The organism is Achromobacter sp. ISS7 (genome assembly GCF_056523125.1).
This window is the reverse complement of record NZ_JAWRZD010000001.1, coordinates 1,576,563-1,688,127: the sequence shown is the minus strand read 5'-3', so window position 1 is coordinate 1,688,127 and position 111,565 is coordinate 1,576,563. Positions and strand designations below refer to the sequence as shown.

The following is a 111,565-nucleotide window of genomic DNA, read 5'->3' as shown; positions in this document are numbered from 1 at the left end:
CCATGGTTTCTCTTTCCACCAGGACGCATCGCGTCCTGCAACGGCGCGTGGCCGTCTGGACCGCGCTCGCCTTCACGCCGGCGCTGCATGCGCAATCGGCGCCGTCCACCCCCGCGGCCGCCACGGCCGCCGCGCCGGCCGCGGCGCGCGGCGTCGCCACCCTGCCCGCCATCGCGGTCTCGGGCGACACGCCCCTGGCCACCCTGCTGGAACAGGCCAGCACCGGCACCCTGCTGGGCCTGCGGCCATTCGACACGCCGGCCAGCATCGACGTCATCAGCAACGAACAGCTGCGCGCACGCGGCGCGGTCAACGTCACCGACGCCATCACCCAGGCGGCCGGCATCAGCGCCATGCGCCACCCGGGCAACGGCGGCTCCTCGCTGTCGTCGCGCGGTTTCACCGATTCGAACTCGGTGGCCCAGCTGTTCGACGGCGTGCGCCAGTTCGGCGGCGTCGGCCAGACCTTCCTCTATGACCCCTGGGCGGTCGACCGCATCGAGGTGCTGCGCGGCCCCGCCTCGGTGCTGTATGGCGAAGGCGCCATCGGCGGCGTGGTCAACGTGATTCCGAAGAAACCCACCCGCGGCCCGATCGAGAACGAGATCCAGACCACCGTCGGCACCCACGACACCCAGCGGCTGGGCTTCGGCAGCGGCGGCGCGCTGGACGACAAGTGGTCGTACCGGCTCGACATCAGCGGCAACCACAGCGATTCGGGCATCAGCCTGGGCGACTCGCGCGACCTGGCGGTGACCGCCGCGCTGCGCCTGGACGTGTCGCCCGAGCTGAACTTCACGCTGACCCAGGCCTATGCCTGGCAGGAGCCGACGCGCTATTTCGGCACGCCGCTGATCGACGGCAAGATCGACTATGACCTGCGGCGCCAGAACTACAACGTGGCCGACAGCAAGATCATCTACCGCGACAGCCGCACCGACCTGAAGATGGAATGGTCGCCGAACCCGGCCACGCTGGTGCGCAGCCGCGTGTACTACATCGGCAGCGACCGCGACTACCGCGACGCCGAGAACTACACCTGGCAACCCGCCAACGGCCTGATCCAGCGCAGCGCCTACACCGACATCCGCCACGACCAGCAACAGGTCGGCAACGTCACCGATGCCTCCTTCGACGGCCACCTGTTCGGCCTGGCCAACAAGGTCGCGGTGGGCTTCGAACTGAACCACGCCACCTTCAAGCACACCAACAATTCGCCGTATTCCGGCACCTCGCTGGTGGACCCTTACGACGTCGATCACGGCCGCTTCATCAACGTCGCCGGCACCACGCCTCGCTATCGCAACAGCGCAGACCAATACGCGCTGTTCGCCGAGAACCGCCTGATGCTGACCAGCCGCTGGTCGGTGCTGGCCGGCCTGCGCTACGACCACATCGACCTGAAGCGGCGCGACCTGGTGGCCGACCAGACCGCGTTCGACACCACCTTCAACAATGTCGGCTGGCGCGTCGGCACCGTCTACGACCTGCTGCCCACGCTGTCCGTCTATGGACAGTACGCCGAGGCCGCCGACCCGATCGGCAGCCTGTTGCTGCTGTCGCCGGCCAACAAGGACTTCAAGCTGTCCAAGGGCCGGCAGGTCGAGGTCGGCGTGAAGCAGACCTTCTGGGACGACAAGGGCCAATGGACGCTGGCGGCGTATCACATCCGCAAGGACAACCTGGTGACGCGCGATCCCAACGATCCGACCCTGCGCATCCAGGTCGGCGAGCAATCGTCGCGCGGCCTGGAGGCCACGCTGGGCGTGGAACTGACGCCGGCCTGGCGCGTGGACCTGAACGCCGCCGTGCTGCGGGCGCGCTACGACGACTTCAGCGAATCGGCCAATGGCGTGGCGGTATCGCGCGCCGGCAACGTCCCCACCGATGTGCCGGAACGCGTGGCCAACGCCTGGGTCAGCTGGAAGTTCGCGCCGCAATGGACCGCCAGCGCCGGGGTGCGGTACGTCGGCCGCCGCTTCGCGGATGCCGCCAACCGGCTGGAAATGGCGGGCTACACCACCACCAACCTGGCCCTGCAATGGGAGCCGCGGCGCGACCTGACGCTGGCATTGCGGGCGTTCAACGTGTTCGACCGCCAGTACGCCGAGACCGCCTACTACAACCAGACGCAGTGGCTGCTGGGCGAAGGGCGGCGGGTCGAACTGAGCGCGAACTACCGCTTCTGACTCACTGGGTGAACAGGTCGGAGATCGCGTCGCCCAGGTCCTTCACCGCGCCGGCCACGCCGCCGGCCGCGCCCTCGGCCCCCACGCCGATGGCGCGGCCGAAGCCGCGCGCGATCTGGGCCGCGAAGCCGCGCGAGGCCGAGAACTTCGGATTGTCGAGGCTGCCGGCCAGCTTGAATTCCATGCGCAGCGTGCCCTTGCGGTCTTCCAGCGCGGCCAGCACCGCCTTGCGCGGCAGCGAAAACAGCGAGCCGTCGCCGCTGAACTTCAGGTCGTGCAGCGCCACCACGCCCGACGCGTTCAGCTGCCGCTTGGCGATGGTGGTGCGCATGTCCAGGTCCATCGCGCCGCCGGCCAGCGATCCGGCGCCGTTCTCCGCGAGATACGGCGCGGCATAGCGGATATCCATGTTGCGCACCGCGACCGTCATGTCGGCGTCGCTGCCGCCCACTTCCAGCGAGCCGCGCGCCTGAACCGTGGCCGCGCCGCTGCGGTTGTCCCGCACCGAGCCCTTGAATTCCATCTGGCTTTGCTGGCCATCGGCCGGCAGCACCAGCGGATGCAGGCGCGCCGTCACGTTCTCGAACGGAATGCGGTGCGGCGGCTTGGCGATGGCCGAGTCGATGAAGTCCAGCCGGCCGCCGTCCAGGATAATGTCGTCGGCCCGGACCGGCCCTTTGTCGCGGGCCCGGTCGCCGTCGCTATCGGCCTCGCGCAAGGCCGCCTGCAGGGCCGGTGAAATCTGCATGTCGCCGTCGCTGGTGCGCAGCACGGCGAAGTCGAATCCCTCGATGGTGATCTTGCGAAACACCAGCTGGCGCCGCAGCAGCGAGCCCCAATCCGGTTCGGCCACCACGCGCTGCGCGCTGGCGGGCGCCACGCCTTCGGCGCCCGTGATCCTCACGTCCGTCAGCACCACCGCGTCGAACCCCAGCCGCACGTCCGCCACCTGGGCCCGCGGCCCCAACAGGCCGGCGATGTGACGCTCGATGACGCGCATGCCGATCCAGGCCGCGGCCCCCAGCAGCAACACCGCGAGCACCACGGTGATCAGGAGCTTCTGGGCGAACGAAAGGCGCGGCGTGACAGTGGCGGTGGCCATGAATGGTCCTGTTGGCGAGGCGCGGGACGCGGCCGCGTCCCGGCGGGTCTTCGGGCGGCCCTGCCTGGCACCTTAGCGACCCGCGCGCCATGGCGCAAGGCATGTGGCGGCACCGGTGCGTGGCAACCAGGCCCGCACCCCGCATGCGACGACGCCCGCGCCGGGTTTCCCCACGCGGGCGTCGTCGCCACTCACCCTGTGCCTGCCGGCGCGGCGGCCGGATCGCGGGCTTGCTACGGGCCCGTCAACGCATCAGCGCTGCGTCTGCGACCGCTGGCCGGACTGACCCGGCTGCTGCGCCGGATTGCGGTCCTTGTCCATCTGCTGGCCGCCCTGGCCGGGCTGTTGCTGGCCCGGTTGGTTGCGGTCCTTCGGATTTTCCTGCGATTGCTGCTTTTGCGGCTGCTGTTGCTGGCCGGGTTGCTGGCCGGGCTGATTCGGGTTTGCCATGACAAATCTCCTAATAGGCGGAACCATTCCGCCAGGGATTCCCTAGCAACTGCCGTGCCCGCCCGGGCGTGGGACGCGCGCCGCCCCGGCGCATGATGCGGCACCGGTAATTTCAGGACCCGGGAAGTAAAAAGCGCGGCTATTGCGTGGTGACGTGCGCCGGCAGGCCAGTTTCGGCGTCTTGCGGATCGAACGCGTCGAGCCAGGCGGAGGCATAGCTGGCGGGCGCCGCCAGCGGTTCGCCGCGGTCGCGCTGGACGCGCAGCCGCATCATCAGGTCATCCAGCGGCATCGGCCGGCCCAGCGCGTAGCCCTGGCCATAGCGGCAGCCCGCGGCCCGCAACGCCGGCACGTCGGCCACGTTCTCGACCCCTTCGGCCACCACCCGCCACCCCATCCGGGTGGCCAGCTCGGCGGCCGTGCGCAGCACCTCGAAGGCGACCGCGCTGCGGCGCATGCGCGTCACGAAGTACTGGTCGATCTTGACCTCGGACAAGGGAATCGCCGACAACAGTTTCAACGAGGCATGGCCAGTGCCGAAATCGTCCAGGCTGACCTCGCAGCCGGCCTGTTCCAGGCGTTCCAGCGTGGCGCGCAAGGCTTCCAGTTCCTTGATGGGCTGGTCTTCGGTGAGTTCGACGCGCAGCAGCGACGCCGGCAGTTCGGCCACGTGGATGCGTTCGAGCAGGAACTCGACCGCGCGTTCGTCGGACAGGGTGGAGGCCGGCGCGTTGATGGCGATGGGAATCGCCATGCCGGTGCGCCGCATGTTCTGCAGCATGTCGATGACGCGCTGCGCCACCCGCTCGAACAGGATCCTGTCCAGCCCGAGCCGGTTGACGGTGGGAATGAATTCAGCGGGCATGACCACGCCCAGCTGCGGATGCTGCCAGCGCGCCAGCGCTTCGGCCGACACGATGCGGCCGGTCAACAGGTCGACCTGCGGTTGCAGCAGCACCCGCAGTCCTTCTTTGCCGGTAATCATGGCGGCGACTTCGTCGTCGCTCACCACCGAGCTTGTGGAAGCCTCGTGAGTTGGCGTCATGTTCGCTCCTTAAGCACCCCGGAGTACGGCCTGCGCTGTCCGGGCGCAGAGCGGGGCACATTGGACATGAGTATTCACAGTCGGCCTGCAGGAATATCTTGCTACCTTGCTTCTTACTGCCTTGTGTACTACCCAGCGTATTCGATCGCCAATGTTTTTTTATGCGATTTTGCGCATTTACTCCAGAGTATTTTGCACCGCTGCGGCGCCAAAGTCACACATGTGTAACCAGTGGTATTCAGGCCATTCAGATTCATGAAAACCGCAATATTTGGACGCTCCGATGAATCACTGCTCTTTGTCCTTGTCGACATGGTAGCGTTGCGACTTTTCCGCCGTTGCGGCCTCTTTTTTTGCCCCGTTTTCGCGTGACTACCCTGCTCTCCCGCTGGCGCGTTTCCCTGCGCCACGTCCTCTGGCTGGACGCCCTGCAAGCCGCCGCCATCAGCGCCGCGCCCGTCATCCTGGCCGTGCTGGCGCACGAGCCGCGCCTGGGCTGGACCGCCATCGCCGCCTTCTGGGCCTGCTTCGGCGACCCGGGCGGCCCGCTGCGCCAACGCGCCGCCTCGATGCTGGCTTTGGGCCTGATCGGCGCATTGTTCTGCTTCCTGGCCAGCGCCAGCGCGCACACCCTGTGGCTGCTGCTGCCGCTCACGTTCGTCTGCTGCACCTTCGGCGGCCTGCTGCGCGTGCTGGGTCCGGCGGCGGCGATTGTCGGCACGCTGCTGTCGGCGGGCTTCGTGGTGGCCGCGGAGCTGCCGGCGCCGACGCTGGCGGCCAGCCTCTCGTACACCCTGTTCTTCGTGGCCGGCGCGCTCTGGGCCATCCTGATGACGGCGCTGGTCTGGCGCCGCCGTCCCTGGAAGGACGCGACCCACGCGGTGGCGCATTGCTATCGCGGCCTGGCCGATTTCGCCGACGCGCTGGCGCGCATGTATTCGGGCCTGGCGCCCGCCGCCGGGCCGCAGGCCTGGAGCGCCGTCACCCGTCCCCAGCGCAGCGGCGTGCGCGCGGCGCTCGAGGCGGCCCGCGTGCGCATCCGCGAGGTGCAGGACGCGCGGCCGTCGCGCCGGGCCCGCGCGCAGCAATTGTTCTATTTGCTCGATAGCGCCGAAGACAGCTTCATCGCCCTGGTGGCCGCGGCCGACCTGCTGGAATCGAACGCCCCGCGCTGGCTCGGCCGCGCCGCCGGCGCCAACCTGTCACACGCCTTTCATCGCTACGCCAGCGTCGCCAACGCCATCGCCAGCACCTCGGACGTCAGCGATCCCAGGCAGGCCGACTGCCTGCGCGAACGGCTGGCGCATTTCGGCGCCGGCCTGCATGAATTGCGCGGCGCCGCCATGGCCTACGCGCCCGACCTGGCGACCATGGTGCCGGTGCTGGACCGCCTGCAGCAGACCGCCCAGGCGATCATGCAGGCGCTGTTCGACCAGGATGGCGCGCCCGCCGCGCCGGCCCTGGCCGCGCGGGCCGATTCGCCCGTGCGGCAGGCCTGGCGCAGCCTGCGGCAGAACCTGCGGTTCGAATCGGATGCGTTTCGCCACGCCCTGCGCGTGGGCATCGGCGCCACCATCGCGGTGGCGCTGTCCAAGACCTTCGCGGTCAACCACGGCTACTGGATGTCTTTGACGCTGGTGTTCATCCTGCAGCCCTATTTCGCCACGACCTGGCAGCGCACCCTCGAACGCGTGATCGGCAGCGTCGCCGGCGCCATCGGCGCCTCGCTGCTGGGCCTGCTGCTGAGCACGCCGCTGTCGGTGGCGCTGGCGGTGCTGCCGATCGCGCTGGGCACGTTCGCGGCCCGCACCATCCATTACGCGCTGTTCACCTTTTTCCTGACGTCGCAGTTCGTGCTGGTCAGCCACATCCAGCAGCCCGACATCTACGAGCCGATGCTGGCGGCGCTACGCGCCTTCAACAGCGTGCTGGGCGGCGTGCTGGCCCTGCTGGTGGGCTTCCTGGTGTGGCCGGAAAAGGAGCCGCGCCAATTGGCCGGCGCCTTGAGCCGCGCGCTGGAACGCCATGCCGACTACGCGCGGGCCCTGACGGTCGACAAGAGCGGCGCGGCCCCCGCGGCCGACATCGTCGGCCTGCGCCGCCAGGCCTGCCTGGCCGCCGACAACGCCGAAGCGGCGCTGCAACGGCTGCAGCAGAATCCCGTGCACCGCGACCGCAAGGTGGACACCGCGGTCAACCTGCTGAACGCGATGCGCCGCGTCACCGCCGCCGGCACCGTGCTGGAGATCCAGCCGGCGCTGGCGCCCGACAGCGAGGCCGCGCCGGCCCTGCGCGATTACGGACTGGCGCTGGCGCACGCCCTGCACCCGCAGGAACCGGCCCCCGTGGTCGAGCTGCGCCAGTTGGCGGTGCCGGCCGCCGTCAACACGGCCGCGCCGGCACTGGCCGGACCGCTCGACCGCATCGCCCAGCAGGCGCGGCAGGTGCGGCAATTGCGCGACCGGGTGCAGCAGGCCTGACCGGCCCCCGGCCCCTTGCGGCAACCCCGCCAAACTGCGGGACGCTTGACGCGCGTCAAGGGCGGAATGCCCGGAACGCGCAACGATGGAGGCCTACCGCGCTCAAAAGGAGGCCGCCATGTATCGCCGCATTTCCGTCCACCTGGACCACGGATTCGATTGCCCCCGCCGCACCCGCGTGGCGCTGGCCCTGGCCCGACGCCACCAGGCCGAACTGGTCGGCATCTACGCCAGCTCGGCCCCGCCGCAGTACTACTACGGCGAGTCCGTGATGATGTCGAAGACGCTCAACGTGATGCGCGACCTGCAGGCGCAGAACCGCGGCGCGGTGCAGAACGCCTTCCTGGAAACCGCGGCCGCGGCCGACGTGCCGGCCGCGGTGCGCGCCGGCGCCAGCTCACCCAGCGCCAGCATGGCGCGGCTGGGCCGCACCAGCGACCTGCTGGTGGTCAGCCAGCAGAACCGCGAGGACGTCGAGGCCGTGCACGAGAACGAATTCGTCGAACAGACCCTGCTGAGCGCCGGCCGTCCGGTGCTGGTGGTGCCGTCCAGCGGCGATTTCCCGGTGGTCGGCGAACGCGTGCTGTACTGCTGGGACGGCAGCCGGGAAGCCGCCCGCGCGCTGGCGGATGCCGCGCCGCTGCTGCGCCTGGCCTCGCACCTGGTGGTGCTGACCATGGACGAAGGCGCCGCCACCCGCGACGACGAACCCGTGCCGTTCGAGGACCTGGCCACCTACTGCATCGCCCAGGGCATGCCGGCGCCGGACCACGTGCGCCGCGACATCAAGGGCGTCGGCGTCGGCAGCACCATCCTGAACGCGGCGGCCGACTACAGCGCCGACCTGATCGTGATGGGCGCCTATGGCCACAGCAAGTTCCGCGAATGGGCGATGGGCGGCGCCACCGCGTCGATCCTGAGAAGCATGACCGTGCCGATCATGTTCTCGCATTGACCTGCGCCTGACGCCGGCGGCGCCTCAGCCCTGCGGCACCGGCGTCAGCACCGGCTTGCCGGCGAAATGCGCGGTGGCGTTCTCCAGGAACAACGCCACCGTCGCCGACACCGCTTCCGGCGAGCGCCCCGCGCTGTGCGGGGTCAGCACCACGTTGTCCAGCTTCAGCAGCGCCGGCGGCACCACCGGTTCGCCTTCGACCACGTCCAGCCCGGCGCCAGCGATGCGGCGCTCCGCCAACGCGGCGATCAGCGCCTCGGTATCGACCACGCTGCCACGCGCGATGTTCACCAGATAGCCTTGCGGCCCGAGCGCGTCGAGCACGGCCGCGTTCACCAGGTGCCGCGTGTCGGCGCCGCCCGGCGTGGCCACCACCAGGAAGTCGCTGGCCTCGGCCAGCGCCAGCGGGCTGTCGTAATAGGCGTAGCCGCTCTCGGGGCGCGGCCGCCGGTTGTAGTAGCCGACCGTCATGCCGAAGCCGTTGGCGCCGCGCCTGGCGATCTCCAGGCCGATGGTGCCCAGGCCCACGATGCCCAGCCGCTTGCCCGATACCTGCGGCCCCATGAAGCCATTCCAGTGCCCCTGGCGCACCCAGGCGTCGGCCTGCGGCAGGTGGCGGGCGGCGCCCAGCAGCAGCGCCATGGCGTGATCGGCGACCGAGGTGGCGTTGGCGCCGGGGCCATGCGTGACCCGCAGGCCGCGCGCGCGGGCGGCGGCCACGTCGATGTTCTCGAAGCCGACGCCCAGCGAACAGATCAGTTCGAGCTTGGGCAGCGCCGCCATCTCTTCGGCGTAAAAGCCGGTGGCGCCCCGCGTCAACACCACGCGGATCTCGTCGGCGTGGTCGCGAATGGCCTGGGCGCGCCGCTCGGGCGTGGTGGCAAGAATGCAGCGAAAGCCGCGGTCTTCGATGACCGGCAGGAAATCGTGCGCGCTTTCAATCAATATCAACAGGGGGATCTTCATGTCGCTACGGGTCGGAGGCGGTGAAACTGGAATGGCGCCAAAAAAGCGCCGGCAGATATTACGCCTCGGTACAATTGCGCGCCACCCGCCGTCGCCGTCATTGAACGCAACATGAAAGCCAAGCTCCGCAAGTCCCTGCGCTCCGCCGTGTCATTCCTGCACCGCTGGACGGGGATGATCCTGGGAAGCGTGCTGGTTTTGGCGGGCCTGAGCGGCAGCCTGCTGGCTTTCGACCACGAGCTTGACGGCTGGCTGAACAGCGCCATGCTGCGCAATACCGCGGGCGTCTGCGCCGCGCCGCTGCCGCCGTCGGCCGCCGCCCGCGCGGTCGAGCAGGCCTGGCCCGGCGCCACGGTCGCCGCCATCACCCTGCCCCAGGCGCCGGCCGACAGCTACCGGGTGCAATTCAAGCACGCGTCGACCGCCGACAACGAAGCCGGCGTGGACGCCTGCTCCGGCCTGTTGCTGGCCAGCCGCGACCGCGACGCGGTCTCGCTGGACCGCGCCCACCTGATGCCGCTGCTGTTGCGTTGGCACATGACCCTGCTGCAAGGCAAGACCGGCCGCGAAGTGCTGGGCTGGCTCGCGGTGGCCTGGGTGGCGCTGCTGCTGGCCGGCATCTACCTGGCCTGGCCGCGGCCGGGCCACTGGCGCCGTTCGGTCACGGTGACGCGCGGCGTCGGCGCTTTCCGCACCAGCTACGAACTGCACCGCGCTGCGGGACTGGTCGCGGCGCTGTTCCTGCTGGTGGTGGCCGGCAGCGGCTTCTTCATGGGGCTGCCGCAGCTGGGCCGGCAACTGGTCGCCAGCGTCGTGCCCCTGCCGGCCGACGCACGAGGTGCGACGCAGGCGCCGCTGGCCGCGGGTGAACCCGAGATCGGTTGGGATGGCGCCGCCGCCCGCGCGCGCGCGCTGGCGCCGACGGATGCGACGCTGGTGATGCTGCGCCGCGACCCGGCGCACGGCGTCTACCAGGCGCGGGGGCGCCGCGCCGACGACTGGCAGCCGGTCGGCACCTTGCGCATGTTCCTCGCGATGCGCGGCGGCGATCTGCTGTCGCGCGCCGATCCGATATCGGGCACCAGCGCCCAGCGTTTCCTGGCGGTGATGTTCCCGCTGCATTCCGGCAGCCTCTATGGCCTGCCGACCCGCATCCTGACCGCCGTCCTCGGCCTGCTGCCGCTGCTGTTCTTCGTCACCGGACTGGTCATCTGGATCAGCCGCCGCCGGCTGCAGCACCGCGGCCGGCAGGCCGCGCAGGCGCGCGCCCGCGCGGCGCGGCAACAGGCCTGAACCCCCGCCGGGCGGCGGTCGGGCCAGGCCCCGTGTGCGCGCCGGGCCGCCTTCGCGCCGGCCCGGCGCGGCCTCGCGCTATATGCGCCCTGTCAGCAGCAGCACGATCAGCACGATGAGCACGATGCCCAGCAGGCCGCTGGGGTAGTAGCCCCACCCCCGGCTATGCGGCCAGGCGGGCACCGCGCCGATCAGCAGCAGGATCAGGATGATCAACAGAATGGTAGACATGATGGCTCCGATTGTTCTTGGTTGATGCGCGGGCGAGCGCGCAATCAGTGGATCGTCCGGCGGGTTTTCTCCGGCTGGGGCGGATCGAGCGGCGGCAGATCCACTTCGGGTTCATCGGTGTCGGGATCCACCGGCAAATCTCCCGGCGGCGACCCGGGCGGGATCGGCTCCGGCTTGGGCGGAACGTGCATTTGCTGAAAGTAAGGCATGGCGTGCTCCTCTGAAGATACTGCTTGGGGCGCGGCCGGAAGATCCCGGCTCGCGCCTTGCCCCGCCGCGCTGGCGCTCACTGGCGCGCCAGCGCGAAAACGCGCGATAGTTCCCGGTTGAACGCGGGAAGGTCATCCGGCTTGCGGCTGCTGATCCAGCGGCCGTCCACCACCACTTCCTCATCGACCCACTGCGCGCCGGCATTGCGCAGGTCATCGGCCAATGACGGCCAGCTGGTCAGCTTGCGTTCCTTGACCAGCCCCGCCGAAATCAATAACCAGGCGCCGTGGCAGATCACCGCCACCGGCTTGCCCGCTTCATGCATGGCTCGCACGAAGGCGCGTGCCTCCGGATGCAGGCGGATCTCATCGGCGTTGACCACGCCACCGGGCAGCAACACGGCGTCGAACCGTTCCGCCTGGGCCTCGGCGAACATCAGGTCGGCCTCCACCGTTTCGCCCTTGTCGTGATGGCGCATGCCCTGCACGGGCCCGCGACGCGCCGACACCACCACCGTGCGCGCCCCCTGTTGCTGCAACGCGTCACGCGGGTCGGTCAGTTCCACCTCTTCAAAGCCATCCACCACCAGGATGGCCACATTGAAATCCTGCAATGTCTTGCTCATTCGATACTCCCTGTCTGCGGCGGAAAACGCAGCAGCAAGTGGCGTGCCCGCCTGCCGGCCACCCCACGCGCCGATGCCGGGCACGCGAGTTGCTCTGCGCTGGCGCCGATTGCTGGAGAAAACATGGCAAACCGCAGCCAGCAGCCGACGGCCAGTGCCGCCGCCGACGATCTGCTCTACATGGACGACACCGGACCGGGCTATTCCCGGGTACGGGTCAATGGCACGACCTTCCAGTACCGCGACGCCGCCGGCCGACGGGTCACCCGCGCCGCCGAGCTGGCCCGCATTCGTGCGCTGGCGATCCCGCCCGCGTATGAGGACGTGTGGATCTGCCCCGACCCGCGCGGCCATCTTCAGGCGACCGGCCGCGACGCCCGCGGCCGCAAGCAATATCGTTACCATCCCGCCTGGGCGAGTCAGCGCGATGCGGACAAATACCAGAGCCTGAGCGCATTCGGCGCCCAGCTGCCCCGCATCCGCCGCCAGGTGGAACGCGACATGCAGGCCCCGGGCCTGCCCCGCGCCAAGGTGGTGGCCGTGGTCGTGCGCCTGCTGAACGACACGCTGATCCGCATCGGCGCGCGCGAGTACGCCCGCACCAACAAGTCCTATGGCCTGACCACGCTGACGCGACGGCATGCGCGCGTCCGCGGCGACCGGCTGCGCTTTCGCTTCCGCGGCAAGAGCGGCGTCGCGCATGACGTCACGCTCAGGGACCGGCGCATCGCCCGGATCATCAAGCGCTGCCTGGACATTCCCGGCCAGCAACTATTCCAGTACCTGGACGAGGCAGGCGATGCCCATGGCATCGATTCGGAGGCCGTGAACGCGTATCTGCGCGAGGCGGGCGCGGCGGCGTTCACCGCCAAGCACTACCGCACCTGGGCCGGCTCGGTGCTGGCGTTCGCGGCGCTGCAGGCCCGTCCCTACGTCGATGAACGCCAGGCCCGGCAGCAGGTGGTCGACGTCATCAAGCAGGTGGCGCAGCGCCTGGCCAATACGCCCGCCGTGTGCCGCGCCTGCTACGTGCATCCTTCCATCCTCGACGCCTACCTGGCCGGACGGCTGCCGCCCAGGGCGGCGGCGCCGCCCGGTCCGCGCGGCCTGGACGCCCACGAACGCCGCCTGCTGGCCTTCCTGCGGGGCCCGGCATGAGGCGCCGCGCGGGCACGGGCGATCACAGGATCGACGAACGGGCGTTCTTGGCGCGAGGCTGTGGCTCGGCGCTATCGGCCCAGTTCGACTCGGTCTGGTCGTCGGCCACCCGGCGCCCATCACGCGCCGCCTCGTCCGGCGTGGCCGCGGTGGGCTTGGCTGGCAGGCGCGGCACGTCGACCGGCCCCTGCGGGGGCAGCAGCTTGCCGCCCTGGCTCGTCGCGGCTGCCTTGCCGCCCTGCTCCGTTGCGGCGGCCGCCTTGCGGCCGGAAGATCTGGAAGATGTCATCTGCGCGCGCTCCATGAAGCCGTACGTGTCGATCCATGCTACGGCAGGCACGCGTCCGATGCCGCGCGCGGGCCGCCCAAATTGCAAGCGGATGTGGCAACCCTCGCAGCGGCGGCGGTTCCCCGGTAAAACGAACATTCACAACGAGATGCAATGCAAGATCCCTGTGGCGCCGAACCATGCCAGCCTTTTCCCATGCGCCGCGCCCTGGAGGGTCCGCGGCCATGCTTTCGCCAATGCAGACTTCAGGAGCTTCCCCATGGCCAACAACCACACTCCCCTGCCTTCGGATTTTCCCGAGAACGGTCCTGATCGCGACGCGCGCCGCCGGCGGCGCCATCCGGAAAGCTGGATCGACGATCTCGAAGCGACCTTGAGCGACGCGTCCGCCACCGACCTGGAGGCCTTGAAAATTCGCCTGGCCGAACAGTTGCGCGACACGCGCCACAGCTTGCGCGACGCTTCCGACAGCGCCCAGGACATGGTGCGCGAGACCATCGACTGCACCGAGCAATACATCCATGCCCGGCCGTGGCAGGCCATCGGCCTGGTGGCCGGCGCCGCATTCCTGTTCGGCGTGGTGGTCGGCCGCCAATAACGCCTGGCCCGTCCCCAAGCCGCCTTGGCCGTCGCAAGGACGCCTGGGCGCGACGGGAACGACAGTTGCTTGGATGCCCTCGAGGACGCCTTCACGTCCATCACTTCGAGGGAGATCGGCATGACCCAATCCGACAAAGCAGCAACGGGCGCGCGGCCCCACCCGGCCCCGCCCATGCCAGGCCAGCACCTGTCCAAGCCCGGCACGGAGGCCGAGATGGCGCTGCGCCCGCAGTACCTGGCGCCTGACTATCGCGGCAGCGGCAAGCTGTCGGGAATAGCGGCGATTGTCACCGGCGGCGATTCCGGCATCGGCCGCGCGGTCAGCGTGCTGTTCGCGCGCGAGGGCGCCGATGTGGCGGTGGTCTATCTCAATGAACACGAGGACGCGCGCGAAACGCAGCGCGTGGTGGAGGCGGAAGGCAGGCGCTGCCTGCTGCTGCCTGGCGACGTGCGCGACCCGGCCTTCTGCGCCGAAGCCGTGGAAACGGCGGCGCGGACCTTCGGCCGGCTGGACGTGCTGGTGAACAACGCCGCCTACCAGCAGCACGACGAAGGACTGCGGGACATCAGCGACGAAAAGTGGGACAAGACCCTGCGCACCAATCTCTACGGCTATTTCTACATGGCGCGCGCCGCATTGGCGCATCTGCGGGCGGGCGCCGCCATCATCAACACCGGATCGGTGACCGGCCTGCGCGGCAGCGGCGGCCTGCTCGACTACGCCTCCAGCAAAGGGGCCATCCACGCCTTCACCCGCTCGCTGGCGGCCAATCTCGCGCCTCAGGGCATCCGCGTCAATGCGGTGGCGCCGGGGCCGGTCTGGACCCCCCTGAACCCGGCCGACCGCGACGCCGAAGCCATCAAATCCTTCGGCAAGAACACCGATCTTGGCCGGCCGGCCCAGCCCGAGGAAATCTCGCCCGCCTATGTCTTCCTGGCCGCGCCTGCCTGTGCCAGCTACATCACGGGCATCGTGTTGCCGATCACGGGCAGCGCGGGGGACTGAAGCCGGCCAGGCCTTGAGTCTCCCCGTTTATTTCGCTGGCGCCACCGAGGCCGGCGCCGCCCGTTCGGCGGGCGACACCGGCGGCGGCTCGCCGCGCGTGGCGGGCGGCACCCTCTCGGGATTGGCGGCGGGATCGCGCTTGAGCGCGCGCGCCAGCGCCAGGTGATCGGCCAGGGCCGACTGGTGGCGCGCGGCGAACTCGCGGACCTGGGCATCGCCGCCCTGGCTTGCCGCCGTGCGGTACAGCGACTCGGCCTTCTCGTGGGCTTGCAACGCCACCTGCTCGACGTAGAGCGTGTCGAATGCCGGGCCGGTCTTGCCCGCCAGCGCGTCCAATGTGCGCTGGTCCGCCGGCTCCGCCTTGTCAGGCAACGGTACCCGCCTGGCCTGCGCCAGTTGCCGCAGGTCACGATCCAGGTCCTGGTAGCGTGCCTGCATCTTGCCGGCGAAAGTGCGCACCTCGGTACTGGCGGCGCGTTCGCCGGCCAGCCTGGCCGCCTGCACCTGGAACGCATCGGCCGCCGCGGCCGCCTGCAGGAAATGGCTGTCGGCGGGCGGCAACGCCTGCGCGCGCGCCGCCAGCGGCGCGGTCAACAGCGCAAACAGGCAGGCCGCAAGCAGGCCCCGCCACATCATCTCGTTGTTCATGACCGTCTCCTTGCCCGCCCGCGGGCGGATCATTGCGGCGCCGACGGCGCCTCCACATGCCTGGGCGGCTTGAGCGGATCGAAGTCCTCCCATTTGCCATCCAGCCAGCGGCCCTGCGCCCGCTCGATATCATGCCCGCCGGCATCACGCAGGACGCTCCGCGCCGCCGACTCGCGATCCGGCGTAACCGGCAACGCCAGCATCACGCCGGCTTGCCGCAAGGGAGGATGCTCCGATGACGCGGCCGCCACCGAGGGCCGGCGTCGGCGCCTGCCCGCCATCCACAGCGCCCCGCCCAGGGCGCCCACATACGCGCCGGCGCCGGCGGCCGCGGCCACCACCAGGATGGCCGCGCCCGCCCACAGCGCCACCAGCCCGCCAGCCAGCGCGAACGCCAACCCCACCAGCGCGGCGCCCGCCAGGGCGCCGAGGTGGGCGCCGCGCGCATCCGGATCCGCCACACGGTCGCCGCCCAGGGGATAGCGCGCATGCTCGCCGGCCGTGTTGATGTAGAACGTGTGGATATCGCCCTCATCGAATCCCTCCAGCCGCAGGCGTTGCGCGGCCTCTCGGGCTTCGTCGAAGGTCTGGAAGCGTGCGGCGACAATCAAGGACATGGCGATCTCCCGGGCGTGGATGGCATCGAAAGCCTGGCAGCAACTGCCATGCCCGCCGCCGCGGCCCGGGCACGCGACTTGCTGGGATGGATCAAACCAGACGATCGCGGGAATCCCTCCCAAACACCGGCCGGCTTTTGCACTGCGCGATACCACGGTCCGGCGCCCTGCCGTCGGCACAGGAGCGGATATGCATGCCTTGAGCGACAACGACGAAGCGCCCGTTTCCTTGGAAAGCGGCAACATGGCGCCTGGGGCCGACGGTCCCCGCGGGCTGGGATCGCTGGACTGGATCGCCCTCATCGCCCTGGTGGCCGGCGGCTTGAATACCGGCCTGATCGCTGCGGTCAACCTGGATCTGTTCGCCCGGGTACTGCCCTGGGCCATGGCGGCCCGCGTGGCCTACGGCCTGGTCGGGCTGGCGGCGCTGCACTGCGTGGTGCTGCTGTTCCGCCTCGGCGCCGAGGCGGATTGAGCGCGCGTCAGCGCCCGCCTCCCGGCTCGCGCGTGCCGGGATAGCGACCGCCCTCCTCGTATTCGGGCCCTTGCGGATGTGGCTGTTCGTCCGCCCCGCGCCGCGGTGTCGGCGCCTGGGCGCGGTCGGGCCGGTCAGCGCCGAATTGGCCACTGCGTTGTGCCGCCTCGGCATCGCTCTGCGCGGTGTTTGCCTTGCCTTCGTCCTTGGCGCCGGCGTCCTCGGCCGGCCGCGGCCGCCGCGGGCCCGCATTGCGCGGGGTGCTGTCGTTGCTGTTCATGGCGATCCTCCTGAAGCGATGACGCAGGACGGCAAGCAAGCGGCATGCCCGGCACACGCGGGCACGCCAATTGCTCACCGTCAACGGGCGGCCATCCCCGGCCACCCTCACGCCAAGGAGTCATCCATGAATCTGTCCAAGATCCGCCTGTCCATGACGCTCGTTCCGGCAGCGGCCCTGTGCCTGTCGGCCCTGGCCTTGCCCGCGTCCGCGCAGACCACGCCGGTGCGCAGCAGCGAACAGATCGACAATCAATACAAGATGGACAAGAAGCAGTGCGACGCCATGAAGGGCAACCAGAAGGACGTCTGCCAGAAGCAGGCCGAAGCCACCCGCGACAAGGCCAAGGCGGACGCCAAGGCCGGCAAGGAAAAGGCCGAGGCCAACCATGACGCGGCCAAGGTGCGCAACGACGCCGACTACAAGGTGGGCAAGGAAAAATGCGACGCCATGTCCGGCAACGCCAAGGATGCGTGCATGGCCGACCTGAAGACGCGCTACGGCAAGTAAGCGCGGGAGGCGGACGTCAATGCGAATTTCCCGGCTGCTCTCCCGGCAGCGCATAGCCGGCCGCCGCATATTCCTCGAGCCGGTTGTACAAGGTCTTGGGGCTGATGCCGAGCACGGCTGCCGCCTGTTTCTTCACCCCCTTGCAGCGCTCCAGCGTTGCAAGGATCAGGCGGCGGTCGGCTTCGGCCAGCGTCTCGCCCACCGGCACGCTGACCTGTCCGCCACGGACATCGCCGCCCGGCGACACTTGCGGCGTCAGCATGTCCGCCTCCAATTGGTCGCCTTCGGCCATGATGAAGGCGCGACGCACGAAATTCTTCAGCTCGCGCACGTTGCCCGGCCATTCATACTGCGCCAGCGCCGCGGCCGCCCGCGGCGAGAACGTCTTGGCCCGGCCGCTCTCTTCGACCTGCGCCTGCAGGAAGCGGTCGGCCAGGAACAGGATGTCGTCGCCCCGCTCGCGCAGCGCGGGCAGCTCCAGCGGAAAGACATTCAAGCGGTAATACAGGTCTTCCCGCAGCTTGCCTTCCTGCACCGCCTGCTCGGGATTGCGGTTGGTCGCGGCAACGATGCGGATATCGCAGGCAATTTCGCGGTGGGTGCCGACCCGCATGAACTGCCCCGTCTCGAGCACCCGCAGCAGCTTGACCTGCAGGTCGAGCGGCATCTCGGTCACTTCGTCCAGGAACAGCGTGCCGCCGTCGGCCCGCTCGAAATAACCCTTGTGCTGGCGGTCGGCGCCGGTGAAGCTGCCGCGTTCATGGCCGAACATCTCGCTCTCGATGAGGTTCGGCGAAATGGCCCCGCAATTGACCGCGACGAAGGGGCGCTGGCGGCGGGCGCTCAGTTCGTGCACCGCGTGCGCGACCAACTCCTTGCCGGTGCCGCTCTCTCCGACCAGCAATACCGTCACATCGGTGGGCGCGACCCGGCCGATCTGGCGATACAGTTCGCGCATCGGCGCCGACGCGCCATACAGCTTGCCGAAACGTCCCGGTTCCTCGAACGGCGTGCCCGGCAGTTCGCCGCCGGCATTCGCCATGATGCGCATCAGGATGCCGTTCAGGCGCTCCATGCAGATCGGCTTGACCAGGTAATCGGTGGCGCCCAGGCGCAAGGCCTGGACCGCATTGTCGACCGTGCCGTGGCCGGTCATCACCACGACCTCGGCGCTGGCCGTGGCCACATTCTTGAAGATATCCATGCCGCTGCCGCCCGGCAGGCGCACATCCGTCAACACCAGATCGGGCGCCTGGCGCTCGAGCTGGATCAACGCGTCCTTCACGCTGGCGGCCAGCGCTACCGTGAAGCCGTTGTCCCGGCCGAGTTCGGCCAGGGTTTCGCGGATGGCATCGTCATCGTCGACGATCAGCAAGTGGGGCATGGCATCTCCTGGAGCCTGGGCGCGGGCAATGGCGCCTGCGCTGGCGGACCACTTCCGAGCATAGCCAAGTCGCAGCGGCTTGAAGCAACTATTCGTCAGAATCCACCAACATTTTCGATTACTTGCAACTGGTCGCATCCCCATACCGGGTCAACCTCTACCATGGCATCACGATGAATGTCTCCAGCCTGTCCCCCGTCATGCAGAAGCTGGCCACCCAGGTGCGCCTGGCTGCCGAAACCGATGCCAGCGTCTTCATCGTGGGCGAAAGCGGCGCCGGCAAGGAAGTGGTGGCGCAGGCGATTCACGCGGCCAGCGCGCGCCGCGACCAGCCCTTTGTCGCCGTCAATTGCGGCGCCATCAGCGGGTCGCTGGCGCATGCGGAATTATTCGGTCACGAAAAAGGCAGCTTCACCGGCGCGGTCTCGCAGAATGCCGGTTACTTCGAATCGGCCAGCGGCGGCACCCTGTTCCTGGACGAAGTGACCGAGATGCCGGTCGACATGCAGGTGCATTTCCTGCGCGTACTGGAAACCGGCACCTATCAACGGGTGGGCGGCTCCGACCTGCTGCGCGCCAATGCCCGCATCCTCTGCGCCAGCAACCGCGACCCCGCGGCGTCCGTGGCCGACGGCCGGCTGCGGCAGGATTTCCTGCACCGCCTGCTGGTGATTCCGCTGCGGGTGCCGCCATTGCGCGAGCGCGAGGGTGACGCGGTGATCCTGGCGCGTGAATTCCTGGCGGAACTGAACGCACGGCACAACACCCGCAAGGCGTTCGCGCCACGCATGCTGCAGGCGGTCGCCCGCCACGACTGGCCAGGCAATGTGCGCGAACTGCGAAATGCGGTGCAACGCGCGTACATCCTGGGCGACGAGCAACTGGACATCGACCTGCCCCGACCTCGCGCCGCCCCACATGCCGAGTTCAAGGATGGCGCGCTGAACGTGCCGGTCGGCACCGAACTGGGCAACGCGCAACGCGACTTCATTCTCGCCACGCTGGCGCACCATGGCGGCGACAAGCGCCTCACGGCCGAGACCCTGGGCGTCAGCCTGAAGACCCTCTACAACCGCCTCGACGTCTACGAAAAAGACGCCGGCGGTCCGACCGCCGCCTGACCCCGCCGCATGGCCGGCGGTTCGAGCCGCCCAGGCAATATTTACCGTCCCCTTGTAATCCTGGTCGATGCCGCGACATCCGCGCGGCCGTCCGTCGCCCGCTCGGCGGGTTGGCACGATCTTTGCATGACCTACAGGATATGCCGCCGCTCCGGCGGCAACCTGGCGGGAGAATTCCTTGGGACACCCGATGCAAGAATTGCGCCTGCGCCAACAGATGACCCTGGCGCCCCGGCTGCAGCAGTCGGTCAAGCTGCTGCAGATGTCGGCGCTCGAATTCACCACCGCGGTCGAGTTGGCGCTGGCAAGCAATCCTTTCCTCGAAGAAGCCGACGAGCAAACGGCGGGTCCGGCCGAGGCCGTCGAGTCGGCTGCGCCGGCCGCGGCGCCATCCGACTCCGGCCCGACGGCCTCCGACACCGCCAGCGAGCAGCCGGCCGAGCCGCCCGCCACGCCGGAATATGCGGGAGACTATCCCACGGCCCCGCGCGGCGACGGCGAAGACCACGATCTCGGCCAATGGGCCAGCGCGCCGGTCTCGATGCGCGAAAAGCTCTCGCTGGAACTGGGCAACTACCGGCTCGAACCACGTGACAGGCTGCTGGCCGAATTCATCATCGACTCGCTGGACGAAGACGGCTACCTGCGCACCCCGCCCGCCGACCTGTGCGGCAGCCTCAGCCCCGACTTCACGCCCCCGCCCGAGGAACAGGAGTGGCTGACCGCGCTGCGTCTGGTGCAGCAACTGGACGCGCCGGGACTGGGCGCGCGCGACCTGCAGGAATGCCTGGCGCTGCAATTGGAGGCGGCGCTCGGCATCAATCCGCCGCTGCGCGCGCTGGCGCTGCGCATCGTGCGCGAGCAGATCGATCGGCTCGCCAAGAACGACGCCGCCAGCTTGCGGCGCGCCTTCAACTGCACCGACGACGACGTGCGCGATGCCTGCGCCCTGATCCGCAGCCTCGATCCCAAGCCGGGCCGGCGCTACGACGCCCAGGCGCCGGCCTACGTCGTGCCCGACGTGTTCGTCGACAAATGGCGTTCGCGCTGGCGCGTGGTGCCCAATCGAAGCGCCATGCCCCAGGCGCGGCTGCATCAGGTGTATGCCGACCTGTTCCGCCGCGCGCGCCTCGATGACCGCAGCCCCATGGCGCAGGAACTGCAGGAGGCGCGCTGGCTGGTGCGCAACGTGGAACAGCGTTACACCACCATCCAGCGCGTGGCCGAAGCCATCGTCAAGCGCCAGCAGACTTTCTTCGAGTATGGGGAAGTGGCGCTGCGTCCGCTGATGCTCAAGGAGGTCGCCGACGACCTGGACATGCACGAATCCACGGTCTCGCGCGCCACGACCAGCAAGTACATGGTCACGCCGCGCGGCGTGTTCGAATTCCGCCATTTCTTTTCACGCGAGCTGCCCACGGATTCCGGCGGCACCTGCTCGGCCGCGGCGGTGCGCGCGCTCATCAAGGAATTGATCGAGGCCGAGGATCCGGCCATGCCGCTGTCGGACGTGGCCCTGGCCCAGCAACTGGCCACCAACGGTATTGTGCTGGCCCGCCGCACGGTCTCGAAATACCGCGGCCAGCTGCGGTTGCCGCCGGCTGAATTGCGCCGCGAACATTGAACCACTGAGTTCAAACACCGAGCTTCGCGCGAACAGGCGCGACGCGCTGGGCGTCGCGCCCCTCTCACGACTTACTTGCTGCCGCCCGTGTTGGGATATCCCGGCGCGGGCGTGGCGCCGGCGGCCGGCGTGCGCGGCACGTTGTCGTTGGCCTCCGGATGGCGCCGGGGCATTTCACCGCTGCGCTTGTCGTTCGGCGTCGCCGCGTTCTTGTCCAGATTGGGCGGGGTGGACGTCGTGTTGGGCGCCGCATTGGGCGCGGGCGCGGCCTGGCCCGGAGGGACCGGCCGGTTCGGCGGCACCGCCGAGCCGTCGTTCGGCGCCGTGGACGGCGTGGTCGGACTGGCGGATTGGGCCCAGGCGGCGCCGGCTCCGCCCAGGCTGGCGGCGACAACGATGGCATAGGTCATGGCACGAATCTTCATGGGATCACTCCTTTTTTCAGGTTGCCTGTCCCATCCAGCAATTCGTATGCCCAGGCCGGCCCCGCGCAGCGCCCCGGTGCCGTGGCGGCGCCGGATCGGCACTTTTTACCGTCCGCTGCAAACCCGTCACTCACCCATCACGCGTTCCCGCTCATTCGGCGCCGCCGGCCCAATCGCCGGCCTGGCCGGCCTCGGTTGACTCGAGCATGCGCTGCACCCGCGCCGTCAGCGCATCCAGCGCGAAGGGCTTGACGATCAGCTCCATGCCCCGGTCCAGGAAACCGGACCCGCGCGCGGCGCCTTCCGCATAGCCGGTCATCAGCAACACCTTGAGCCCCGGATGCAAGGCGCGCGCCGCGTCGGCCAGTTGACGGCCGTTCAGGCCAGGCAGGCCGACGTCGGTCACCAGCAGGTCGATATGACCCGTGACGCGCACCCGCTCCAGTCCGGCATCGCCATCGTTGGCGGTCAGCACCCGCATGCCCCGTTCAACCAGGCATTCGCAGACCATCTCGCGCACGTTCGCGTCGTCTTCCACCAATACGATGATCGCCTGGCGGTCGCGCTTGGCGGCTTCGCGCGCCAGCGCTATCGGCGCTGCCGCATCGGCCGTCGTGCCCTGGTGCCGGGGCAGGAAGATCCGCACCGACGTGCCCGCCCCCACCTGGCTTTCCAGCGTCACGACGCCGCCCGCCTGCTTGGCGAACCCATAGATCATCGACAGGCCCAGGCCGGTGCCTTCTCCCAGCGGCTTGGTGGTGAAGAAGGGATCGAAAGCGTGCGCCAATACGTCGGGCGTCATGCCGCAGCCCACATCCGTCACCCCCACCTCCACGAACTCGCCCGCCTGCGCCCCCGGAAAGGGTCTCAGGAACGCCGGGTCCAGATAAGTGTTGGCCGCGGACACCGTCAACGGCCCGCCGTCCGGCATGGCGTCGCGGGCATTGATCACCAGGTTGAGCAGCGCGTTCTCGAACTGGTTGCGGTCGCAGCGCACTGGCCACAGATCCGCATCGAGCTCGAACGCCAGCGACACGCCCTCGCCGGTGTAGCGCCGGAACAGGTCGGCCATCGATTGCAGGGTCGTGGTGACGGAGAACGGCTGCGGATCGATCGGCTGGCGCCGCGAGAACGTCAGCAGCCGCTGCGTCAGGTGGGCGGCGCGGTTGGCCGAATCCATCGCCACGGTCACGAAGCGCCCCGCCTGCTCCGGCACGCCGCTCGCCAGCTTGCGCTGGATCAGGTAGAGCGCGCCGGTGATCCCCTGCAGCATGTTGTTGAAATCATGGGCGATGCCGCCGGTGAGGCGGCCCACCGCCTCCATCTTCTGCGCCTGGCGCAGCGCGTGCTCGGTCTCCAGCAGCGTCTCGGCCTGCGACTTCAGGTCGGTATCGTCGCGGCCGGCCATGTAGAGGCTGTCCAGCGCCCACGACATGCTCCAGGTGATCCAGGCGTAGCCGCCATCCCGCTTGCGCATGCGGTTCTCCAGGTGCCGTGCGCCCTGGGCCGTTTCGGGATGGCGCGCCTGCGCCAGCGCCTCGCGGGTGGCCGCGTAGTCATCCGGATGGATCAGCTCGCGCAGGTCCATCGCCAGGAATTGCTCCTGGGTCCAGCCGAGGATCGGGCGCACGGCGGGGCTGACGCTGGCGTAGCGCCCCTGCCCGTCGACCACCGCCAGCAGCTCGGGCGACAGGCGCCAGATGCGGTCGCGCTCGGCGATGGCGTGCTCGACGCGCTGCTCCAGCATGCGCGCGTACTGTGACCGCTCGACCGCGGAGCAGAGGCGCTCGGCCACGTCCTCGATGCAGGCCACGTCGCCGCGCTTGAGCCGGGTGCCGGCCGCCGGTCGCACCACCAGCGCGCCGCCCGGCCGCCCCCAGCGGCCCGTCGGCACCACGATGACGGACGGCATGATGTCGCCGTTGGGCTGCGCCAGCAACGGCTCCAGGAAGGCCGTGCGGCCGTTGCGCAGGGCCTCGAGGAAAGCGTCGTCGAACGCCAGCTCCAGGCCCGCGCAGCCATCCCGTCCCGGCTGCGGCCGCCAGCAGGTCGACACCCGCGGCTCGGCGCCCTCGCCCTCCCAATCCACCAGCGCCACCAGGCCCAGCGCCAGATGCTGGCCCAGGCTCTCGCAGGCCAGTTGCTCGATCGCCGCCTGCTGCTGCTGCTCGCGCATGCGGTCGCCCAGCGCCAGCACGAAATTCTTGCGATGCTGCCCCTCCCACAATTCCGCCTCGGCGGTCTTGCGCGCGGTGACGTCCAGGAACAGCGCCATCATCTGGTTCTCGCCCTCGCGCCGCGCCCGCGCCTCGTACCAGGCCTGCCGCGGCGCCGGCACGGCGAACTCGAACTGCGCCGGTTCGCCGGTCTCGACCACCTGGGCGAACGCGTCCATGATCTGGCCGGGCACGCCGGGAATCATCTCGCGCAGCGTGTGGCCGAGCGTGTCGCCCTCCTTCATGCCGCTCTGCCGTTCGAACGCGGGGTTGACCTCGATGAAGCGGAAATCGACGATGCGGCCCTGCGCGTCGCGCAGCGCCTCGCTCAGGAAGAAGGCCTCCTGCATGCCCTCGAACATGGCGCGCCAGCGTTCGCCGCTGCGGCGCAGCGCGGCGGCCGTCAGGTGCCGCTCGATCGCCAGCGCGGCGCTGCGCGTCACCACCGCGATCGCGTCGATGTCATGCGCCGACGGCGAGCGCGGCATGGCGTAGTAGTTGGAGAAGACGCCCAGCAGATGCCCGTCGGGCGCCTTGATCGGGGTCGACCAGCAGGCGCGCAGGCCATGTTCCAGGGCCAGCTCGCGCCACGCCGCCCAGGCCGGGTGGCTGGCGATGTCCTCCACGTACACGGGGCAGCCGGAATGCGCCGCCATGCCCCACGAGGCCATCTGCGGCCCGATCGGCGCGCGGTCGACCGCGGCATTGAACGCCGCCGGCAGGCTGGGCGCGGCGCCGTGCACCAGCAGGCGGCCGGACTCGTCGACCAGCGCGATGGAGGCGCGCAACTCGACGCTCGACTGCGCCTCGATGGCGTGCAGCATATGGCCCAGCACCTCGGCCAGGGGCACGCCCGCGGCAATGCGTTGCAACATCACGCGCTCGTCTTCCAGACGCGCGAGCGTGTCGGTCCAGGGATGGGATACGCGGTCTCGCTGGGTCAGCATGGGTTCTCCCGACAGGCTTTCCCGACTGTAGTGCGTGCACGGCGCGTCAGCCGAAACCCTAGGTAACGCGGCATTACGCCCTGCTGGCGGCCGGCGGCGAATACGCCCGGCTCTGGCACGCACAGTCCGTGCCCGCGTCCCTTTGACGGCGGGCGAAGACCGGCGCCGGTTCAGCGCGGCAGATCCGCGCTTTCGCGCGCCAACCCCAGCGCCGTGAGCGCCTCGGGCTTGTCGACCAGCACGCATTGCTTGCCAGTGCGGGTGCAGTGGTCCTTGACGCGCCAGTAGGCGCCATGGCTGACGCAGCCGGTCTGGCAAATCACCAGGTCTGCGGCGACCAGGCTGGCTTCCAGCGTATCGCCGTCGGCGCTTTCACCGCCGCAGTGGCCCAGGTAGCGGCCACCGGCCATTTCCACCACCTTGCGCGTCAGCATCAGGGCCATGGCGTCCTCGCCCACGCACAGCACGGATTTCTCGCGCAGCGCCGTCGCGGCGATCACCGCGGGCGCCACGGCGGGCTCGGCGGCGGTGTCCAGCGGACGCGCGCGCGCCGCGGCGGCCCGGTCCTGCCAGGCCAGGCGTTCGCGCATCAGGCTCTGCACCCGTTCCATCAGTTGCGCCACGCGCCGGGCCAGCGCCACCCGCCTGGGCAGTCCCGGAATCGCGCCCTCGAGCGCGGCGCGGTCTTCGCGCGCCCAGGCCAGCGCGGTGTCGCGCTGGATCACCGCGGCCCGCAGCTTGAGGACCTCGCCTTCCAGGTGCAGGATGCGCTGCGCCTGGGCGCTGAGCAGGCGGCTGCAGCGGCCCTGCGCCTGGCCATAGGCGGCGAGCAGCGCCGCGTGTTCGCGCTGCAGCGAATTGGGCTCCTGGAATGCTAGGGTCATCGTGGGCCTCTCGGGATGGCGGACTACAGGCGGACGCGGGTGACGCGCCGTCCAACGTGCTGGGCATTATAAATGAGAATGCGTCTGTTTCACTGAATGTGGATATGTCAATTCCGAGTACAGGGAAATCCATTACTGACGGCCCCTGATCGCTTAAATATGATCGACAAACCATATCGGCACGCAAGCCTTCGCGGGCTTGACTAGACGCCCACACAGGACGCTTCGCGCCTTGCCTGTTCCTGGCCCGTGCAACCGCCGGGTCGCGGATTCAATGAAGTGAGGGGCACCCGATGCCGCGATCAACCGAACTTCTGCGCGATATCCACGAAACCAATCTGATGTATCTGCTGCTGTTGCAGCGGATGGCCCGCACCGGCAACCTGCCGGCGATGGCGGGCATGCAGATATCGGAACGAGCCTGCCAGTGGCTGGCGGGCCTGCGGCACGAGGACCTGGCCCGGCTGGCCAGGAGCAGCGTGGTGCTGGCCCAGCTGAACCTGGAGCCGCACCTGCTGCTGGCGACGCTCAGCCACGGCATGCAGGCCACCCTGGCCGCCGACGCCCCGGCCGAGGCGCCCGCCCAGGCGCCCCCGGTCCGCACCCCGGCCTAGTTACCGACGCCGCACGCCAAAGAGAACAGGCACGCCCTCCGGATGCACCTCCGGGAGGCTCATGAGGCGCCCCGCTCCACCGCGGAGGCGGACGGCACGCGGGCCGTGCGCCAGTAGAGCGCCGCGCTGATGGCCAGCGCCACCGTCAGCAGGCTGCCGGCCATGGCCGCCACGCCGGGCCAGCCGCCGTCCGTCCAGAAGTGCCCGCCCAGCGAGCCCAGCACGCTGGAACCGACGTAGTACACCAGCAGGTACAGCGCGGCCGCCAGCGCCTTGTAGCCGCGCGACATCTGGCCAACCCAGCCGCTGGCCACCGCGTGCGCGGCGAAGAAGCCGAAGGTGAACACCACGATGCCGGCGATCAGCACCGCCAGCGCGTCCGACAGCGTCAGCAGCAGGCCCGTCAGCGCGATGCCGGTGGCCGCCGCCAGCATCGCGCCGCGGCCGTGGCGGTCGGCCAGGCGGCCGAAGTAGGTCGACGCGAAGATGCCGACCAGGTACACCACGAAGATGAAGCCGATGAAGGTCTGGCTCAGCGAGAACGGCGGCGCCAGCAGGCGGAAGCCGACATAGTTGTAGACGGTGACGAAGGCGCCCATCAGCAGCCCGCCCATGGCGAACAGGGCGCACAGCGGACCGTTGCGCAGGTGCGCGCCGATGCCGTCGCGCACGTCGCCGGCCACGCCGGCCCAGCCGCGCGAGCGCTGCGGCGTGAAACGGCGCGAGGCCGGCAGCAGCCAGATGAACAGCAGCGCCGCGACGATGCCCAGCAGGCCCAGCGTGCCCAGCGCCGCGCGCCAGCCGAAATGATCGGACACCAGGCCCGTGATCACGCGTCCGGACAGGCCGCCGAAGGCGCTGCCGCTGATGTACAGCCCCATGACGAAACCGAGCGTGTCGGGTTCGACCTCTTCGGCCAGATAGGCCATGGCCACGGCCGGCACCCCGCCCATCGCCACGCCCTGCAACGCGCGCAGCACCAGCAGGCTGTGCCAGTCGGGCGCCACCGCCGCCGCCGTGCCCAGCACGGCCGAGGCGAACAGCGACAACGCCATGATGCGCTTGCGCGGCAGCGCCTGCGAAAACAGCCCCACCAAGAAGATCGCCACGGCCAGCAGGCCGGTACAGAGCGACAGCACCAGGCTGCTCTGGGCCGGCGACACGCCGAAGGCCTGCGTGAACAGCGGCATCAGCGGCTGCACGCAATACAGCAGGGAGAACGTGGAAAAGCCCGCCGCGAACAGCGCCCATTGGGCGCGCCGCAAGGCCGGGGTGCCGCGCGCCAGGTACTCGGCCTGGGGCGCGGCGGGGGAAGATGGGGGAACAGTTGAGGCGGTGGACATCGGAATTCTCGAAAACATCGGGCAATGGCCCGTGCGATCAAGGTAGACTTTTCCCCTGCATATGTCCAATATATGAAACCAGCACTCGCTATATTTTAAAACGATGGAACTGAGGCACCTGCGCTATTTCACCGTGGTCGCGGAAGAACTGCACTTCACCCGCGCCGCCGCCCGGCTCGGCATCGGCCAGCCGCCGCTGAGCCAGCAGATCCAGCAGCTCGAGCGCGAGATCGGCACCGCGCTGTTCCTGCGCCTGCCGCGCGGGGTCGAACTGACCGAGGCCGGCGCGCAGTTCCTGGAAGACGCCCGCGCCATCCTGGCCGGTGCCGACCGCGCCATCGACACCGCGCGCCGCCTGGGCCGCGGCGAGCACGGCGCCATCACGGTGGGCTTCACCGCCTCGGCGGTGTTCCATCCTTACCTGCCGCGCGCCATCCGCGCCTTCCGCGACCGCTATCCGGACGTGCGCATCAGCCTCACCGAAAGCAATACCGTCAGCCTGCTGCGCGGCCTGCGCGAAAATGCCGTGGACGTGGCCTTCGTGCGGCCGCCGTACGTGCTGGATCCGGAATTCGAGGCCGAGCGCGTGCTGGACGAACCCATGCTGATCGCCCTGCCGCCCGACCACCCGCTCAGCCGCAAGCGCAGCGTGCCGATCGCCGCGCTGGCCGACCAGGATTTCGTGCTCTATCCCCGCCCCATCGGCGCCGGCCTGTATGACGCGATCCAGAACGCCTGCCTGCGCGCCGGCTTCACGCCGCGGGTCATCCAGGAGGCGCCGCAGATGGCCTCGATCGTCAGCCTGGTGGCGGCCGGCGTCGGCATCTCGATCGTGCCCGCCGCCATGCGCCACATGGGCGCCCAGGGCATCGAGTACCGGCCGATCAAGGGGGACGCGCCGCACGCCCTGCTGGACATGGCCTACCGCCGCCACGACCGTTCCATCGCCGCCCGCAACGCGGTCGAGATGCTGCGGCGGCTGGCGCATCCGGAGCCGTCCGCGCCCGCCTGAAAACGGGGCGGTATCGCCCTGTCGCGTTTGTCATCTTCTGTAAACCCGTGGCCCGCCGCGCCCTGTAAATTGTCGCGCTATCGCCGCTGCGGCCTCCGTCACCGGAAGGCCGGCCGGCGCAACCTGCCTATAGGTGCACACGTGCAACGTACTCTTCTGGCCGTGGCCATCGCCACGCTTCCCGGTCTGGCCGCGGCGGCCGGGCTGGCCTCCTCCATCGGCGCGGTGACGGTCTACCAGGACCGCGCCGTCGTCACCCGCGCCGCCAGCAGCGACCTGCCGGCCGGCGAGCACGAGCTGGTCCTGGAAAAACTGCCCGCCAGCCTGCAGGAGAATTCGCTGCAGGTGTCGGCCAAGAGCTCCGGCCAGGCCACCCTGCTGGACGTGCGGGTGCGCGATGCCTTCCAGGCCGATACCGCCAATGAGCGCGTCAAGCAGCTCGAAGACCAGATCCGCAAGATCGAAGGCCAGCAGGCCGCCCTGGACGACGAGGCGGCGGTGCTGGACAACCAGCGCGAGCTGGTGGCGATGATGCAGCGCGGCGCCACCGAACCGGCCAAGGACGGTCCGCGGCCGACGCTGGACGAGCTCAAGGCGATCCAGGCGCTCAGCGCCGACACGCTCAGCCGCACGCTCGCCGGCCTGCGCCGCGTCGCCGAGCAGCGCGACGACCTGGAACGCCAGTTGTCCGCCGCGCAAGGCGAGCTGGGCCAGTTGCAGGGCCAGCTCAACCGCCGCACCAAGACCGTCACGCTGCGCGTCAACCTGGCGCGCGCCGGCAAGCTCGACCTGAACGTGTCCTATGCCGTGGCCGGCGCGCGCTGGACGCCGTCCTACGACGCGCGCCTGCGCCCGGCCGACCGCAGCGTCGATCTCGGCTACTTCGGCGTGATCCGCCAGAACACCGGCGAAGACTGGAACAACGTCAAGCTGACCCTGTCGACCGCCCGCCCGGCGCTGGGCGGCGGCGCGCCCAAGCTCAATCCGTGGATCATCGACGTGGCGGCGCCGCCTCCGCCGATGCCGGCCCCGGTGGCCGCCGCGGCGCCGGCCATGCGCCCCGAGCCGCGGGCCCGCCAAAGCCCCAAGGCGGCCTACGCCGAGATGGCCGCTGGCGACATGGCGCCCGTCCTGGAAGAAGCCAAGGTCTCGACCGCCGAGGTCCAGTCCGAGGCCACCAGCGCCTCGTTCCAGATCCGCACGCCCGCCACGCTGCCGTCCGACAACAGCACGCAGCGCGTCGCCATCGCCTCCGCCAAGCTGCCGGCCACGTTGCAATACCAGTCCACCCCGGCGCTGCGCGAGGCCGCGTTCCTGACCGCGCTGGCCAACAACAACACCGAATACCCGTTCCTGGCGGGCACGCTCAACACCTTCCTGGACGACGCCTTCGTGGCCGCCTCGTCGATGAAGCCGGTGATGCCCGGCGAGAAGGTCGAGCTGGCCCTGGGCGCCGACGACGGCATCTCGATCAAGCGCCAGCTGGTCAACCGATTCACCGAAAGCACCGGGTTCTCGGGCAACGGCAAGCGCGTGACCTACGAGTACAAGATCACCGTCAAGAACAACAAGGCCACCAAGGAACAGGTCAACTTCAAGGACCGCCTGCCGATCTCGCGCAACGAGAAGATCGAGGTCAAGCTGCTGTCGCCGGCCGAGCGCGACATCAAGCGCGAGGACGACGGCGTGCTGGTGTGGAACTGGGAAATGGAGCCGGGCAAGTCGCGCGACGCCGTGCTCAAGTTCTCGGTCGACTATCCGGGCGACATCGACGTGGCCGGTCTCTGAGCGACGATCGCGTTCTGCCTCCGGCCGGCCTCATTGCCGGCGGCAGAACGCGATGAAATCGGCCGGGGCCAGCGGCATCGAAATGCCATAGCCCTGCGCCAGCGTGCACCCCAGTTCGCGCAGCAGCAGGATGTCGCGCTCCTGCTCGACCCCTTCGGCGACCACTCGCCGTCCCAGCGCCCGTCCCATCTCGATGGCCGCCGCCACCACGGCGCGCGAGGCCGGCTCGCGGTGCATGTGGACGATGAAGTCGCGGTCGATCTTCAGTTCCGTGAATGGCATGGCCGAGAACAGCCGCATCGACGCGATGCCCGCGCCGAAATCGTCCATCGCCAGCTCGAAGCCGCGCACCCGCAGCAGGTTCAGGGCCGACGACAGGGCCAGCCAGTCGGTCACCGGCTCGTCTTCCGTCAGCTCCACCTTGACCAGCCGCGCCGGCAGCCCGGCCTGCGTCACCCGCTGCTCCAGGCCGTCCGGCAGCCCCGGGGCGCACAGGGTCGAGGCCGACGCGTTGATCGCGATCGGCACGGCGATGCCTTCCGCGTGCATCGTCACCAGCACCTCGACCACGCAATCGGCGACGCGGTTGAACAGCGTCCGGTCCAGCCCCAGGCGATGCGCCGCGGGCACGAAGTCCACCGCGGGAATGGCGCCCAACGTCGGATGGTCCCAGCGCGACAGCGCCTCGGCCGCCACCGCCCGGCCGGTCGTCAGATCGACCTGGGGCTGCAGCACGACGCTCATGCCGTCGCCGGAGTTCAGCGCGCGGCCCAGTTCCGCCTCGATCACCTCGCGCCGCACCGCGGTCCGGCGCGGCGAGGCGGTGTCGTCGTCCAGGCTGTGCAGCGCCGCCTTGATGGCATGCTGCATGGCGGTGCGCGTCACCGGCTTGGCCAGCGCCTGCGACGATGGGCAGCCGGCCTGCAGCGCCAGCCGCACGTGCGATTGCAGCAGTTCGTCGGCCAGGCTGCTGATCCAGACGATGGGCGGCATGCTCTTGAGCCGGCCGCCGTCGACCAGCTGGCGCAATTCGTTGGGCAGGCGGGTGCCGTCGCCCTCGCCCATGACGATGTCGCTGATCACCACGTCGTAGGCCTGGCGCGCCAGGGCGCCGATGGCCTCGGCGCTGCTGCCGACCCCGGCCACGCGCCGGTACCCCAGGGCCAGCAGCATGTTCTGCAGATACGCCCGTTCCACCGGGTGGTCTTCCACCAGGAGAATCCGTCGAGAGGCGCCGGCGTCGGATTTGGGCATCGGTCATGTCCTCGGGCGTATCGGCATGCGGTGATCCTGGCGTGGGCCGCCAGGCCGGGGCGCGGTCGCGGGAACGCGTTGGGTCAATGCTAAGGCATCTTCCCCGACTGTAGCGCCACCGAGGACGGCCTAGGGCCATTTGCCACCCGGCCGCCATCGATCGTCCTAGGGCGCACGGGGACATAGCCCGGACGGACGACGCCCGCCGGTGCGATAATGGTGGTCTTTCCCCGCATCTACGGCACGGAGCTTCCCTTGACCCGCATTGACGATCCCCTGCACGACCGCGAGGTCGGCACGGCCGACGCCACCCAGGACAACACCCGCACGGACGACACCCGCATCAGCGCCGTGCGCCCGCTGATCTCGCCCGCCCTGCTGCAAGACGAGCTGCCAGTCTCGGCCGAGATCCAGTCGCTGGTCGAGGACAGCCGCGCCCGCATCGCCGACGTGCTGCATGGCCGCGACGACCGCCTGGTGCTGGTGGTCGGCCCCTGCTCGATCCACGATCACGGCCAGGCCATGGAATACGCGCGCCAGCTGCGTTCGGCCGCCGACCAGTACCGTGATGACCTGCTGATCGTGATGCGCGTGTATTTCGAGAAGCCCCGCACCACCGTCGGCTGGAAGGGCTACATCAACGATCCGCGCCTGGACGGCAGCTTCCGCATCAACGAAGGCCTGCGCCGCGCCCGTGAACTGCTGCTGGACATCAGCGGCCTGGGCCTGCCGATCGCCACCGAGTTCCTCGACCTGCTCAGCCCGCAGTACATCGCCGACCTGATCGCCTGGGGCGCCATCGGCGCGCGCACCACCGAAAGCCCCAGCCACCGCCAGCTCAGCTCCGGCCTGAGCTGCCCGCTCGGCTTCAAGAACGGCACCGACGGCGGCGTGCAGATCGCGGCCGACGCCATCGTCGCCGCCAGCGCCAAGCACGCCTTCATGGGCATGACCAAGATGGGCATGGCCGCCATCTTCGAGACCCGCGGCAACGAAGACACCCACGTCATCCTGCGCGGCGGCAAGAAAGGGCCGAACTACGACGCGGCCAGCGTCGACGCCTGTTGCGCCGTGCTGCGCGCCGCCGGCCAGCGCGAACAGGTCATGATCGACTGCTCGCACGCCAACTCCAACAAGTCGCACCTGCGCCAGGTCGACGTGGCCCGCGACATCGCCGCCCAACTGTCGCAAGGCGACAGCCGCATCACCGGCGTGATGATCGAGAGCCATCTCGAGGAAGGCCGCCAGGACCTCAAGCCCGGCCAGCCGCTGCGCCATGGCGTGTCGATCACCGACGCCTGCCTGGGCTGGACCCAGACCCTGCCGGTGCTGGACCTGCTGGCCGACGCGGTGCGCCAGCGCCGCGCCAAGAGCGGCGGCTGACACCCGCCCAGGTTCACGCGGCATGGCGCCGCGCGGACCGCGATGCCGCATCGGATACCCGCGCCGCGCGCGGGCCTAGCGGTTCAATGCGTACGGCGCCGGATCCATGTCCGGCGCCTGTCCCGTCATCAGGCAGGCCAGCAACTTGCCGGTCACCGGCCCCAGCGTGAAGCCGTGATGCGCGTGGCCGAAGGCCAGCCACAGGCCCGGATGCCGCGGCGCCGCGCCGATCACCGGGCGCATGTCCGGCATGCACGGCCGGCAGCCCATCCATGGCGTTTTCTCCACCGCCTCGCCCAACGGCAGCAACTGCGCCGCCAGCGCCCGCGTGCGCGCCACCTGCACCGGCGACGGCGGCGCGTCGCGCGGCGCGAATTCGGCGCCCGTGGTCAGGCGCAGGCCCAGCGTCATGGGCGACATCACGAAGCCGCTGTCGATATCGGCCACCGGATGCGACAGCGCGGCCCCGCCCTCCAATGCGAAATGCTGGTGATAGCCGCGCTTGACCGCCATGGGCACGCGATACCCCAGCGGCCGCAGCACATCGGGCGACCACGGCCCCAGCGCCACCGCCACCTCGCGCGCCTCGACCGGCCCGGTCACGCCGCGCACGCGCCAGCCGCCCGGCACCGCTTCCAGGCTGCGCGCATCGCCGCGCGCCAGCAGGCCGCCGCGTTGCTGGAACAGCGCCGCGTAGCCGCGCGCCACCGCGCCCGGATCCGACACGTTGACCGGGTCGCGCCAGTGGATCGCGCCCACCATGCGCGGCGACAACGACGGCTCCAGCGCCGACAGGGCCTGGCGGTCCAGCACCTGGTAGTCGAGTCCGTAGTGCGCCAGCGCGGCGGCCTCGGCCGCGGCGCGGTCCAGGCTCTGCTGGCTGCGCATGCCATCGATCCAGCCGTTGCGACGGAACAGCGCGCCGATGCCGGCGGCGTCCTTGAGCGCATCGTGCTCGGCCACGCTGCGCTCGATCAGCGGCAGCATGGCGGCCGCGGCGCGCGCCAGCCGCGACGGCGCCGAATGCCACCAATAGCGCAGCAGCCAAGGCGCGATGCGCGGCAGGAAGCGCGCGTGGTAGCGGACGTCGGGCGTGCGGTTGCCGGCATAGCGCAGCAGGCTGCGCCAGTCGCGCGGAAAGGCGTAGGGAATGACGCTGGCGCGCTCGATCAGCCCGGCATTGCCGTAGCTGGTTTCCTCGCCGGGACCGCGTCGGTCCAGCAGGACCACCGAGCGGCCGCGCGCCTGCAGGTGCAGCGCGGTGCTCACCCCGATGATGCCTGCGCCCAGGACAACCACGTCTGTTTTCATGCGCCGCATTCTGCGCCCGGCCGCGGGCTTCGGCAAGCCGCCGATGGCGGGCGTAGAATCGCTGGGCGTCCGGGACGCCGCCATGACGGCGGACGCCCGACCGCGACGCGTCCGCGGAGTCTCCCATGTCTTCCCCCGCCTGTCTGCCGCCCGTCACCCTGGAAGGCGAGATCGTCCGGCTCGAACCCCTGACCCTGGCGCACGCCGCCGCGCTGGCCGAGGTCGGGCTGCACCCCGAGCTGTGGCGGCTGCAACCCGAACCGGTCGAATCGGCCGACGACATGCGCCGCTATGTCGAACGCGCGCTGGCCGGCCAGGCCGCCGGCGCCTGCCTGCCGTTCGCGATCGTGCGGCGCGCCGACGGCCAGGTCATCGGCACCACGCGTTATATGGATATCGCCCTGCCGCACAAGCGCCTGGAGATCGGCGCCACCTGGCTCTCCCCCGCCAGCCAGCGCAGCGGCGCCAACACCGAAGCCAAATATCTTTTATTGCAGCACGCCTTTGAAACAATTGGTATCATGCGGGTCGTGTTCAAGACGGAAGTGACCAACCTGCAATCCCGGCAGGCCATCCTCCGTATCGGCGGCGTCGAGGAAGGAGTGTTCCGCAAGCACCTCATCGCGCAGTCCGGACGCACCCGCGACATGGTCTATTTCGCCATCCTCGACGAGGATTGGCCCGCCGCCAAAGCGCGCCTGCTGGCTCGCCTGCGGCGCGCGCCGTAGTCCGGGCGGGGTTTTGTTCTTTGTCTACATCAAGGCCGGCGCTCAAGTTCACGCGACGCGACGCCGTTAACGCAGTACCGCGGGGCAAGTTTCCACCCGCCCCGCCTCTTTCAAGTCAGGTATGGATCGTTCTCCCCTCGCCCCGCCCTCGCCGCTCGGGCACAACCAGCGCACCATCTTCATCTACACCGAAGAACAACGGGGCAACCAGCTGGTTGAATCATTGGTCATCGGCATGCTGTCGGACGTCTCGGGTTCTGACAAGCTCGTCGTGGTGCAGGATCCGTTCAGCGGCCTCAAATTCATCTACCGCATCGACCACGAAAGCAGCAACCTCGACGCCGCGGCGCTCACCGAACAGGACGAGTCCGCTTTCAACGGCAAGACCTCGGTCCAGATCAACTCCATGTCCTACAAGTTGGGAACCGCCGAGAACGCGATGAAGCTGCTGCGCGGCAAGGCCCAATGGATCCAGGACAAGGGCGCGGTGCTGTCGGTGCTGCTGCAGAACGCCGCGGCCCGCAAGACCCGCTTCGCGCCGCCGCGCATCGAACGCGATCGCGTGCGCAGGGTGCCGCAAGGCGTGCCGGTGGAATACCTGACGGACGCGGCGACGCCGCCGCAATGACCCCCGCGGCGCCGACCCCCTGAACAAACTGTCAGGCGGCTTTCTTATCCACAGTTTCTGTGGATAAGAAACTCACGGGCGCACGGCTGCTGGCCGTTACGGCGCAATTACCGGGGCTGGTCATTTTTTGACCACCCGGATTGGCGCGGTTCGAGGCGCCTCGCAGCGGCATTCGCTGCGCCGCAATATGCCGCGCCGCCGCAACGGCGATAATGATATTCTCCGCGAGAGCGCCTCGAGGGGATCACACCGATGGCGCCGTATCCGGCCTGCGCCAGGCGGATTCATCCACACCAATAAGAAGCCTTAGCATGAAAGGAGCGGAAAGCGTGTTTGCCCTTGGAGCGCCTCGCGCACAACCGCTAGCTCGTCCGGCGCCGTGACCATCATCATCGTCGACGATCACGGGGACTGGCGCGACACCATCGCCGAATTCATCCACGACCTCGGCCTGGGCGAAGCCATCCTCACCGCGGGCTCGCTGTCCGAACTCGACCAACTGCTGCTGAGCGTGACGCCCGGCATCCTGGTGCTGGACGCGATGCTGCCGGACGGCGACGGACTGGCGCGCGTGTCGCACCTGCGCACCACCTATCCCTCGATGGGCATCATCATGCTCACCGGCCGCCTGTTGAGCGAAGACAAGGTGTCCGGCCTGAGCCTGGGCGCCGACCATTACCTGACCAAGCCCGTCAACCTGGCCGAACTAGGCGCGACGCTGGTGTCGCTGTCGCGCCGCCTGCGCGTGGTGCCGGCCGCCAGCCCCGAAGCGCCCAGCGCCGAGATCTGGCGCTTCGATCCGGCGCGCCGCATGCTGGTCTCGCCCAAGCGCATCCACGTCGACATCACCGACACCGAGAGCCGCCTGATCGGCGCGCTGATCCAGGCCGCGCCGCTGCCGCTGTCGCGCGGCCGGCTGGTCGAGGCGCTCGGCGCCAGCGCCGAGGCCTACGACACCCATCGGCTCGACGCCCACATGCACCGCCTGCGCCGCAAGCTGCGCGCGCAGGCCGGCGGCGACATGGGCATCCGCACGGTGTATGGCGTCGGCTATGTCTGCACCATGCCCGTGCAGGTCATCAGCAATCCCAAGAGTTGAATCCATGTCCCTTGCCGCCCGTCCCCGCCGTTCCGTCCTGTACATGCCGGGCGCCAATGCGCGCGCGCTGGACAAGGCCCGCGGCCTCGATGCCGACACGCTGATCCTGGACCTGGAAGACGCGGTCGCGCCCGATGCCAAGGCGCTGGCGCGCCAGCAGGTCGCCGCGGCCCTGCGTGCCGGCGGCTATGGCCGGCGCGAATGCGTGGTGCGCGTCAATGCGCTCGATACGCCGTGGGGGCTGGACGACGTGCGCGCCATCGCGCAGGCCGGCGCCGACGCGGTACTGCTGCCCAAGGTGCAATCGGCGGCCGAGCTGGACGCGTTGGCGCAAGCGCTGGACGCGGCCGGCGCGCCCGCCGCGCTGCCGTTGTGGGCGATGGCCGAGACGCCGCTGGGATTCCTGCGCCTGGACGCCATCGCCGGCGGCCACGCGCGGCTCGCGGCCATCGTGGTGGGCACCTCCGACCTGGTCAAGGACCTGCACGCGCGCCACACGACCGAGCGCCACGAAACGCTGCTGGCCCGTTCGCTGGCGGTGCTGGCCGCGCGCGCCCATGGCCTGGCCGTGCTGGACGGCGTCCATCTGGACCTGGATGACGACGCCGGCCTGGCCGCCGCGTGCCGCCAGGGACGCGACCAGGGCTTCGACGGCAAGACGCTGATCCATCCGAAGCAGATCGCCGCCGCCAACGCCGCCTTCGCCCCGACCGATGCGGAACTCGCCAGCGCGCGCAAGCGGCTCGACGCCTGGCGCGCGGCCCAGGCCGCGGGCCAGGGGGTGGCGGTGGTGGACGGCGCGCTGGTCGAGAACCTGCACGCGCGCGAGGCCGAGCGCCTGCTGACCCTGGCCGACGCCATCGCCGCGCGCTCGACCCCGGCCTGAGGCCCGCCACGCCGGCATCAACCCGGCCCCGGGCACGGGTCCGCGCGGCCAGCTACAATAGTGCCCGCGATCGGATGGGCATCCGCCCCGTCCGCCAGCCGCGCCCAGCGCGGCCAGCCCATCGCGCCACCGGCGCGATCGCTCCACGGTTCCTTCTTTTGCGCCGCAGTTTGTGGCGGGAGCCTTGCCGCGCTTATTCCACACCACCCCGGTCGCGCCCTCCAGCCACACGATTCATGATCCGCTTCCAACAAGTTTCACTGATGCGCGGCGTCAAGCCCTTGTTCGACAAGGTCGACCTGCTCCTGAACCCCGGCGACAAGATCGGCCTGATCGGCGCCAACGGCGCCGGCAAGTCGAGCCTGTTCGGCCTGCTGCGCGGCACGCTGCACGCGGACCAGGGCGACCTGGACTACCCCGCCAGCTGGCGCATGGCCTACGTGGCGCAGGAAACGCCCGCGCTCGACCGCCCCGCCATCGAATACGCCATCGACGGCGACGTCACGCTGCGCAAGCTCGAAGCCGAGCTGGCCGCGCTGGAAGCGGAACCCGAGAGCGCCGAGAACGGCCTGCGCATGGCGGACATCTACGCCGCGCTGGCCGACGCCGACGCCTACACCGTGCATTCGCGCGCCGAGCAATTGCTGACGGGCCTGGGCTTCACGCAGGCGCAGATGCAGCTGCCGCTGACCAGCTTCTCCGGCGGCTGGCGCATGCGCCTGAACCTGGCGCAGGCCCTGATGTGCCCGTCCGACCTGCTGCTGCTGGACGAGCCCACCAACCACCTGGACCTGGACGCCATCATCTGGCTGGAAGACTGGCTCAAGCGCTATCCCGGCACGCTCATCGTCATCTCGCACGACCGCGACTTCCTGGACGGCGTGGTCAACGTCATCGTCCACATCGACGAACGCAAGCTCAAGCGCTACTCCGGCAACTACTCGTCGTTCGAGCGCCAGCGCGCCGCCCAGCTCGAACTGGCGCAAGGCATGATGGAAAAGCAGATGCGCCAGCGCGCGCACCTGCAGTCGTTCATCGACCGCTTCAAGGCCCAGGCCAGCAAGGCGCGCCAGGCGCAGAGCCGCATCAAGGCGCTGGCCCGCATGGAAGAAGTGGCGCCGCTGCGCGCCGCCGCCGAGTTCTCGTTCGAGTTCCGCGAGCCGCTGCGCGCGCCCAATCCACTCTTGACGATGGACAAGGTCAGCGCCGGCTACCGCAACACCGACGAGGACAGCGGCGTCACGTCCGACAAGATCATCGTCTCGGGCATCGATTTCTCGCTGCAGGCGGGCCAGCGGCTGGGCCTGCTCGGCATCAACGGCGCCGGCAAATCGACCTTCATCAAGACCATCGCCGGCGAGCTGCAGTCGCTGGCGGGCGACACGCAGTTCAACAAGGGCCTGTCGATCGGCTACTTCGCCCAGCACCAGGTCGAGATGCTGCGCCACGACGAATCGCCGCTGTGGCACATGACCAAGATCGCGCCGACGGTGCGCGAACAGGAACTGCGCAACTTCCTGGGCAGCTTCAATTTCAACGGCGCCATGGCCACCAGCTCGATCGCGCCGTTCTCCGGCGGCGAGAAGGCGCGCCTGGCGCTGGCGCTGATCGTCTGGCAGCGCCCCAACCTGCTGCTGCTGGACGAGCCCACCAACCACCTGGACCTGGAAACCCGCGAGGCGCTGACCACCGCGCTGGCGCAGTTCGAAGGCACGCTGGTGCTGGTGTCGCACGACCGCCACCTGCTGCGCGCCACCACCGACCAGTTCATCATCGTGGCCGACGGCCGCTTCAGCCCGTTCGACGGCGACCTGGACGACTACAAGGACTGGCTCTACAAGACCAAGCTGTCGGCCAAGGCCGCGGCCTGACCGCGCGCGCCGAACCGGCATAGAATCGCAGGCATGTCCCGCCGCGCCGCGGCGGCCGTGCCTGCCTTCTCATGCCCTGAACCCATGGACAGCCTCAGCCAGCTCCTGTCGACGGTCGAACCCGCCGGCACGGTGGACCTGCTGTGCCGCTACGGCGGCCGCTGGCGCGCCGACCACCCGCAGGCGCCGGCGGGCCACGTGCCCTACCACGTCATCCTGCACGGTGAAGGCGTGGCCCGCGTGGGCCGCGACGAACTGGCGCTGCGGGCCGGCGACATCCTGCTGCTGCCGCACGGTGCCTCGCACCTGCTGCGCGGCATCGACGACACCGCCCCGGCCGCGCCACTGCCCGCCGATATCCGCCACAACGGCGTCCTGACCGAACTGACCCAGGACGGCCCCGGGCCGCGCCTGGAAATGCTGTGCGGCGTGTTCACGCTGGGCCGCGCCGGCAACCTGCTGCTGATGGCGCTGCCACAGGCCATGGTGCTGCGGGCCGCGGCCATCGGCGACAACACCGCCCTGGCCGCGTTGCTCGGCTTGATGCGGGCCGAGGCCGAGCATCCGCGCCTGGGCGGCGCGGCCATCATCAATCAGCTGTCCACCGCCCTTTTCACGCTGGTGCTGCGCGCCCTGGTCCACGACGGCCAGCAGACCCGCGGCCTGCTGGCCCTGATGGCCGATGCGCGGCTGGCGCCGGCGGTGCAGTCGATGCTGCTGGCGCCCACCGAGCCGTGGACCCTGGCGTCGCTGGCCGAACGCTGCCACCTGTCGCGGGCGACCTTCGCGCGCCAGTTCGTCCGCGCCAGCGGCCTGACGCCGCTGCGCCTGCTGACCGCGATACGCATGGAACACGCCGCGCGCCAGCTCGAGCGCCGCAAATGGTCGGTGGCGCGCGTGGCCGCCGAATGCGGTTACCAATCGGAAGCCGCGTTCGCGCGCGCCTTCAAGCAGCACTTCGACGTCGGGCCGGGCGCCTACCGGCGCCAGGGCCTCGCGCCGGACGATGCGGCGCAGGCCGGATAGCGCGACGCGGCCCGTCGAATCGCGTCACGAAAGCTGTCCGCCCCATGGTCCATTGGCGGCCGGACGCGTTACAATCCCGCGAATTGCACGCCCGTGCGCATGCTGCCACGCAGACATCGACACCGCCCCGCGCGTGACGACCTCCAACCACGTCCCGCTGTCCGCGGGACGCGTTTTTTAGCGCCCTAGATGCCGATCAAAGACCAACTTTTCCTCGCCAGCCAGTACCTCGCGCCGCATCACCTGGTGTCGCGTTTCTTCGGATACGCCTCGGACTGCCGGGAACCCGCGGTCAAGAACTGGATGATCTCGCGCTTCGTGCGCAAGTATGGCGTGGACATGCGCGAAGCCGAGCAGGAAGACGCGCTGGCCTACGAGTGCTTCAACGATTTCTTCACCCGCGCCCTCAAGCCGGACGCGCGGCCGCTGGACGAGGAACCGGGCGGCGTGCTGTGCCCGGCGGACGGCGCCATCAGCCAGATGGGCGCCATCGAGCATGGCCGCATCTTCCAGGCCAAGGGCCACAGCTATGGCCTGGCCGACCTGCTGGGCGGCGACGCCGAGCGCGCCGCGCCGTTCCAGGGCGGCGAGTTCGCCACCATCTACCTGTCGCCCAAGGACTACCACCGCGTCCACATGCCGGTGGCCGGCACGCTGCGCGAGATGATCCACGTGCCGGGCCGCCTGTTCTCGGTCAATCCGCTGACCGCGCGCAACGTGCCGCGCCTGTTCGCGCGCAACGAGCGCGTGGTCTGCATCTTCGACACCGAGCACGGCCCCATGGCCGTGGTGCTGGTCGGCGCCATGATCGTGGCCTCGATCGAAACCGTCTGGGCGGGCCTGGTCACGCCGTACAAGCGCCGCGTCAAGGCCGTGCGCTACGACGACGCGGCGCGCGCGCCGATCCACCTGGCCAAGGGCGCCGAGATGGGCCGCTTCAAGCTGGGTTCGACCGCCATCGTGCTGTTCGGCCCGGGCAAGGTGCGCTGGGCCGACACGCCGTCGGTGCGCGGCCCCGTGCGCATGGGCGAATTGCTGGCGCTGCCGCGGGACTAGCGCGCCGGCGGCGGATTCTTTTCGACGAAGCGCCGCAGGTCCGCGGCCGTCTCGTTCCCGGGCGACGGCAATCCCTGCAGGAAGCCTTCGGCGCCCGGGCGCGCCGCGGACGGTTGCAGGTACACCTCGCCGCCGGGCAGGAACACCGCCCAGATGTAGCCGTCGTGGAACGGCTCGAACGGCAGGATGGGCGCATCGCGGCTCATCAGCTGCTTCTCGCCGCGCTTGAACATGGAATCCGTGCGCCATTCGACCCGCATCGTCATGCCGGGCTTCCATTGTGTCGAGATGGAAACGCAGCAGGTGCCCGACGTATAGGCGTGCCCCCTGACGCCCGCGGCCCAACCCTGATCGATGTAGACGGGCGCCACGCCTTCATCAAGATAATTGATGATGCCAAGCCGCACGCCCAGCGTATCGGGAATCGGCTCGCCCTGAGCCCTTGCGGGAGTCATCGCCAGCGCCAGGAGCAGCAGGACAAGCCCTGACAGCAGGCAGCCGCCTGATCGCAGCCAGGCCGGAAACATGGACCCGCGACGCCAGGGATTGGTTGATGTCCACATGGCTAGAACCTGGGCAAGGCGTTGAAATTCATCGGCATGTTCTGCAAGGCGCGCTGCGTGTCCTCTCGTTCCTTCTGCGCTTCCCGCAGGGCCCGAACCTGGGGATTGGCGTAGACCGAACGCCAGCGCAGATACCCCCACTGCCAATAGAACTCCCGCCCGCCCGGTTGCAGCGCCAGGTCATTCGAATTGGCGCGGTAGCGCGCCAATTCGGCCTGCTCCGCTTTGTTGGGCCGCGCGATCAGGGCCAGGTCGGGTCGGCCGATGGCGATGTATTCTTCCGCCTCCTTCTCGCGTTTTTCCAGCTGTTTGATACGGTCCTGCTGCTGCGCGATCCAGACGTCGTCGTCCTTGCCCAGCGGCTTGAACCAGGCGCGGGAATCATGCACGAAGTTATCCAGCAAATCGATCACCGCGGCGGCGGGCCTGCCAGGCAGGTTCCAGACCGTGCGAAGCTGATCGAGCCACATTTTTTCCTTGTTGCCGCGCAGCAGCAGCATGACGCTGTCATAAAGGCGGGCGCCTTCGCTGCCCGGACCGGGCATCATCGTCGGCGTCCTGGAGCGCTCCAGGGCGTTGTCCGTGGTCAGCTTGCGCACTTCCAGCAGCAGCTCCTCATTGGCCTGTATCAGGTCTTCGTAGTCCTGCGGGTAGTTTGCCCGGGCGCGCACCGCGCTGGGCGTGGCGCCGATCCACTCGGGTCCGCGTTCGGCACGCAGGCGCCGCCAGCGCAGGTACTGTACATAGTGGTTGTACAGGATGCGCGTGGACGATGTCTGCTTCTGTGAAATATCGCGGGTGGCCTCCACGTAGGCATTGAATGCCGCGCGCAGTTCGGCGGACACCTCGAATTGGCTCTGGAATTCGGCGGGGGCAAGGTGCAGCCGCACCGGAACGCCCGCCTGCACCGCCTCTCGGTACATATCGCACAGCGGAATCTGGGACAGCTTGTCGCTGTCCTTGGCGCCGCGCCCCTGTTCCCCCGGCTTGTAGCCACCGCCGACGTCCGAATGCACGCCCGGATAGACGATTTCCTCGTAGTTCGGCCCGTCGATCAGATCCAGCGGAAAGGATCCGCGCACCTCGTGCGCGCCGACCATGTGGACGCAGCGCGATACCAGGTTGGGAATTTCCATATCCTTCTTGCGCGCCCAGGCGCCGTGCCCGTCCCACACCTGTTCGCTCACGCTCTGGGCGATGCCGGCGGACGCGACCGTGTCGAAAATCCCCATGAAATCAATATCGACCTTGATGCCCGCCAGGCGCAGCACGCCATCGCCGCGGGGGGAATAGAACGAGATGCCTTCCGGGGGATCGCAGGCATCCTTGAGCCAGTTGGCGAACACCCGCGCCTCGGCCGCGCCCCGCGAAAAGCCGAAGATGGACACCCGGATGCGCTCGACCTTTGGATTGGTGTCCAGGTAGCCGCCCAGCAGCGTGCGCAGATCCCGATTGCGCCTGGACAGCACCGTGTAGCGGGCCATGTCTTTCGGCTCGGTGTTGTTGACATCGCGCACACGCAAAAGGGTATCCACGAACCCTTGCGTGCGCCGGGCCAGGACATCGGCCGCATCGCCTGGTTTCATGCCGGTGTACGCGGCCAGCGGCACCTTGGCCGCCTTCGCCAGGTCTTCGACCTGCAGGCGCGACAAGGCGATATCCGCGCTCATTTCCCGCACCAGCGTCGTCGCGCGCTGGCCCAGGGCATCGGTCAAGGTTCTATTAGGCACGAAATGGCTATAGAGGTTGTTCTGGAATTCCAGCAAGGCCCAGTTGATGCGGGCCTCCCCTCCCCAGCCGGCGGCGGCGCCGGCCTGCGCGTGAGCGCCCGTGCCGGGGTCGCCCACCTTCTCGACGCAAGGCGTGCCCACGCCTTCCACATAGGTCCGGAAGCGGTGCTGCCGCGCGCTATAGCTGGGATCGATCGTGTCGTCGAACACGGAGTACAGGCGCGCCACATTGGTCTGCGTGTGATTTCCCGCCTTCTCCGACATGTACATGTTGTTGCGCGTGCCATCGAAGAAGAAGCCGAAGAACAGCTCGATCGAGCAATCCGTGCCGGCCTTTTCGCCCATGCGCTGGCAGGCCTTGCGCTGCTCGCGGAAATCCAGGTCCGAGGGGATCTCGCGGCAAGGGCCGGCGAAGCGGAATTTGAAGGTCATGAGGACAGTTCCGAACTGGAAACGGCAAGAGATGGCGCGGCGCTGGCGGGCGCCAGCATGCCGTGGCGGCGCAGCAGCGCCAGGCCATGCCGGTACGCCAGCGCTTCGTTGTCCAGGCCGCGGCGCGCCAGTCGCCGCACGCCTTCCAGGATGCATTGGTACGCCGTCGAGGGCGGGCAGATCAACGCGCCGAACAACGGCGCGCGCAGTTGCACGAAGCGCAGGATGGCGTCGGGCAGCGCCAGCAGGTGCAGATGGCGCTGCTGGTCGGCGGCGATCACGTAGGGTTCGGTCTGCGCGTCCGGATCGAAGCTCGGATCCCCTTGCGCCACCCGCAGCGCGCCGCGGCGGTCGACGTACGACCAGCGCGAGATGCCCGCCAGCAGCCGCTGGCGCTGCGCCGGCGCGAACACCTCCAGCAGCGCAGCGAAGGATCGCGTATCGGCCAGGCGCAGGAGGTAGGCCTTGCCCTCCGTGTTGACCGCCTCGATCTGGCGGCGCAGATGATCGGCCAGTTGATCGAGCGGCGCCGACGTGGTCAGCAGGCTCATCATCGGCTTGCCGCGCGTGAGCCGCATGAGCTTGTCGCACACGGGCGCGCGCAACGCCGGCACCCACGACAGCCGCAGCAGGTACGGCGCCACCTGGTCCAGGCCCTCGCCCTGGTAGCGGCCGGCGTAGAGCGAGCAGTAGTCCTCGGCGTCCAGCCAGCGCGCCAGCCGCTCGGGCAGGCGCGGCGAGAAAGCGGCGTCGAGCAGCACGTAGCGCTCCGGCATGTCCGGATGGTTCCAGGCCGCGTCGTGCAAGGCCTGCGCCACGTCCGGCGTGGCCGGATCGATCCAGGTGTCGCGGTCCTCAAGCATTCTTCACCGTCATCGCGGAACCGCCCGCGGCCGCCTCCACCGCGCAGCTGACGCACACGCTCTGCGGGAACTGCGGGAAGGGATACGGCAACTGATCCGGCCCGGCGAACTGCTTGTTGCCGGTCTTGACATCGATGCGGCCCGGCGCGGTCACGGTGATGTTGCCGCCCTCGAGCACGATGCTCGCGCCGGCCGCCGTGGCGATGCGGATGCGCTTGGGCGCGGCGTATTCCACCGCCGTGTTGGCGCTGCCGATCGTGATGTCCTGCTGCGCTTGCACCCGCAGGATGTCGTGCTGCGCCTGGATGTCGACGTTGCCCTTGGCCGAGATCAGGTCCAGCCCGGACTCCGCCCCGCCCTGCTGCAGCCCCGCCACGATCCCCAGCCCCTGGCCCGTGTGCAGGCGCAGCGCGCCCATCACCGCCAGGTTCTGGTCCTTGCCCGAGGACCAGTGCACCGCCTCGCCGGCCGTGTACTGCAGGTGCTGGCCGGCGATCTGCGCCAGGCCCGCGCGGGCCGCCATCAGCACCACCGGATCGGTGGGATGCGCCACCTTGCCTTGCGCGGCATCGGTATGCTTGGCCGAGGCGTCGCCGAGCGCGCCATCCACGCTGTCACCGGCCACCGTGCCCGACACCGTCCGGTGCATCGCCGCCAGCGGCGCCTTGTCGCCATCGAGCGCGCTGGCGCCCGGACCGCGCGTGCCCTGCACCGTCGCCAGCCGCAGCCCCTGGTGCGCGCCCACCACGCCATCGAGCGAACGCGCCATCTGCTCGGTCTGGCTGGCCAGCGCCTGCACCCCGGCCGCATCGCCGATGGCGCCGGCATTGCCGCCGGTGGCGGTATAGGTGCTCAGCAGCACGCCCGCGCCGCCTCGCACCGCGCCGTAGCCGTCGGTGCGCAGCTCCGCGCCCAGGCCGCGCAGGCCGCCGCGGTAGTTGCCGGCCTGGTGGATCAGGTGGCCCAGGTTCAGTTCGCTGGCCTGCGCGCTGCTCTTGAGCTGCATGCGCAGCTGGCCGTCGGTGTCGTCGAACACGATCTGGTTGTAGCCCGCGCCGCCGAACTCCTTGCTCTTGAAGCCGCTCAATGCGGCCGCGTTGCGGTGGTTCTCGTCGCCACCGGCCGCGCCGTGCCAGGCCGGCGCGTTGCCCGAGGCCAGGTTGGCCTGGGCGCTGGGCGCGCCGTCGCGCGCGGCGGCATAGACCTGCGTGTCGGCCTTGGCGCCCTGGCGTCCGCCCGGCGTGGCGGGCGTGCCGCCTTCGCCGCGGCCGTTGTACAGCGCGCCCACCACGATGGGTTGGTCGATGTCGTCGTCCAGGAAGCGCACCAGCACCTCCTGGCCGATGCGCGGCACGAAGCTGATGCCCATGCCCGCGCCCGACTGGCGCTGCGCCACCCGCACCCAGCGGCTGGCGGCCTCGCCCTCGGCGGCGCCGGCCTGCCAGTGGAAGCGGATGCGCACATCGCCGCGCTTGTTGCGCAGGATCTCGTCATTCTCTTTCGGTTGCGTGCCGCCCTCGGCGTCGGTGACGACCGCGGTGTGCACGCCGTGCACCGACGGCGCGCCCGTCAGGCGTGCGCCGCGCTGCCGCGCCAGCGCGGGCCGCCAGGGCCGGTCACAGCGCACCGCCTCGAAGCGGTTGGCGTAACCGACCTCGCGCGCCTTGGCCAGCACGGCCGGATCAGGGGATTGCGGCGCCTCCGCCGGCAATCGGCCAGCCAGCAATCCGTCCGTGACGGCGTCATCCGATGCGGGATCGGCCATGCCGCCGCCAAACCCGGCGTGGTCCACGGCCTCGCCGTCCAGTGTCAGATACGCATCCAGCCCGCCCAGCCGCTGCGCCAGCGAAGCCTGGGTTTCCGGGGGCAGGTTGTTGATGCCCACATGCTCGATCCAGTCCAGCGCGAAGACCGGCTCGAAGCCGGACTCGCCCGAAGGGCCCAATGACGACAGGTCCCGCAGCGTGAAGCGCGTGCCCGAGCGGAACGTGCGCACCACCCCGCGGCCCGCGAAGGTCTCGGCGCGGGCGCGCACGGCCTCGCGCGCCAGTTCCGCCTGGCGGCGGGCCTGGGCCTCGTCGGCAAAGCCGCCATGGCCGGCAATCTCGTACCAGTCCAACCCATGCTCGTCGCCGCTCCCGCTGGCCGCGTTGACCAGCGATTGCGCGGCCACGGCGCGCTTGCCGCTGTCGTGCCAGCCCAGCACGGTGATGCTGTCCGGCGTGCGGCGGCGCTGGCGCACCAGCGCCTGCACGGTGTCGCGCGATTCGGTCGCGGCGGCGCGCTGGAAGCGGATGCCGCCGCCGGCGGATTCGGCGTCCTCGGCCAGCGTGCGGCTGTCGGCGAACAGCTGCACCACGTGGCGCGCGGGCACGCTGTCGTCTTCCAGCACGGTCCAGCCCAGGCCGGCCTCGGCCAACAGACGGGCCAGGAAGTCGTAGTCGCTCTCGCGGTATTGCGTGATGTAGGGGCGCGGCTTCAGGCCCGCCAATGCCGGTTCGACGTCGGCCGCCAACCGGTAGACATAGCCTTCATAACCATCGAGCACGTGGCGCACGATGTCCAGCACGGCCTTGCCTTCGAACACGCGGCTGGCGCGCCGCTGCGTGGCCAGCCACAGCCACGGCGCCACGGTCAACCGGTAGCGCGCCAGGCCGGCGTCGCCCGACAGCAGCTCGGCCTCGCGGATCACGCCGCTGCGCGCCGCGCGGCTGCCGTCGGCGCGCGTGGTCCACAGCGTGACCGGACGCGAGATCATGTCCTGCAGCGACAGGCCGGCATCATCCGACAGCGCCACCACGCGCAACTGGCCCACGCCGGAAAGCGCCTCGCGCGCGATCCAGCCCTCCACCTGCAAGGACGCAAGCGCGCCCTCGCCCTGCAGGCGATAGAGCCGCGAATCGGAATTGAACAGGCCGCCGCTCATGGCTGCCTGGAACGCTGGAACAGGGTTGAAGCCGGCACAGTCAGGGGTCTCCCATGCGCAGTCCTACAGCGAGGCCAAAGAGAAATAACACGCCTGCCTGGCCCGGCCTGAAATTCAGCCGTGCGTAATATGCAACCAAATCTTGGCGCGCCGGGGATGCCGGCTCACGCCCGGCAGCGACGAAGCGACGGGAACCCTGGCGCTGCGGATTGCGCCAAAAGAATGAGGATGGGCGGGGATGATGCGAATTATCACAATTTCTCAGGTTCCGATAACGAACCCGCCTCGGGCCACCGCCTGAAGGACGACGGACGCCGTGGCTCGGCGACACGGCGGCGGCAACCCTCGACACCTCCCGATAAAGCAGGAGTTTATTTTTCAATAAAGCGAACAAGAAATTCATTATTTATTCGCTTTATGTGTTCAACACGCCTGGGTAGATTGGAGCTTTTTTCGCGCCCGCCATGACCACGACCGCCCTGCCCGCCGCCGCCAACGCCGCCACCCCGAGCCGCCCGTCCCGCGCCCTGGCGCGCATGCTGTCGCTGGACGACTTCGAGGCCGCCGCGCGCCGGCGCCTGCCACGCCCGATCTTCGGCTATGTGGCCGGCGCCGCCGAAGACAACCAGTCCCTGCGGGCCAATCGCGAGGCCTTTGGCCGCTATGCCTTCCAGCCGCGCGTGCTGGTCGACGTCTCGCGCCGCCATCAACAGGTCGAGCTGTTCGGCCGCCGCTACGAATCGCCGTTCGGCATCGCGCCCATGGGCATCAGCGCGCTGTCCGCCTATCGCGGCGACATCGTGCTGGCGCGGGCCGCGCGCGAACGGGGCATTCCCGCCATCCTCAGCGGCACGGCGCTGATCGCGCTGGAGGACGTCATCCAGGCCGCGCCCGGCACCTGGTTCCAGGCCTACCTGCCCGGCGATCCGGCGCGCATCGACGCGCTGGTGGCGCGCGCGGCCCGCGCCGGCTACGAGACCCTGGTGCTGACGGTGGACATCCCGGTGTCGGCCAACCGCGAGAACAATGTGCGCACCGGCTTTTCCACGCCGCTCAAGCCGAGCCTGCGGCTGGCCTGGGACGGCCTGACCCGGCCGCGCTGGCTGGCGGGCACCTTCCTGCGCACGCTGCTGGCCCACGGCATGCCGCACTTCGAGAATTCATTCGCCACGCGCGGCGCGCCCATCGTGTCGGGCTCGGTGCTGCGCGATTTCAGCGCGCGCGACCACCTCAATTGGGAGCACGTGGCACGCATCCGCCGGCAATGGCAGGGCACGCTCATCATCAAGGGCATCCTGCATCCGGCCGACGCGCGTCTGGCGCGCGAGCACGGCGCGGACGGCATCATCGTCTCCAACCACGGCGGCCGCCAGCTCGACGGCGCCCTCTCGCCGCTGCGCGCCCTGCCCGGCGTGGTGGCGGCCGCCGGCGCCATGCCGGTGATGATGGACAGCGGCGTGCGCCGCGGCGGCGACGTCCTCAAGGCGCTGGCGCTGGGCGCGCGCTTCGTATTTGTCGGGCGGCCCTTCAACTATGCCGCGGCGGTCGGCGGCCAGGCCGGCGTGGCGCATGCCATCGGCCTGCTGCGGGCCGAAGTCGACCGCAACATGGCCATGCTCGGCATCAACCGCCTGGAGCAGATGGACGCCAGCCTGTTGACGCCTGCCTGACGCTCGACCGACGCGGGCGGCACGCGGGCACGGCGATGTCCGCCTGGCGCAGCGGCGGCGCTTGCGTCCGGAACGCCGCGCCCGCACGGCATAGAATGACAGTTCCTTCGCTACCGCCGGGCCGGCCTTCGCGCCAGCCCCCGCCCCGTGTCCCTACGCCAATCCTCGTTTTTCCTGCGCTTTCTGACCCTGGGCGCGCTGGCCCACGTCTACGTCGGCGCCCGCCTGATTCCCGACGCCGGCCTCGATGGCCCGGGCTCGGCCACCGCGATCCTGCTGTTGATCCTGTCGTGCATCCTGATTCCGCTGGGAATGCTGGCGCGCTCGTCGGTGCACCCGCCCTGGGGCGACCGCATCGCCTGGGTCGGCCTGATCGCCATGGGCCTGTTCTCATCGTTGTTCGTGTTGACGGTGCTGCGCGATGCGCTGCTGCTGGCGGCCTGGCTCGTCAGCCTGGTCACGGGTCCGGGCCTGCCCTGGATCGCGGCGCGGCGCTTGAGCGCGCTGGCGGTCGCCGCGCTGGCCCTGGCGGCCACGCTGGTCGGCTTCTACAACGCCCGCCGACGCGCCCGCGTGGTGACGGTGGACGTGCCGATCCGCAGCCTGCCGAGCGACCTGGACGGCTTCACGATCGTGCAGATCAGCGACATCCACGTCGGGCCGACGATCAAGCGGCGCTACGTGCAGGCCATCGTCGACGCGGTCAATGAGCTGACGCCCGACGTCATCGCCATCACGGGCGACGTGGTGGACGGCAGCGTCGAGCAACTGGCCGCGCAGGCCAGCCCACTGGGGCAGCTGCGCGCGCCCTTCGGCGTGTACCTGGTGACCGGCAACCATGAATATTATTCAGGCGCCGCGCCCTGGGTGGCGGAATTCCGCCGCATGGGCCTGCGGGTGCTGATGAACGAGCACGCGGTGATCCATCCCGCCGGGCTGCCGGTGGTGGTGGCCGGCGTCACCGACTACAGCGCCGGCGCCTTCGACCCGCGTCAACGCAGCAACCCCGCGGCGGCGCTGGCCGGCGCGCCGGCCGACGCGCTGCCCAAGATCCTGTTGGCGCACCAGCCGCGCAGCGCGGCCGCGGCCGCGCCGCTGGGCTACACCCTGCAGCTGTCGGGCCACACGCATGGCGGCCAGTTCTTTCCGTGGGGCTTTTTCGTGCGTTTCCAGCAGCCGTACACGGCGGGCCTGCACCGCCTGGGCGACATGTGGGTCTACATCAGCCGCGGCACCGGCTACTGGGGGCCGCCCAAGCGCCTGGGCGCGCCGTCCGAGATCACCCGCCTGCGGCTGCGGCCGGTGCACTAAGGCCGCCAGGCGCGGCGGGCAATCCGCCGGCGTCTCGCCCCCGGTGGCCTAGGCGTCGTCCGGCAGCGGTCCGCGCTCCAGGTAGCTGGTCAGCGCGATGTCGCTGGTGGTGTTGGTGATGCCCTCGATCTGGTGGATGCGCGCCAGCAGCGCCTCCAGCGCCTGGGTGTCGCGCACCCGCACCTTGAGCAGCATGGCGCTCTTGCCGGTGATGGTGTGGATCTCCTCGACCTCGGTCAATTCGGCCAGGCCCAGCACCTGCTGGGTGATGCTCCAGTTATTGGTGTCCACGTGCACGAACGCCAGCAGCGGCCGGCCGATGCGGGCCCCGTCCAGCCGCGCGGCGATGCCCTTGATGAGGCCATCGCGCTTGAGGCGCTTGACCCGCTCGTGCACGGCGGGGGCCGACAGGTTCAGCAATTTGCCCAATTCGGCGTAGCTCGGCGAGGCGTCGTCCGCCAGCAGCGTTAATAGTTTTCGGTCGCGGTCGTCGAGATCTGGCATTGGAATCTGGTTCTGCCTAACGGCATTCGAACTTTTACGGGATAAAGGAATATCGGTATTAACCCTTATTTTATTCCAATAAAATTCCGCGGATGCAGAATCGCAACACCGCGCGCGCGCCGTCGCGCCGCCAGCCGCTTCCCCCCGCCATCCCCGCCTTGATGTTCGCCGTCAGCGTCGTCGGCTCCAACGGCCTGGCCCTCAGCCCGATCCTGTCGGACGTGGGGCGCTCGTTCGGCAGCACCGCGCTCACCGTCAGCACCGCCATTTCGGCGTACGGCGCCGCCACCGCGGCCAGCGCCTTCCTGCTGGCGGCCCGCATCGACCGCTGGGGCATCCGCCGCGCCCTGCTCATCGCCATGGCGGTGCTGATCGCGGCGCTGCTGCTGTCGGCCGCCGCGCCGCACTGGATCGTGCTGACCGTGGCCCAGGCCCTGGCCGGCGCCGCCGCCGGCGTGATCCTGCCGGCCGCCTACGGGTCGGCCTCGCTGGTGGCCGCCGCCGGGCAGGAAACCCGCGCGCTGGGCCGCGTGATTTCGGGCTGGTCGGTCTCGCTGGTGGCCGGCGTGCCGCTGTCGGCGCTGATTTCCGACGCCGTCGGCTGGCGCGCCACCTACGCCGTCCTGGCGTTGTGCGCCGCGGTCGCGCTGGCCGGGCTGTGCAAGCTGCCGGAACGACGCAGCGCCCATGCCGCGCCGCCCCGGCTGTCGCGCCTGCTGGCGCCGCTGTCGTACCGCGACGTGCCGGTGCTGCTGCTGGGCTGCCTGGCGTTCTCGTCGGCCTTCTACGGCGTCTACGCTTTCCTGGCCGACCACGTGCGCACGCTGCTGGGACTGTCGGCGGGCCAGGTCGGCTTCATCGCCTTCGCCTATGGCGCCGGCTTCCTCCTGGCCGGACTGGGCGGCGCGCCGCTGATCGAACGCATGGGCCCGCGGCGCGCGCTGCCGCTGGCCCTGGCCGCGATCGCCCTGGTCTACCTGGCGCTGCTGCCGGCCGCCCATGCGCTGGCCGCCGTGCTGGCGCTGGCCGCATTGTGGGGCGCGGCCTCGCAACTGAGCCTGAATCTGCTGGTACTGTTGTTGTCGCGGGCCCGGCCCGACGAGCGCGGCGCGGTGCTGGGGCTGAACACCTGCACCACCTACCTGGGCGCCAGCGTCGGCACCGCCGTGGCCGGCACGCTCTACACCCACGCGGGTTTCGAAAGCCTGGGGCTGGCCGCCGCGGCCGCCGTGGCGCTGGCCGCGCTGGCCCTGCACTGGCGCCTGAACGGCCGCCGCGCCGGCGAGCGCCGCGCCGCCGCCTGACGCCCCGTCAGGACGGCAGCACCACCGCGCAGTCGCGTCCCGAGCGCTTGGCCTGGTACAAGGCCTGGTCGGCACGCCGCAGCACATCCGACATGCTGGCGTCGGTTTCCAGGAAACCGGTAATGCCGCCGCTGGCCGACAGCACCACCGCATGGCCATCAATGTTGGCCGGATGCTGGCGCAGGCTGGCGCGCAGGCGGTCGCACACCGCCAGGGCCACGTCCTTGTCGGCGTCGGCCAGCAGCACCACGAATTCCTCGCCGCCCAGGCGCCCGACCGAGTCGCCCTCGCGCAGGCAGGCCCGCAGCTGGTCGCAGAAATGGCGCAAGGCGGCGTCGCCGCCCAGGTGGCCGTAGCGGTCGTTGACCTGCTTGAAATAGTCCAGGTCCAGCATCAGCGCCGTATGGCCGGCGCCGCGCCGGGCGGCCTCCAGCATCGTCTTCATGCGCTGCAGGATCTCGGCGCGGGTCCAGCAACCGGTCAAGCCGTCGACCTTGGCCAGGCGCGCCAGGGCGGCCTCGTTGCGGCGGTTCTCGGTGACGTCCATGCCGATATTGACGACGCTGCCATCGGGCAGGCGCACGTTGGACCACATGATCGACAGGCGCTCGCCGTCGCGGGCCAGCGGCCGCCATTCGCGAAAGCCGCGATGCGGCGTGGGCCCGACGCTGTCGATGACGCGGGCGCGAACCTCGGGATCGGGGTAGAACAGCGCCAGCGGCTCGGGATGCAGGTTGATCTCGTCGCGGCTCCAGCCGAAGCGGCGCTCACAGGCGTCGTTCCACAGCAGGCACTGGCCACGTTCGTCGAAGGCGTTGATCAGGACCGGCGCATTGTGGAACAGGGCCTCGTACTGGGCCACCACCTGGCGCAGGCGCGCCAGCTCCTCGTCGCGCGGGTCCGCCGCGCCCACGCGGTCGCCGCCGGTAAACCGCGGCGGCGAGGCTATCAGAAGGTCATTCGGAGGCGCGATTCGCATGGGGTGGCGGGCGGGCAAAGGCGTCACGGCCGGGCCGTATCGGCCCGGGGGATGCAAAGCGCGGCCAGTATACGTTCAAGGCCGCGCGGCAATTGCCAAGAAACGTCAAGCCGCCCGGGGCCATCCCGCCCCCCACGCGGCCCCGCGCTACCAGGGGAAGCTGATCAGGTCGCCGTACAGGCTGCGCAGCTTGGCCTTGACCTCGGCCGACTGCTGGTAGATGGCGATGAACTTCAGCAGCCGCGGATCCTGCGCGCGGTCGGGCCGCGCGACCCAGCGGATGGCGTAGCGGCGCACGTTGGCCGGGTCGGTATTGTCGAACGCCAGGCCGTCCTTTTCGTCCAGGCCGGCCTGCTTGGCGAAGGTGGTGTAGGTGACCGACGCCGTGACGTCGTCGAACACCCGCGCCGACTGCGAGCCCTCGATCTGCACGAACTTCAGCTTCTTGGGATTGTCGGTCACGTCCTCGATCGTGGCCTGGTGCGCCACGCCGGGCTTGAGCTTGATCAGGCCGATGGATTCCAGCAGCAGCAAGGCGCGGCCGGTGTTGACCGGATCGTTGGGCACCGCGATGGTGGCGCCGTCCGGCAGCGGCTGGCCCTTCTTGAGCTTCTTGGAAAACAGGCCGATGGTGGTGGAATAGCCATAGGCGATGGGCGTCAGGTTGGCCCCGCGGCGGGCGTTGAACAGTTGCAGGAACGGTTCGTGCTGGAAGAAATTGGCGTCGACCGAGCCGTCGGCCACCGCGATGTTCGGCAGCACCCAGTCGTTGAACTCGACCAGTTCGACCTCCAGGCCGGCCTTGCGGGCCTCGGCCACGGCCAGCTCGGTGGCGGCATTGGCCACGGTCGGGATCAGGCCGATGCGCAGCGGCTTGTCGGCCGCCAGCGCCGGGCTGGCGCAGGCCAGCCCCAGGGCGGCCGCGGCGGCGCCGCGCGCCAGGGTCAGGAACAGGGATTGCAAAGACATGGGATCATCCGGAAAAGAATTCGATCGGCCCGGCTATTGTGCCGCAGCGCCGGCCCCGCGCGGCCAATGGCCTTGCCCGCGCCATGGCGATCGCGTCACGCCACGGCGCTACACTCGACCCCGATACCGAAACCCTGCATGACGGAGTCCGACCTTGCAAAACACCGCTACCCTGCCCCCGCATGTCACCCTGATCGGCGCGCCCACGGACATCGGCGCGGGCGCGCGCGGCGCCTCCATGGGCCCCGAGGCCCTGCGCGTGGCCGGCATCGGCCCGGTCATCGAAGCCCAGGGCTTTCAGGTCACCGATCGCGGCAACCTCTACGGCCCGCCCAACCCCTGGCAGCCGCCCGTGGACGGCTACCGCCACCTGGACGAAGTGACCGCCTGGAACCAGGCCGTGCACGACGCCATGTACGAGGCCCTGACGCAAGGGTCGCTGCCGATCCTGCTGGGCGGCGACCATTGCCTGGGCATCGGCTCGATCAGCGCGGTGGCGCGCCATTGCCGCGAGACCGGCAAGAAGCTGCGCGTGCTGTGGCTGGACGCGCACACCGACTTCAACACCAACACCCTCACGCCGACCGGCAACATCCACGGCATGCCGGTGGCCTGCCTGTGCGGCCACGGCCCGGCCCAGATCACCGGCATGTCGGGCCAGACGCCCGACATCGATCCGGCCTGGGTGCGCCAGATCGGCATCCGCAGCGTCGACGACGGCGAGAAGCGCCTGGTGCACCAGGCCGGCCTGGAAGTGTTCGACATGCGCTACCTGGACGAAATGGGCATGCGCGCGACCATGGAAGCGGCGCTGGCCGGGCTGGACGCCGACACCCACCTGCACGTCAGCTTCGACGTCGATTTCCTCGACCCGGAAATCGCGCCCGGGGTCGGCACCACGGTGATGGGCGGCCCGACCTACCGCGAAGCCCAGCTGTGCATGGAGATGATCGCCGACACCGGCTTGATGCGCTCGCTGGACGTGGTGGAACTGAACCCGGCCTTCGACGTGCGCAACAAGACCGCCGACCTGGCGGTGGACCTGATCGAGAGCCTGTTCGGCAAATCGACGCTGGTGCGCCGCGGCGCCTGAGCCGCGCGGACGGCCGGCGCGCCGCGGTCCGTCGTCCCGCGGCTTGGGGCGAGTTGCCCATCCCTCCGAACTGGTCAAGAATGCACCTATCCGCCCGACCGAGGACGAGCGCCCAGGCGGCTCGCCGGCCGACAGCGAATGCCCCTTGATCAAGAACGACATCTATTCCGGAGGAGACACCCCATGAAGTGCTATTGCGTCGTCAATTTCCGCGAGCCGCTGCAGGAAATGGATCAGCCCGTTCCCGCGCCGCAGGGATCACAGGTGTTGCTGAAGGTTCGCGCGGCGGGCGTCTGCCACAGCGACATCCACCTGTGGGAAGGCGGCTACGACCTGGGCCAGGGCCGCACCCTGTCGCTCAAGGAACGGGGCGTGACGCTGCCCCTGACGATGGGCCATGAAACGGTCGGCAGCGTGGTCTCGGCCGGCCCCGACGCAAGCGGCGTCGAGGCGGGTCGCAACTACCTGGTCTATCCGTGGATTGGCTGCGGCGCATGCCCCACCTGCCTGTCCGGGCAGGAAAACCACTGCACCGCCCCCGCCTGCCTGGGCATCCATCGCGCCGGCGGCTACGCCGAGCACATGCTGGTGCCGCACCCGCGCTACCTGATCGACATCGGCGATCTCGACCCGGCCCGCATCGCGCCCTACGCCTGCTCGGGCCTGACCACCTACTCGGCGCTCAAAAAGATCGGCGAGGCCGTCTACCGTGAACATCCCGTGGTGATCTTCGGCGCCGGCGGCCTGGGCCTGATGAGCCTGACGCTGATCAAGGCGCTCGGCGGCAAGGGCGGCATCGTGGTCGACATCGACCCGGCCAAGCGCCAGGCCGCGCTCGAGGCCGGCGCCCTGGCCGCCATCGACGGCGCCGCGCCCGACGCCGCGCAGCAGATCCTCAAGGCCGCCGGCGGCAAGCCGCTGCAGGCCGCCATCGACCTGGTGGGCGCGCCGTCCACCACCGCGCTGGCCTTCGACTTCCTGACCAAGGGCGGCAAGCTCGTCATCGTCGGGCTGTTCGGCGGCGCCTCGTCGTGGCCGATCGCGCTGATCCCGATGAAGGCCATGTCCATCATCGGCAGCTATGTCGGCAACCTGGCCGAGCTGCGCGAGCTGATGGAACTGGTGCGCGCCGGCAAGGTGCCGCCGATGCCGGTGCATCGCTATCCGCTGCATGAGGCCGACAGCGTGCTGGCATCGCTGCGCGCGGGCAAGGTGCTGGGGCGCGCGGTGCTGACCGTGGCGTGATCGTCCCCCGGTCCCGTCCAGGCCTGGCGCCGACGGGACCCGGAGCCCAGGCATGCCGGCCCGGTCCCCGCGGTCCGACATTGCGCCGCCTTCGACGCCTGGCGGAACGCGTCGCCCGATTGGGCCTATCATAGGCGCCTGCCCCCTCTTTCCCGCCCGAACCAAAGGATCCCGCATGACCGACCGCCAGCTCACCATTCTCGCGGCCATCAACCTGCTGATCGCCGTCGGCGCCGGCGCGTTCGGCGCGCACGGCCTCAAGCGCCTGGTCACGCCCGAGCTGCTGTCGGTCTGGCAGACCGGCGTCCTGTACCATCTGATCCACGGCCTGGGCCTGTTCATCATCGCGCTGCTCGGCGCGCGCTACGGTTCGCCGCTGCTGTCGGCCGCCGGCCTGGTGATGTTCATCGGCATCGTGCTGTTTTCAGGTAGCCTGTACGTCCTGACCCTGACCGGCACCCACTGGCTGGGCGCGATCACGCCCGTCGGTGGCGCGGCCTTCCTGGCCGCCTGGGCGATGGTGGCGCTGGCCGCCTACCGCGCCCAGGGCTGAGCCCCTCGCCGGGCCACGGCCCGGCGCCCCCCGCATTGCCTCCTGGCGGCCTCGGCCGCCTTTCCTGCTGAACCCCGATGTCGTCCTCTACCGTTTTTCCCGCCGCGCGTGACCACTCCGTCTTCACGGGCATCGCCTGTGTCGCCGGTGGCATCTTCTTCCTGACGCTCAGCGACGCCAACGCCAAATGGCTGGGCACCACCTACAACCCGCTGCAGATCCTGTTCCTGCGCGCCCTGATCGCGCTGCCGTTCGTCACCGCCCTGGCCGTCTGGCTGGGCGGACGCCGCGTGCTGCGCACCGCCCACCCCGGCCTGCACCTGACGCGCGGCGCCATCAACGTGGTCTCGGCCTGTTGTTTCTACCTGGGGCTGCGCGCGCTGCCGCTGGCCGAGGCCACCGCCATCGCCTTTGCCGCGCCGCTGTTCGTCACGGCGCTGTCGGTGCTGATCCTGAAAGAGCGCGTCGATGGCCGGCGCTGGCTGGCGGTGCTGGCCGGGTTCGTGGGCGTGCTGATCATCGTGCGGCCCGGCACCGACGCCTTCCAGACCGCCACCCTGCTGCCGCTGACCACCGCCTTCCTGTATGCCGTCATGATGATCACCGCGCGCGGCATCAGCCGCGGCGAGGGCATGCTGACCACCACCTTCTATATCGTCGCCGGGCAACTGGCGTGCAGCGCCGTGGCGCTGCCCTGGGTCTGGCACACGCCGGCCATGGCCGACCTGCCCTATTTCGCGGCCGTGGCGCTGTTCAGCACGCTCGGGCTGGCGCTGATCACGCAGGGCTTTCGCATCGCGCCGGCCTCGGTGGTGGCGCCGTTCGACTACACCGGCCTGATCTGGGCCACGCTGCTGGGCTGGATCTTCTGGCGCGAGGCGCCCGACGCCTATGCCTACCTGGGCGCGCTGTTCATCGCCGGCAGCGGCGTCTATATCGCGGTGCGCGAGGCGCGCGGCTCGCACAAGCGGCGGGCCAAGGCCTAGAGGCCCAGGGCCGGTTCACGCGAACCGGCGCTGCGTACAGGCCGGTGAACGGGCGCCAGGCGAGGCCGCGGCGCCCGCGCCCCCGTCACTCGGTCGGCGGCGGGAAATTACGGCGCAGCACGCCCGCCACGGTCGGCTCCAGCGCCGCCTGGTCGGCGACCGCCGTCAGGGCCGGACAGTTGGCCTCGAACCAGGCCCGGCCCGGCCGCCAGTGGGTCATCACCGTCACATACAGGTCCAGCGCCGAAAAGCGCCGCCCCAGCATGTGCGGCGTACCGGCCTGGCGTTCGAGTTCGAGCCACAGCTCGGCGCGCCGGGTGTGCACGCGCTCGCGCAGCAGGTCGGCCGCCGCGCCCGGCGTGGTCCAGTGGGGCGGATCGTCGCCATAGGTGAAGGTGGGATAGACCGCCCCCACCAGGCGCACCAGCAGGTTCAGGAAATGGGCCCGCTCCGGCCGTGACGGCTCCGGCGCCAGGCCCGCCTGCGGCGCGACGTCGTGCAGGTGCAGCACCATCGCCGCGCTCTCGGTCATCACTTCGCCGTCGGGCGTGATCAGCGTGGGCACCTGGCCCAGCGGATTCAGGTGCAGCAGGCGGTCGCGCGCCGGCCCCGGCTTCAGGTAGGGCACGTCGGTCAGCGTGTGCGGCACATTGGCCAGCGCCAGCGCCATCTCGACTACGGCCGAACCGCAGCCCAGGGATCCGATCAACTCGTAGGTTTTCATGGCGTCATCCTCCCGATTGCGCCGGCGCCAGCCGCAGCAGCTCGCCCGGCGAGGCGTCGGTCAACACGTACACGTAGCCGTCGGGCCCCTGCCGCACGTCGCGGATGCGGGCCCGGCGCTCGCCCAGCAGGCGTTCCTCGGCCACCACCTTGTCGCCGTCCAGCGTCAGCCGGATCAGGTCCTGGTCGGCCAGCGCGCCGATGAAGAGCGAGTGGCGCCAGGCCGGAAAGCGGTCGGCGTCATAGAACGCCATGCCGCTGATGGCCGGCGACTTGGCCCACCAGTACAGCGGCGATTCCATGCCCGGCAGCGTTTCGCCCTTGGCCTCGGGAATCGGCTGGCCGGAGTAATTGATGCCGTAGGTCGCCAGCGGCCAGCCGTAATTCTTGCCCGGCTGCACCAAGTTGATCTCGTCGCCGCCGCGCGGGCCGTGCTCGTGTTCCCACAGCGCGCCGCTCCACGGATTGAGCGCCATGCCCTGCGGATTGCGATGTCCGTACGACCAGATTTCCGGCCGCGCGCCGGCCTTGCCGACGAAGGGATTGTCGGGCGGCACCGCGCCGTCGACGGTCAGGCGCACCACCTTGCCCTGCAGCTTGTCGAGTTCCTGCGCGGTCGGGCGCTGGTTGTTCTCGCCGAGCGAAATGAACAGGTGGCCCTTGCCGTCGAACACCAGGCGCGAACCGAAATGCAGGCCCTGCGACAGCTTGGGCGCCTGGCGGAACAGCACCCGGAAGTCCTCCAGCGCGGTGGCGTCGGCCGACAGGCGGCCGCGGCCGACGGCGGTGCCGCTGCGCGAGCCATCCGACTCGGCGTACGACAGGTAGACGTAGCGGTCCTGGGCGAAGTCCGGCGACAGGGCCACGTCCAGCAAGCCGCCCTGCCCCTGCGCCGCCACCTTGGGCACGCCGGCCAGCGGCTTGGACAGGCCGCCCGGGATGCGCAGCAGCCGCAGGCTGCCGGGACGCTCGGTGATCAGCATGCCGCCCTCGGGCAGAAAGGCCATCGACCAGGGGTGTTCCAGGCCGCCCACCACCACCGTCACCTGCGCGCGCGCGGCAGGCGGTTTGTCGGGACTTTTCTGCGGGGTGGCCCAGGCGCTGGCCGCGCACAGCGCGGCGCCGACGAAGGCGATCAGGGACGAGGCGCGACGGATCGCGGACGGGCGTGACGGCATGGACATCTCCGGCGGCGGGGTGAAGCGCGGCGGCACGGCGCGGCGCCTTGCGGGTGGCGTACCATAGGAGCCAGCGACGGGTGGCTTCCCGTCCCTTTCTCTCAGGAGACTCCCTTACATGAAACTGTACTACATGCCCGGCGCGTGCTCGCTCGCCTCCCACATCGTGCTGGAATGGATCGGCAAGCCCTATGACACGCACAAGCTCAGCCGCGACGAACTCAAGGGCCCCGAGTTCCTGAAGGTCAATCCGCTGGGCGCCGTGCCCGCGCTGGACGACGACGGTTTCGCGCTGACCCAGAACGTGGCGATCCTCGAATACCTGGCCGAACAGGCGCCGCAGGCCAAGCTGCTGGGCGACGGCTCGGCCCGCTCGCGCGCCGACGTGCGCCGCTGGCTCGGCTTCATCAACTCGGACATCCACAAGACCTTCTCGATGATCTTCGGCGCCGGCCGCTTCCTCAACGAGGAAGGCCCGCAACAGGAACTGGCCGCCTCGGCGTCCAAGATCCTGACGCGCCTGTTCGCGCTGCTGGACGCCCAGCTCATCAACCAGCCCTACCTGGGCGGCGAAGCGCCGTCGATTGCCGACGCCTACCTCTACGTGGTGCTGCGCTGGGCCCACGCCAAGCAGGTCGACCTGGCGGGCCAGGACCACCTGGCCGCGTTCTTCAAACGCATGGAAGACAACGCCGGCGTCAAGGCCGCGCTCAAGGCCGAAGGCCTGGCCTGACGCCACCGGCGCCGGCCTGCCCGCGCCCTCGCCCCGGCCGTCCTGGACGCCGGGGCGTTCTTTTTTTCAGGCCCCGGACATGGCCGGCGCCGCGGTCTCCAGGATCTTCCTGACCGCCGCCAGGAAGCGCCGCGCCAGCAAGGGTGGCGCGCTCAGGTTCGAATGCGTGGCCCAGATCTCCACGCTGGCGCCCGGCGCGATCGGCCGCAGCACCATGCTTTCGGTCTGATCCGGCGACACGCACCAGGCGTCCACCAGGGCCGGGCCCAGGCCCTGCTGCACGAACGAACAGGCCGTCACCGGCGAATGCACCTCGACCGCCGCCGCGCAGGCCGGCGCGCCGCCGAAGAACGACTGCAGCGCGCGTCCCAGCGGCGTATCGTGCGGATAGCCGATCCAGGCCGCCGAGGCGAAATCCTCCGGATGCACCACGTCGTGCGCGGCCAGCGGATGGCCCTTGGGCACCGCGCAGATCACCGGCACGGTCGCCAGCCGGGTCGAGGCCAGGTTGGGATGATCGGGCGGCCGCATCGAGATGCCGATATCGGCCTGCCCCGACAGGAAATACGCCGCCAGCTCATCGAAGGTGACGCTGCGGTAGTCGACCCGCGCGTCGGCGTTGCGGTCGCGAAAGCGCCCCAGCGCCATCGGCACCAGCCGCTGGCCATAGCTGGCGCTGGCCACGATCTTGAGCATGCCCGCGCCCGACTGCCCGAGGCTGGCCGCGAGATCGTTGACGCGCTGGATGCCGCCATAGACCTGCTCGACCTCGGCATATAGGCGCCGCGCCTCGGCGGTGGGCGAGAGCCGGCTCTTGACCCGCTCGAACAGGCGGTAGCCCAGGCGCGTCTCGGTCAGCGCCAGCACCCGGCTCACCGCCGGTTGCGACACATGCAGCATGCGCCCCGCGCCGCTGATCGAGCCGGCCATCATGATGGCGCGGAACACCTCGATCTGGCGCAGGTTCAGCGGCCGGCCGGCGCTGGGCCCGACCTCGTCGGCATAGGCCTGCTCATCCATGTTGGTTCCCCTTGATCAATAACGGCGGATTATAGGTTTTCGACATTTTTCGATGACGCGGTGCCGCATGCCCGGTGCTAATCTGCCGGCCTCCACACTACAAAACAAGGGGAATCCAGCATGCAACGCACTTTCATCCGCAGCCTCGCCGCCCTGGCGCTGGCCGCCACCTTCAGCGCCGGCGCGCAGGCCGCCGGCGCCTATCCCGACAAGCCGATCACCTTCATCGTGCCCTCGGCCGCCGGCGGTTCGCCCGACGTGCTGTCGCGCCTGATCACCACCCAGATCGCCAAGGACACCGGCGCCACGATGGTGGTGGAGAACCGCCCGGGCGCCGCCGGCAACATCGGCATCGCGCTGGTCAAGCGCGCCGCCCCCGACGGCTACACCGTGGGCTACGGCAATATCAACACGCTGGCGGTCAACCGCTCGCTGTTCAAGCGCCTGCCCTACGACGTCGACCAGGACCTGGCGCCCGTGGCCCACATGTTCGACCTGTACAACGCGTTGATCGTGCCGGCCGACTCGCCCGTCAAGAGCGTGCAGGACCTGATCGACCGCGCCCGCAAGGAACCCGGCCGCCTGTCGTACGGCGCTTCCGGCGTCGGCACCACCGGCCACATGGGCGGCGAACTGTTCAAGAGCATGGCCAAGGTCGACGTCATGTTCATCCCGTACAACGGCGGCCCCGCCGCCATCCAGGACCTGCTCGGCGGGCGCCTGGACTACCTGTTCGTCAATACCTCCGAGGCCACCCCGCTGGTCAAGAGCGGCAAGGTGCGCGCCATCGGCGTCAGCAGCCTGAAGCGCCTGGCGCTGATGCCCGACGTGCCGACGCTGGACGAAGCCGGCCTGAAGGGCTACGAAACCGTGGCCTGGGGCGGCGTGGTCGCGCCCAAGGGCACCCCGCCCGAGGTCGTCACCAAGCTCAACGCCGCCATCCAGAAGGCGCTGCAGGCCCCCGAGGTCCGCACCGGCCTGGAAACGCTGGGCGCGGTGCCCGCCAGCGGCGCCCCGGATGAATTCAAGCTGCTGATCGACCGCGAAACCGCCAAGTGGAAGCAGATCATCGAAACCGCCGGCATCGAGAAACTGGACTGAGCCCCGCCATGACGGACCGCAGCACCCGGATCGACCCCGCCCCGCAAGCCGACTTCATCGTGGCCGGCGCCACGCTCATCGACGGCGGCGGCGGTCCGTCGCGCCAGGGCGACCTGGCGGTGCGGGACGGGCGCATCGTGGCGCTGGGTGACTTCACCCATGCGCCCGGCGTGCCGGTGATCGATGCCCGCGGCCTGGCCCTGGCGCCCGGCTTCATCGACTCGCACACCCACGACGACGGCTACCTGCTGGCGCATCCGGAGATGCTGCCCAAGGTCTCGCAAGGCATCACCACGGTCGTCACTGGCAACTGCGGCATCAGCCTGGCGCCGCTGTCGCGCCAGGAGATCCCGCAGCCGCTGGACCTGCTGGGTCCGCCCGAACTGTTCCGCTTCGGGACCTTCCGCGACTGGATGCGGGCGCTGGCCGACACGCCCGCCGCCGTCAACGTGATCCCGCTGGTCGGCCACACCACGCTGCGCGTGGCGGTCATGGACGATACCGGCCGCGCCGCCACCGAAGCCGAGCGCCAGGCCATGCGCGCCCTGCTCGACGAGGCGCTGCAAGCCGGCGCCTTCGGCGTCTCCACCGGCACCTTCTATCCGCCCGCCAGCGCCGCGCCCACCGACGAGATCGTCGACGTCTGCCAGCCGCTGCGCGGCCGCGCCGGCGCGATCTACGCCACCCACCTGCGCGACGAGGCCGACCACATCGTGGCGGCCATGGAGGAAGCGCTGCTGATCGGCCGCGAACTCGACTGCCGCGTGGTGTTCTCGCACCACAAACTGGCCGGCGAACGCAACCACGGCCGCAGCCGCGAAACGCTGGACATGATCAGCCGCGCCGCCGCCACGCAACGCGTCTGCCTCGACTGCCATCCGTATCCGGCCACCTCGACCATGCTGCGGCTGGACCGCGCCCGCCTGGCCAGCCGCACCATGATCACCTGGTCCAAGGGTTACCCCGAGGCCACCGGCCGCGACTTCGCCGAGGTCATGGCCGAACTGGGGCTGGACGACGAAGCCGCCCTCGCCCGCCTGGCGCCCGCCGGCGCCATCTACTTCCTGATGGACCCGGCCGACGTCAACCGCATCTTCAGCCATCCGCTGACCATGGTCGGCTCGGACGGCCTGCCCTTCGACCCGCATCCGCACCCGCGCCAATGGGGCACCTTCACCAACGTGCTGCGCACCATGGTGCGCGAGCAACGGCTGCTGTCGCTGGAAACCGCCATCCACAAGATGACGGGCCTGGCGGCGGCCCAATACGGCCTGTCCGAACGCGGCCTGCTGCGGCAGGGGTATCATGCTGACCTGGTGCTGTTCGATCCTGCCACGGTGACAGATGTGGCCACTTTTTCAGCTCCCATTCAGGTCAGCCAGGGCATCCACGCCGTGTGGGTCAATGGCCGGCAGGTCTGGGATGGGGAACGAACCGGCGCCGAGCGCCCGGGCCAGGTACTGGCACCCGGTGATGCATTACCTTGGAGTCAACAAAGTGAATAGCTATTCCCAGGGCTGTTACCTGGGTGTTTTGGGTGGCATGGGCCCCATGGCCGGCGCCGCCTTCGCGCTGCGCCTCGCGGCGCTCACGCCCGCCGACGCGGACCAGCAGCACATCCCCACCCTGCTTCGCAACGATCCGCGCATCCCCGATCGTTCCAGCGCCTACATGGCCGGCGGCGAAAATCCCCTGCCCTACATGGTCGAAGGCGTGCGTTTCCTGGAACGCGCCGGCGCCCAGCTCATCGCCATCCCCTGCAACACCGCGCACCTCTGGTACGACGACATCGCCGCCGCCACCGAACGCCCCGTGCTGCACATCATCCAGGCCGTCATCGACGACCTGCACCGCCTCGGCCTGCACCAGGGCCGCATCGGCCTGATGGGCACCGCCGCCACGCTCAAGCTCGGCCTCTACCAGCGCCACCTCGAAGCCCAGGGCTACGAATGCATCGTCCCCGACGACGATGAAGTCGAACGCTACTGCATGGCCTCGATCCGCGCCGTCAAGGGCAACCAGCTCGAAGCCGCCTTCGCCCCCGCCGCCGAATGCATCGCCCGCCTCAAGGCCCGCGGCGCCGACGCCGTCGTCCTGGGCTGCACCGAGCTCCCCCTGGCCGTCCCCCACGCCCTGCGCCCCAGCCTGGGCATCACCCTGACCGACTCCATCGACGCCCTGGCCCTGGCCGCCATCGCCCACTACCAGGCCGACCAGCCCGAGCAACGCATCGCGGCGTAAAGCCGATCCCCCCCACCCGCGCGCAGCGTCATCCTCCCGACGCAACACCAGCACGTATGCCAGGATCGGCCGCCCGCGCGGCCGATCCTGGCGGGCCCCGCAAACCTCGCCCCTTATCCCACGGTCCAGCAGCGCGACAAGCCTCGGGCGACCTACGAAGCACAACCCCCTCCACGCCACAAAAGCACAAGACAAAAAAAAGGGCGCCCTTCGCAGTAGCGCCCAAATTTCCCTTCGCGGGGAATAAACAATCAAGCGGATCACCCGCCCAGATAAGCCTTCCGCACCTGATCATTGACCAGCAAATTCGCCCCCGTATCCTGGAGCACGACCCGCCCGTTCTCCAGCACGTAGCCGCGATCCGCCACTTGCAGCGCCTTGTTGGCATTCTGCTCGACCAGGAACACCGTCACGCCCTGCTCGCGGATCTCGCGGATGATGTCGAAGATCTGCGCGATCACCAGCGGCGCCAGCCCCAGCGTCGGCTCGTCCAGCAGCAGCAACCGCGGCCGCGTCATCAACGCCCGCCCGATCGCCAGCATCTGCTGCTCGCCGCCCGACATCAGCCCGGCCCGCTGGCTGGCCCGTTCCTTCAGGCGCGGAAACAATCCGTAGACGTGGTCGATGCCCGCCTGGATCTCCTCGCGCTTGGCGAAAAAGCCCCCCATCATCAGGTTCTCGGCCACCGTCAGGTCCTTGAACACGCGCCGCCCTTCCGGCGAAATGGCGATGCCATTGCGCATGATGTGGTGCGTGTCCTTGTGGGTGATGTCCTCGCCCTCGAACGTGATCTTGCCTTCCTTGGCGCGCGGATTGCCGCAGACCGTCATCAGCAGCGTGGTCTTGCCGGCGCCGTTGGCGCCGATCAGGGTCACGATCTCGCCCTTGTTGACGTCCACCGACACGCCGTTCAGCGCCTGGATGGCGCCATAGAACGTGTGAATGTTTTCCAGCTTCAGCATTTATTCCTCCCCCAGGTACGCCTTGATGACGCGCTCGTCGTTGCGCACCTGCTCGGGGGTGCCGGTAGTGATGGGCTTGCCGTGCTCCATGACCAGGATGCGGTCGGAAATGCCCATGATCAGGCTCATGTCGTGCTCGATCAGCAGCACCGCCACGCCGAACTCGCGGCGCAACTGGTCGATCAGCGACTGCAGATCGCGCTTTTCCTGCGGGTTCAGGCCGGCGGCCGGCTCGTCCAGCATCAGGAGGCGCGGCTTGGTGATCATGCAACGCGCGATCTCCAGGCGGCGCTGGTGGCCGTAGGCCAGGTTGCCGGCCTCGCGGTTGGCATACTCGCGCAAGCCCATGAAATCCAGCCATTGCGCCGCGCGCGACAGCGCGTCGGTTTCCGACTGGCGATAGGACTTGGTCTTGAGCAGGCCCGGCAACAGGCGCGATTCCACCTGCGTGTGCTGCGCCACCAGCAGGTTCTCCAGCACCGTCAGCTGCTTGAACAGCCGCACGTTCTGGAACGTGCGCACCAGCCCGTGGCGCGCCACCTTGTGGCTGGGCAGGCCCGTGATGGACTTGCCGTCCATCAGGATCTCGCCCGCGGTCGGCGCGTAGAAGCCGCCCACGCAGTTGAACACGGTGGTCTTACCGGCACCGTTGGGGCCGATGATGGCGAACACCTCGTCGGGTTTGACTTCGAACGCCACGCTATCGACGGCCAGCAGGCCGCCGAAGCGCATGGTCAGTCCGGATACTTTCAGCAATGCCTCGCTCATTTAGCCAGCTCCACGTGGGGACGCTTCATGGGCAACAACCCCTGCGGACGCCACATCATCATCAATACCATCACCAGACCGAACATCAGCATCCGGTACTCGGCGAACTCGCGCGCCAGCTCGGGCAGCACCGTCAGCAGGATGGCGGCGAGGATCACGCCGACCTGCGACCCCATGCCGCCCAGCACCACGATCGCCAGGATCAGCGCCGACTCGATGAAGGTGAAGGATTCCGGGTTGACCATGCCCTGGCGCGCCGCGAAGAACGCGCCGCCGAAACCGGCGAAGGTCGCGCCCAGCGTGAACGCCGACAACTTGATGCGGGTCGGGTTCAGGCCCAGCGAACGGCAGGCGATCTCATCCTCGCGCAGCGCCTCCCAGGCGCGGCCGACCGGCATGCGGATCAGGCGCGTCGAGACGAACAGCGTCACCAGCGCCAGCAGCAGCGCCATCATGTACAGATAGATCACCATGTGCTGGTTCTGGAACGTCAGGCCGAAGAAGTCGTGGAACGTGGTGCCCCCTTCCGTGCTGGCGCGACGCGTCATCTCCAGGCCGAACACCGTCGGCTTGGGAATGCCCGAGATGCCGTCCGGACCGCCCGTGAGCGTGTTCAGGTTGATCAGCAGCAGGCGGATCATTTCACCGAAGCCCAGCGTCACGATGGCCAGGTAGTCGCCGCGCAGGCGCAGCACCGGGAAGCCCAGGACGAAGCCGAACAGCGCGGCCATCGCGCCCGAGAACGGCAGCGCTTCCCAGAAGCTCCAGCCGCCCCAGTGGTACAGCAAGGCGTAGGTGTAGGCGCCGACGGCGTAGAAGCCGACGAAGCCCAGGTCCAGCAGCCCGGCGAAACCGACCACGATGTTCAGGCCCAGGCCCAGCATCACGTAGATCAGCACCAGCGTGGCGATGTCGACCGAGCTGCGGCCGGCGAAGAACGGCCAGGTCACGGCCACCGCCAGGATCAGGAACATCAACAGCTTGTTGTTCTTGGCCGGGGCCGAGGGCAAGGTCGGCAGATTGGTCTTGAGCTTCTGGAACGGCTTGGCGATCCAGGGCCGCAGCAGCTGGAACACGAACACGACCGCGGCGGCCAGGGCCACCAGCGACCAGTGCGACTCCATCGAGGTGCGCGCGCCCTGGCGGATCAGTTGCAGGCCGAAGACGGGGGTGACGATGACGGCGGTCAGCACCGCCGCCATGGTGGCGTTTTTGAGATTGTTGTTCGACATCAGACTTTTTCCACCTCAGGTTTGCCCAACAGCCCGGTGGGACGGAATAGCAGGATCAGGACCAGCAGCGAGAACGCCACGATGTCCTTGTACTGCGACGAGATATAGGCTGCCGCGAACGTTTCGGCCAGGCCCAGCAACACGCCGCCCAGCATGGCGCCGGGGATGCTGCCGATGCCGCCCAGCACCGCCGCCGTGAAGGCCTTGATGCCGGCCAGGAAGCCGATGAAGGGATTGAGCTTGCCGATGGTGATGGCGATCAGCACGCCGCCCACCGCCGCCAGGATCGCGCCCATCACGAACGTGAACGAGATCACGCGGTTGGTGTCGATGCCCAGCAGGTTGGCCATGTGCATGTCCTGCGAGCAGGCGCGCGAGGCGCGGCCCATGCGCGAGTACTTGATGAACAGCGTCAGGCCGATCATCAGCACCACGGTCACCACGATGATCATGATGCGCGAATACGGCACCGTCACGTCGAAGTCGGATCCCATGTGGAACTGCACCGCGCCGGACACCAGCGATGGCACCGCCATGTCGCGCGCGCCCTGGCCCAGGGCGACCCAGTTCTGCAGGAAGATCGACATGCCGATGGCCGAGATCAGCGCCACCAGGCGGGGGCTGCTGCGCACCGGGCGGTACGCGACCCGCTCGACGCTGAAGCCGTAGATGCCGGTGACGACGATGGCCACCAGCAGCATCGCCGCGATGATGAACGGCACCGGCAGGCCGCTGCCCGTGCCGATGGCCGTGAGGGTGACCAGGCCGACATAGGCGCCGATCATGTAGATTTCGCCGTGAGCGAAGTTGATCATACCGATGATGCCGTAGACCATTGTGTAGCCGATGGCAATCAACGCGTAGATCGCGCCCAGAGACAATCCATTGAAGAATTGCTGGGTAAGTTGGGGTATGAGGTCGGACATTATTTCTCTTGCTCCAAATAGTTCCGGCTCCGGTAGAGAGACCCGGAGCCGGAAACCTGGGCGTATTTTAAGGGCCTGTGATCATCGCGTGCCGGCCGCACAGCGCTTTTGGCGCATCGCTACGCGGATTACGACACAACGACGACGACAGGCCCTCACGCCGGCACCACGCCGGCGGAATCGCGGGAGTTTACAGCTGGGTCTTCTTGCCGTTCTTGTCCCATTTGTAAACGGCGAACTCGAAGTTCTTCAGATCGCCCTTGGCGTCGTACTCGACCTTGCCGATGCCGGTGTTGAACGTGGTCTTGTGCATGTAGTCGGCGACCTTGGCGGGATCCTCGCCCACGGCGGTGATGCTGTCGGCCAGGATCTGCACCGCGGCGTACGCCGGCATCTGGAAGGCGCCGTCCGGATCGCGCTTGGCGTCCTTGAAGGCCTTGACGATGCTTTCGTTGCCCGGCAGCTTAGTGAAGTCGGCGGGCAGCGTGACCAGCAGGCCGTCGATGGCCGGGCCGGCGATCGCCACCAGATCCTGGTTGGCGGTGCCTTCCGGACCCATGAACTGGACCTTCAGGCCCTGTTCACGCGACTGGCGCAGCAACAGGCCGAGCTCGGGGTGGTAGCCGCCGAAGTAGACCAGGTCGACGCCGGCCGACTTGAGCTTGGTGATGATGGCCGAGTAATCGCTGTCGCCGACGTTGATGCCTTCGAACAGCGCCACGTTCACGCCTTCCTTGGCCAGGGTGTCCTTGACCTGGGTGGCCACGCCCGAGCCGTAGGTCTGCTTGTCGTGCAGCACGGCGACCTTCTTGGGCTTGAGGGTGTTGGCGATGTAGCGGGCGGCGTACGGACCTTGCTGGTCGTCGCGGCCGATGGTGCGGAAGAAGTAATGCGGCTTGATCGTGTCGGTGACCAGCGGCGACGTCGCGCCCGGGGTGATGCCGACGATGCCTTCCTGTTCGTAGACGTTCACGGCGGCCACGGTCACGCCCGAGCAGGCATGGGCCACGGCGAACTTGGCGCCGGAGTTGACCACGCGGTTGGCGGCCGGGACGGCCTGCTTCGGTTCGCAACCGTCGTCGATCAGGATCGGTTCGAGCTTCTTGCCCTTCACGCCGCCCTTGGCGTTGATGGTCTCGATGGCAGTCAGCGCGCCAGCCTGGATCTGGTCGCCGTACTGGGTGTTGGGGCCCGTCATGGGCTGCGGGATGCCGATCTTGATCGTATCGGCGGCGTGCACGGAACCTGCCAGGGCAAGCGCCCCGAATGCCATAGCTACCGGGGTAAGGCGATGCAGAAACTTCATGCGGAGTTCTCCAGCGAGGTTTTGAGCGGCTCTGTTCGATCCGGTCTGTCGGGTGGATACCCCGCAACCCGTATCGCGCGTCGCCGGCTTCTTGGGCAAAAACACGGTGTGGGCGGTATTCTGGAAGCAAGCAGACATACTGTCACTGCGTGTAATCCCCAATATTTCAGGAGAAACCTTTAATCGTGACGGATCGGTGCGACAAGTGCGTGAAAACGCAGGAAAAATCCGCGCGGCGCCTTGGATTCCCCATGGCGCCGCGATGAATTCGATGGCAGGTGATTTATATGAATAATCATTAATACATCGTTTGACTTCGCATTTTCATACAGTACTTACGCGAGTCTTACGAATAATGATTATCCCGTTAATAATAATCGTCGATTTTCGAAAATCAGACGCTGGCAGGTTTGGCCAGATTCCACATCAGCGCGCGGAACGGCGCCAGCATGCTGATGTTGACCACCAGCTTGATCGCCAGGTCGCCCATCATCCAGGTCACCCAGGGCGTGCCGGTGGCGGCGAAGGCCACGCTGAAGAACACCGCGGTGTCGAGGATCGCGCCCAGCACCCCGGACACCAGCGGCGCGCGCCACCAGCGCTGGTCGCGCAGGCGGTCGAACACCTGGATGTCGACCAACTGCGCGCAGATGTAGGCCAGGCCCGAGGCCAGCGCGATGCGCGGCGACGCCACCCACACCGACACCGCCAGCGCGGCGGCGAAACCGAACCACACCACCCGGCGCGCGGCCGCGGGGCCGAAGCGGCGGTTGAGCACGTCGGTCACCAGGAAGGCCACCGGATACGACAGGCCGCCCCAGGTCAGCCAGTCATTCAGCGGCACCTGCACCAGGATGTTCGACCCCACCACCACCAGCAGCATGCACAGCACGGCGATGCCGAACTGCGCCCGGCTCATGGGGGCAAAGCGCGCGGCGGCCTGGCTCACTTGCCGAACTCCTCGGCCAGCTCGCGCGAACGCTGCGCGGCCGCGGCCATGGCGTCCTCGACGATGCCGGCAAAGCCGGCGGCATTGAACGCGGCCAGCGCCGCGGCGGTGGTGCCGCCCTTGGAGGTGACGCGCTCGCGCAGCACCGACGGCGGCTCGGACGATTCGGCGGCCAGTTTGGTGGCGCCGGCGAAGGTGCCCAGCGCCAGCTGGCGCGCCTGCTCGGCCGTCAGGCCGACCTTCTGGCCGCCGGCGATCAGGGCTTCCAGGAACAGGAAGACATACGCCGGGCCGCTGCCCGACAACGCCGTCACGGCGTCCAGCGCCGCGTCGTCGGCCACCCAGACCACTTCGCCGACGCTGGCCAGCATGCTGGCGGCCAGGTCGCGGTCGGCCTGCCCCACGCCATCCAGCGCGGCCAGGCCGGTGATGCCGGCGCCGACCAGCGCCGGGGTATTGGGCATGCAACGCACCAGGCGGCGCCACGGCGCCTCGGGGGTGCCCAGCCAGCCGGCCAGCGTGTCGGCGCGGATGCCGGCCGCGACGCTTACCACCAAAGTGTCGTCGCGCAACCACTGACGCGTGGAAGCCACAACGTCTTTCATGTTCTGAGGCTTGACTGCGAACACCCATACCCGGCACCGCGCCAGGGCCTCGTCCGGGGCGGTCGCGGTGGTCATGCCGCGGGCCTGCCAGGCGGCGTGCGAATCCTGGTTAATGTCAATGACATGAATGCTGCCGGCGGGGCATACTTTGCCCGCAAGACCGGAAGCCAGCGCGGCGGCCATATTGCCGCCGCCGATGAACGCAATCGAAAGTTCGTTTTTCATAGGAAGTGATTGTAAACCGGTCGGCTCCAGCGGGAAAAAAAAGAAAATGTTCGTTCGCGCCTGAAACGCGCAATTTGACAGGCGTTTTAAGTGATGTGAAAGTCACGGTTTTGTCACAAACAATTCATAAGGTGACGTGTTTTCCGCGCCCGGACAATCCCGGTCGCGACACGCCCAACTGGAGGAAACCTCTCATGCGATCCCACCGAATTGCCCTCACCTTTGCCGCCGTCATGGCGGCGTTCGCCGGCGCTTCCGCGCACGCGGCCACCGAAATCACGTTCTGGCACTCGATGGAAGGCGCGCTGGGCGACCGCGTGAACGGCCTCGTCGACGAGTTCAACAAGAAGAACCCCGACTACCAGGTCAAGGCCGTCTACAAGGGCAATTATGGCGAATCCATGAACGCCGGCATCGCCGCGTTCCGCGCCGGCAATGCCCCGGACATCCTCCAGGTGTTCGAAGTCGGCACCGCCACCATGATGTACGCCAAGGGCGCCATCAAGCCGGTGCAGCAGATGTCGGAAGAAGCCGGCAACCCGATCGACCCGAAGGACTTCATCGGCGCCGTGGCCGGCTACTACTCGTCGGCCGACGGCAAACTGGTGTCGATGCCCTTCAACAGCTCGACCGTGGTGTTCTACTACAACAAGGACGCCTTCAAGAAGGCTGGCCTGGACGCCGAAAAGCCGCCCAAGACCTGGGAAGAGCTGGCCGCCGCCGGCCAGAAGCTGAAGGCCGCGGGCCAGGAATGCGGCTACACCACCTCGTGGCCGTCGTGGGTCCAGCTGGAAACGTTCTCGGCCTGGCACAACGTGCCGTACGCCACCAAGGATAACGGTTTCGGCGGCCTGGACGCCCGCATCGCCATCAACACCCCGCTGCACGTGCGCCACCTGGAAAACCTGGCCAAGCTGGGCAAGGAAGGCATCTTCATGTACGGCGGCCGCGGCGACGAGCCGAACTCGCTGTTCATCAGCGGCAAGTGCGCCATGATCACCGGTTCGTCGGGCCTGCGCGCCAACATCGCCAAGAACGCCAAGTTCGAATTCGGCACCTCGACCCTGCCCTACTACGCCGACGTGCAAGGCGCGCCGCAGAACACCATCATCGGCGGCGCCTCGCTGTGGGTCTTCGCCAACAAGAAGCCGGAAACCTACAAGGGCGTGACCGCGTTCTTCAAGTTCCTGGCCAGCCCGGAAATCGCCGCCCGCTGGCACCAGCAGACCGGCTACGTGCCGGTCACCAAGGCCGCCTACGAGCTGACCAAGAAAGACGGTTTCTACGACAAGAACCCGGGCACCGAAGTCGGCGTCAAGCAGCTGAACGTCGAGACCACCGCGCAATCGCGTGGCCTGCGCCTGGGCTTCCTGCCGCAGATCCGTGAAATCGAGGACGCTGAGATCGAACGCATCGTGTCGGGCAAGGTCTCGGCCAAGGACGGCGCCGAGAACATCGTCAAGCGCGGCAACGAACTGCTGGAAAAGTTCGAGAAGAGTGTAAAGTAACGCCCGTTCCGAGGCTCGGAAACAAGCCCCTGGCATGCACGATTTCCGTTTCGTGACAGGGGCTTGCGTAGTTCAAGAGAGGCTTAAAGCCCTGGTTTTTTTGGGGCTTTAAGCCTATCGTGCTTATGCGTGCCGGCGCCTCCGGGCGCCTCAAGCCAGGCCGGCGCATCCTTTCCCGGCCGGCGGTTTCAAGCGGCGGTTAATCCAACCGCCGTTTTTCGTACCTTGGGTTCCCCCTATGGAAAAACGTGTTGTCTTCGGGCACAAGACCCTGCCCTATCTGCTGCTCCTGCCGCAGATCATCATTACCGTGGTCTTCTTCTTCCTTCCCGCCGGCCAGGCCATGTGGCAGTCGATGCGGCTGGAAGATGCCTTCGGCCTGTCCTCGGAGTTCGTCGGTCTCGACAACTTCATGGAGCTGTTCTCGCAGCAGGCCTATCTCGATTCCTTCCGTGTCACGGCGGTGTTCTCGATCCTGGTCGCCGTGGTCGGCCTGGGCGTCTCGCTGCTGCTGGCCGTCATGGCCGACCGCGTGATCCGCGGCGCCGGGCTCTACAAGACCCTGCTGATCTGGCCGTACGCCGTCGCCCCCGCCGTGGTCGGCGTGCTGTGGCTGTTCCTGTTCTCGCCCTCGGTCGGCATCCTGGCCGTGGCACTGCGCCAGGCCGGCGTCGACTGGAACCCGCGCCTGGACGGCAGCCAGGCCATGATCCTGGTGCTGATCGCCGCCGTCTGGAAGCAGGTCTCGTACAACTTCCTGTTCTTCCTGGCCGGCTTGCAGTCGATTCCGCGCTCGCTCATCGAAGCCGCCGCGATCGACGGCGCCAGCCCGTCGCGCCGCTTCTGGAGCATCGTGTTCCCGCTGCTCTCGCCCACCACCTTCTTCCTGCTGGTGGTCAACATCATCTATGCCTTCTTCGACACCTTCGCGGTGGTGGACACCACCACGCAGGGCGGTCCCGGCACGTCGACCTCGATCCTGGTCTACAAGGTGTACAGCGACGGCTTCCGCGGCCTGGATCTCGGCTCGTCGGCGGCCCAGTCGGTGGTGCTGATGTTCATTGTGATTGCCTTGACGGTCGTGCAGTTCCGCTACGTCGACCGCAAAGTGCAGTATTGATTTTCGAGGCAGATAACAATGGTTGAACGCCGTCCCTGGCTGGATATTCTGGCCCACGTCATCCTGCTCTGCGGGGTGGCGATGGTGGCCTTTCCGCTCTACGTCACTTTCGTCGCGTCCACCCAGACCGCGCAGGAAGTGGCCTCCGCGCCGATGTCGCTGATCCCCGGTCCGCACTTCGTCGACAACTACATGCAGGCGCTGTTCGGCGGCTCTTCCGGCGGCTCGTCCGGCGCGCCGGTGGGCCGCATGATGTACGTCAGCCTGATCATGGCGCTGGCGATTTCGATCGGCAAGATCGCGATCTCGCTGCTGTCGGCCTTCGCGGTGGTGTATTTCCGCTTCCCCGGCCGCATGTTCTTTTTCTGGATGATCTTCGTCACGCTGATGCTGCCGGTCGAAGTGCGTATCGCGCCCACCTACAAGGTGGTGGCCGACCTCGGCCTGCTCAACAGCTACGCCGGCCTGACGCTGCCGCTGATCGCCTCGGCCACGGCCACCTTCCTGTTCCGCCAGTTCTTCCTGACGGTGCCGGACGAGCTGATCGAGGCCGCTCGCATCGACGGCGCCGGTCCCGTGCGCTTCTTCCGCGACGTGCTACTGCCGCTGTCCAAGACCAGCATCGCCGCGCTGTTCGTGATCCAGTTCATCTACGGCTGGAACCAATACCTGTGGCCGCTGCTGGTAACCACGCAGGAAGACATGTACCCCGTCGTCATCGGCATCAAGCGGATGATCAGCGGCGGCGACAGCGTGACCGAATGGAACATCACCATGGCCACCGCCATGCTGGCGATGATCCCGCCGGCGCTGGTCGTCATCCTGATGCAGAAATGGTTCGTCAAGGGGCTGGTCGACACTGAAAAGTGACCCTCCCTATCGCCAACCCGACAACGACTCCGATACGAATAACTCATGGCTACTCTCAGCTTTCGCAACGTAAAGAAAACCTACGCCGGCAACGTGCCGGTCATCCATGGCATCGACATGGATGTGAAGGACGGTGAATTCATCGTCATCGTCGGCCCCTCGGGCTGCGGCAAGTCCACGCTGATGCGCATGGTCGCCGGCCTGGAAACCGTGACCAGCGGCGAGATCGTGATCGACGACAAGGTCGTCAACAATCTCGAGCCGGCCGAACGCGACATCGCGATGGTGTTCCAGAACTACGCGCTCTACCCGCACATGACCGTGTTCGAGAACATGGCGTACGGCCTGAAGATCCGCAAGTTCTCCAAGGACGAGATCAAGAAGCGCGTCGACGCCGCCGCGCAGATCCTGGAACTGAGCCACCTGCTGGACCGCCGTCCGCGCGCCCTGTCGGGCGGCCAGCGCCAGCGCGTGGCCATGGGCCGCGCCATCGTGCGCGAGCCGAAGGTGTTCCTGTTCGACGAACCGCTGTCGAACCTGGACGCCAAGCTGCGCGTGGCGATGCGCCTGGAAATCATGAAGCTGCACCGCCGCCTGGGCACCACCAGCCTGTACGTGACCCACGACCAGGTCGAGGCCATGACGCTGGCGCACCGCATGATCGTCATGTACCAGGGCGTGCCCGAGCAGATCGGCACGCCGATGGAAGTGTTCGAAAAGCCCGCCTCGACCTTCGTCGCCGGCTTCATCGGCTCGCCGCCGATGAACCTGATGGAAGTCAACGTGGCCGGCGACGGCACGGTGCAGACCGCCGATGGCCTGGCGCTGGAGATCTCGCCGCTGCAGGTGCCCTCGCAGGTGCGCGGCCGCAAGGTCATCATGGGCATGCGCCCCGAGCACATGCTGCTGAACACGCAGGGGGTGCCCGCCGAAGTCGAGATGGTCGAGACGCTGGGCTCCGAGCAACTGGTGCACTGCCGTTGCGGCAAGAGCACCCTGGTCGTGCGCTGCACCACGCGCCAGCTGTCCGAGTCCTCGGCCAAGGTCGGCGACCGCGTCAATGTCGGTCCCGACGGCCGTCACCCGCTGCACTGGTTCGAGGCCGACACCGGCCGCCGCGTGCAAGGGCTGTAATCCATCGCGGCGGGACCGGCGGCGATTCGCCCGACCGGCCCGCCCCGCCCTTTCCCGTCCGGGAAAGGGCTCTTCCCGCTCAATACGTGTAGGTCACCATGGTGCCGACGGAGTACTGGTTGCGCTCCTTCACGATGGGGCTGTCGGCCGCGTCGCCGTACAGGCGGCGCGCCTCGGCCACCACCGACCATGACCATTCCTTGCTCAGCGGCAGCGCCCAGGTCGCGCCCAGGCCGACACTCTCCAGCCCGCCCTTGGGGTTGTAGCGGCGGTAGCCCGAATTGGCCGACTGCCGGTCGCTGACGCCATACCAGGTGCGCATGTAGTTGCCGTCGCCGAAGTTGCTGCTCAGCGCCAGCGAGATCGAGCCCGCCGAGCCTTCGTACACCGTGGTGCTGGCGCCCAGGTTGAACAGCGTGTAGGCGCTGCCAACGTCCCGGTCGTCGCCCTTCTTGAACGCGTGCGCCACCGTAGCCGACAGCGTCACCGGACCGACCTGCGTCTCGGCGTCCATGCCGATCTGCGCGCGGCTCTTGATGTCGCCCATGCCGCGCAGCTTGTCCGAACCCTGGAAGCCCTTCTTGTGATCCTTGCGCGAGGCGCTGGGCGCCACGTAGAAGCGAAACGTGCTGCTGAGCGCCTGCGTTTCCCACCCCAGGCCGTGCGCCGTGTCCAGGAAGAAGCCGCCCGGGCTGCGGATGCCCAGGCCGAAGACCGGCAGGGCCGCGCTTTCGTCGCTGCCGCTGTAGCGCGGCGCGTAGCCGATGCCCAGCGTGCCGTAGAACTTCCATTCGTCGGCCGGCTTCTCGGTGCCGGTGGAGACCTCGATGCCGCGCGAGCTGGCGCCGCGGGAACCATAGACCGAATTGTCGGCGACCTGCTGCCCGCCCGCGGCGAACGACAACGCAGGCAGGCTGGCCAGCAAACACGCCGCGCCGGCGCGGCGCTGCATCAGGGACATAGAGCGATTTCGCTTCATAAGAACATCCGGGAAACGAGGTTGGGGGGAAAACTCGGCCACGCCGCGGCGGTCGCGACGCATGCCTATTCTTGGGCCGCGCCCTTGGCCTGGCGCATCAGGTCCATGGCGAGGGTCGAGACCGAGGCCACCAGCGGCTCGGCGCTGTCGGCATTGCTCATCACCAGCACCGCCAGCTTCTCGCGCGGCGCCAGCAGCCAGCGGGCATGGAAGGCTTCCGTCGCGCCGCTGTGCTCGCTCAGCGCGTCGCCGGCGATGTAGTCGGCATCACAGGGCGCCGCCAGCCACGACAGCGCCAGGCGGCATTGCAGGTCCATGCCGTTGGCCACCGTCTCGAGGTTCAGCAGCGTGAGCGCGGATTCGTCCTTGAGGACGCGGCGGCCCTGGTAGGTGCCGCCGCCGAACAGCATGCTGGAGAAGCGCGCCATCTCGGTGGAACTGGCCCACAGGCCTTCGGCGGCCTCGTTCGGCTGCGACTGTTCAATCCACGGGATGCCGCGGCGGTAGCCGGCCGCGCGCAGTTCGCGCGCGTCGTCGCCGGCGGCCGCGAGCCGGAAACCGGCGCGCGAGATGTTCAGCGGCTGCAGCAGCGTGCGGCGCACGTAGGCATCGAAGGGTTCGTCGGCGGCGTGCGCCACCATGTCGCCGAGCATGGCGTAGCCCATGTCGGCGCGGGCCCGGCCCATGGTGTCCTCGAGCGTGTCGGGGCGCAGCGCCAGCAGGCGGCGGACGGTGAAGGGATAGGTGCCCATCCAGTGCATGGCCGCGCGGCGCGGCTCCAGCGCCGATTGCGGCAGCGCCTGGGCGGCGGGGATGTCCAGCGACAGGCGGCCGTCGTCGGCGGCGCGCAGCACGCCCGCGGCGGTCACCAGCTTGGAGATGGCGCCCACGCGGTAGAGCGTGTCGCCGGTGGCGGTGCGATGGCGCGCCGAATCGGCATAGCCGAAGCCGCTGCTCCAGACCGTGCGCTGGTCATCGACGATGGCGATGGACAGGCCCGGCACCCGCTGCGCGTCCAGGTCATGGGCGATGCGCTGCTTCAGGTAGGCCACCACCGCCGGATAATCGCCCTGGGCGATCGTCGGCGGCGCGGCCGGCGCCCCGCCCTGACAACCGCCCACGGCGATCAGGAACAGGGCAACGGCAGCCAGGCGGGTGAGCGAAAACATGACGAACGGGCAACCCTCTTCTGAGAACTGCCGTCATGCTAGTCAGGGATGCGACCCCGATCTTTCCCGCTTTGTATGGAGTTTGTGAAGATTGGAAGGACAGATTGTTAAGTTTGTTAAAGGCGTGCCGGCTACCCCCGGTCCGCCCCTGTCCCCGGCCTCAGGCCGCCTTCCAGCTGATGATGAAACGGGCCCCGCCCAAGGGGCTGTCGGCGGCCTGCGCGGTGCCGTTGTGCCAGCGCGCCACGCGGCTGACGATGGCCAGTCCCAGTCCGGTGCCGCCGGTGCCGCGGTCGCGGCTCTCGTCCAGCCGGATGAAGGGTTCGAAAATGCGCTCGCGGTCGGCTTGCGGGATGCCCGGGCCGTCGTCGTCGACCATCAGCACGTACTCGCGCGGCGAGGGCGACACCAGGCTGACCTGGACCCGGCGGCCGGCATAGCGGATGGCGTTCTGCAGCAGGTTCAGCAGCGCCCGCGTCATGTAGCGCTGGTGCAGGTGGACCTCGCGCACCTGGCACAGCACCACCTCGCAGCGCACGCCCGTCTGGTCGGCCTCGAAGCCCGCGTGCTGCACCACCGAATCGAGCCAGCTGCGGGCGTCCTGCGGCTGCAGCGCGACGCCGTCGCCCTTGTGCTCCAGGCGCGCGTACATGAGCAGCTCGGAGGCCATGCTGTCGAGCTCGGCGACGTCGCTTTTCATGTCATCGATCAGGCGCTTGCGTTCGGCCGGATCCTCGGCGCGGCCGATCATGTCGAGCTCGAACGACAGGCGCGCGATCGGCGTGCGCAGCTCGTGCGAAACGGCGTTGGTCAGCTCGCGCTGGTTGCCGATCAGCGCCCCGATGCGCTCGGACATCAGGTTGAAGGTGTCGCCCAGGTTGCCGATGCTGGAATGCCGCGACAGCCGCGCGCGGGCCTCCAGGTCGCCCTGCCCCATGCGCAGCGCGGCGGTCTTGAGCGCTTCCAGGTCGCGCCAGATCGGCAGCGCCCAGACCAGCATGAAGGCGCACAGCAGCAGCCCCAGCGCCGAATAGACCGCCGCCACCACCCACGGGCCGAACGACGGCTCGGGCGGCAGCTTGACCTCGAGCCACTGGTGGCCGGGGCCGGGAATCGCGGCCACGAAGGTCTGCATCTTGTCGCGGATGAAGAAATCGCCGTGGGCAGCGATGCGCCGTTCCTTGTCGCTGGCGTTGTAGTCGGAAGCGTTGAAGACCCGCAGGCCCAGGCCGTAGTACGGCATCAGCTGCTTTTCGATGTAGGCCGTGCGCGCGCCCGGCTCGACCTTCGACAGTTCCTGCACCAGGCTGTGGATCTGCCCGCGCACCGACTCGCGGGTGTAGGCGTCGCTGACCGGCTCGAACAGGTAGTTGGCGGAACGGTCCACGACTTCGTTGGAAATCACGAAGCCGACCGCCAGCACCACGAAGAGCCGCAGGACGAATTTAATCATCGCTGCCCTCGTGCGCCTTGGGCGAGAACAGATAGCCCTTGCCCCACACGGTCTTGATGCGCGCCGGATCGCGCGGATCGTCATCGAGCTTGCGGCGCAGCTTGCTGACACAAACGTCGACGCTGCGGTCGAGCCCGTTGAACTCGATGCCGCGCACCGCGTTGAGTAGGTCGTCGCGCGTCAGTACCTGGCCGGCCTGGCTGGCCAGCGCCCACAGCATCTCGAATTCCATCGTGGTCAGGTCGACCTCGACCCCGCCGTGGACCACCGCCCGGGTGCGCCGGTCGATGACCAGCGGCCCGAACTCCAAGCGCTCCGGCGGTTCCTCCAGCTGGCTGTGACGCCGCAGCAGCGCGCGGATGCGGGCCAGCAGCACGCGCGGCTCGACCGGCTTGATGACGTAATCGTCGGCGCCCGACTCCAGGCCCAGGATCTGGTCCAGGTCGTCCTCGCGGGCGGTCAGCATCAGGATCGGCGCCGACGAGAACGCGCGCAGGTCGCGGCAGACCTGCAGGCCGTCGCGCCCGGGCAGCATCAGGTCGAGAATGGTGATGGCCGGGTCGTGGCGGCGGAACGCCTCCACCGCATGGTCGCCGCGGTAGGCCTGCGCGACCTGGAACCCGTGTTGCTCCAGGAACTGCGCGATCAGGCGCGACAGTTTCGGATCGTCTTCGACTAGCAAGGCCTTGGTCATGGGGTTTCCGGACAGAAAAAGAGAGAGCGATTTCGCCGCATTCTACGCAAAACCGCGCGAGCGGCGTTCGACCCCACCGGCGGCGGCCCGGTTCCCGGCGGGCGGCGCCCACGAAAAAGCCGGGCGGGAAGACATCGCTTCCGGCCCGGCCGAGGGGTCTGGCGGCTGGCGCGCGCCGGCGGCGGAAAAGCCGCCCGAACGCGCGCTAAGTCCTTATTTATAAACGGACTTCGAACCGTCCTTGTGCCACACGAAGACGTCGAACTGGAAGTTCGTCAGGTCGCCCTGCTTGTTCCAGGCCACCTTGCCGATGGGGGTGTCGAACGTGTTGGCGTGCAGGTACTTGGCGACCTTGGTCGGGTCTTCGCTGCCGGCGCCCTTGATGCCGTCGGCGATGACCTGGGTGGCCGTGTAGGCCGTCATCTGGAACGCGCCGCTGGCGTTGCGCTTCTTGGCGGCGAAGGCCTTGACGATCTCGGCGTTGGCGGCGTTCTGGGTGAAGTCAGCCGGCAGCGTCAGCAGCATGCCTTCGACGGCGTCGCCGGCGATGGCGTTGATGTCCGGGTTGCCCGTGCCTTCCGGACCCATCCACTTGGCCTTCACGCCCTGCTCGGCCGCCTGGCGCAGCAGCAGGCCCATTTCGGGGTGGTAGCCACCGTAGTAGACGAAGTCCACGCCCTGGCTCTTGAGCTTGGTGATGACCGCCGAGTAGTCGCTGTCGCCAGCGTTGATGCCTTCGAAGATCGCGACGGGCACGCCGCCCTTTTCGAGGTCGTTCTTGACGGCGGTGGCGATGCCCTGGCCATACGACTGCTTGTCGTGCAGCACGGCGGCCTTCTTGGGCTTGAGCTTTTCCAGGATGAACTTGGCGGCGGCGGGACCCTGCTGGTCGTCGCGCCCGATGGTGCGGAAGATGAACTCGTAGTTCTTGCCGTCGGTCAGGGCCGGCGACGTGGCCGAGGGCGTGACCATGACCACGCCTTCGTTGTTGTAGATGTCGGCGGCGGCGATGGTGGCGCCCGAGCAGACGTGGCCCACGACGAAGCCGATCTTGCTGTTGACCACGCGGTTGGCGGCGACCGGACCCTGCTTGGGTTCGCAGCCGTCGTCGATGACCACGGTTTCCAGCTTCTTGCCGTTGATGCCGCCGGCGGCGTTGATGCGTTCCACCGCGGTGTCGACGCCTTCACGGACCATGTCGCCGTATTGGGTGACCGCGCCGGTGGTGGGGCCCACCACGCCGATCTTGATGGTCTGTGCGTGGGCGCCGGCGCTGAACGCCAACCCCGCGGCGACGCCCAGGGCCGCGATGACCGGGGTCAGACGAAATGCTTGCTTCATGAGTGGACTCCTTTAATGGCTTGTAATCGTTGGTTTTTGAACCGGGCGGACAGCCGGAAACGCATTGGTCACGCCCCGTTACGTTGCATTAGCACGGCAAGCATACACTGAAAAATAGCGGCTTTTGCAGGGGTTCCGGCCCGTCTTGGGCGGGGTTTCGATATTGCGGTGCCGCATCCGGAGGGCCGCCGGCCTTATGCCCGCCACCGTATATGCAAAAGCGGATTTATTCGTTTGCGTTACTAAGGCGGCGCGGCATCATGGCCGCCATGAGACTCCAACCGATCATCGTCCCCGGATGGAAAGACTCCGGACCCGAACACTGGCAATCGCGCTGGGCGGCCCTGTTGCCGCACGCGGTGCGGGTGCAGCAGCGCGACTGGCAGAACCCGGTAAGCGCGGAATGGATATCGACCCTGGCGGGCCTGGTCGACCAGGCCCGCAGTCCGGTGCTGCTGGTCGCCCACAGCCTGGGCTGCCTGATCAGCGCCGCGCTGCCGGTGCCGCTGCGCGCCAAGGTCGCCGGCGCGCTGCTGGTGGCGCCGGCCGACGTCGAGCGCCCCGACGCGCCGGACTGTCTGCGCGGTTTCGCGCCGATCCCGCGCCACTCGCTGCCGTTCCAGAGCGTGGTGGTGGCCAGCGACAATGACCCCTACTGTCGGCTCGACCGCGCCCGCGCCTTCGCGGAAAACTGGGGCAGCCGCGTCGTGGTGATTCCGGGCGCCGGCCACATCAACGCCGACAGCGGCCTGGAAGACTGGCCGCAAGGCCTCAAGCTGTTCGGCGCGCTGCGACGGCGCGCCTCATGGCGCGTGTCGCCGCCGCCCGAACGCATCGCGCCGATTCCCGAACGGCCGCTGTCGCACCAGGCCTGAGCGGTCGTCTCCTTGCGCGAGCCGGCGCCGCGGCTAGCCCGGGCAGCCCGCGCCCACCCGCGATGCGGGCAGCGGCGTATCGCCGCTGGTGTTGCCCGCGTGCTTGCGGATCCGGTCCGCCAACTCCGCCGACGGCTTCTCATACCCATAGCAATACGGCGGCGTCGGCGCGGCCTCGGGGCGGTAGTCCTGCAACACCGGCTTGGCGTCCCCCAGGTAGAGATTGTCCTTCAGGCGCAGGAACGCCTTGAAGTCGCGCGTATAGCCGTGCACGGCCTTCAGGTTCTGGTAGGCGCCCTCGTCCGAGGCGCCGTTGTTCAGCGCGCTGCGCTTGGCGGCCGTGGGGATGTAGCGGCAGTAGTTCACCTTCACCCCTTCCACCGTGGGGAAGAACTCCGGCTCCACGCATTGGCGCTTCGCATCGTTGTTGAAGATATTGCCCTCGACCAGCGCCTTGGCCTCCAGGCTGAAGCTCATGCCGTAGAAATCCCAGTTCTCCAGCAGGTTGTTGAACAGGTGGAACGTGCCGAACTGCCCGCGGGGATTGCGCTGCACGGTGTTGAAGAAATAATTGTGGTGCAACGTCACGCGCGCGATGGAATCACGTTCGTAGTTCTCGAACAGGTTCTTCGAGGTGATGTTGTTGAGCAGCATGACCTTGTTCGAGTTGTGGAACTTGGTCCATGAGATCGTGACGTCGGTGGAGCCGTTCTTGACGTTGAGCAGCCGGTCGGACATGCGCGACAGGTCCATGTGGTCCACCCACACGTCGCGGCTGTCGTTGGCGATGTTCACGGCCTGCGTCAGCCGGTTCAGGCGGCCGTCGATGGTCAGGTGCGTCAGGATGACGTTCTTGCTGCCATACACGCCCAGCCCGTCGTCGATCAGGGCCACATGCTTGCCGCGGCCGTCGATCGTGGTGTTGGACGGCACCCGCAGCTGCGAGTCCAGCACGATCGTCATGTCCGATGCGAAGCGGATCCAGGTCGGTCCCTTCTTGGCCTGCGCCAGCGCCGCGCGCAGCGTACCCGGCCCGGCGTCCTGGTCGGAGGTGACCTCGATGAACCTGCCGCCCAGGCCACCCGTGGCCCGCGCGCCATAGCCCTCGCGCTGCTGCAGCAGCTCGGAGACGAAGGGGCAGCGCTCGTCCGGACTGGCGCAGGACTCACTGGCGGCGGCCGCGCCGCCGCACAGCATGCCCAGCGCGGGCAGCCACGCCAGCGCGCGCAGCAGCCCGCGATAGGCCGGCCCGGCGCGCTTGCGACGCGGCGCCCTGCCCGCCGCCCCTGCCGTTGAATTCGTTGCTGCTTTCATGGACATTCACTCCCTAACGCTGCGCGGACCGATCCGCGGACTGCACGTGGCGCCAGATGCCGCCACTCAGGCGCAGGTTTTCCGGCGGACCGGCCACGTGCGCCCGCAGATGCTTGAAATACGCCACTTGCCAGCGCGCCGCATACGTATCGGCGTCCTCGCCCGGTTCCACGGCGGGCAGCATCTCCAGCGTGTAGGCCACCCGGCCGTTCTCCCAGCGCGGCGTGTAGAACACCGACGGCACGCCCTGGCGGTGCGCCAGGTGGGCCGCGAAGCTGGAATAGGTCACCGCCTGCCCTTCGAAGACGGTGCGCGGCGCGGCGGGGTTGGCGGCGCCGTCCACCGCCAGGCACAGCACATTGCCCGAGGCCAGCGCGCGCATGCAGGCCTTGGCGACCTGCGCTTCGGTCTGGTCGGCGGTCGAAATCAGGGCGGCGGCATAGCTGCTCTGGGCGATGCTTGGCGCGGTCGCCAGCCAGCGCGAAGGAATGCCCAGCAGTTCCAGCGCCATCAGGCCGGCATACATCGGCCCCACGTGCGCCGTGGCCACCACCACGCCGCGGCCGGCGGCCAGCAGCGGCGCGAAGAAACGCTCGCCGGTGTCCAGTTCGCCCAGCACCTGCATGGCTTCCTCGACGCTGTCCTCGCGGCATTCGAGCCAGTCGAACAGCAGGTGGTCCACCAGATGGCCCCAGCGCGCGCGCCGTTCCCATTGCGCGCGGTCGGCCGTGGCGTCGTCTCGCATCGACCACGCCCAGTCCAGGCGCGCCTGCGGGATCGGGGCGGTGTCCAGTTTGTGTTCCAGCTGGTCCAGGGCCTGCTCGAAGGTCGCCGGCAGCGCTTGCCCGCGTTGCGCCACGTAGCGCTCGAACAGCGACTCGGCCTCCTGCTTGCGTCCCGCCTGCGAGAGCGCGCCGATGGCCGCGCGCTGCCACAGCAGCTTGTCGGGCGACTTCTCGACCAGCTGCAGCATCTGGTCGGCGGCTTCCTCGTATTGCAGCGTGTAGCGCAGCGCGCGCGCGTACAGGGCGCGGGTCTGCTCCAGTTCCGGCGCCAGTTCCATGGCCTGGCGCAGCGGCGCCACGGCCTCCTTGTAGCGGCCGGCGCGCAGCAGGGTCTCTCCGTGCAGCGTCAACAGCCGCACGTCGGCCGGCGCCGCGCTCAAGCCCGCCTCGAAATGCGCCGGGGCGTGCAGCTTGCGGTCGTCGTCGGTGGCGCGGCGCAGGTGCGCCAGCCCCAGCGATGCGCGCAGCGCCGGGGCATCGTGCCCCGCCTCCAGCGCCCCGTTGCCCAGCAGGATCGCGGCCTCGACCCGGTCGTCATCCAGCAAGGCGCGCACGGCCACCGTCGCCACGCGCGCGTTCGGCAGGTCAGCCGCCTGCAAGGCCATGGCGACGCCGGCCGCATCCGCCGCGTCGCCGTTGCGCGAATAGGCCAGCATCCACCAATGCGCGTCGCCGGGGTTGGTCAGCGCCTGGGCGGCGGTCTGGCGCGCGACGTCGGCAGCCTGCGGGATGCGTCCGGCCTGCACCCGCAACTGTATCCGCGCGGCCTGCAATGCCCCGTTGTCGGGCGCGATGGCGGCGGCGGCATCGGCCTGGGCGATGGCGCGGTCCCACTGCTCGGTGCGGCCCAGCAGGCTGGCGAGCAGGCGGCGGTCGTCGGTGCGCGCCGGATAGGCGTCGACCAGCCGCTCCAGCGCGGCGATCGCCGGCTCCAGCCGGCCCACCTTCACGAACGGCGACACCAGCAGGCGGCGCGCGTCGCGCCAGCCCTCCTCCACCCGCGCCAGCGCCGGTCCGAGCCCGGCCATCGCCTGCAACGGATCGTCCGCCTCCAGGATCTGCTTGATGACCGCGCGCAAGTGGCTGACGCCATCGCTCGGCGCGGCGTGGGCTGCGGCCGGCGCGGCGGCGCCGGGGCGTTCTATCGTGGTATCAACCATGGCGCAATCCTCTCAGCAAGGCCATCGCCGCGCGCAGGACGAACATCAGCACGAAGCCCAGCGCCAGCGCCTGCAGCAGCAGCACCCCCGTGCGCGGGCTGCTGGGCCGGTCGGTGGAGACCGGCTGCGCGATGATGGACAGGTAGCGCTGCAGGCGCAGGGCGTCCGTCACGGCCTGCTGGTAGGACTGCTGCGCCAGCGTCAGGTTCGAATCGGCGAAGGCCTGGGTATTGCGCAACGCCTCGTACGATTTCAGCTGCTTCGCTTCCGTGTTGCCCTCGCCGCTCAGGCGCTGGCGCACGGTGGCAAGCCGCTTCTTCAGCGCCGTCACCTGCGTCTCGGCGGGCTTGAGCATGAAGTGGTCCTTGTTGTTCAGCGCGCGGATCTTGTCCAGGTTGATCTGCGCGGTGCTCAACTCCGCCTCGAGCTGGCTGGACAGGTTCAGCAGCATGGCCACCGTGGCCGTCGGGTCGATGTTGCCGTGCGTGGTGCGCCATGAAGTCAGGGCCTCGCGCGCGCCCAGCGCCTTCTGCTCGGCCTGCCTGACCGATTCCTCGCTGACCTTCAGCTTGTCCGCCACGCCCTTTTCGTTCATGGAACTGACGAAGTCCTCCGCCAGGCCGATCAGGGCCTTGGACAGGGTTTCGGCGTCTTCGGGCGAATAGGCGCGCACGCGCAGCACGTCGATCTGCTCCAGCGCATTGAAGGACACCTGCACCGAGGCCCGGTAGGCGCGGTACAGATCGTCCTCGCTGGAGTCTTCCGACAGATGGTTGGCCGGGTCCAGGCCCGTATTCATCAGGTAATGGCGCAGGCCGACCTTCTTGTCCAGCTGCCGCATGCTGTCGCGCGACCTGAGGAAGTCGCTGACCGCCCAGCCGTCGACGAAGCCGCCCAGCATGCCTCCCGAGTTGCCCGTGGTGAGCAGGCTGGCCGCCATGGCGCCGCCGCCCTGCTGGCCGGACCCCGACTGCACGAAGAAGCGAGATTCGGCTTCATAGCGCGGCGTGGCGATGCAAAGCACGTAGACCAGCGCCAGGGCGACCGGGGCGACGACGATGAAGGCGTTGATCCAGCGCCGGCGGCGGCGCTCGTCCAGCGCGGCCTGACGCTCGCGGCGCCGGCGCTCGATCTCGGAGCCGCTCTCAGAAGCCGAGCTGGCCTTCGTCGAATCCGCCGAAAACGTCGTCGCCTGTTCCGGATTCGCTTCGTGATCGTCGCGGGGGGAACTTGCTGATGCACTGGTCGAGGTCGTCTTCGATGCGGAGTGCGCTTCGTTCATAAATCAGGCCCTTCAGGCAATAGTCCGCCAATTGATTCTGGCGGTAACTGGAAAGAATGAGCGTCCTGCCGATCAGCCGTTCTTCGAACAGCGCCAGCCAGAGACGGGTGAAACGGCAGGGTTCGAAGGGAATGGCCCCTTCGATCACGTAGACGTCGAACGCCGGCGCCAGGGCCAGCGCGAACGAAAACTCCTGCCGGGCGAACAACGGCCAATGCTCCATCGGCCGGGGCAGGCTCTTGGGGTCGGTGATCAGGTCGGCCACCAGTTCATAGGTGGCATCGGCGTCCAGCTCGTACATCTGGCTCACCAGCTCGATCATGTTCAGGCCGCTGGCCTTGCCACGGATGAAGCCCTGCCGGCCGATCGCCCAGGACACGTTGCCGTCATGCTGCACGAAGCCCTGGCGCGGCGGCCGCAGGCCGCACAGCAGATCGATGATCTGGCGGTGCAGCTCCGGCGCCGGCGACAGCAAGGCATAGCGCCCGACGGGAATGTCCAGGTGCGCCTGGGCCAGCAGCGCCTGCCGGTTGCCGAAGGCCAGGGGTTCATCCGTCACGCCATTGAGATGAATCATCGTCGTTCCTCACATGGGCTGGATATTGGGACGGGCCAGCCGCTCGGCCGCCAGGGCGACCGCCATCAGGAAAACCAGGCTGGTCAGGAAGTACCCGAGGCTCGCGTCCTGCGACGTGTAGGCGTCGAAATAGGCCGAGCGCAGCAACTGCATGCCATGCGAGAACGGCAACCACAGCATCCAGGGCCGCAATTGCTCGGGCAACTGCTCCGACACGAAGAAGACGCCCGAGAAAATCTGCAGGAAGCGCTCGATCACGGGCGCCAGCCGCAGGAAGAAGTGCCAGAAGGTCGCGATCGCGCCAAACAGCAGGCCCATCGCCGCGGCGCAGCACGCCATCAGCACCACGTACAGCATGAAGCCCGGCCAGCTCTTGGGCAGCGTGATGAGATCGAGCGCGTGGCCGGCGGTGATCAGGACCACGAACACCACCAGGTACACCGACACGTACAGCAGCGCCTGCACCAACGCGCACATCAAGGGCGACACGACCTGGAAATTCAACAGGCCGCGCGCCGATACGTAGGCCGTGCTGCTGCGGAAGATGATCTGGCGGAACATGATCCAGGTCGTCGCGCCCAACAGCGAGAAGGTCTGCACGTCCATCCCCAGGATGTAGTGCGTGCCCATCAGGATGTACAGCGACGAAATCAGCGTCAGCAGCACGACCGGGCCCACGAACGCCCACAGCAGGGCGATCCGGCTTTCGCCATGCATCACATGCAGCTGGTAGACGAACAGCGCCAGCAGCGTGCGTCCGCCCGGCCAGCCGCGGCCGGCGATGTGCGGGCGATGCCCGGCATGCAGCCCGCGCACCCGCTCCCGCAGGATCTCCAGGTCGCCGGCCTCGCCCGCGGGCAGTTCCATCTCCAGCGCGATATCGTGGCGCGAGGCATGGCGACGCGCATCGCGCGCCTCGTCCTGCCTGCGCCGCTGCTCGCGCCGCTCCTGCGCCTGGGCCAGGCGCTGATCCTCCGCCACCAGCCGGGCGGGCATGTAGCCCGGCGCGAACACCTCGACGCCGGCGCGGATGTCCTGCTCCAGCAGGCGCACGATGATGCGCAGGCGCCGCCGCGAAAAGTCGGCCAGCGACTCATCGACCTTGGCGCGCGCGATCTCCGCGTCCAGCTCGGCCTGCACCGCCTCGTAGACCGCCCGCCGGGCGGCCACCGAGTCGTGCGGCTCGCCCTGCAGGCGCGCCAGCAATGGCTTGAGCAGCACCGCCGGCTCCGCCTTGGCCTCGAACAGCGCGGCCGGGTCCAGGCGCCAGGCGGCGACGCCCGATCCCACCGCGTAGCTGCTGTCCTTTCTCCGCGAACGCCAACCCTTGATCCGATCCTCGTTACTCATCGACACGCTACTGGCTGATGCCGTTGGAGGCGCCGGAGCCGGAGTTGGAGTCGATCGCCCGGGTGGCGCTGAAGCCGGCGCTCATGGTCACGCGGAACGCGGACAGCACCTTCTGCACCTGGGTGAACGGCGCGTCGGAGATATAGATCGCCTGGCCTTCATGCACGGTGAATTCGCGGGCCAGCGCCACTTGTTCCGGGCGCGTGAGATCGAATTGGTACACCACCGGCAGCAGGTCGGGCTTGCCCTCCACGCCGGCCTGCGCGGGCGTGAACAGGAACACCGAGCGCGGGTCCGCGGTCTGGTCATCCAGGCCCTTGGAGTCGGCCAGCGCGTCCAGCACGCTGTAGTTGCGCTTGCTGATGGCCACGCGGCCCTGGTTGCCGGCCGCGCCCAGCACCGTCAGGAACTCGCGCGACTCGTACGCGGTGATGACGTCGCCCGAGCGCAGCAGGATGTCGTTGTTCTGGTTGCGGTAGATGTCCGACAAGCGCACCGAGGCGACCTTGTTGTCGCGCCGCAGGCTGATGACGAGCTGCTCGGGATTGGTCTGCACCGGCGCCGCCTGCGCCAGCGCGCTGCTCAGCCGCTGGGCGGTCTGCGTGATGGGATACATGCCCGGCTTGGTCAGGTTGCCCTGCACCGTCACCATCTGCCCGCGCGCGTCGGCGGCGCGCGTCACGCTGACGTCGGCGCCGGCCACCAGCCGGCTCAGGCGCGCCACGATGGCGTCATGCAGCTGCCCCAGCGTCATGCCGCCGGCCTTGAATTTGCCGAGGATGGGAAAGGACACGTTGCCGTTGCGGTCCAGCTCCTGGTTGCCCAGGTCGCTCACGCCGGTCGGGTCCGCCGCGAACACGCCCAGCCCGCCGCGTTCCCACACTTTCACGTTGATGCCGTCGCCCGGCACCAGGCTGTCGAAGCCGGCCTGCGTCAGGTCGCGGTAGCGCACGGGAAAATCGGAGACCTCGGGCACCCGGCTCGCGCGCGCGAGTTCGCGCGACGCGGGCATCACGATGACGTCCTTGTCGTCGTGGGCGCCTGTCATCTCGCCCAACATGGGGCCGGAGCGCGGCAGCTGGCAGCCGCTGAGCATGAGTACGGTGATCAGCAGCAGGGCCGGCGCCGCAAGGCGGCGCGGGCTCGCCGCCGGGACGTTCATTTGCATAACTTCCTTTATCTTCAGGACCAGGATGGGACGGGCGGACGCTCAGGCCTGCATCAGACGCATGGGGGGTAGCTCCATGCTCGCGTCGTTCTCCGACTCGGGCATGAGCGGCATGCACAGGCTCAGGAACTTGCCCAGCATCGCCTCCAGCGAAAACAGGGTCTGCGCCCGCTCGCGGCTTTGGGCTTTCAGGCTCTCGTCGGCGCGCACCCGGTCCACGATCGAGGCGACCTTGTCGCAGGCCTCGTGCAGATCGGGATGCTCGACGTCGCCCAGCAGGTGTCCCGTCTGGTCTTCCTCGAAGCACTCGCCCGCGCCGCCGGCCGGCGTCGAAACGACCGGCACGCCCAGCAACTGGGCTTCGATCAGCACGTTGGGCAGCCCTTCATAGCGCGACAGCAGGACCTTGGCGTCCATCTGCGAATACCAGTAGCCCACGTGATTCGACAAACCGACCAGCAGCAGCCGGTCCGTCACGCACAGGTCTTGCGCCAACGCCACGATGTTGTCGTGCAGCCGGCCGTCGCCGACGATGACGAAGCGCGCCTGCGGACGCTGTTTCAGGTACATCGCCGCCAGCTTGATCCACAGTTGCGGCCGCTTGTCGGGCTCCAGGCGGAACACGCCGCCGATGGTCTCGGTGGCGTCGGCCGTGCTTTCCTGGAAGGCCTGCCACTTTTCCTTGTCCGCCGCGGCGGCGTCGGTGGCCAGGTCGGGCACGCCGTTGTAGAGCACGTGAAAGCGCACGATGGGGATGCCGAGCCATTCCGCATAGGCCTCGGCCGCCTTGCGGCTGTTGCTGACGAAATGCACGCCGGGCACCTGGGCCAGGGCCTGGTAGAGCTCGGGATACTCTTCGCGGAAGCGGTCCTTGCGGATGTTCGGCGGCAGGCCGCGGAACACCAGGTGGATGGTCGGCGCGCCGGCCAGCAGCGCCGCCAGGGCGCCGAACAGGCAGGTGCCGTCCTGCCACAGGCTCACCACGTCGAAGGTGCTGGCGCGCAGGACCGGCGCCAGCCGCGTCACGCCATAGTGCACCGGCGGCGGCAGTTGCTCCAGCAGGCGGCCCAGGCTGCCGTCCGGCACGGATTGGTGGGCCACCGAGATCGCCGGCAGCTTGTTGATTTCCGTGACCGGAATGCGGGCCTTGACCAGCACCGACAGGAAGAAATCCAGGCCCTGCTTCTTGGTGGAGCCGGGCGGCTCGGTGTGCTGCTTGACCAGCACTTCCACCTTCTCCGGCTTCATCGGCGCATCGGCGGGGCGCGGGCTGGGCGTGTCCGACATGCGGGCCAGTTCCCCGGCCAGGCGCGTCAGCTGGCGCTCGGCGCCGCCCGGTCCCAGGCTGCCCGTCACCAGCGCGACCGAAACAGGTTTCTCGGGTGCGTATTCCGGGATCTGGCGGTCGCGGAAATGCAGGATGGCGTGCTTCATCGACACGATCCGGATGTCCTTTCCGGCCAGCGCGGTCTCAGGCTCCAGGCGCTGGTAGAAGGCATAGTCGCTGGCCAGGCCATTGGCCAGTTCCGCCGCCTTGCTGCCCGGCGCGAGGTGCTTGGCCACGGGCGCGATGACATCATAGGCGTCCGCCAGCAGGCCGCGCTTGCGCAGGCGCTTGGCGAACTCGACGCGGATGTTGCGGTCGGTGTATTGCAGGATCAGCCGGCGGAACAGCTCGTCCGACTGCTCATACGCGCGGATGTCGCTCAGCAGCTTGGCGCGGGCGAACAGCCGGGCGGGGTTTTCCGTGGACTCGGGCAAGTGCCGCTCGACCAGGGACAGCGCATCCTCGAGGTGACGCTCCTTGACCAGGCGGGTCGCGCGATAGCGCACGATCTCCAGGTCCTCGGGGCATTCCCGCAGCAGCGTGGCCCATTGCTCGGACATGCCCTCGTTCAGGCCCGCCGCCTCTTTCAGCCTGAGCAGCAGGAAGCGGACCTTGGAGTCGGCCATGTGGCCGCGCGCCAGCGCTTGCGCGTCCGCCAGATTGGCCTGCGCGACCTGGACCCGCACCGAGGCCGCCACGATTTCCTCCAGGCGGACCTGGACCGCCTGGAGGTCGGACGACGCGGTGTTCTCGCGCTCGGTGATCAGGGGCGGATTCATGCGGCCTTCCTGCGGTTGGCCTTGTCGATCCACACCAGGCAGCGCTGGATGTAGTGATCGAACTGGGCCGGGTTGTCGGAACGTTCCTTGAGCGCGCGCCAGTAGGGCAAGGCCTGTTCGAAGCGGTGCAGGCGCATGGCGCCGACGGCGGCCAGGCGCAGGCCGATCGGGTCATCGGACACCAGTTGCAGGATGCGCTCGCCCAACGCCAGGCGCTCGGTGGTGCTGGACGAATCCAGCGCGCGCGCCTCGGCGTACAGGACGGCCAGGATGCGACGCTTCTCGTGATCGACTTCCGGCATCCCCGGCCACGACTGCGCGACACGGTCCAGCAGGATCCAGGCCGCCTTGGGATCGCCGGCGGACAGGATTTCCCGGGCGCCGCGGATGGCGCGCGGGCCGAGCCTGCCGAGCTGGCGTTCGGCCTCGTCGCGGGCGCTCTGGTCGGCCGACGCGTGCGCCAGGACCATCTTGTAGGCGTCGATCGCCTCGCCGAACCAGCCGCCGTTGAACGCCACGCGGGCGAAGTGCAGCTGCGTGCTGAACGGCGCCGACTCGTTGGCGGCGGCCTGCTCCAGGTGGCGCATGGCGGTCTGCTTGTCGCCCAGCGCGTCGGCCGCGCGGCCACGCATGGCGTGCAGTTCGGGGAATTCGACCTGGGTGTCGAGCGCGATGTCGGTCAGGTCGATCACTTCCTTGTGGTTGCCCGCCACCAGCGCGGCCCGCACGCCCAGGCGCATGGCGCGTTCGAAGGCGCGCTGCGCGCGCACGCCGGCCAGGGCATCGGGGTTCAGCAGGCGATGCGCGCAGATGCGTTCGGCGGCATCGCGCAGGCGGCCTTCCTCCAGCGCCTGGGCGCCCTCCTCGGCCCATGCCGCGGATTGCGTATGCAGCCAGGCGGAAATGTCTTCCTGCTCGCTGTCGGCCAGCTTGCACGACACGGCCAGCGCGGCCGCGGCCATGATGCAACCGCGCCAGGTGGCTTCCTTGATCAGCTCCAGCGCCTCGACATCCTTGAGCGCGGGCGACTCGGACGCCAGCGCGCGCAGCCCGGCGCGGTCGCCGGCGATCAGCCGGTCGCGCCACAGCATCGCGAAACTGCGGCCGTGCGACGGGATCGCGGCGCGCACCTCGTGGACCCAGCGCAGGGCGGCGTCCATGTCGCTGCCGGCCTGCAGCAGCGACAGCACGGTGTCGGCCGCCTCGGTGGCGGTCGCGTCCTGCGGCGAGGAAATGCGGAACAGCTGCTTCCAGTTGCCCAGCGCCTCGTCCACGAAACCCAGGTGACCGGCGGAAATCGCGGCGATGCGCACGATTTCCGGGGTCTCGATTTCGTCGCCCAGCAGGCCCGCGGCCAGCGAGTGCGCCACGTCATGGCGGCCCAGCTTGAACTGGTTGCGCATCAGGATCTGCTCGGCCTTGCTGCCGGTGGCCAGCGTGCCGTCCGCGCTGCCCAGCAGCGCCAGCGACCCTTCGTAGTCGCCCAGCTCTTCCTGCATCCGCGCAAACAGCAGCGTGTGGTCGGGCAGGTTCGGATGACGGCGCAACACGTCGCGCAGGCGGCGCGAGGCTTCGCGCAGGTCGCCCGAATCCCAGATCTTCTCGATGCGTTCGGCGCTTTCGTCGGCGCTCAGCTTGGGCACCGACGGCTGCGGCGTGGAGGCGCTCATGCGCGGACGCACGAAGGTCTTGAACCACTCGGTGTAGAGGCGCTCGGCGAACAGCGGCGTGTAGTGCGTCAGGTCCAGCCCGCCGTCTTCCATCGCGTCGGCCTGTCCGATCTTGTTCATCAGCGGCGTCGGGTCATAGCACGGCACGCCGATGCGCTGCGCGCTGGCGGTGACCGCGGCGATCAGTTGGGCGCGCTGTTCGATCGGCACATTGTCGGGCGTCATGGCGTTGACGTGCGTGACGAACACGACCTTGTCCCGGCCCAGCAGGTCGACCAGCTCGTGCATCTGCTGCTCGATTTCCTCGTCCGTCTGTTCGCGCTTGACGATGCGTGCCAGCAGCTCGCGGTTGTCCGCGGACAGGCTCTTGAAGACGGGATCCTGGTCCAGCCACGCGCGCCGCTCGGCGAGCCGTTCGTCGCTGGCCTGGGACCAGAACGCGCGGGTCCGGGCGCGGTCGGCGAAGAACTCGCTGAAGAACCGCACCAGGTAGTTGGACTGGATGGGATGGTTGCCGACGGTCAGCAACTTGCGCGAGGACAGCTCGACCATGTACAGGTCGGCCGGCTTGTGCGTGCCGCGGCGGGCCTGCTCGCCGTTCGACGGACGGAAGATCACGCGTTGCACGTCGGTGGGAACCTCGGCCTGGCCGAACATGAAGCGGGCCTGCTGCAGCGCCTCGGCGCTGGTGTGCACGAAACCGTAATTGCGACCGAGCTGCTGCTTGATCGGGTAGCGTCCCACTGCGTCGCGCAGCGGTGTGTGGATACGGCAGGTGCCAATCGGAGCGATGGTAAAGGCGGTCATTCCGGGCCTCTCCTGTGTTTGATGGGTTGCGGCGGGCCTGGACTCAGAGGGTCCAGTACAAGAGGCCGGACGGCAGCCGGCGGCTGTCCAGCACGGATTTCAGGTCGCAGACCATGCCGTCGGCCTTGACCAGTTGCGGCAGGTCTTCCCAGAGGGTTTCCATGGTTTCGCGGTGGGGCACGGCCAGGATCAGCACGTCCATGTCGCGGAACTGGTCGCGATTCACCAGGCTGATGCCGTATTCATGCCGCATCTGTTCGGCGTCGACCATCGGGTCGCAGGCCACCGGCGTGATGCCGTAGTCGCCAAGGGCGCGATACAGGTCGACCACTTTCGAATTGCGGATGTCCGGCACGTTTTCCTTGAACGTCATGCCCAGGATGCCGACCCGGGTCGACGCGTTCAGGCGGCCGTTGCGGGCCAGGGTCTGCACCACTCGCGCCGCCACGTGGCTGGCCATGCCGTCGTTGATGCGGCGGCCCGACAGGATGACTTCGGGGTGGTAGCCCAGTTCCTGCGCCTTGGACGTCAGGTAGTACGGATCGACGCCGATGCAGTGGCCGCCGACCAGGCCGGGCGTGAACTTGAGGAAATTCCACTTGGTGCCGGCGGCTTCCAGCACTTCGGCGGTGCGGATGCCGACCAGATCGCAGATCTTGGACATCTCGTTCATCAGGGCGATGTTGATGTCGCGCTGCGTGTTTTCCAGCACCTTGGCGGCTTCGGCCACCTTGATCGAGGAGGCGCGGTGCACGCCCGCGTCGATGATCTGTTCGTAGACGCCGGCGATGACCTCCAGCGATTCCGCGTCCTGGCCGGACACGATCTTGACGATCTTCTCCAGCGGATGCTCGCGGTCGCCCGGGTTGATCCGTTCGGGGCTGTAGCCCAGCTTGAAGTCGACGCCGCAACGCAGGCCCGACACCTTTTCCAATTCCGGCCCGCAGATTTCCTCGGTCGCGCCGGGGTGGACCGTGGATTCGAAAACCACGATGCAGCCGGGGCGCAGCACGGGGCCGATCGAACGGCAGGCCCGCACCAGCAGGGAAAAATCGGGATTGTTCTTTTCATCGACCGGCGTCGGCACGGCGACAACGAAGAAATCGCAACCGTCCAGTTCGCTTACCTGGTCGGTGAACTGCATGGGGGACGCCAGCAATGCCTCACGCTCGATCTCGCCGGTCCAGTCCTCTCCCTGTTTCAGGCTCGTGATGCGCCGCTTGTCCACATCAAAGCCGACGACATCAAAGCGCCTGGAAAATGCCACGGCCACCGGCAGGCCGACATATCCAAGACCGCACACTGCGATTCTCTTTACCACGGGGGACCTCACTGTTTTCGTCGTGTCGAAGACACTAGAAACCGACACCCGGGCATGGCGAAAACAATACGGAATCGCATGGTTTTCTTCTGCCCGGGGTGGACGCGTTGCTCAAAAATGATTACATCTCGATACCCCGTCATACGAGCGGGTAGCGAGCCAACGAATCGTAGGCCGGGCAGACAGCAAACTTTTTTCTAAAAGTTTTCGATGCTATGGAAATAAGTCGCCGAGGTCGTAATAAACGTGGGGAAATCCCTGAAATAATCTCTTTTCCCATACAAATGGAAATAAATGAGATCGTTTGTCTTGTTAGCAAATATTTAAAGTCGTTTTCTTATCTTGGCTTAATAAAACTGCAAGGAATGAGCATTCATCCAGGGGCAACAGTAAACCCCCTGGGGAAAATGCCCTTATTGCAACTTCAAGTCACGGATCGCGTCTGAATCACCGGGAATATCGGGCCGGCGGTGAATCCGAAAATCATTCCGACAATTGACCTGGCAGCATGAACATGGCATGCGCGCCTCACGCGTAAATACCCAAAGCGTGCCGTGCGCCAAGCGGGAAAATCTGTCCTGATATTGAAATCACTTCCACCGATGACAGGGCGGTGGATTACACAATTGAACAAGTGCGGCGCATGATGGCCGCGCGTCCAAGCCTGAATACGCCCTGCTCCCGGGATAATCGCGCCCTGCCTGCGGGAAAATCGCGCACCGGCCCGCCCCCCAACGCCGGCCGCATGAAAAAAGCCCCCGGAACCACGAGGGTCCCGGGGGCCTGGCTCTTGAACGGCGCCGGCTCGGACGCCGCCCGTGGCGCTTACTGCAGCAGGCTGCGCAGCATCCAGGCGTTCTTTTCGTGCACGTCCAGGCGCTGCGTCAGCAGGTCGGCGGTCGGCTGGTCGTTGGCGGCGTCGGCCTTCTCGAAGGCGGCGCGGGCGGTCTTGGCGACCGATTCATTGGCATTGACCAGCAGGCGCACCATTTCCAGCGCTTCGGGCACCGAGTCCGGCTCGGCGATGGACGACAGCTTGCCGTACTCGCGGTACGTGCCCGGCGCGTAGTGGCCCAGGGCGCGGATGCGTTCGGCGATGCTGTCCAGCGCGTTCCACGACTCGGTGTACTGGGTCATGAACATCAGGTGCAGCGTGTTGAACATGGGCCCCGTGACGTTCCAGTGGAAGTTGTGCGTCATCAGGTACAAGGTGTACGAATCGGCCAGCAGCTTGGACAGCTCGCCGGCGACGGCGGCGCGGTCCTTGTCCGAAATGCCGATGTTGATGCGCGGAACGCTGGGGGTCTTCTTGGAGGACTTTGCCATTGCTAGCTCCCTGTTGGGGTTGGTAGACAAAACTAGGATAACACCGCGACTGCGACAATCCGGCGCCAGGACCGGCCCGCGCGCCGCGGCTTTATCGAGCGCAAATGCGCCCGTATTTTCAGTCCTGCACGGCCGCGACTTCGTCCGACAGCATCCGCACGCCGGGCAGCTCGCACTCGTACACCGCCTGGGCCAGCGCCTCGATCGCCGCCAGCCGCGGGAAGCTGCGGCGCCAGGCCAGCACCACGCGGCGCTCGGGCACGTGGCCCTCGAACGGCAGGTAGCGCAGCAGGCTGTTGGACGGCGGCTGCTCCGGCACCGCCGTCACCGGCAGCACCGTCACGCCGATGCCGGCCGCGACCATGTGGCGAATGGTCTCCAGCGACGAGCCCTCGAAGGTGCGCTGGATGCCATCGCTGGCGGCCGAGAAGCGCGACAGCTCCGGACACACCTCCAGCACCTGGTCGCGGAAACAGTGGCCGCTGCCCAGCAGCAGCATGGTCTGCTGCTTCAGGTCCTGGGCATCGATCGATTCGCGCTGCGCCAGCTCATGGTCCTGCGGCACCGCCACCACGAACGGCTCGTCGTACAGCGGCTGCATCACCAGCCCCGCTTCCGGCAGCGGCAGCGCCATGATGGCGCAGTCGATCTCGCCCTGGCGCAGCAGCTCCACCAGCCGCACGGTGAAGTTCTCCTGCAGCAGCAGCGGCATCTGCGGCGTACGGCCGATCTGCACCGGCACCAGGCGCGGCAGCAGGTACGGGCCGATGGTGTGGATCACGCCGACCCGCAGCGGGCCGGCCAGCGGGTCATGCCCCTGGCGCGCGATTTCCTTGATGCTGGCGCTTTCCTCCAGCACCTTCTGGGCCTGAGCGACGATGCGCTGGCCGATGGGCGTCACGCCCACTTCGGCCCCGCCCCGCTCGAACAGCGTCACGCCCAGCTCGTCTTCGAGCTTGCGGATCGCCACCGACAGCGTGGGCTGGCTGACGAAACAGGCCTCGGCCGCCCGGCCGAAATGGCGCTCGCGCGCCACGGCCACGATGTATTTGAGTTCGGTCAGAGTCATGGTGGACTAGGCCCCCGAGGGTTGGACGCCGGCCCCGCGGGCGGCGCTGGAAGATGAAAAGGTCATTGGAAAACCCATCCGCTAGGTGCGCAGGAAGTCTTCCCGGCCCCGCATCCAGCGGGCCAGGTGCGCCTCGACGGCGGCGGGATGTTCGGCGCGCAGCCAGACCGCGGCATCGCGCGCCTGCTCGGCGATCTCGGCATCGGTTTCCAGGTCGGCGAAACGCAGCAGCGCCATACCGGACTGGCGCGTGCCCAGGAATTCGCCCGGCCCGCGCTGCTCCAGGTCGCGGCGCGCGATCTCGAAACCATCCGAGGTTTCGAACATGGCGCGCAGGCGCTCGCGCGCCACCTGCGACAGCGGCGTCTGGTAGATCAGGACGCAGACGGACTCGGCCGTGCCGCGTCCCACCCGGCCGCGCAGCTGGTGCAGCTGCGCCAGGCCGAAGCGCTCGGCGTGCTCGATCACCATCATCGAGGCGTTGGGCACGTCCACCCCGACCTCGATCACGGTGGTCGCCACCAGCAGGTCGATCTCGCCCTCGCGGAAGGCCTGCATCACCGCGGCCTTCTCGGCTTGCGGCAGGCGGCCGTGCACCAGGCCGATGCGCAGGTCCGGCAGGTCCGCGCGCATGCCCTCGTAGGTGTCGACCGCGGTCTGCAACTCGAGGGCTTCGCTTTCCTCGACCAGCGGACAGACCCAATAGGCCTGGCGGCCGCCGCGGGCGCCCTGCGCGATGTGGGCGATGACTTCCTCGCGGCGCGCGTCCGACACCAGCTTGGTCAGCACCGGCGTGCGGCCCGGCGGCAGTTCGTCGATCACCGACACGTCCAGGTCGGCGAAGAAAGTCATGGCCAGCGTGCGCGGGATCGGCGTCGCGCTCATGTTGAGCTGGTGCGGCACGATGCGGCCGCGCACCGTCTCGCCCTTGCGCGTCAGCGCCAGGCGCTGGCCAACGCCGAAGCGGTGCTGCTCGTCGACGATCGACAGCCCCAGCCGGTGGAATTCGACGTGGTCCTGGATCAGGGCCTGGGTGCCCACCACCAGTTGCACGCTGCCGTCAGCGGCCGCCGCGGCCGCTTCGCGGCGCGCCTTGGCCGTCAGGCTGCCGCTGAGCCAGGCGACGTTCACGCCCAGCGGCTGCAGCCACGACACCAGCTTGCGGAAATGTTGTTCGGCCAGGATTTCGGTGGGCGCCATCAGCGCCACCTGCGCGCCCCCGGCGATGGCCTGGGCCGCGGCGATCGCGGCGACCACCGTCTTGCCGCTGCCGACGTCGCCCTGCAACAGGCGATGCATGGGATACGGCCGCGCCAGGTCGGCCGAGATCTCGGCCACCACCCGCTGCTGCGCGCCGGTCAGCTTGAACGGCAGCGCCTGGTACAGCCGGTCCACCAGGCCGCCCGCCTCGTCGCGCACCGGCAGCACCTCGGCTTCCTTGACGCGGCGCGCGGCGCGGGCGGCGGCCAGCGACAGCTGCTGGGCCAGCAATTCATCGAACTTGATGCGGCGCCAGGCCGGATGCACGCGCTCCAGCAGGGCCGCCTCGGATTCGCCCTGGGCCGGCGTGTGCAAGGCGCGGATCGCCGGCTCGAACGGCGACAGGTCGTAGCGCGCCAGCGCCTGCGGCGGCAGGGTATCGGACAGGTCGGCGCGGTCCAGCGCCTGCGCGATGGCGCGCCGCAACGTCAACTGCGGCATGCCTTCGGTGGTGGGATAGACGGGCGTCAGCGCCGTGGGCAGCGGCGCGTCGGCGTTGGTCATGCGCGGATGCACCATCTCGCGCCCGAACAGGCCCCCGCGGACCTCGCCGCGCGCGCGCAGCCGCTTGCCGACGGTGACCTGCTTCTGCTGGCTGGGGTAGAAATTCAGCCAGCGCAATTGCAATTCGCCGCTGTCATCGGCCAGCGTGGCGGTCAGTTGGCGCCGCGGCCGGTACAGCACTTCGGATTTGGTGATCTCGCCTTCGACCTGGCCGGCAAAGCCGGGCCGCAACTGGCTGATCGGGATGACCCGGGTTTCGTCCTCGTAGCGCAGCGGCAGGTGCAGCACGAAGTCCTCGGGCAGCACCAGGCCCAGGTTACGCAGCTTGCGCTCCGTATCCGTCATGGCTTTGCCGGCGCCTTTGGGATCGGCGCCGGATCGCTTGGTAGCCACGGCCGCGGCCGGCATATCGGAAGGAAACCCCGGGGGAAAACGCGCGTGGGCGGACGTTACAGGACCAGGATGGCCTCGACCTCGAACTGCGCGCCCTTGGGCAGGCTGGCCACGCCGACCGTGGAACGGGCCGGGAACGGCTGCGGAATCAGCTCGGCCATGATGGCGTTGGCGGCGGTGAACTTGCCCAGGTCGGTCAGGAACAGCGTCAGCTTGACCACCTTGTCCAGCGTGCCGCCGGCGGCCTCGACCACCGCGGTCATGTTGGCGAAGGCCTGGCGCACCTGCGCATCGAAATTCTCGGAGACCAGGTCGCCGGTGCCCGGCTCGAGGCCGATCTGGCCCGACAGGTAGACGGTCTTGGTGCCGCTGACGGCAACCGCTTGCGAGTAAGGGCCAACGGCGGCGGGCGCGGCGTCGGTGTGGATGATTTGCTTGCTCATGGGCGGAATCCTTCTGGTGACGGATAGCTACAACTATCGGATTTTAATCGGCAATAGGGTTTTGCGAAAGGCACGACTGCAAGGAACCCCGGAACCTTCCATGTTACCCACACTTCGGGACGGAAAAACGCAATGCGGACCGTCCCGGCATCGCCCACCGGCATCCTCACCCAAGGAAAACATCATGGCCCAGGACTATCGCATCACCGTCAAGGATTGGATTCGCCAGGCAACCGGCGCGCAAGACGCGGACGAATTCGAACAGACCGGCATCACGGTCTTGAGCATTTCCCCGTTCCCCGAAGCGATCATCCTGGCGCACCCGCCCGAGAACAGCGAGGTCTTCATCCTGGCGATCCAGGTCGACGCCCTGGATGCCGACGTGCACCCGACCCTGCTCAGCAACGTGCTGCAGCTCAATTGCGACCCGGATCTGCTGCCGGGCGCCTTCGCGCTGGAGCCGCAGGAGCAGATCGTGCTCTACCGCTGGGTGGTGGACCTGCCCGGCATGGACGACACCACCTTCCAGAACGTCCTGGGCAATTTCGCCGTGTTGGCGGGCAAGGCGCTCGACGCCTATCGCGACGCCCTGCCCGTGGACGCCGCCGCCCCCGATGCGCAGGCGTTCGGCCAGGCGCCCGGCATGCTGCGCGCCTGACCCCGGGAGACTCACCATGCAAAGCATCTCCCGCATCGCGACCACCCAAGCCCCCAAAGTCGTAGACTCCGCCAGGCGCGTGGTCACCAGCCAAACCCAGAAACGAATCGTGGCGTCGTTCGTGCGGCGCCAGACCTTGAGCACCCGGCAACGGCCAGTGAACATCACCTTCCAGGTGCGGCGCTACAGCTCCGGGGCCACCCCTCCGGGCGGCACCGGAGGCACCGGACGCACCGGTGGCACCGGTGGCTCTCGCGGCACTCGTGGCTCTGGCGGCACCCGTAGCACCGGCACCACCACGGGCGGCATCCAGCGCTCACGCGGCCAATCGACCTCCGGTACCCAGGCGCGCCGCACGCCGCCCAGTCCCACCACGCCATCCTCGCAGGGGCCCGGCCTGCTGCGCATCGCGGTCGACGCCGTCGTCAACGTAGTCTCGGGGCTGCTCTCGGGATTCAACAAGGCGCCGCCGCCCTTGCCGACCGTCGCCCCCGAGCGCGCCGATGAGGTCTATGCCTATCTGGGCGACCACAGCTTCAAACGCCTCTCGGCGCAACCCTTTCAAGGCGATGCCCAGGCGGCGGTCCGCTTCCACCAGCAACGCGCCAGCGAGACCGCGACCTCCCTCGGCGTGCCGAAGGCCGTGGCCGACCAGATGCCGCCGGAAGCGGATCTGGCGATGACGATGTACCAGCAGGCGCCGACCGACGGCGGCAGCGCGGATGACAACCACGTGCCGCTCCCGTTCAGCGGCCGCGACTTCAACCAGGCCCTGCGCGGCGATGCGCCGCTCAGGCCCGGAGAATCCCGCCCCCCGCGCGATACGCACGATGCCCGCGACACATCCCGCGAAAAACTGATCGCCGGGCTGGAACTGCGGGTGCTGACGCCCGCCACGCCCTCGGGCGAGCCCAAGGTGTACGCCCGCACCCTGGCCACCAATGACCACAACACTGAATTGCTCAGGCGCCTGAACGCGGGCGAAGCGGTCACCGACGCGGGCGTCATCTCGGTCACCACCAAGCTCGACGCCGCGTCCCCCGCCATGTACCTGGTCTCGGTCGACAATGCCTTCGTCGACCCGCATGGCCCGAACGCCAATGACCTGGCGCGCGCGGAAGCCGAGCACATGGCGGTCGGGCAGGTGCTGGTCAAGATCGGCGAACACAACGGGGTGCCGATCGTGGCGGCCTACGCGGACATGGCGGTCCATGCCAACGCCCTGGCCGACATCGCCCGCCACTTCAGCTTCCCGGAAGGCTCGCTGGAAACCGCCGTCAACACCCCGGCCCGCACCGACAGCGCCAACGCCGCCCGCACACGCATCGCGGAACATCCCGACCAACTGCTGGCGCTGGCCCGCGCCAAGCTGACGGCCTAGCGCCGCTTCGCGCCATCGGACGGGCCTGTCGGCCCGGCATCATCGGCGGCCCGTCGGCGGCGGGCCGCCAATCTCCGCCCGGCTGGCCCACAGCAGGTCATACAGCGCCTGCGCCGCCAGCGGCAGGCTGCGCCCCTGGCGCCACACCAGGTACAGCGGCCGCAGCAGCGCCTTGCCCGCCAGCGGCACGATGCGCAGGTCGGGACCGCCGAAATGGAACAGCGTCATCGCCGGCACCACCGCCACGCCCAACCCGGCGCGCACCAGCCCGGTGACGGTGGCCAGGTGCTCGACCTCGAACACCGGCGGCGGCGCGTCCGCGCCAAAGGCCGCGTCCAGGTGCTTGCGCACGCTGCTGTTGCGCGCCAGCTGGATCACCGCGTGGCGGGCCACGTCGCGCAGCCGCACGCGCGCCATGCTTGCCAGCGGATGGTCGGCGCGGCACACCAGGAAATAGCGGTCGGCGTGCAGGAATTCGCTGTCCAGGTCGCTCATGTCCGGCCGCCGCGAGGCCACCGCGAAGTCCACCTGGCCGTCGCGCACCATGTCCAGGCACGGATCGAGCAAGGCGTCGCGCAGGTCCACCGCGATGCCCGGATGCTGGTCGCGGAACCGCGCCAGCAGCGGCGGCAGCCAGCCCGCCGCCAACGACGGCAGCGCGGCCAGCGCCACCCGGCCGCGACGGCGGGCGGCATGGTCGCGCAGGTCTTCCATCACCAGGTCCATGTCGGCCAGCAGGCGCCGCGCGGATGCGTCCAGCACCCGGCCTTCGGCCGTCAGCTCGACGTTGCGGGTGTTGCGGTCGAACAGCCGCAGGCCGGCGCTTTCCTCAAGCTGCCGGATCAGCGCGCTGAAGGCCGGTTGCGTCAGGTGGCAGCGCTGCGCGGCGCGGGTGAAGTGCCGTTCGTCGGCCAGGGCCACGAAAGCGCGCAATTGCCGGGCGGATAGATTCATGGCTTTTCTGGATTAATTGATCCGATATTTCTATTTTACTGATGAGCGGGCGCTGCCTATAGTGGCTCCGGATTCCCTTACGCGCCCTGCCTGGACCCTTATGCCTTCCTCTCCCCTGCTCATCGGCTGCGCCTCCGGCTTTTCGGGCGACCGCAGCGACGGCGCCGCCGCCGTGGTGCGCACGCTGGCCGCCCGGGGCGGCGGCACGCTGATCTTCGAAACGCTGGCCGAGCGCACCCTGGCGCTGGCGCAGCTGGCGCGCAACGAGGACCCGCGCCGCGGCTACGAGCCGCTGCTCGATGAACTGGTGGCGCCGGTGCTGGCCGACTGCCTGCGCCACGGCATCGCCATCGTCAGCAACTTCGGCGCCGCCAACCCGGTCGGCGCCGCCCGCCGCATCGCCGAACTGGCCGCGCAGCAGGGCCTGCCCGCGCCGCGCATCGCCGTGATCCATGGCGACGCGCTCGACGCGCCAGCCCAGCGCGAGCTGCTGCGCCAGCGCCTGGGCGCGGCGCTGGAAGGCGTGGACGTGGTCAGCGCCACCGCCTACCTGGGCGCCACCGAGATCGCGCAGGCGCTGGCCGCCGGCGCGCAGATCGTCGTCGCCGGCCGGGTCGCCGATCCGTCGCTGACGCTGGGCCCGGCCCTGGCGCACTTCGGCTGGGATCCGGAAGACTGGACCCGCCTGGGCCGCGCCACCATGGCCGGCCACATGCTCGAATGCGGCCTGCAGGTCACCGGCGGCTACTTCTGCGTGCCCGGCCTGAAAGAGGTGCCGGACGTGCATGCCGCCGGCTTCCCCATCGCCGAGATCGACGCCGACGGCGAATTCGTCATCGGCAAGGCCGCCGACACCGGCGGCGCGGTGGACGCCCGCACGGTCAAGGAACAGCTGCTGTACGAAGTGCACGACCCCGCCCGCTACCTGACGCCCGACGTGATCGCCGACATCAGCCAGGCGCGGGTCGAGGAACTGGGCGGCGACCGCGTCGCGGTGCGCGGCATCACCGGCCACGCCCGTCCCGCCGAGTTGAAGGTCAACGTCTGCCACCACGGCGGCTGGCTGGCCGAGGCCGAGATTTCCTACGCCGGCGTGCAGGCCGAGGCGCGCGCCCGCCTGGCCGCGGATATCGTGCAGCGGCGCCTGGGATCGGCGCTGCGCCTGCGTGCCGACCTGATCGGCGCCATCAGCATCCTGGACAACGACGCCGGCGCCCTGCGCCAGGACCGCCCCGGCGGCCACGCCCGCGATGTGCGCCTGCGCATTGCCGGCGAACACGCCGACCGCGCCGTGGCCGAACGCGTGCTGCGCGAAGTCACCGCGCTCTATACCTGCGGCCCGGCCGGCGGCGGCGGCGTGCGCACCGCGCTGCGTCCGCGCCTGAACATGGTGTCCTGCACCATCCCCCGCGACGCCGTCGACAGCGGCTGGCGCTTCCTGGACGAGATCCCGCAATGAACACCCCGTCGATAGCCGCCCCCCTGTACCGCCTGGGCCACAGCCGCTCCGGCGACAAGGGCGACACCTCCAATCTCAGCCTGATCGCCTGGGACCCCGAATGCTACGAGGCGCTGGCAGCGCAGGTCACCGAGGCGCGCGTGGCGGCCTGGTTCGCCTATCGCCAGCCGGCGCGCGTCACCCGCTACCTGCTGCCGACCCTGCACGCCATGAACTTCGTGCTCGAAGGCGTGCTGGACGGCGGCGTCAACGATGCCCTCAACCTGGACGCGCACGGCAAGAGCCTGTCCTTCCGCTTGCTGGACATGACGGTCCAGGTCAGCCCCGCGCTGGCCGCCCGCCTGCCCGACATTGCGGGCGACCACCCCGCCCCCGCCTGACCCCGCAGCACCACCACGACAACAACACACACAACACACGACAGGAGACACACCATGCGCTTTACCCTCAAGGGCCGGCTGGCCCTGCTGCTGGCGGCCTTGCCGCTGACGGCCCTGGCCCAGGCCCCCTCGGCCTTCCCCGCCAAGCCGATCACCTTCATCGTGCCGTTCGCCGCCGGCAGCGCCACCGACCAGATCGGCCGCGCCATCGGCCAGGGCGTCACCGAACAGACCGGCCAGGCCGTGGTGATCGAGAACAAGCCCGGCGCCAGCGCCATGATCGGCGCCGCCACCGCGGCCCGCGCGGCGCCCGACGGCTACACTGTGCTGATCACCACCAACACCACCCATGCCGCCAACGAGCACCTGTACAAGACGCTGACCTACCATCCCATCAAGGACTACGCGCCGATCTCGCTGCTCGGCAAGGGCGGCCAGATCATGGTGGTCAATCCCAACTCGACCGCCAAGTCAGTCGGCGACTTCCTGGCGCAGGCGCGCCAGTCGCCCGGCAAGCTCAGCTTCGGCAGCGGCAGCTCCAGCAGCCGCATCGCCGGCGAACTGCTGCAGCAGATGGCCGGCGTGCAACTGCTGCACGTGCCCTACAAGAGCAACCCGCTGGCCGTCACCGACCTGCTCGGCGGCCAGATCGACATGATGATCACCGACACCGCCACCGGCCTGCCGCAGGTCAAGTCGGGCAAGCTGCGCGCGTTGGGCGTGACGGGCCTGACCCGCTCGCCGCTGGCGCCGGACGTGCCCACCATCGCCGAGTCCGGCGTGCCGGGCTACGAGATGGGCTACTGGTTCGCGGCCTACGCGCCGGCCGGCACCCCGCCCGACGTGGTCAAGCGCCTGAACGAGCTGCTGGTCAAGGCCACGCAGAGCGCCCCGGCCAAGCAGTTCTACGCCCAGACCGGCACCGATCCGGCCAGTTCCACGCCCGACGAACTGGCGCAGTTCCAGCAGGCCGAATCGAAGAAGTGGGGCGACATCATCAAGAAGGCCGGCATCCAGCCGGAATGACGCACGGCGGGGCTGCGCCCCGCCCCCCTGCGGCAAACAAAAAAGCCCCGTCGCATACGCGGCGGGGCTTTTTGCTGGCGCGAAGCAACCGCGCTTTATTTGTCGACGAAGGCGCGCTCGACCACGTAATCGCCCGGCTGGCCCACGCCCGGCGACACCACGAAACCGCGCTTGTCCAGCATGGCGCTGATGTCGGCCAGCATGTGCGGGCTGCCGCAGATCATGGCGCGATCGGTTTCCGGGTTGATCTGGGGAATGCCGATGTCGGCGCACAGCTTGCCGTTTTCCATCAGCTCGGTGATGCGGCCCTGGTTGCGGAACGGCTCGCGCGTGACGGTCGGGTAGTAGACCAGCTTGTCGCGCACCACGTCGCCGAAGAACTCGTTGTTCGGCAGCTCGTTTTCGATGAAGTCGGCATAGGCCAGCTCGCTGACCCAGCGCACGCCGTGCACCAGGATGACCTTGTCGAAGCGTTCGTAGACGTCCGGGTCCTTGATGATGCTCATGAAGGGCGCCAGGCCGGTGCCCGTGCCGAACAGGAACAGGTGCTTGCCCGGCCGGAGGTCGTCGACCACCAGCGTGCCGACCGGCTTGCGGCTGACCAGGATGGTATCGCCTTCCTTCAGGTGCTGCAGGCGCGAGGTCAGCGGACCGTTCTGCACCTTGATGCTGAGGAATTCGAGGTTTTCTTCGTAGTTGGCGCTGGCGATGCTGTAGGCCCGCAGCAGCGGCTTGCCTTCGACTTCGAGGCCGATCATGACGAAGTGGCCGTTGTGGAACCGCAGGGCCGCGTCACGCGTGGTGGTAAAGGAGAACAGGGTGTCGTTCCAGTGGTGCACGCTCAGTACACGCTCGGTATTGAAAGCAGCCATGTCGTATCTAGTAAGCGCGGAACATAGGACGTGGTGCCCGACCTGCCCCGCTGGGGTTCGCCGCGGCGCACAAAAGACGCGCCCGGTATTAGGGTTGTCCCTATTCTACAGGGACTTGATGATAATTGCTCTCATTATTCCGTAATACGCTTATGCCGTATTGATGGGGATCAAGGGTCCTAACTCAAGTCTTACATCTAGTTGAACACGATAAAACTTCCTGTTATCGTGCCGCTCTGACTTGATAATCATTTTCGTTAGCAGACCGCTTTGAGCGGCGGCGGCGTTTTGCGCGCCGGTCGTCGCAGCCCTTGCCGGAGTTCCCGTTATGTCCATGCGTCCCCAAATGACCACCCTGCTGCGCGCCCTGGCCCTGGCCGGCGCCGCCGCCTTCGCCGTCCCGGCCCACGCGGCCGAGGAAGTCAGCCTCTACACCACCCGGGAACCGAAGCTGATCCAGCCGCTGCTGGACGCCTTCACCAAGGAAAGCGGCATCAAGGTCAACACGGTGTTCGTCAAGGACGGCCTGCTCGAACGCGTCAAGGCCGAAGGCGCCAAGTCGCCCGCCGACGTGCTCATGACCGTCGACATCGGCAACCTGCTCGACCTGGTCGACGGCGGCGTGACGCAGTCGGTCAAGTCGCAGACGCTGGAATCGGTGATCCCCGCCAACCTGCGCGGCGCCGATGGCAAATGGTACGCCCTGTCGCTGCGCGACCGCGTGCTGTACGTCGAAAAGGACCTGAAGCTGGAATCCTTCCGCTACGAAGACCTGGCCGACCCGAAATGGAAGGGCAAGGTCTGCATCCGCTCGGGCCAGCACCCCTACAACACCGCCATGGTCGCTTCCATGATCGCCCATGACGGCGCCGAGGCCACCGAGAAGTGGCTGCGCGGCGTCAAGGCCAACCTGGCCCGCAAGGCCGCCGGCGGCGACCGCGACGTGGCCCGCGACATCCTGGGCGGCATCTGCGACATCGGCCTGGCCAACGCCTACTACGTCGGCCACATGAAGAACGCCGAGGCCGGCACCGACGCCCGCAAGTGGGGCGACGCCATCAAGGTGATCCGCCCGACCTTCGCCAACGAAAAGAGCGGCGGAACCCACGTCAACGTCAGCGGCGCCGCCGTGGCGGCCCACGCGCCCAACAAGGCCAACGCCATCAAGCTGCTGGACTTCCTGGTGTCCGAGCCGGCGCAGGCGCTGTACGCGCAGGCCAACTACGAATACCCGGTGCGCAAGGGCGTCAAGCTCGACCCGGTCATCGCCAGCTTCGGCGAACTGAAGGTCGATCCCCTGCCCCTGACCGAGATCGCCAAGTACCGCAAGCAAGCCAGCGAGCTGGTGGACAAGGTCGGTTTCGACAACTAACACGCGGCCAGGCGGCGCCCGCCGGCGCCGTCTCGCGGCACTCAGGCCTGCCCCCGCTCGCCCGGAAAACACCGGGATGGGCGGCGGCAGGCCTTGACGCTACTATAGGCGCCGCCCGCGTGGCGCCTTCCTCGCAGCAAACCTTGTGAAGCATGCATACAGATTCCCTGCCCCGGCCGCTGCGTTTGCGCTGGGCTGAACGCGGCACCGGCTGGCTGGCCGGCGCCGTCCTGATCGGCCTGGCGGTGCTGGCGCCGGTGCTGACCCTGGTCTGGTGGGCCCTGGGCGGCGACCTGTCGCACTGGCGCCACCTGGCCACCTACGTATTGCCGCAGGCGCTGGCCAATACCGCCATGCTGCTGGCCGGCGTCGGCGTGCTGGTGACGCTGCTGGGCACCGGCTCGGCGTGGCTGGTGACGGCCTACGAATTCCCCTCGCGGCGCGCGCTGACCTGGGCGCTGCTGCTGCCGCTGGCGGTGCCGACCTACATCATCGCCTTCGCCTATCTCGATCTGCTGCACCCGATCGGTCCGATCCAGAGCGCCATCCGCGCCCTGCTGGGCTACGACAGTCCGCGCCAGTTCCGGCTGCCGGACCTGCGTTCGATCCAAGGCGCGATCTTCGTGCTGGGCTTCGTGCTGTATCCCTACGTCTATCTCAGCACCCGCGTCATGTTCATGACGCAGGCCGCCAGCCTGCTGGAGGCGGCGCGCACGCTGGGCGCGGGCCGCTATGGCGTGTTCTTCCGCGTGGCGCTGCCGCTGGCGCGGCCGGCCATCGTGGTCGGCGTCAGCCTGGCGCTGCTGGAAACCCTGAACGACATCGGCGCCTCGGAGTTCCTGGGCGTGCAGACGTTGACCGTGTCGGTCTACACCACCTGGGTCACGCGTTCCGACCTGGCCGGCGCGGCGCAGATCGCGCTGACCATGCTCGCCATCGTGATCGGCCTGATCCTGCTG

At 68.7% G+C, this 111,565-nt stretch carries 101 protein-coding genes (1 of these 101 running past the window's edge); 46 read left to right on the top strand and 55 right to left on the bottom strand.

The genetic code is table 11. The annotated features are described in order from the left end of the window. Positions 1–2 precede the first annotated feature (2 nt). The gene (locus tag AC1HFW_RS07825) at positions 3–2,189 is read left to right on the top strand and encodes a TonB-dependent receptor (RefSeq protein ID WP_479282561.1); all 2,187 of its coding nucleotides are present in this window, start codon (positions 3–5) and stop codon (positions 2,187–2,189) included. Position 2,190: 1 nt separating this feature from the next. Here AC1HFW_RS07825 and AC1HFW_RS07820 read toward each other — a convergent pair whose 3' ends face one another. From AC1HFW_RS07820 to AC1HFW_RS07810, 3 genes are all read right to left on the bottom strand, one after another. Further along, complete coding sequence (locus tag AC1HFW_RS07820; RefSeq protein ID WP_479282560.1) at positions 2,191–3,291, bottom strand: DUF748 domain-containing protein; 1,101 nt, start codon at positions 3,289–3,291, stop codon at positions 2,191–2,193. A 252-nt stretch (positions 3,292–3,543) separates the two neighbouring features. Beyond that, positions 3,544–3,741 carry a hypothetical protein gene (locus AC1HFW_RS07815; RefSeq protein ID WP_006394892.1) on the bottom strand — a complete coding sequence of 66 codons (198 nt, stop codon included), beginning with the start codon at positions 3,739–3,741 and terminating at the stop codon, positions 3,544–3,546. A gap of 139 nt (positions 3,742–3,880) precedes the next feature. Beyond that, the gene (locus tag AC1HFW_RS07810; RefSeq protein WP_035360374.1) at positions 3,881–4,786 is read right to left on the bottom strand and encodes an EAL domain-containing protein; all 906 of its coding nucleotides are present in this window, start codon (positions 4,784–4,786) and stop codon (positions 3,881–3,883) included. A gap of 368 nt (positions 4,787–5,154) precedes the next feature. Here AC1HFW_RS07810 and AC1HFW_RS07805 point away from each other — a divergent pair, with 368 nt between their 5' ends. Beyond that, the gene (locus tag AC1HFW_RS07805) at positions 5,155–7,266 is read left to right on the top strand and encodes an FUSC family protein (RefSeq protein WP_479282558.1); all 2,112 of its coding nucleotides are present in this window, start codon (positions 5,155–5,157) and stop codon (positions 7,264–7,266) included. A 118-nt stretch (positions 7,267–7,384) separates the two neighbouring features. Then, a complete protein-coding gene (locus AC1HFW_RS07800) occupies positions 7,385–8,221 on the top strand; it encodes a universal stress protein (protein WP_035361483.1) in 837 nt (278 codons plus the stop codon). Positions 8,222–8,245: 24 nt separating this feature from the next. Here the strand turns inward: AC1HFW_RS07800 and AC1HFW_RS07795 are convergent, their stop codons facing one another. Further along, on the bottom strand, positions 8,246–9,187 hold the full coding sequence (locus tag AC1HFW_RS07795) for a 2-hydroxyacid dehydrogenase (protein WP_241068635.1): 942 nt from the start codon (positions 9,185–9,187) through the stop codon (positions 8,246–8,248). Positions 9,188–9,298: 111 nt separating this feature from the next. On the opposite strand from AC1HFW_RS07795, the gene AC1HFW_RS07790 reads away from it, so the two are divergent. After that, positions 9,299–10,480 (top strand): PepSY-associated TM helix domain-containing protein, encoded by a 1,182-nt coding sequence (locus AC1HFW_RS07790; protein ID WP_479282557.1) that lies wholly within the window; start codon positions 9,299–9,301, stop codon positions 10,478–10,480. 78 nt (positions 10,481–10,558) lie between these two features. Here the strand turns inward: AC1HFW_RS07790 and AC1HFW_RS07785 are convergent, their stop codons facing one another. From AC1HFW_RS07785 to AC1HFW_RS07775, 3 genes are all read right to left on the bottom strand, one after another. Beyond that, complete coding sequence (locus AC1HFW_RS07785) at positions 10,559–10,711, bottom strand: DUF3309 family protein (RefSeq protein ID WP_035360372.1); 153 nt, start codon at positions 10,709–10,711, stop codon at positions 10,559–10,561. A gap of 44 nt (positions 10,712–10,755) precedes the next feature. Beyond that, positions 10,756–10,920 (bottom strand): hypothetical protein, encoded by a 165-nt coding sequence (locus AC1HFW_RS07780; RefSeq protein ID WP_162876359.1) that lies wholly within the window; start codon positions 10,918–10,920, stop codon positions 10,756–10,758. A 77-nt stretch (positions 10,921–10,997) separates the two neighbouring features. Then, on the bottom strand, positions 10,998–11,546 hold the full coding sequence (locus AC1HFW_RS07775; RefSeq protein WP_006394884.1) for a type 1 glutamine amidotransferase domain-containing protein: 549 nt from the start codon (positions 11,544–11,546) through the stop codon (positions 10,998–11,000). 123 nt (positions 11,547–11,669) lie between these two features. Here AC1HFW_RS07775 and AC1HFW_RS07770 point away from each other — a divergent pair, with 123 nt between their 5' ends. Then, the gene (locus AC1HFW_RS07770) at positions 11,670–12,704 is read left to right on the top strand and encodes a DNA topoisomerase IB (RefSeq protein ID WP_479282555.1); all 1,035 of its coding nucleotides are present in this window, start codon (positions 11,670–11,672) and stop codon (positions 12,702–12,704) included. 22 nt (positions 12,705–12,726) lie between these two features. Here AC1HFW_RS07770 and AC1HFW_RS07765 read toward each other — a convergent pair whose 3' ends face one another. Beyond that, positions 12,727–13,044 (bottom strand): hypothetical protein, encoded by a 318-nt coding sequence (locus tag AC1HFW_RS07765; protein WP_241075940.1) that lies wholly within the window; start codon positions 13,042–13,044, stop codon positions 12,727–12,729. 208 nt (positions 13,045–13,252) lie between these two features. Between AC1HFW_RS07765 and AC1HFW_RS07760 the strand changes: the two genes are divergently transcribed. Both AC1HFW_RS07760 and AC1HFW_RS07755 read left to right on the top strand, forming a co-directional pair. Continuing rightward, positions 13,253–13,591 (top strand): ElaB/YgaM/YqjD family protein, encoded by a 339-nt coding sequence (locus tag AC1HFW_RS07760; protein WP_061071305.1) that lies wholly within the window; start codon positions 13,253–13,255, stop codon positions 13,589–13,591. Between the two features lie 120 nt (positions 13,592–13,711). After that, positions 13,712–14,599, top strand: coding sequence for an SDR family oxidoreductase (locus tag AC1HFW_RS07755; RefSeq protein ID WP_479282553.1), 888 nt, complete (start codon positions 13,712–13,714; stop codon positions 14,597–14,599). A gap of 27 nt (positions 14,600–14,626) precedes the next feature. On the opposite strand, the gene AC1HFW_RS07750 is transcribed toward AC1HFW_RS07755, so the two are convergent. Together AC1HFW_RS07750 and AC1HFW_RS07745 are read right to left on the bottom strand one after the other, a co-directional pair. Further along, entirely contained in the window at positions 14,627–15,247 is a 621-nt protein-coding gene (locus AC1HFW_RS07750; RefSeq protein ID WP_116522116.1) for a DUF4142 domain-containing protein, read from the bottom strand. 29 nt (positions 15,248–15,276) lie between these two features. After that, on the bottom strand, positions 15,277–15,864 hold the full coding sequence (locus AC1HFW_RS07745) for a hypothetical protein (protein WP_479282551.1): 588 nt from the start codon (positions 15,862–15,864) through the stop codon (positions 15,277–15,279). Between the two features lie 190 nt (positions 15,865–16,054). On the opposite strand from AC1HFW_RS07745, the gene AC1HFW_RS07740 reads away from it, so the two are divergent. Next, positions 16,055–16,339 (top strand): DUF378 domain-containing protein, encoded by a 285-nt coding sequence (locus AC1HFW_RS07740; RefSeq protein ID WP_241072986.1) that lies wholly within the window; start codon positions 16,055–16,057, stop codon positions 16,337–16,339. A 7-nt stretch (positions 16,340–16,346) separates the two neighbouring features. On the opposite strand, the gene AC1HFW_RS07735 is transcribed toward AC1HFW_RS07740, so the two are convergent. Beyond that, positions 16,347–16,619 carry a hypothetical protein gene (locus AC1HFW_RS07735; RefSeq protein WP_241069921.1) on the bottom strand — a complete coding sequence of 91 codons (273 nt, stop codon included), beginning with the start codon at positions 16,617–16,619 and terminating at the stop codon, positions 16,347–16,349. Between the two features lie 126 nt (positions 16,620–16,745). Here AC1HFW_RS07735 and AC1HFW_RS07730 point away from each other — a divergent pair, with 126 nt between their 5' ends. Beyond that, on the top strand, positions 16,746–17,129 hold the full coding sequence (locus AC1HFW_RS07730; RefSeq protein ID WP_241072984.1) for a hypothetical protein: 384 nt from the start codon (positions 16,746–16,748) through the stop codon (positions 17,127–17,129). Between the two features lie 16 nt (positions 17,130–17,145). Here AC1HFW_RS07730 and AC1HFW_RS07725 read toward each other — a convergent pair whose 3' ends face one another. Beyond that, positions 17,146–18,513 carry a sigma-54-dependent transcriptional regulator gene (locus AC1HFW_RS07725; protein ID WP_479282547.1) on the bottom strand — a complete coding sequence of 456 codons (1,368 nt, stop codon included), beginning with the start codon at positions 18,511–18,513 and terminating at the stop codon, positions 17,146–17,148. Positions 18,514–18,713: 200 nt separating this feature from the next. Here AC1HFW_RS07725 and AC1HFW_RS07720 point away from each other — a divergent pair, with 200 nt between their 5' ends. Both AC1HFW_RS07720 and AC1HFW_RS07715 read left to right on the top strand, forming a co-directional pair. Beyond that, entirely contained in the window at positions 18,714–19,634 is a 921-nt protein-coding gene (locus AC1HFW_RS07720) for a sigma 54-interacting transcriptional regulator (RefSeq protein ID WP_479286475.1), read from the top strand. Between the two features lie 190 nt (positions 19,635–19,824). Next, positions 19,825–21,258 (top strand): RNA polymerase factor sigma-54, encoded by a 1,434-nt coding sequence (locus AC1HFW_RS07715; protein ID WP_241072982.1) that lies wholly within the window; start codon positions 19,825–19,827, stop codon positions 21,256–21,258. 71 nt (positions 21,259–21,329) lie between these two features. Here the strand turns inward: AC1HFW_RS07715 and AC1HFW_RS07710 are convergent, their stop codons facing one another. From AC1HFW_RS07710 to AC1HFW_RS07700, 3 genes are all read right to left on the bottom strand, one after another. Beyond that, the gene (locus AC1HFW_RS07710; RefSeq protein WP_006394870.1) at positions 21,330–21,683 is read right to left on the bottom strand and encodes a hypothetical protein; all 354 of its coding nucleotides are present in this window, start codon (positions 21,681–21,683) and stop codon (positions 21,330–21,332) included. Between the two features lie 151 nt (positions 21,684–21,834). Beyond that, complete coding sequence (locus tag AC1HFW_RS07705) at positions 21,835–24,846, bottom strand: PAS domain S-box protein (RefSeq protein WP_479282545.1); 3,012 nt, start codon at positions 24,844–24,846, stop codon at positions 21,835–21,837. 170 nt (positions 24,847–25,016) lie between these two features. After that, positions 25,017–25,730 (bottom strand): DUF2325 domain-containing protein, encoded by a 714-nt coding sequence (locus tag AC1HFW_RS07700; RefSeq protein ID WP_479282543.1) that lies wholly within the window; start codon positions 25,728–25,730, stop codon positions 25,017–25,019. Positions 25,731–26,023: 293 nt separating this feature from the next. Here AC1HFW_RS07700 and AC1HFW_RS07695 point away from each other — a divergent pair, with 293 nt between their 5' ends. Further along, on the top strand, positions 26,024–26,344 hold the full coding sequence (locus AC1HFW_RS07695) for a flagellar transcriptional regulator FlhD (protein WP_479282541.1): 321 nt from the start codon (positions 26,024–26,026) through the stop codon (positions 26,342–26,344). Between the two features lie 59 nt (positions 26,345–26,403). Here AC1HFW_RS07695 and AC1HFW_RS07690 read toward each other — a convergent pair whose 3' ends face one another. Further along, positions 26,404–27,687: an MFS transporter gene (locus tag AC1HFW_RS07690; protein WP_479282539.1), complete on the bottom strand. Its 1,284-nt coding sequence runs from the start codon at positions 27,685–27,687 to the stop codon at positions 26,404–26,406. A gap of 103 nt (positions 27,688–27,790) precedes the next feature. Between AC1HFW_RS07690 and AC1HFW_RS07685 the strand changes: the two genes are divergently transcribed. Together AC1HFW_RS07685 and AC1HFW_RS07680 are read left to right on the top strand one after the other, a co-directional pair. Beyond that, positions 27,791–28,699 carry a LysR family transcriptional regulator gene (locus tag AC1HFW_RS07685; protein WP_061071322.1) on the top strand — a complete coding sequence of 303 codons (909 nt, stop codon included), beginning with the start codon at positions 27,791–27,793 and terminating at the stop codon, positions 28,697–28,699. Between the two features lie 141 nt (positions 28,700–28,840). Then, the gene (locus tag AC1HFW_RS07680) at positions 28,841–30,487 is read left to right on the top strand and encodes a mucoidy inhibitor MuiA family protein (RefSeq protein WP_479282537.1); all 1,647 of its coding nucleotides are present in this window, start codon (positions 28,841–28,843) and stop codon (positions 30,485–30,487) included. A 30-nt stretch (positions 30,488–30,517) separates the two neighbouring features. Here AC1HFW_RS07680 and AC1HFW_RS07675 read toward each other — a convergent pair whose 3' ends face one another. Next, complete coding sequence (locus AC1HFW_RS07675) at positions 30,518–31,741, bottom strand: EAL domain-containing response regulator (RefSeq protein WP_035360366.1); 1,224 nt, start codon at positions 31,739–31,741, stop codon at positions 30,518–30,520. A 255-nt stretch (positions 31,742–31,996) separates the two neighbouring features. On the opposite strand from AC1HFW_RS07675, the gene AC1HFW_RS07670 reads away from it, so the two are divergent. After that, positions 31,997–33,124, top strand: coding sequence for a 3-deoxy-7-phosphoheptulonate synthase (locus AC1HFW_RS07670; protein WP_006394856.1), 1,128 nt, complete (start codon positions 31,997–31,999; stop codon positions 33,122–33,124). A gap of 75 nt (positions 33,125–33,199) precedes the next feature. On the opposite strand, the gene AC1HFW_RS07665 is transcribed toward AC1HFW_RS07670, so the two are convergent. Continuing rightward, on the bottom strand, positions 33,200–34,435 hold the full coding sequence (locus AC1HFW_RS07665) for an NAD(P)/FAD-dependent oxidoreductase (RefSeq protein ID WP_479282534.1): 1,236 nt from the start codon (positions 34,433–34,435) through the stop codon (positions 33,200–33,202). A 125-nt stretch (positions 34,436–34,560) separates the two neighbouring features. Here AC1HFW_RS07665 and AC1HFW_RS07660 point away from each other — a divergent pair, with 125 nt between their 5' ends. From AC1HFW_RS07660 to asd, 7 genes are all read left to right on the top strand, one after another. Next, a complete protein-coding gene (locus tag AC1HFW_RS07660) occupies positions 34,561–35,163 on the top strand; it encodes a GNAT family N-acetyltransferase (RefSeq protein WP_479282532.1) in 603 nt (200 codons plus the stop codon). A 121-nt stretch (positions 35,164–35,284) separates the two neighbouring features. Then, positions 35,285–35,791 (top strand): hypothetical protein, encoded by a 507-nt coding sequence (locus AC1HFW_RS07655; protein WP_006394853.1) that lies wholly within the window; start codon positions 35,285–35,287, stop codon positions 35,789–35,791. A gap of 379 nt (positions 35,792–36,170) precedes the next feature. Next, positions 36,171–36,890, top strand: coding sequence for a response regulator transcription factor (locus AC1HFW_RS07650; protein ID WP_006394852.1), 720 nt, complete (start codon positions 36,171–36,173; stop codon positions 36,888–36,890). 4 nt (positions 36,891–36,894) lie between these two features. After that, positions 36,895–37,776: an HpcH/HpaI aldolase/citrate lyase family protein gene (locus AC1HFW_RS07645; RefSeq protein WP_479282529.1), complete on the top strand. Its 882-nt coding sequence runs from the start codon at positions 36,895–36,897 to the stop codon at positions 37,774–37,776. Positions 37,777–38,012: 236 nt separating this feature from the next. After that, positions 38,013–39,647 (top strand): ATP-binding cassette domain-containing protein, encoded by a 1,635-nt coding sequence (locus AC1HFW_RS07640; protein WP_006394850.1) that lies wholly within the window; start codon positions 38,013–38,015, stop codon positions 39,645–39,647. A 33-nt stretch (positions 39,648–39,680) separates the two neighbouring features. Further along, complete coding sequence (locus AC1HFW_RS07635; RefSeq protein ID WP_479282527.1) at positions 39,681–40,673, top strand: AraC family transcriptional regulator; 993 nt, start codon at positions 39,681–39,683, stop codon at positions 40,671–40,673. 189 nt (positions 40,674–40,862) lie between these two features. Further along, positions 40,863–41,729: an archaetidylserine decarboxylase gene (asd, locus tag AC1HFW_RS07630; protein WP_006394848.1), complete on the top strand. Its 867-nt coding sequence runs from the start codon at positions 40,863–40,865 to the stop codon at positions 41,727–41,729. Here asd and AC1HFW_RS07625 read toward each other — a convergent pair. The 4 genes from AC1HFW_RS07625 to AC1HFW_RS07610 are packed head-to-tail and all read right to left on the bottom strand — an operon-like array spanning position 41,726 to position 48,243. Continuing rightward, entirely contained in the window at positions 41,726–42,256 is a 531-nt protein-coding gene (locus AC1HFW_RS07625; protein WP_479282524.1) for a DUF3304 domain-containing protein, read from the bottom strand. The two genes, asd and AC1HFW_RS07625, sit on opposite strands and share 4 nt — an antisense overlap. Positions 42,257–42,294: 38 nt before the next feature. Further along, positions 42,295–44,454, bottom strand: coding sequence for a T6SS phospholipase effector Tle1-like catalytic domain-containing protein (locus AC1HFW_RS07620; RefSeq protein WP_162876365.1), 2,160 nt, complete (start codon positions 44,452–44,454; stop codon positions 42,295–42,297). Next, positions 44,451–45,317: a DUF4123 domain-containing protein gene (locus tag AC1HFW_RS07615; protein WP_479282522.1), complete on the bottom strand. Its 867-nt coding sequence runs from the start codon at positions 45,315–45,317 to the stop codon at positions 44,451–44,453. Before AC1HFW_RS07615 ends, AC1HFW_RS07620 begins: the two co-directional genes overlap by 4 nt. Further along, positions 45,310–48,243: a type VI secretion system Vgr family protein gene (locus AC1HFW_RS07610; protein WP_479282521.1), complete on the bottom strand. Its 2,934-nt coding sequence runs from the start codon at positions 48,241–48,243 to the stop codon at positions 45,310–45,312. Before AC1HFW_RS07610 ends, AC1HFW_RS07615 begins: the two co-directional genes overlap by 8 nt. A 464-nt stretch (positions 48,244–48,707) precedes the next feature. On the opposite strand from AC1HFW_RS07610, the gene AC1HFW_RS07605 reads away from it, so the two are divergent. Beyond that, the gene (locus AC1HFW_RS07605) at positions 48,708–49,913 is read left to right on the top strand and encodes an alpha-hydroxy acid oxidase (protein WP_479282520.1); all 1,206 of its coding nucleotides are present in this window, start codon (positions 48,708–48,710) and stop codon (positions 49,911–49,913) included. 147 nt (positions 49,914–50,060) lie between these two features. Further along, the gene (locus AC1HFW_RS07600) at positions 50,061–51,224 is read left to right on the top strand and encodes a metallophosphoesterase (RefSeq protein WP_479282518.1); all 1,164 of its coding nucleotides are present in this window, start codon (positions 50,061–50,063) and stop codon (positions 51,222–51,224) included. Positions 51,225–51,272: 48 nt separating this feature from the next. Here the strand turns inward: AC1HFW_RS07600 and AC1HFW_RS07595 are convergent, their stop codons facing one another. Then, complete coding sequence (locus AC1HFW_RS07595; protein WP_006394840.1) at positions 51,273–51,728, bottom strand: Lrp/AsnC family transcriptional regulator; 456 nt, start codon at positions 51,726–51,728, stop codon at positions 51,273–51,275. A 92-nt stretch (positions 51,729–51,820) separates the two neighbouring features. Here AC1HFW_RS07595 and AC1HFW_RS07590 point away from each other — a divergent pair, with 92 nt between their 5' ends. Further along, on the top strand, positions 51,821–53,032 hold the full coding sequence (locus tag AC1HFW_RS07590) for an MFS transporter (RefSeq protein WP_479282516.1): 1,212 nt from the start codon (positions 51,821–51,823) through the stop codon (positions 53,030–53,032). A gap of 7 nt (positions 53,033–53,039) precedes the next feature. On the opposite strand, the gene AC1HFW_RS07585 is transcribed toward AC1HFW_RS07590, so the two are convergent. Both AC1HFW_RS07585 and AC1HFW_RS07580 read right to left on the bottom strand, forming a co-directional pair. After that, on the bottom strand, positions 53,040–53,945 hold the full coding sequence (locus AC1HFW_RS07585; protein ID WP_479282514.1) for a GGDEF domain-containing protein: 906 nt from the start codon (positions 53,943–53,945) through the stop codon (positions 53,040–53,042). A gap of 213 nt (positions 53,946–54,158) precedes the next feature. Next, a complete protein-coding gene (locus AC1HFW_RS07580; RefSeq protein ID WP_104021504.1) occupies positions 54,159–54,980 on the bottom strand; it encodes a MetQ/NlpA family ABC transporter substrate-binding protein in 822 nt (273 codons plus the stop codon). A 154-nt stretch (positions 54,981–55,134) separates the two neighbouring features. Between AC1HFW_RS07580 and rocF the strand changes: the two genes are divergently transcribed. The 4 genes from rocF to AC1HFW_RS07560 all read left to right on the top strand — a co-directional run bounded on the left by rocF (position 55,135) and on the right by AC1HFW_RS07560 (position 58,857). After that, the gene (gene rocF / locus AC1HFW_RS07575) at positions 55,135–56,073 is read left to right on the top strand and encodes an arginase (RefSeq protein WP_479282511.1); all 939 of its coding nucleotides are present in this window, start codon (positions 55,135–55,137) and stop codon (positions 56,071–56,073) included. Between the two features lie 183 nt (positions 56,074–56,256). Then, positions 56,257–57,318 carry an alcohol dehydrogenase gene (locus tag AC1HFW_RS07570; protein WP_116522989.1) on the top strand — a complete coding sequence of 354 codons (1,062 nt, stop codon included), beginning with the start codon at positions 56,257–56,259 and terminating at the stop codon, positions 57,316–57,318. Positions 57,319–57,493: 175 nt separating this feature from the next. Then, positions 57,494–57,871, top strand: coding sequence for a DUF423 domain-containing protein (locus AC1HFW_RS07565; protein WP_061071338.1), 378 nt, complete (start codon positions 57,494–57,496; stop codon positions 57,869–57,871). A 77-nt stretch (positions 57,872–57,948) separates the two neighbouring features. Beyond that, positions 57,949–58,857 carry a DMT family transporter gene (locus AC1HFW_RS07560; protein ID WP_479282509.1) on the top strand — a complete coding sequence of 303 codons (909 nt, stop codon included), beginning with the start codon at positions 57,949–57,951 and terminating at the stop codon, positions 58,855–58,857. Between the two features lie 85 nt (positions 58,858–58,942). On the opposite strand, the gene AC1HFW_RS07555 is transcribed toward AC1HFW_RS07560, so the two are convergent. Both AC1HFW_RS07555 and AC1HFW_RS07550 read right to left on the bottom strand, forming a co-directional pair. Continuing rightward, complete coding sequence (locus AC1HFW_RS07555; protein WP_116522991.1) at positions 58,943–59,581, bottom strand: glutathione S-transferase family protein; 639 nt, start codon at positions 59,579–59,581, stop codon at positions 58,943–58,945. 4 nt (positions 59,582–59,585) lie between these two features. Continuing rightward, a complete protein-coding gene (locus AC1HFW_RS07550) occupies positions 59,586–60,758 on the bottom strand; it encodes a PQQ-dependent sugar dehydrogenase (protein ID WP_479282508.1) in 1,173 nt (390 codons plus the stop codon). A 118-nt stretch (positions 60,759–60,876) separates the two neighbouring features. On the opposite strand from AC1HFW_RS07550, the gene AC1HFW_RS07545 reads away from it, so the two are divergent. Then, positions 60,877–61,491 (top strand): glutathione S-transferase family protein, encoded by a 615-nt coding sequence (locus AC1HFW_RS07545; protein ID WP_061071342.1) that lies wholly within the window; start codon positions 60,877–60,879, stop codon positions 61,489–61,491. 66 nt (positions 61,492–61,557) lie between these two features. Here AC1HFW_RS07545 and AC1HFW_RS07540 read toward each other — a convergent pair whose 3' ends face one another. Next, the gene (locus AC1HFW_RS07540) at positions 61,558–62,511 is read right to left on the bottom strand and encodes a LysR family transcriptional regulator (RefSeq protein WP_006394829.1); all 954 of its coding nucleotides are present in this window, start codon (positions 62,509–62,511) and stop codon (positions 61,558–61,560) included. Positions 62,512–62,631: 120 nt separating this feature from the next. On the opposite strand from AC1HFW_RS07540, the gene AC1HFW_RS07535 reads away from it, so the two are divergent. Genes AC1HFW_RS07535 through cuyB form a run of 3 tightly spaced genes read left to right on the top strand, consistent with a single transcriptional unit; the run spans position 62,632 to position 65,853 of the window. Beyond that, positions 62,632–63,612, top strand: a complete 981-nt coding sequence (locus AC1HFW_RS07535) for a Bug family tripartite tricarboxylate transporter substrate binding protein (RefSeq protein WP_006394828.1) — start codon at positions 62,632–62,634, stop codon at positions 63,610–63,612. Positions 63,613–63,620: 8 nt separating this feature from the next. After that, entirely contained in the window at positions 63,621–65,117 is a 1,497-nt protein-coding gene (locus AC1HFW_RS07530) for an N-acyl-D-amino-acid deacylase family protein (protein WP_479282506.1), read from the top strand. After that, positions 65,110–65,853 carry a cysteate racemase gene (cuyB, locus tag AC1HFW_RS07525; RefSeq protein ID WP_479282504.1) on the top strand — a complete coding sequence of 248 codons (744 nt, stop codon included), beginning with the start codon at positions 65,110–65,112 and terminating at the stop codon, positions 65,851–65,853. Before AC1HFW_RS07530 ends, cuyB begins: the two co-directional genes overlap by 8 nt. 260 nt (positions 65,854–66,113) lie before the next feature. Here cuyB and AC1HFW_RS07520 read toward each other — a convergent pair whose 3' ends face one another. The 5 genes from AC1HFW_RS07520 to AC1HFW_RS07500 form a co-directional block, all read right to left on the bottom strand. Beyond that, positions 66,114–66,815 (bottom strand): ABC transporter ATP-binding protein, encoded by a 702-nt coding sequence (locus AC1HFW_RS07520; RefSeq protein WP_116522430.1) that lies wholly within the window; start codon positions 66,813–66,815, stop codon positions 66,114–66,116. After that, positions 66,816–67,583: a high-affinity branched-chain amino acid ABC transporter ATP-binding protein LivG gene (gene livG, locus AC1HFW_RS07515; protein ID WP_006394825.1), complete on the bottom strand. Its 768-nt coding sequence runs from the start codon at positions 67,581–67,583 to the stop codon at positions 66,816–66,818. Continuing rightward, positions 67,580–68,815, bottom strand: a complete 1,236-nt coding sequence (locus tag AC1HFW_RS07510; protein ID WP_006394824.1) for a high-affinity branched-chain amino acid ABC transporter permease LivM — start codon at positions 68,813–68,815, stop codon at positions 67,580–67,582. Before AC1HFW_RS07510 ends, livG begins: the two co-directional genes overlap by 4 nt. Further along, entirely contained in the window at positions 68,815–69,741 is a 927-nt protein-coding gene (livH, locus tag AC1HFW_RS07505; protein WP_006394823.1) for a high-affinity branched-chain amino acid ABC transporter permease LivH, read from the bottom strand. Before livH ends, AC1HFW_RS07510 begins: the two co-directional genes overlap by 1 nt. 190 nt (positions 69,742–69,931) lie before the next feature. After that, positions 69,932–71,047, bottom strand: coding sequence for a branched-chain amino acid ABC transporter substrate-binding protein (locus AC1HFW_RS07500; protein ID WP_006394822.1), 1,116 nt, complete (start codon positions 71,045–71,047; stop codon positions 69,932–69,934). Positions 71,048–71,099: 52 nt separating this feature from the next. Between AC1HFW_RS07500 and AC1HFW_RS07495 the strand changes: the two genes are divergently transcribed. After that, the gene (locus AC1HFW_RS07495) at positions 71,100–71,342 is read left to right on the top strand and encodes a hypothetical protein (protein WP_162876394.1); all 243 of its coding nucleotides are present in this window, start codon (positions 71,100–71,102) and stop codon (positions 71,340–71,342) included. Between the two features lie 99 nt (positions 71,343–71,441). Here AC1HFW_RS07495 and AC1HFW_RS07490 read toward each other — a convergent pair whose 3' ends face one another. Further along, complete coding sequence (locus AC1HFW_RS07490; protein ID WP_035361466.1) at positions 71,442–71,966, bottom strand: queuosine precursor transporter; 525 nt, start codon at positions 71,964–71,966, stop codon at positions 71,442–71,444. A gap of 26 nt (positions 71,967–71,992) precedes the next feature. Beyond that, positions 71,993–72,826 (bottom strand): pyrroline-5-carboxylate reductase, encoded by an 834-nt coding sequence (gene proC, locus AC1HFW_RS07485; protein WP_006394820.1) that lies wholly within the window; start codon positions 72,824–72,826, stop codon positions 71,993–71,995. A gap of 194 nt (positions 72,827–73,020) precedes the next feature. Here proC and ugpB point away from each other — a divergent pair, with 194 nt between their 5' ends. The 4 genes from ugpB to AC1HFW_RS07465 all read left to right on the top strand — a co-directional run bounded on the left by ugpB (position 73,021) and on the right by AC1HFW_RS07465 (position 77,458). Further along, the gene (gene ugpB / locus AC1HFW_RS07480; protein WP_198484117.1) at positions 73,021–74,334 is read left to right on the top strand and encodes a sn-glycerol-3-phosphate ABC transporter substrate-binding protein UgpB; all 1,314 of its coding nucleotides are present in this window, start codon (positions 73,021–73,023) and stop codon (positions 74,332–74,334) included. Positions 74,335–74,572: 238 nt separating this feature from the next. After that, the gene (gene ugpA / locus AC1HFW_RS07475) at positions 74,573–75,454 is read left to right on the top strand and encodes a sn-glycerol-3-phosphate ABC transporter permease UgpA (protein ID WP_006394818.1); all 882 of its coding nucleotides are present in this window, start codon (positions 74,573–74,575) and stop codon (positions 75,452–75,454) included. A gap of 18 nt (positions 75,455–75,472) precedes the next feature. Further along, positions 75,473–76,324 (top strand): sn-glycerol-3-phosphate ABC transporter permease UgpE, encoded by an 852-nt coding sequence (gene ugpE / locus AC1HFW_RS07470; RefSeq protein WP_006386445.1) that lies wholly within the window; start codon positions 75,473–75,475, stop codon positions 76,322–76,324. Between the two features lie 45 nt (positions 76,325–76,369). Beyond that, positions 76,370–77,458, top strand: a complete 1,089-nt coding sequence (locus AC1HFW_RS07465) for a sn-glycerol-3-phosphate import ATP-binding protein UgpC (protein ID WP_006394816.1) — start codon at positions 76,370–76,372, stop codon at positions 77,456–77,458. A 79-nt stretch (positions 77,459–77,537) separates the two neighbouring features. On the opposite strand, the gene AC1HFW_RS07460 is transcribed toward AC1HFW_RS07465, so the two are convergent. The 5 genes from AC1HFW_RS07460 to AC1HFW_RS07440 all read right to left on the bottom strand — a co-directional run bounded on the left by AC1HFW_RS07460 (position 77,538) and on the right by AC1HFW_RS07440 (position 83,094). Further along, positions 77,538–78,419, bottom strand: a complete 882-nt coding sequence (locus AC1HFW_RS07460) for a MipA/OmpV family protein (RefSeq protein ID WP_479282499.1) — start codon at positions 78,417–78,419, stop codon at positions 77,538–77,540. 83 nt (positions 78,420–78,502) lie between these two features. Then, positions 78,503–79,606 (bottom strand): serine hydrolase domain-containing protein, encoded by a 1,104-nt coding sequence (locus tag AC1HFW_RS07455; RefSeq protein ID WP_479282497.1) that lies wholly within the window; start codon positions 79,604–79,606, stop codon positions 78,503–78,505. Between the two features lie 160 nt (positions 79,607–79,766). Further along, positions 79,767–81,059, bottom strand: coding sequence for an ATP-binding protein (locus AC1HFW_RS07450; RefSeq protein WP_006394813.1), 1,293 nt, complete (start codon positions 81,057–81,059; stop codon positions 79,767–79,769). Next, positions 81,052–81,753, bottom strand: coding sequence for a response regulator (locus AC1HFW_RS07445; protein ID WP_006394812.1), 702 nt, complete (start codon positions 81,751–81,753; stop codon positions 81,052–81,054). Before AC1HFW_RS07445 ends, AC1HFW_RS07450 begins: the two co-directional genes overlap by 8 nt. 213 nt (positions 81,754–81,966) lie before the next feature. Then, the gene (locus AC1HFW_RS07440) at positions 81,967–83,094 is read right to left on the bottom strand and encodes a branched-chain amino acid ABC transporter substrate-binding protein (protein ID WP_061071348.1); all 1,128 of its coding nucleotides are present in this window, start codon (positions 83,092–83,094) and stop codon (positions 81,967–81,969) included. Between the two features lie 269 nt (positions 83,095–83,363). Between AC1HFW_RS07440 and AC1HFW_RS07435 the strand changes: the two genes are divergently transcribed. After that, positions 83,364–83,969 carry an RBBP9/YdeN family alpha/beta hydrolase gene (locus AC1HFW_RS07435; protein ID WP_479282494.1) on the top strand — a complete coding sequence of 202 codons (606 nt, stop codon included), beginning with the start codon at positions 83,364–83,366 and terminating at the stop codon, positions 83,967–83,969. A gap of 33 nt (positions 83,970–84,002) precedes the next feature. Here the strand turns inward: AC1HFW_RS07435 and AC1HFW_RS07430 are convergent, their stop codons facing one another. The 13 genes from AC1HFW_RS07430 to AC1HFW_RS07370 all read right to left on the bottom strand — a co-directional run bounded on the left by AC1HFW_RS07430 (position 84,003) and on the right by AC1HFW_RS07370 (position 102,504). After that, positions 84,003–85,166: a pectate lyase family protein gene (locus tag AC1HFW_RS07430; protein WP_479286473.1), complete on the bottom strand. Its 1,164-nt coding sequence runs from the start codon at positions 85,164–85,166 to the stop codon at positions 84,003–84,005. A 130-nt stretch (positions 85,167–85,296) separates the two neighbouring features. Further along, entirely contained in the window at positions 85,297–87,228 is a 1,932-nt protein-coding gene (locus AC1HFW_RS07425; RefSeq protein ID WP_479282492.1) for a Vi polysaccharide transport protein VexE, read from the bottom strand. Next, the gene (locus tag AC1HFW_RS07420; protein WP_479286472.1) at positions 87,221–88,252 is read right to left on the bottom strand and encodes a KpsE/RkpR family capsule polysaccharide export protein; all 1,032 of its coding nucleotides are present in this window, start codon (positions 88,250–88,252) and stop codon (positions 87,221–87,223) included. Before AC1HFW_RS07420 ends, AC1HFW_RS07425 begins: the two co-directional genes overlap by 8 nt. A 121-nt stretch (positions 88,253–88,373) precedes the next feature. Beyond that, positions 88,374–89,087, bottom strand: coding sequence for a P-loop NTPase family protein (locus AC1HFW_RS07415; RefSeq protein WP_006394805.1), 714 nt, complete (start codon positions 89,085–89,087; stop codon positions 88,374–88,376). 9 nt (positions 89,088–89,096) lie between these two features. Continuing rightward, positions 89,097–90,437 (bottom strand): ABC transporter permease, encoded by a 1,341-nt coding sequence (locus AC1HFW_RS07410; protein ID WP_479282490.1) that lies wholly within the window; start codon positions 90,435–90,437, stop codon positions 89,097–89,099. A gap of 7 nt (positions 90,438–90,444) precedes the next feature. Next, a complete protein-coding gene (locus AC1HFW_RS07405; protein ID WP_035360354.1) occupies positions 90,445–91,605 on the bottom strand; it encodes a polysaccharide biosynthesis/export family protein in 1,161 nt (386 codons plus the stop codon). A 42-nt stretch (positions 91,606–91,647) separates the two neighbouring features. Next, positions 91,648–93,711: a glycosyltransferase gene (locus AC1HFW_RS07400; protein WP_479282487.1), complete on the bottom strand. Its 2,064-nt coding sequence runs from the start codon at positions 93,709–93,711 to the stop codon at positions 91,648–91,650. Next, on the bottom strand, positions 93,708–96,188 hold the full coding sequence (locus AC1HFW_RS07395) for a hypothetical protein (RefSeq protein ID WP_479282485.1): 2,481 nt from the start codon (positions 96,186–96,188) through the stop codon (positions 93,708–93,710). The genes AC1HFW_RS07400 and AC1HFW_RS07395 overlap by 4 nt, the downstream gene beginning before the upstream one ends. Positions 96,189–96,231: 43 nt before the next feature. Next, positions 96,232–97,491, bottom strand: coding sequence for a nucleotide sugar dehydrogenase (locus tag AC1HFW_RS07390; protein WP_083827874.1), 1,260 nt, complete (start codon positions 97,489–97,491; stop codon positions 96,232–96,234). An 843-nt stretch (positions 97,492–98,334) separates the two neighbouring features. Next, positions 98,335–98,835: a Dps family protein gene (locus AC1HFW_RS07385; RefSeq protein ID WP_006394798.1), complete on the bottom strand. Its 501-nt coding sequence runs from the start codon at positions 98,833–98,835 to the stop codon at positions 98,335–98,337. Between the two features lie 118 nt (positions 98,836–98,953). Next, entirely contained in the window at positions 98,954–99,904 is a 951-nt protein-coding gene (locus AC1HFW_RS07380; RefSeq protein ID WP_006394797.1) for a LysR substrate-binding domain-containing protein, read from the bottom strand. A gap of 81 nt (positions 99,905–99,985) precedes the next feature. Beyond that, positions 99,986–102,076: an ATP-dependent DNA helicase RecG gene (gene recG / locus AC1HFW_RS07375; RefSeq protein WP_479282482.1), complete on the bottom strand. Its 2,091-nt coding sequence runs from the start codon at positions 102,074–102,076 to the stop codon at positions 99,986–99,988. Between the two features lie 41 nt (positions 102,077–102,117). Beyond that, positions 102,118–102,504 (bottom strand): Rid family detoxifying hydrolase, encoded by a 387-nt coding sequence (locus AC1HFW_RS07370; protein ID WP_006394795.1) that lies wholly within the window; start codon positions 102,502–102,504, stop codon positions 102,118–102,120. 184 nt (positions 102,505–102,688) lie between these two features. Here AC1HFW_RS07370 and AC1HFW_RS07365 point away from each other — a divergent pair, with 184 nt between their 5' ends. Both AC1HFW_RS07365 and AC1HFW_RS07360 read left to right on the top strand, forming a co-directional pair. Further along, on the top strand, positions 102,689–103,162 hold the full coding sequence (locus tag AC1HFW_RS07365; RefSeq protein ID WP_006394794.1) for a type III secretion system chaperone family protein: 474 nt from the start codon (positions 102,689–102,691) through the stop codon (positions 103,160–103,162). Positions 103,163–103,178: 16 nt separating this feature from the next. Then, complete coding sequence (locus AC1HFW_RS07360; RefSeq protein ID WP_479282480.1) at positions 103,179–104,543, top strand: hypothetical protein; 1,365 nt, start codon at positions 103,179–103,181, stop codon at positions 104,541–104,543. A gap of 39 nt (positions 104,544–104,582) precedes the next feature. Here AC1HFW_RS07360 and AC1HFW_RS07355 read toward each other — a convergent pair whose 3' ends face one another. Beyond that, positions 104,583–105,497, bottom strand: a complete 915-nt coding sequence (locus AC1HFW_RS07355; RefSeq protein WP_035360351.1) for a LysR family transcriptional regulator — start codon at positions 105,495–105,497, stop codon at positions 104,583–104,585. A gap of 100 nt (positions 105,498–105,597) precedes the next feature. On the opposite strand from AC1HFW_RS07355, the gene AC1HFW_RS07350 reads away from it, so the two are divergent. The 3 genes from AC1HFW_RS07350 to AC1HFW_RS07340 are packed head-to-tail and all read left to right on the top strand — an operon-like array spanning position 105,598 to position 108,362. After that, positions 105,598–106,956 carry an acyclic terpene utilization AtuA family protein gene (locus AC1HFW_RS07350; RefSeq protein WP_479282478.1) on the top strand — a complete coding sequence of 453 codons (1,359 nt, stop codon included), beginning with the start codon at positions 105,598–105,600 and terminating at the stop codon, positions 106,954–106,956. After that, positions 106,953–107,336: an AtuA-related protein gene (locus AC1HFW_RS07345; protein ID WP_479282476.1), complete on the top strand. Its 384-nt coding sequence runs from the start codon at positions 106,953–106,955 to the stop codon at positions 107,334–107,336. The genes AC1HFW_RS07350 and AC1HFW_RS07345 overlap by 4 nt, the downstream gene beginning before the upstream one ends. Positions 107,337–107,390: 54 nt before the next feature. Then, positions 107,391–108,362: a Bug family tripartite tricarboxylate transporter substrate binding protein gene (locus tag AC1HFW_RS07340; RefSeq protein WP_116521560.1), complete on the top strand. Its 972-nt coding sequence runs from the start codon at positions 107,391–107,393 to the stop codon at positions 108,360–108,362. Positions 108,363–108,457: 95 nt separating this feature from the next. Here the strand turns inward: AC1HFW_RS07340 and AC1HFW_RS07335 are convergent, their stop codons facing one another. Further along, positions 108,458–109,234: a ferredoxin--NADP reductase gene (locus tag AC1HFW_RS07335; RefSeq protein WP_006394789.1), complete on the bottom strand. Its 777-nt coding sequence runs from the start codon at positions 109,232–109,234 to the stop codon at positions 108,458–108,460. A gap of 328 nt (positions 109,235–109,562) precedes the next feature. On the opposite strand from AC1HFW_RS07335, the gene AC1HFW_RS07330 reads away from it, so the two are divergent. Continuing rightward, positions 109,563–110,606: a Fe(3+) ABC transporter substrate-binding protein gene (locus tag AC1HFW_RS07330; protein ID WP_006394788.1), complete on the top strand. Its 1,044-nt coding sequence runs from the start codon at positions 109,563–109,565 to the stop codon at positions 110,604–110,606. A 152-nt stretch (positions 110,607–110,758) separates the two neighbouring features. After that, positions 110,759–111,565, top strand: partial view of an ABC transporter permease gene (locus AC1HFW_RS07325; protein ID WP_061071360.1) — the beginning only. It continues 864 nt past the right edge of the window; only the first 807 of its 1,671 coding nucleotides appear in the window; it begins with the start codon at positions 110,759–110,761; its stop codon lies off the right edge, out of view.

Excerpts from the sequence above, each read along its gene's own strand:
- AC1HFW_RS07825 (WP_479282561.1), top strand. The coding sequence starts at position 3 with ATGGTTTCTCTTTCCACCAGGACGCATCGCGTCCTGCAACGGCGCGTG.
- AC1HFW_RS07820 (WP_479282560.1), bottom strand. The coding sequence starts at position 3,291 with ATGGCCACCGCCACTGTCACGCCGCGCCTTTCGTTCGCCCAGAAGCTC.
- AC1HFW_RS07815 (WP_006394892.1), bottom strand. The coding sequence starts at position 3,741 with ATGGCAAACCCGAATCAGCCCGGCCAGCAACCCGGCCAGCAACAGCAG.
- AC1HFW_RS07810 (WP_035360374.1), bottom strand. The coding sequence starts at position 4,786 with ATGACGCCAACTCACGAGGCTTCCACAAGCTCGGTGGTGAGCGACGAC.
- AC1HFW_RS07800 (WP_035361483.1), top strand. The coding sequence starts at position 7,385 with ATGTATCGCCGCATTTCCGTCCACCTGGACCACGGATTCGATTGCCCC.
- AC1HFW_RS07795 (WP_241068635.1), bottom strand. The coding sequence starts at position 9,187 with ATGAAGATCCCCCTGTTGATATTGATTGAAAGCGCGCACGATTTCCTG.
- AC1HFW_RS07790 (WP_479282557.1), top strand. The coding sequence starts at position 9,299 with ATGAAAGCCAAGCTCCGCAAGTCCCTGCGCTCCGCCGTGTCATTCCTG.
- AC1HFW_RS07785 (WP_035360372.1), bottom strand. The coding sequence starts at position 10,711 with ATGTCTACCATTCTGTTGATCATCCTGATCCTGCTGCTGATCGGCGCG.
- AC1HFW_RS07780 (WP_162876359.1), bottom strand. The coding sequence starts at position 10,920 with ATGCCTTACTTTCAGCAAATGCACGTTCCGCCCAAGCCGGAGCCGATC.
- AC1HFW_RS07775 (WP_006394884.1), bottom strand. The coding sequence starts at position 11,546 with ATGAGCAAGACATTGCAGGATTTCAATGTGGCCATCCTGGTGGTGGAT.
- AC1HFW_RS07770 (WP_479282555.1), top strand. The coding sequence starts at position 11,670 with ATGGCAAACCGCAGCCAGCAGCCGACGGCCAGTGCCGCCGCCGACGAT.
- AC1HFW_RS07760 (WP_061071305.1), top strand. The coding sequence starts at position 13,253 with ATGGCCAACAACCACACTCCCCTGCCTTCGGATTTTCCCGAGAACGGT.
- AC1HFW_RS07755 (WP_479282553.1), top strand. The coding sequence starts at position 13,712 with ATGACCCAATCCGACAAAGCAGCAACGGGCGCGCGGCCCCACCCGGCC.
- AC1HFW_RS07750 (WP_116522116.1), bottom strand. The coding sequence starts at position 15,247 with ATGAACAACGAGATGATGTGGCGGGGCCTGCTTGCGGCCTGCCTGTTT.
- AC1HFW_RS07745 (WP_479282551.1), bottom strand. The coding sequence starts at position 15,864 with ATGTCCTTGATTGTCGCCGCACGCTTCCAGACCTTCGACGAAGCCCGA.
- AC1HFW_RS07740 (WP_241072986.1), top strand. The coding sequence starts at position 16,055 with ATGCATGCCTTGAGCGACAACGACGAAGCGCCCGTTTCCTTGGAAAGC.
- AC1HFW_RS07735 (WP_241069921.1), bottom strand. The coding sequence starts at position 16,619 with ATGAACAGCAACGACAGCACCCCGCGCAATGCGGGCCCGCGGCGGCCG.
- AC1HFW_RS07730 (WP_241072984.1), top strand. The coding sequence starts at position 16,746 with ATGAATCTGTCCAAGATCCGCCTGTCCATGACGCTCGTTCCGGCAGCG.
- AC1HFW_RS07725 (WP_479282547.1), bottom strand. The coding sequence starts at position 18,513 with ATGCCCCACTTGCTGATCGTCGACGATGACGATGCCATCCGCGAAACC.
- AC1HFW_RS07720 (WP_479286475.1), top strand. The coding sequence starts at position 18,714 with ATGCAGAAGCTGGCCACCCAGGTGCGCCTGGCTGCCGAAACCGATGCC.
- AC1HFW_RS07715 (WP_241072982.1), top strand. The coding sequence starts at position 19,825 with ATGCAAGAATTGCGCCTGCGCCAACAGATGACCCTGGCGCCCCGGCTG.
- AC1HFW_RS07710 (WP_006394870.1), bottom strand. The coding sequence starts at position 21,683 with ATGAAGATTCGTGCCATGACCTATGCCATCGTTGTCGCCGCCAGCCTG.
- AC1HFW_RS07705 (WP_479282545.1), bottom strand. The coding sequence starts at position 24,846 with ATGCTGACCCAGCGAGACCGCGTATCCCATCCCTGGACCGACACGCTC.
- AC1HFW_RS07700 (WP_479282543.1), bottom strand. The coding sequence starts at position 25,730 with ATGACCCTAGCATTCCAGGAGCCCAATTCGCTGCAGCGCGAACACGCG.
- AC1HFW_RS07695 (WP_479282541.1), top strand. The coding sequence starts at position 26,024 with ATGCCGCGATCAACCGAACTTCTGCGCGATATCCACGAAACCAATCTG.
- AC1HFW_RS07690 (WP_479282539.1), bottom strand. The coding sequence starts at position 27,687 with ATGTCCACCGCCTCAACTGTTCCCCCATCTTCCCCCGCCGCGCCCCAG.
- AC1HFW_RS07685 (WP_061071322.1), top strand. The coding sequence starts at position 27,791 with ATGGAACTGAGGCACCTGCGCTATTTCACCGTGGTCGCGGAAGAACTG.
- AC1HFW_RS07675 (WP_035360366.1), bottom strand. The coding sequence starts at position 31,741 with ATGCCCAAATCCGACGCCGGCGCCTCTCGACGGATTCTCCTGGTGGAA.
- AC1HFW_RS07665 (WP_479282534.1), bottom strand. The coding sequence starts at position 34,435 with ATGAAAACAGACGTGGTTGTCCTGGGCGCAGGCATCATCGGGGTGAGC.
- AC1HFW_RS07660 (WP_479282532.1), top strand. The coding sequence starts at position 34,561 with ATGTCTTCCCCCGCCTGTCTGCCGCCCGTCACCCTGGAAGGCGAGATC.
- AC1HFW_RS07655 (WP_006394853.1), top strand. The coding sequence starts at position 35,285 with ATGGATCGTTCTCCCCTCGCCCCGCCCTCGCCGCTCGGGCACAACCAG.
- AC1HFW_RS07645 (WP_479282529.1), top strand. The coding sequence starts at position 36,895 with ATGTCCCTTGCCGCCCGTCCCCGCCGTTCCGTCCTGTACATGCCGGGC.
- AC1HFW_RS07640 (WP_006394850.1), top strand. The coding sequence starts at position 38,013 with ATGATCCGCTTCCAACAAGTTTCACTGATGCGCGGCGTCAAGCCCTTG.
- AC1HFW_RS07635 (WP_479282527.1), top strand. The coding sequence starts at position 39,681 with ATGTCCCGCCGCGCCGCGGCGGCCGTGCCTGCCTTCTCATGCCCTGAA.
- asd (WP_006394848.1), top strand. The coding sequence starts at position 40,863 with ATGCCGATCAAAGACCAACTTTTCCTCGCCAGCCAGTACCTCGCGCCG.
- AC1HFW_RS07625 (WP_479282524.1), bottom strand. The coding sequence starts at position 42,256 with ATGTTTCCGGCCTGGCTGCGATCAGGCGGCTGCCTGCTGTCAGGGCTT.
- AC1HFW_RS07620 (WP_162876365.1), bottom strand. The coding sequence starts at position 44,454 with ATGACCTTCAAATTCCGCTTCGCCGGCCCTTGCCGCGAGATCCCCTCG.
- AC1HFW_RS07615 (WP_479282522.1), bottom strand. The coding sequence starts at position 45,317 with ATGCTTGAGGACCGCGACACCTGGATCGATCCGGCCACGCCGGACGTG.
- AC1HFW_RS07610 (WP_479282521.1), bottom strand. The coding sequence starts at position 48,243 with ATGAGCGGCGGCCTGTTCAATTCCGATTCGCGGCTCTATCGCCTGCAG.
- AC1HFW_RS07605 (WP_479282520.1), top strand. The coding sequence starts at position 48,708 with ATGACCACGACCGCCCTGCCCGCCGCCGCCAACGCCGCCACCCCGAGC.
- AC1HFW_RS07595 (WP_006394840.1), bottom strand. The coding sequence starts at position 51,728 with ATGCCAGATCTCGACGACCGCGACCGAAAACTATTAACGCTGCTGGCG.
- AC1HFW_RS07590 (WP_479282516.1), top strand. The coding sequence starts at position 51,821 with ATGCAGAATCGCAACACCGCGCGCGCGCCGTCGCGCCGCCAGCCGCTT.
- AC1HFW_RS07580 (WP_104021504.1), bottom strand. The coding sequence starts at position 54,980 with ATGTCTTTGCAATCCCTGTTCCTGACCCTGGCGCGCGGCGCCGCCGCG.
- AC1HFW_RS07570 (WP_116522989.1), top strand. The coding sequence starts at position 56,257 with ATGAAGTGCTATTGCGTCGTCAATTTCCGCGAGCCGCTGCAGGAAATG.
- AC1HFW_RS07565 (WP_061071338.1), top strand. The coding sequence starts at position 57,494 with ATGACCGACCGCCAGCTCACCATTCTCGCGGCCATCAACCTGCTGATC.
- AC1HFW_RS07560 (WP_479282509.1), top strand. The coding sequence starts at position 57,949 with ATGTCGTCCTCTACCGTTTTTCCCGCCGCGCGTGACCACTCCGTCTTC.
- AC1HFW_RS07555 (WP_116522991.1), bottom strand. The coding sequence starts at position 59,581 with ATGAAAACCTACGAGTTGATCGGATCCCTGGGCTGCGGTTCGGCCGTA.
- AC1HFW_RS07550 (WP_479282508.1), bottom strand. The coding sequence starts at position 60,758 with ATGCCGTCACGCCCGTCCGCGATCCGTCGCGCCTCGTCCCTGATCGCC.
- AC1HFW_RS07545 (WP_061071342.1), top strand. The coding sequence starts at position 60,877 with ATGAAACTGTACTACATGCCCGGCGCGTGCTCGCTCGCCTCCCACATC.
- AC1HFW_RS07540 (WP_006394829.1), bottom strand. The coding sequence starts at position 62,511 with ATGGATGAGCAGGCCTATGCCGACGAGGTCGGGCCCAGCGCCGGCCGG.
- AC1HFW_RS07535 (WP_006394828.1), top strand. The coding sequence starts at position 62,632 with ATGCAACGCACTTTCATCCGCAGCCTCGCCGCCCTGGCGCTGGCCGCC.
- AC1HFW_RS07530 (WP_479282506.1), top strand. The coding sequence starts at position 63,621 with ATGACGGACCGCAGCACCCGGATCGACCCCGCCCCGCAAGCCGACTTC.
- AC1HFW_RS07520 (WP_116522430.1), bottom strand. The coding sequence starts at position 66,815 with ATGCTGAAGCTGGAAAACATTCACACGTTCTATGGCGCCATCCAGGCG.
- livG (WP_006394825.1), bottom strand. The coding sequence starts at position 67,583 with ATGAGCGAGGCATTGCTGAAAGTATCCGGACTGACCATGCGCTTCGGC.
- AC1HFW_RS07510 (WP_006394824.1), bottom strand. The coding sequence starts at position 68,815 with ATGTCGAACAACAATCTCAAAAACGCCACCATGGCGGCGGTGCTGACC.
- livH (WP_006394823.1), bottom strand. The coding sequence starts at position 69,741 with ATGTCCGACCTCATACCCCAACTTACCCAGCAATTCTTCAATGGATTG.
- AC1HFW_RS07500 (WP_006394822.1), bottom strand. The coding sequence starts at position 71,047 with ATGAAGTTTCTGCATCGCCTTACCCCGGTAGCTATGGCATTCGGGGCG.
- AC1HFW_RS07490 (WP_035361466.1), bottom strand. The coding sequence starts at position 71,966 with ATGAGCCGGGCGCAGTTCGGCATCGCCGTGCTGTGCATGCTGCTGGTG.
- proC (WP_006394820.1), bottom strand. The coding sequence starts at position 72,826 with ATGAAAAACGAACTTTCGATTGCGTTCATCGGCGGCGGCAATATGGCC.
- ugpB (WP_198484117.1), top strand. The coding sequence starts at position 73,021 with ATGCGATCCCACCGAATTGCCCTCACCTTTGCCGCCGTCATGGCGGCG.
- ugpA (WP_006394818.1), top strand. The coding sequence starts at position 74,573 with ATGGAAAAACGTGTTGTCTTCGGGCACAAGACCCTGCCCTATCTGCTG.
- ugpE (WP_006386445.1), top strand. The coding sequence starts at position 75,473 with ATGGTTGAACGCCGTCCCTGGCTGGATATTCTGGCCCACGTCATCCTG.
- AC1HFW_RS07465 (WP_006394816.1), top strand. The coding sequence starts at position 76,370 with ATGGCTACTCTCAGCTTTCGCAACGTAAAGAAAACCTACGCCGGCAAC.
- AC1HFW_RS07460 (WP_479282499.1), bottom strand. The coding sequence starts at position 78,419 with ATGTCCCTGATGCAGCGCCGCGCCGGCGCGGCGTGTTTGCTGGCCAGC.
- AC1HFW_RS07455 (WP_479282497.1), bottom strand. The coding sequence starts at position 79,606 with ATGTTTTCGCTCACCCGCCTGGCTGCCGTTGCCCTGTTCCTGATCGCC.
- AC1HFW_RS07450 (WP_006394813.1), bottom strand. The coding sequence starts at position 81,059 with ATGATTAAATTCGTCCTGCGGCTCTTCGTGGTGCTGGCGGTCGGCTTC.
- AC1HFW_RS07445 (WP_006394812.1), bottom strand. The coding sequence starts at position 81,753 with ATGACCAAGGCCTTGCTAGTCGAAGACGATCCGAAACTGTCGCGCCTG.
- AC1HFW_RS07440 (WP_061071348.1), bottom strand. The coding sequence starts at position 83,094 with ATGAAGCAAGCATTTCGTCTGACCCCGGTCATCGCGGCCCTGGGCGTC.
- AC1HFW_RS07435 (WP_479282494.1), top strand. The coding sequence starts at position 83,364 with ATGAGACTCCAACCGATCATCGTCCCCGGATGGAAAGACTCCGGACCC.
- AC1HFW_RS07430 (WP_479286473.1), bottom strand. The coding sequence starts at position 85,166 with ATGCTGTGCGGCGGCGCGGCCGCCGCCAGTGAGTCCTGCGCCAGTCCG.
- AC1HFW_RS07425 (WP_479282492.1), bottom strand. The coding sequence starts at position 87,228 with ATGGTTGATACCACGATAGAACGCCCCGGCGCCGCCGCGCCGGCCGCA.
- AC1HFW_RS07415 (WP_006394805.1), bottom strand. The coding sequence starts at position 89,087 with ATGATTCATCTCAATGGCGTGACGGATGAACCCCTGGCCTTCGGCAAC.
- AC1HFW_RS07410 (WP_479282490.1), bottom strand. The coding sequence starts at position 90,437 with ATGAGTAACGAGGATCGGATCAAGGGTTGGCGTTCGCGGAGAAAGGAC.
- AC1HFW_RS07405 (WP_035360354.1), bottom strand. The coding sequence starts at position 91,605 with ATGCAAATGAACGTCCCGGCGGCGAGCCCGCGCCGCCTTGCGGCGCCG.
- AC1HFW_RS07400 (WP_479282487.1), bottom strand. The coding sequence starts at position 93,711 with ATGAATCCGCCCCTGATCACCGAGCGCGAGAACACCGCGTCGTCCGAC.
- AC1HFW_RS07395 (WP_479282485.1), bottom strand. The coding sequence starts at position 96,188 with ATGACCGCCTTTACCATCGCTCCGATTGGCACCTGCCGTATCCACACA.
- AC1HFW_RS07385 (WP_006394798.1), bottom strand. The coding sequence starts at position 98,835 with ATGGCAAAGTCCTCCAAGAAGACCCCCAGCGTTCCGCGCATCAACATC.
- AC1HFW_RS07380 (WP_006394797.1), bottom strand. The coding sequence starts at position 99,904 with ATGACTCTGACCGAACTCAAATACATCGTGGCCGTGGCGCGCGAGCGC.
- recG (WP_479282482.1), bottom strand. The coding sequence starts at position 102,076 with ATGCCGGCCGCGGCCGTGGCTACCAAGCGATCCGGCGCCGATCCCAAA.
- AC1HFW_RS07370 (WP_006394795.1), bottom strand. The coding sequence starts at position 102,504 with ATGAGCAAGCAAATCATCCACACCGACGCCGCGCCCGCCGCCGTTGGC.
- AC1HFW_RS07365 (WP_006394794.1), top strand. The coding sequence starts at position 102,689 with ATGGCCCAGGACTATCGCATCACCGTCAAGGATTGGATTCGCCAGGCA.
- AC1HFW_RS07360 (WP_479282480.1), top strand. The coding sequence starts at position 103,179 with ATGCAAAGCATCTCCCGCATCGCGACCACCCAAGCCCCCAAAGTCGTA.
- AC1HFW_RS07355 (WP_035360351.1), bottom strand. The coding sequence starts at position 105,497 with ATGAATCTATCCGCCCGGCAATTGCGCGCTTTCGTGGCCCTGGCCGAC.
- AC1HFW_RS07350 (WP_479282478.1), top strand. The coding sequence starts at position 105,598 with ATGCCTTCCTCTCCCCTGCTCATCGGCTGCGCCTCCGGCTTTTCGGGC.
- AC1HFW_RS07345 (WP_479282476.1), top strand. The coding sequence starts at position 106,953 with ATGAACACCCCGTCGATAGCCGCCCCCCTGTACCGCCTGGGCCACAGC.
- AC1HFW_RS07340 (WP_116521560.1), top strand. The coding sequence starts at position 107,391 with ATGCGCTTTACCCTCAAGGGCCGGCTGGCCCTGCTGCTGGCGGCCTTG.
- AC1HFW_RS07335 (WP_006394789.1), bottom strand. The coding sequence starts at position 109,234 with ATGGCTGCTTTCAATACCGAGCGTGTACTGAGCGTGCACCACTGGAAC.
- AC1HFW_RS07330 (WP_006394788.1), top strand. The coding sequence starts at position 109,563 with ATGTCCATGCGTCCCCAAATGACCACCCTGCTGCGCGCCCTGGCCCTG.